Origin of the sequence: Streptomyces sp. NPDC048623 (genome assembly GCF_040650755.1) — a bacterium.
In the GTDB taxonomy this organism is placed as follows: domain Bacteria; phylum Actinomycetota; class Actinomycetes; order Streptomycetales; family Streptomycetaceae; genus Streptomyces.
The window spans coordinates 1-111363 of record NZ_JBEZHV010000005.1; the positions used below are offsets into that span (position 1 = coordinate 1).

Annotated in this window: 105 protein-coding genes, 3 tRNA genes and 1 pseudogene (1 of these 109 only partly in view); 43 read left to right on the plus strand and 66 right to left on the minus strand. The window is 72.8% G+C overall.

Features of this window, described 5'->3' with window-relative positions:
- Positions 1–369: 369 nt before the first annotated feature.
- The 4 genes from AB0C73_RS08870 to AB0C73_RS08885 all read left to right on the plus strand — a co-directional run bounded on the left by AB0C73_RS08870 (position 370) and on the right by AB0C73_RS08885 (position 4587).
- Positions 370–1074: an FCD domain-containing protein gene (locus AB0C73_RS08870; RefSeq protein WP_362526424.1), complete on the plus strand. Its 705-nt coding sequence runs from the start codon at positions 370–372 to the stop codon at positions 1072–1074.
- Positions 1075–1263: 189 nt separating this feature from the next.
- Positions 1264–2739: an amino acid permease gene (locus tag AB0C73_RS08875; RefSeq protein ID WP_362526426.1), complete on the plus strand. Its 1476-nt coding sequence runs from the start codon at positions 1264–1266 to the stop codon at positions 2737–2739.
- Positions 2740–2872: 133 nt separating this feature from the next.
- Positions 2873–3958 (plus strand): S-(hydroxymethyl)mycothiol dehydrogenase, encoded by a 1086-nt coding sequence (locus AB0C73_RS08880; RefSeq protein WP_362526429.1) that lies wholly within the window; start codon positions 2873–2875, stop codon positions 3956–3958.
- Positions 3958–4587 carry an MBL fold metallo-hydrolase gene (locus AB0C73_RS08885; RefSeq protein WP_362526432.1) on the plus strand — a complete coding sequence of 210 codons (630 nt, stop codon included), beginning with the start codon at positions 3958–3960 and terminating at the stop codon, positions 4585–4587. Before AB0C73_RS08880 ends, AB0C73_RS08885 begins: the two co-directional genes overlap by 1 nt.
- On the opposite strand, the gene AB0C73_RS08890 is transcribed toward AB0C73_RS08885, so the two are convergent.
- Together AB0C73_RS08890 and AB0C73_RS08895 are read right to left on the minus strand one after the other, a co-directional pair.
- A complete protein-coding gene (locus AB0C73_RS08890) occupies positions 4571–5503 on the minus strand; it encodes a pseudouridine synthase (protein WP_362526435.1) in 933 nt (310 codons plus the stop codon). The two genes, AB0C73_RS08885 and AB0C73_RS08890, sit on opposite strands and share 17 nt — an antisense overlap.
- Before the next feature lie 86 nt (positions 5504–5589).
- Positions 5590–5677: transfer RNA gene (locus AB0C73_RS08895), tRNA-Leu, on the minus strand.
- Positions 5678–5865: 188 nt separating this feature from the next.
- Here AB0C73_RS08895 and AB0C73_RS08900 point away from each other — a divergent pair.
- From AB0C73_RS08900 to AB0C73_RS08910, 3 genes are all read left to right on the plus strand, one after another.
- Positions 5866–7191, plus strand: coding sequence for a M20/M25/M40 family metallo-hydrolase (locus AB0C73_RS08900; RefSeq protein WP_362526438.1), 1326 nt, complete (start codon positions 5866–5868; stop codon positions 7189–7191).
- Between the two features lie 162 nt (positions 7192–7353).
- Positions 7354–7587, plus strand: coding sequence for a chaplin ChpH (gene chpH / locus AB0C73_RS08905; protein WP_123450641.1), 234 nt, complete (start codon positions 7354–7356; stop codon positions 7585–7587).
- Positions 7588–7699: 112 nt separating this feature from the next.
- A complete protein-coding gene (locus AB0C73_RS08910) occupies positions 7700–8509 on the plus strand; it encodes a chaplin (protein WP_362526441.1) in 810 nt (269 codons plus the stop codon).
- Between the two features lie 105 nt (positions 8510–8614).
- On the opposite strand, the gene AB0C73_RS08915 is transcribed toward AB0C73_RS08910, so the two are convergent.
- The gene (locus tag AB0C73_RS08915; RefSeq protein ID WP_362526443.1) at positions 8615–8803 is read right to left on the minus strand and encodes a DUF5703 family protein; all 189 of its coding nucleotides are present in this window, start codon (positions 8801–8803) and stop codon (positions 8615–8617) included.
- A gap of 47 nt (positions 8804–8850) precedes the next feature.
- On the opposite strand from AB0C73_RS08915, the gene AB0C73_RS08920 reads away from it, so the two are divergent.
- The gene (locus tag AB0C73_RS08920) at positions 8851–9495 is read left to right on the plus strand and encodes a hypothetical protein (RefSeq protein WP_362526445.1); all 645 of its coding nucleotides are present in this window, start codon (positions 8851–8853) and stop codon (positions 9493–9495) included.
- A 196-nt stretch (positions 9496–9691) separates the two neighbouring features.
- Here the strand turns inward: AB0C73_RS08920 and AB0C73_RS08925 are convergent, their stop codons facing one another.
- Together AB0C73_RS08925 and AB0C73_RS08930 are read right to left on the minus strand one after the other, a co-directional pair.
- Positions 9692–11899: a helix-hairpin-helix domain-containing protein gene (locus AB0C73_RS08925; protein ID WP_362526447.1), complete on the minus strand. Its 2208-nt coding sequence runs from the start codon at positions 11897–11899 to the stop codon at positions 9692–9694.
- On the minus strand, positions 11896–12882 hold the full coding sequence (locus AB0C73_RS08930; protein WP_362526450.1) for an aldo/keto reductase: 987 nt from the start codon (positions 12880–12882) through the stop codon (positions 11896–11898). Before AB0C73_RS08930 ends, AB0C73_RS08925 begins: the two co-directional genes overlap by 4 nt.
- Positions 12883–13078: 196 nt before the next feature.
- Between AB0C73_RS08930 and AB0C73_RS08935 the strand changes: the two genes are divergently transcribed.
- Both AB0C73_RS08935 and AB0C73_RS08940 read left to right on the plus strand, forming a co-directional pair.
- Positions 13079–14131 (plus strand): LLM class F420-dependent oxidoreductase, encoded by a 1053-nt coding sequence (locus AB0C73_RS08935; protein ID WP_362526452.1) that lies wholly within the window; start codon positions 13079–13081, stop codon positions 14129–14131.
- Positions 14132–14417: 286 nt separating this feature from the next.
- Positions 14418–15203, plus strand: coding sequence for a ferritin-like domain-containing protein (locus AB0C73_RS08940; protein ID WP_362526455.1), 786 nt, complete (start codon positions 14418–14420; stop codon positions 15201–15203).
- Between the two features lie 48 nt (positions 15204–15251).
- Here the strand turns inward: AB0C73_RS08940 and corA are convergent, their stop codons facing one another.
- Positions 15252–16244: a magnesium/cobalt transporter CorA gene (corA, locus tag AB0C73_RS08945; RefSeq protein WP_362527219.1), complete on the minus strand. Its 993-nt coding sequence runs from the start codon at positions 16242–16244 to the stop codon at positions 15252–15254.
- 104 nt (positions 16245–16348) lie between these two features.
- Here corA and AB0C73_RS08950 point away from each other — a divergent pair, with 104 nt between their 5' ends.
- The 4 genes from AB0C73_RS08950 to mshC all read left to right on the plus strand — a co-directional run bounded on the left by AB0C73_RS08950 (position 16349) and on the right by mshC (position 19963).
- Positions 16349–17038 (plus strand): histidine phosphatase family protein, encoded by a 690-nt coding sequence (locus tag AB0C73_RS08950; RefSeq protein ID WP_362526458.1) that lies wholly within the window; start codon positions 16349–16351, stop codon positions 17036–17038.
- 125 nt (positions 17039–17163) lie between these two features.
- A complete protein-coding gene (locus AB0C73_RS08955; RefSeq protein ID WP_362526460.1) occupies positions 17164–17754 on the plus strand; it encodes a DUF3090 domain-containing protein in 591 nt (196 codons plus the stop codon).
- Entirely contained in the window at positions 17751–18554 is an 804-nt protein-coding gene (locus AB0C73_RS08960) for an SCO1664 family protein (protein WP_362526462.1), read from the plus strand. The genes AB0C73_RS08955 and AB0C73_RS08960 overlap by 4 nt, the downstream gene beginning before the upstream one ends.
- A gap of 179 nt (positions 18555–18733) precedes the next feature.
- A complete protein-coding gene (gene mshC, locus AB0C73_RS08965; protein ID WP_362526464.1) occupies positions 18734–19963 on the plus strand; it encodes a cysteine--1-D-myo-inosityl 2-amino-2-deoxy-alpha-D-glucopyranoside ligase in 1230 nt (409 codons plus the stop codon).
- 173 nt (positions 19964–20136) lie between these two features.
- Here mshC and AB0C73_RS08970 read toward each other — a convergent pair whose 3' ends face one another.
- The 4 genes from AB0C73_RS08970 to AB0C73_RS08985 all read right to left on the minus strand — a co-directional run bounded on the left by AB0C73_RS08970 (position 20137) and on the right by AB0C73_RS08985 (position 24550).
- The gene (locus AB0C73_RS08970) at positions 20137–20349 is read right to left on the minus strand and encodes a DUF397 domain-containing protein (RefSeq protein WP_362527221.1); all 213 of its coding nucleotides are present in this window, start codon (positions 20347–20349) and stop codon (positions 20137–20139) included.
- A 188-nt stretch (positions 20350–20537) separates the two neighbouring features.
- Positions 20538–22640, minus strand: a complete 2103-nt coding sequence (locus AB0C73_RS08975) for an FUSC family protein (RefSeq protein WP_362526466.1) — start codon at positions 22638–22640, stop codon at positions 20538–20540.
- 381 nt (positions 22641–23021) lie between these two features.
- Positions 23022–24161: a DUF2786 domain-containing protein gene (locus tag AB0C73_RS08980; protein WP_362526469.1), complete on the minus strand. Its 1140-nt coding sequence runs from the start codon at positions 24159–24161 to the stop codon at positions 23022–23024.
- Positions 24158–24550, minus strand: a complete 393-nt coding sequence (locus AB0C73_RS08985; RefSeq protein WP_362526472.1) for a helix-turn-helix domain-containing protein — start codon at positions 24548–24550, stop codon at positions 24158–24160. Before AB0C73_RS08985 ends, AB0C73_RS08980 begins: the two co-directional genes overlap by 4 nt.
- A gap of 106 nt (positions 24551–24656) precedes the next feature.
- Here AB0C73_RS08985 and AB0C73_RS08990 point away from each other — a divergent pair, with 106 nt between their 5' ends.
- The 4 genes from AB0C73_RS08990 to AB0C73_RS09005 all read left to right on the plus strand — a co-directional run bounded on the left by AB0C73_RS08990 (position 24657) and on the right by AB0C73_RS09005 (position 27398).
- Entirely contained in the window at positions 24657–25475 is an 819-nt protein-coding gene (locus tag AB0C73_RS08990; protein WP_362526474.1) for an NAD(P)H-binding protein, read from the plus strand.
- Positions 25476–25528: 53 nt separating this feature from the next.
- A complete protein-coding gene (locus tag AB0C73_RS08995) occupies positions 25529–25834 on the plus strand; it encodes a hypothetical protein (protein WP_362526476.1) in 306 nt (101 codons plus the stop codon).
- A complete protein-coding gene (locus tag AB0C73_RS09000; RefSeq protein WP_362526478.1) occupies positions 25824–26762 on the plus strand; it encodes an FtsX-like permease family protein in 939 nt (312 codons plus the stop codon). The genes AB0C73_RS08995 and AB0C73_RS09000 overlap by 11 nt, the downstream gene beginning before the upstream one ends.
- Before the next feature lie 150 nt (positions 26763–26912).
- Positions 26913–27398 (plus strand): DUF1877 family protein, encoded by a 486-nt coding sequence (locus AB0C73_RS09005; RefSeq protein WP_362526480.1) that lies wholly within the window; start codon positions 26913–26915, stop codon positions 27396–27398.
- Between the two features lie 22 nt (positions 27399–27420).
- Here the strand turns inward: AB0C73_RS09005 and AB0C73_RS09010 are convergent, their stop codons facing one another.
- Together AB0C73_RS09010 and AB0C73_RS09015 are read right to left on the minus strand one after the other, a co-directional pair.
- Entirely contained in the window at positions 27421–27969 is a 549-nt protein-coding gene (locus AB0C73_RS09010; RefSeq protein ID WP_362526483.1) for a hypothetical protein, read from the minus strand.
- Positions 27966–28460, minus strand: coding sequence for a DUF4265 domain-containing protein (locus AB0C73_RS09015; RefSeq protein ID WP_362527224.1), 495 nt, complete (start codon positions 28458–28460; stop codon positions 27966–27968). Before AB0C73_RS09015 ends, AB0C73_RS09010 begins: the two co-directional genes overlap by 4 nt.
- 157 nt (positions 28461–28617) lie before the next feature.
- Here AB0C73_RS09015 and AB0C73_RS09020 point away from each other — a divergent pair, with 157 nt between their 5' ends.
- The gene (locus tag AB0C73_RS09020; protein ID WP_362526485.1) at positions 28618–30396 is read left to right on the plus strand and encodes a bifunctional 3'-5' exonuclease/DNA polymerase; all 1779 of its coding nucleotides are present in this window, start codon (positions 28618–28620) and stop codon (positions 30394–30396) included.
- Between the two features lie 67 nt (positions 30397–30463).
- On the opposite strand, the gene AB0C73_RS09025 is transcribed toward AB0C73_RS09020, so the two are convergent.
- Both AB0C73_RS09025 and AB0C73_RS09030 read right to left on the minus strand, forming a co-directional pair.
- Entirely contained in the window at positions 30464–31777 is a 1314-nt protein-coding gene (locus AB0C73_RS09025; protein ID WP_362526488.1) for a hypothetical protein, read from the minus strand.
- Positions 31778–31844: 67 nt separating this feature from the next.
- Positions 31845–32354 carry a SigE family RNA polymerase sigma factor gene (locus AB0C73_RS09030; protein WP_362526491.1) on the minus strand — a complete coding sequence of 170 codons (510 nt, stop codon included), beginning with the start codon at positions 32352–32354 and terminating at the stop codon, positions 31845–31847.
- Positions 32355–32508: 154 nt separating this feature from the next.
- On the opposite strand from AB0C73_RS09030, the gene AB0C73_RS09035 reads away from it, so the two are divergent.
- On the plus strand, positions 32509–32904 hold the full coding sequence (locus tag AB0C73_RS09035; RefSeq protein WP_362526493.1) for a DUF6479 family protein: 396 nt from the start codon (positions 32509–32511) through the stop codon (positions 32902–32904).
- 31 nt (positions 32905–32935) lie between these two features.
- Positions 32936–33742, plus strand: a complete 807-nt coding sequence (locus tag AB0C73_RS09040; protein WP_362526496.1) for an RNA polymerase subunit sigma-70 — start codon at positions 32936–32938, stop codon at positions 33740–33742.
- A 28-nt stretch (positions 33743–33770) separates the two neighbouring features.
- On the opposite strand, the gene AB0C73_RS09045 is transcribed toward AB0C73_RS09040, so the two are convergent.
- The 17 genes from AB0C73_RS09045 to AB0C73_RS09125 form a co-directional block, all read right to left on the minus strand.
- Positions 33771–34112, minus strand: a complete 342-nt coding sequence (locus AB0C73_RS09045) for a VOC family protein (protein ID WP_362526499.1) — start codon at positions 34110–34112, stop codon at positions 33771–33773.
- A gap of 128 nt (positions 34113–34240) precedes the next feature.
- Positions 34241–34864, minus strand: a complete 624-nt coding sequence (locus tag AB0C73_RS09050; RefSeq protein ID WP_362526501.1) for a pyridoxamine 5'-phosphate oxidase family protein — start codon at positions 34862–34864, stop codon at positions 34241–34243.
- A 115-nt stretch (positions 34865–34979) separates the two neighbouring features.
- Positions 34980–35053, minus strand: a tRNA-Thr gene (locus AB0C73_RS09055).
- Between the two features lie 95 nt (positions 35054–35148).
- Entirely contained in the window at positions 35149–36687 is a 1539-nt protein-coding gene (locus tag AB0C73_RS09060) for an alpha/beta hydrolase (protein WP_362526504.1), read from the minus strand.
- A gap of 103 nt (positions 36688–36790) precedes the next feature.
- On the minus strand, positions 36791–37993 hold the full coding sequence (locus AB0C73_RS09065; protein ID WP_362526507.1) for a DNA polymerase III subunit delta': 1203 nt from the start codon (positions 37991–37993) through the stop codon (positions 36791–36793).
- A 109-nt stretch (positions 37994–38102) separates the two neighbouring features.
- Complete coding sequence (gene tmk, locus AB0C73_RS09070) at positions 38103–41351, minus strand: dTMP kinase (RefSeq protein ID WP_362526509.1); 3249 nt, start codon at positions 41349–41351, stop codon at positions 38103–38105.
- Positions 41352–41456: 105 nt separating this feature from the next.
- Positions 41457–44297, minus strand: a complete 2841-nt coding sequence (topA, locus tag AB0C73_RS09075) for a type I DNA topoisomerase (protein ID WP_362526511.1) — start codon at positions 44295–44297, stop codon at positions 41457–41459.
- A 238-nt stretch (positions 44298–44535) separates the two neighbouring features.
- The gene (locus AB0C73_RS09080) at positions 44536–44733 is read right to left on the minus strand and encodes a hypothetical protein (protein WP_362526513.1); all 198 of its coding nucleotides are present in this window, start codon (positions 44731–44733) and stop codon (positions 44536–44538) included.
- 169 nt (positions 44734–44902) lie between these two features.
- Positions 44903–45694 (minus strand): ABC transporter permease, encoded by a 792-nt coding sequence (locus AB0C73_RS09085; protein WP_362526516.1) that lies wholly within the window; start codon positions 45692–45694, stop codon positions 44903–44905.
- A gap of 18 nt (positions 45695–45712) precedes the next feature.
- A complete protein-coding gene (locus AB0C73_RS09090) occupies positions 45713–46516 on the minus strand; it encodes an ABC transporter permease (RefSeq protein WP_362526518.1) in 804 nt (267 codons plus the stop codon).
- The gene (locus tag AB0C73_RS09095; protein ID WP_362526520.1) at positions 46513–47535 is read right to left on the minus strand and encodes an ABC transporter ATP-binding protein; all 1023 of its coding nucleotides are present in this window, start codon (positions 47533–47535) and stop codon (positions 46513–46515) included. The genes AB0C73_RS09090 and AB0C73_RS09095 overlap by 4 nt, the downstream gene beginning before the upstream one ends.
- 60 nt (positions 47536–47595) lie before the next feature.
- Complete coding sequence (locus AB0C73_RS09100) at positions 47596–48600, minus strand: helix-turn-helix domain-containing protein (protein WP_362526522.1); 1005 nt, start codon at positions 48598–48600, stop codon at positions 47596–47598.
- Between the two features lie 35 nt (positions 48601–48635).
- Positions 48636–50201: a methyltransferase gene (locus tag AB0C73_RS09105; RefSeq protein ID WP_362526525.1), complete on the minus strand. Its 1566-nt coding sequence runs from the start codon at positions 50199–50201 to the stop codon at positions 48636–48638.
- 126 nt (positions 50202–50327) lie between these two features.
- Positions 50328–50969: a small secreted protein gene (locus AB0C73_RS09110; RefSeq protein WP_362526527.1), complete on the minus strand. Its 642-nt coding sequence runs from the start codon at positions 50967–50969 to the stop codon at positions 50328–50330.
- Between the two features lie 239 nt (positions 50970–51208).
- Entirely contained in the window at positions 51209–53563 is a 2355-nt protein-coding gene (locus tag AB0C73_RS09115; RefSeq protein ID WP_362526529.1) for a sodium-translocating pyrophosphatase, read from the minus strand.
- Between the two features lie 280 nt (positions 53564–53843).
- A complete protein-coding gene (locus AB0C73_RS09120; protein WP_362526531.1) occupies positions 53844–54308 on the minus strand; it encodes an ATP-binding protein in 465 nt (154 codons plus the stop codon).
- 53 nt (positions 54309–54361) lie between these two features.
- A complete protein-coding gene (locus AB0C73_RS09125) occupies positions 54362–54715 on the minus strand; it encodes an STAS domain-containing protein (protein WP_265865258.1) in 354 nt (117 codons plus the stop codon).
- A gap of 75 nt (positions 54716–54790) precedes the next feature.
- Here AB0C73_RS09125 and AB0C73_RS09130 point away from each other — a divergent pair, with 75 nt between their 5' ends.
- The gene (locus tag AB0C73_RS09130; protein WP_362526534.1) at positions 54791–57247 is read left to right on the plus strand and encodes a DEAD/DEAH box helicase; all 2457 of its coding nucleotides are present in this window, start codon (positions 54791–54793) and stop codon (positions 57245–57247) included.
- Between the two features lie 45 nt (positions 57248–57292).
- On the opposite strand, the pseudogene AB0C73_RS09135 reads toward AB0C73_RS09130, so the two are convergent.
- The 7 genes and pseudogenes from AB0C73_RS09135 to ssd form a co-directional block, all read right to left on the minus strand.
- Positions 57293–57643, minus strand: a pseudogene (locus tag AB0C73_RS09135) (Rv3654c family TadE-like protein); the annotation flags it as partial.
- Positions 57640–57996 (minus strand): TadE family type IV pilus minor pilin, encoded by a 357-nt coding sequence (locus tag AB0C73_RS09140; protein WP_362526536.1) that lies wholly within the window; start codon positions 57994–57996, stop codon positions 57640–57642. The pseudogene AB0C73_RS09135 and the gene AB0C73_RS09140, both read right to left, overlap by 4 nt.
- Positions 57983–58120, minus strand: a complete 138-nt coding sequence (locus AB0C73_RS09145; RefSeq protein ID WP_362526538.1) for a DUF4244 domain-containing protein — start codon at positions 58118–58120, stop codon at positions 57983–57985. The genes AB0C73_RS09140 and AB0C73_RS09145 overlap by 14 nt, the downstream gene beginning before the upstream one ends.
- Positions 58121–58263: 143 nt before the next feature.
- Positions 58264–59010: a type II secretion system F family protein gene (locus tag AB0C73_RS09150; RefSeq protein ID WP_362527227.1), complete on the minus strand. Its 747-nt coding sequence runs from the start codon at positions 59008–59010 to the stop codon at positions 58264–58266.
- A 133-nt stretch (positions 59011–59143) separates the two neighbouring features.
- On the minus strand, positions 59144–59989 hold the full coding sequence (locus tag AB0C73_RS09155; RefSeq protein ID WP_362526541.1) for a type II secretion system F family protein: 846 nt from the start codon (positions 59987–59989) through the stop codon (positions 59144–59146).
- Entirely contained in the window at positions 59986–61137 is a 1152-nt protein-coding gene (locus AB0C73_RS09160; protein ID WP_362526543.1) for a TadA family conjugal transfer-associated ATPase, read from the minus strand. Before AB0C73_RS09160 ends, AB0C73_RS09155 begins: the two co-directional genes overlap by 4 nt.
- Positions 61134–62210 carry a septum site-determining protein Ssd gene (ssd, locus tag AB0C73_RS09165; RefSeq protein WP_362526545.1) on the minus strand — a complete coding sequence of 359 codons (1077 nt, stop codon included), beginning with the start codon at positions 62208–62210 and terminating at the stop codon, positions 61134–61136. The genes AB0C73_RS09160 and ssd overlap by 4 nt, the downstream gene beginning before the upstream one ends.
- Positions 62211–62766: 556 nt before the next feature.
- Here ssd and AB0C73_RS09170 point away from each other — a divergent pair.
- Positions 62767–63627, plus strand: coding sequence for an HAD-IB family hydrolase (locus AB0C73_RS09170; protein WP_362526547.1), 861 nt, complete (start codon positions 62767–62769; stop codon positions 63625–63627).
- A gap of 410 nt (positions 63628–64037) precedes the next feature.
- Here AB0C73_RS09170 and AB0C73_RS09175 read toward each other — a convergent pair whose 3' ends face one another.
- Positions 64038–64856, minus strand: coding sequence for an oxidoreductase (locus AB0C73_RS09175; RefSeq protein ID WP_362526549.1), 819 nt, complete (start codon positions 64854–64856; stop codon positions 64038–64040).
- Positions 64857–64958: 102 nt separating this feature from the next.
- Between AB0C73_RS09175 and AB0C73_RS09180 the strand changes: the two genes are divergently transcribed.
- The gene (locus AB0C73_RS09180) at positions 64959–65954 is read left to right on the plus strand and encodes an ATP-binding protein (RefSeq protein WP_362526551.1); all 996 of its coding nucleotides are present in this window, start codon (positions 64959–64961) and stop codon (positions 65952–65954) included.
- On the opposite strand, the gene AB0C73_RS09185 is transcribed toward AB0C73_RS09180, so the two are convergent.
- Positions 65932–67260 carry a hypothetical protein gene (locus AB0C73_RS09185; protein WP_362526554.1) on the minus strand — a complete coding sequence of 443 codons (1329 nt, stop codon included), beginning with the start codon at positions 67258–67260 and terminating at the stop codon, positions 65932–65934. The genes AB0C73_RS09180 and AB0C73_RS09185 overlap by 23 nt on opposite strands.
- Positions 67261–67562: 302 nt before the next feature.
- On the opposite strand from AB0C73_RS09185, the gene AB0C73_RS09190 reads away from it, so the two are divergent.
- The 6 genes from AB0C73_RS09190 (at position 67563) to AB0C73_RS09215 (ending at position 75564) form a co-directional block, all read left to right on the plus strand.
- A complete protein-coding gene (locus AB0C73_RS09190) occupies positions 67563–69959 on the plus strand; it encodes a SulP family inorganic anion transporter (protein WP_362526556.1) in 2397 nt (798 codons plus the stop codon).
- A gap of 199 nt (positions 69960–70158) precedes the next feature.
- Positions 70159–72114: an acetate--CoA ligase gene (acs, locus tag AB0C73_RS09195; RefSeq protein WP_362526558.1), complete on the plus strand. Its 1956-nt coding sequence runs from the start codon at positions 70159–70161 to the stop codon at positions 72112–72114.
- Between the two features lie 268 nt (positions 72115–72382).
- Complete coding sequence (nhaA, locus tag AB0C73_RS09200) at positions 72383–73786, plus strand: Na+/H+ antiporter NhaA (protein WP_362526560.1); 1404 nt, start codon at positions 72383–72385, stop codon at positions 73784–73786.
- A gap of 37 nt (positions 73787–73823) precedes the next feature.
- Positions 73824–74321, plus strand: coding sequence for a phage holin family protein (locus tag AB0C73_RS09205; RefSeq protein ID WP_362526563.1), 498 nt, complete (start codon positions 73824–73826; stop codon positions 74319–74321).
- Positions 74318–75265, plus strand: coding sequence for an alpha/beta hydrolase (locus AB0C73_RS09210; protein WP_362526565.1), 948 nt, complete (start codon positions 74318–74320; stop codon positions 75263–75265). The genes AB0C73_RS09205 and AB0C73_RS09210 overlap by 4 nt, the downstream gene beginning before the upstream one ends.
- Before the next feature lie 110 nt (positions 75266–75375).
- A complete protein-coding gene (locus AB0C73_RS09215) occupies positions 75376–75564 on the plus strand; it encodes a hypothetical protein (RefSeq protein ID WP_362526568.1) in 189 nt (62 codons plus the stop codon).
- Positions 75565–75600: 36 nt separating this feature from the next.
- Here AB0C73_RS09215 and AB0C73_RS09220 read toward each other — a convergent pair whose 3' ends face one another.
- From AB0C73_RS09220 to nth, 3 genes are all read right to left on the minus strand, one after another.
- On the minus strand, positions 75601–76800 hold the full coding sequence (locus AB0C73_RS09220; RefSeq protein ID WP_362526570.1) for a MarP family serine protease: 1200 nt from the start codon (positions 76798–76800) through the stop codon (positions 75601–75603).
- A gap of 47 nt (positions 76801–76847) precedes the next feature.
- Positions 76848–77546 (minus strand): CoA pyrophosphatase, encoded by a 699-nt coding sequence (locus AB0C73_RS09225; protein ID WP_362526573.1) that lies wholly within the window; start codon positions 77544–77546, stop codon positions 76848–76850.
- A gap of 163 nt (positions 77547–77709) precedes the next feature.
- Positions 77710–78498, minus strand: coding sequence for an endonuclease III (gene nth, locus AB0C73_RS09230; RefSeq protein WP_362526576.1), 789 nt, complete (start codon positions 78496–78498; stop codon positions 77710–77712).
- A gap of 321 nt (positions 78499–78819) precedes the next feature.
- Between nth and AB0C73_RS09235 the strand changes: the two genes are divergently transcribed.
- Positions 78820–79494, plus strand: coding sequence for a Crp/Fnr family transcriptional regulator (locus tag AB0C73_RS09235; protein ID WP_046910193.1), 675 nt, complete (start codon positions 78820–78822; stop codon positions 79492–79494).
- A 138-nt stretch (positions 79495–79632) separates the two neighbouring features.
- Here AB0C73_RS09235 and AB0C73_RS09240 read toward each other — a convergent pair whose 3' ends face one another.
- From AB0C73_RS09240 to AB0C73_RS09260, 5 genes are all read right to left on the minus strand, one after another.
- Positions 79633–80517, minus strand: a complete 885-nt coding sequence (locus tag AB0C73_RS09240; RefSeq protein WP_362526578.1) for a prohibitin family protein — start codon at positions 80515–80517, stop codon at positions 79633–79635.
- 227 nt (positions 80518–80744) lie between these two features.
- Positions 80745–81575, minus strand: a complete 831-nt coding sequence (locus tag AB0C73_RS09245) for an MBL fold metallo-hydrolase (protein ID WP_362526581.1) — start codon at positions 81573–81575, stop codon at positions 80745–80747.
- Positions 81572–82609 (minus strand): NUDIX hydrolase, encoded by a 1038-nt coding sequence (locus AB0C73_RS09250; protein WP_362526582.1) that lies wholly within the window; start codon positions 82607–82609, stop codon positions 81572–81574. The genes AB0C73_RS09245 and AB0C73_RS09250 overlap by 4 nt, the downstream gene beginning before the upstream one ends.
- 95 nt (positions 82610–82704) lie before the next feature.
- Entirely contained in the window at positions 82705–83181 is a 477-nt protein-coding gene (locus AB0C73_RS09255; protein ID WP_362526585.1) for a RidA family protein, read from the minus strand.
- Positions 83178–83339, minus strand: a complete 162-nt coding sequence (locus tag AB0C73_RS09260) for a DUF4177 domain-containing protein (RefSeq protein ID WP_137988514.1) — start codon at positions 83337–83339, stop codon at positions 83178–83180. The genes AB0C73_RS09255 and AB0C73_RS09260 overlap by 4 nt, the downstream gene beginning before the upstream one ends.
- 174 nt (positions 83340–83513) lie before the next feature.
- On the opposite strand from AB0C73_RS09260, the gene AB0C73_RS09265 reads away from it, so the two are divergent.
- Both AB0C73_RS09265 and AB0C73_RS09270 read left to right on the plus strand, forming a co-directional pair.
- Positions 83514–84476, plus strand: a complete 963-nt coding sequence (locus tag AB0C73_RS09265) for an ArsA-related P-loop ATPase (protein ID WP_362526588.1) — start codon at positions 83514–83516, stop codon at positions 84474–84476.
- Positions 84477–84583: 107 nt separating this feature from the next.
- Positions 84584–85978, plus strand: coding sequence for an ArsA family ATPase (locus tag AB0C73_RS09270; protein ID WP_362527230.1), 1395 nt, complete (start codon positions 84584–84586; stop codon positions 85976–85978).
- Between the two features lie 22 nt (positions 85979–86000).
- Here the strand turns inward: AB0C73_RS09270 and AB0C73_RS09275 are convergent, their stop codons facing one another.
- Positions 86001–86345 (minus strand): WhiB family transcriptional regulator, encoded by a 345-nt coding sequence (locus AB0C73_RS09275; RefSeq protein WP_046910200.1) that lies wholly within the window; start codon positions 86343–86345, stop codon positions 86001–86003.
- A gap of 480 nt (positions 86346–86825) precedes the next feature.
- Here AB0C73_RS09275 and AB0C73_RS09280 point away from each other — a divergent pair, with 480 nt between their 5' ends.
- Positions 86826–89063 carry a transglycosylase domain-containing protein gene (locus AB0C73_RS09280; protein WP_362526591.1) on the plus strand — a complete coding sequence of 746 codons (2238 nt, stop codon included), beginning with the start codon at positions 86826–86828 and terminating at the stop codon, positions 89061–89063.
- Positions 89064–89243: 180 nt separating this feature from the next.
- Here AB0C73_RS09280 and AB0C73_RS09285 read toward each other — a convergent pair whose 3' ends face one another.
- Positions 89244–89708, minus strand: coding sequence for a GatB/YqeY domain-containing protein (locus AB0C73_RS09285; RefSeq protein WP_362526593.1), 465 nt, complete (start codon positions 89706–89708; stop codon positions 89244–89246).
- 123 nt (positions 89709–89831) lie between these two features.
- Between AB0C73_RS09285 and AB0C73_RS09290 the strand changes: the two genes are divergently transcribed.
- From AB0C73_RS09290 to AB0C73_RS09300, 3 genes are all read left to right on the plus strand, one after another.
- Positions 89832–90770 (plus strand): metallophosphoesterase, encoded by a 939-nt coding sequence (locus tag AB0C73_RS09290; protein WP_362526595.1) that lies wholly within the window; start codon positions 89832–89834, stop codon positions 90768–90770.
- Positions 90771–90849: 79 nt separating this feature from the next.
- A tRNA-Pro gene (locus AB0C73_RS09295) sits at positions 90850–90923 on the plus strand.
- A 400-nt stretch (positions 90924–91323) separates the two neighbouring features.
- Positions 91324–92391 (plus strand): serine/threonine-protein kinase, encoded by a 1068-nt coding sequence (locus tag AB0C73_RS09300; RefSeq protein WP_362526597.1) that lies wholly within the window; start codon positions 91324–91326, stop codon positions 92389–92391.
- 29 nt (positions 92392–92420) lie between these two features.
- Here the strand turns inward: AB0C73_RS09300 and AB0C73_RS09305 are convergent, their stop codons facing one another.
- Positions 92421–92702: a hypothetical protein gene (locus AB0C73_RS09305; RefSeq protein WP_362526599.1), complete on the minus strand. Its 282-nt coding sequence runs from the start codon at positions 92700–92702 to the stop codon at positions 92421–92423.
- A 127-nt stretch (positions 92703–92829) separates the two neighbouring features.
- Here AB0C73_RS09305 and AB0C73_RS09310 point away from each other — a divergent pair, with 127 nt between their 5' ends.
- Complete coding sequence (locus AB0C73_RS09310) at positions 92830–93114, plus strand: DUF6191 domain-containing protein (RefSeq protein WP_362526601.1); 285 nt, start codon at positions 92830–92832, stop codon at positions 93112–93114.
- 70 nt (positions 93115–93184) lie between these two features.
- On the opposite strand, the gene AB0C73_RS09315 is transcribed toward AB0C73_RS09310, so the two are convergent.
- Entirely contained in the window at positions 93185–94015 is an 831-nt protein-coding gene (locus AB0C73_RS09315; RefSeq protein ID WP_362526603.1) for a class I SAM-dependent methyltransferase, read from the minus strand.
- Positions 94016–94085: 70 nt separating this feature from the next.
- Here AB0C73_RS09315 and AB0C73_RS09320 point away from each other — a divergent pair, with 70 nt between their 5' ends.
- A complete protein-coding gene (locus AB0C73_RS09320; protein WP_362526605.1) occupies positions 94086–95999 on the plus strand; it encodes a prolyl oligopeptidase family serine peptidase in 1914 nt (637 codons plus the stop codon).
- A gap of 23 nt (positions 96000–96022) precedes the next feature.
- Positions 96023–96763 (plus strand): SURF1 family protein, encoded by a 741-nt coding sequence (locus tag AB0C73_RS09325; RefSeq protein ID WP_362526607.1) that lies wholly within the window; start codon positions 96023–96025, stop codon positions 96761–96763.
- A gap of 152 nt (positions 96764–96915) precedes the next feature.
- Here AB0C73_RS09325 and AB0C73_RS09330 read toward each other — a convergent pair whose 3' ends face one another.
- The 7 genes from AB0C73_RS09330 to AB0C73_RS09360 form a co-directional block, all read right to left on the minus strand.
- Complete coding sequence (locus tag AB0C73_RS09330) at positions 96916–98106, minus strand: hypothetical protein (RefSeq protein ID WP_362526608.1); 1191 nt, start codon at positions 98104–98106, stop codon at positions 96916–96918.
- The gene (locus tag AB0C73_RS09335) at positions 98103–98780 is read right to left on the minus strand and encodes a SigE family RNA polymerase sigma factor (protein ID WP_362526610.1); all 678 of its coding nucleotides are present in this window, start codon (positions 98778–98780) and stop codon (positions 98103–98105) included. Before AB0C73_RS09335 ends, AB0C73_RS09330 begins: the two co-directional genes overlap by 4 nt.
- A 357-nt stretch (positions 98781–99137) precedes the next feature.
- On the minus strand, positions 99138–100217 hold the full coding sequence (locus AB0C73_RS09340; protein ID WP_362526612.1) for an aspartate-semialdehyde dehydrogenase: 1080 nt from the start codon (positions 100215–100217) through the stop codon (positions 99138–99140).
- A 16-nt stretch (positions 100218–100233) separates the two neighbouring features.
- Complete coding sequence (locus tag AB0C73_RS09345; RefSeq protein ID WP_362526614.1) at positions 100234–101514, minus strand: aspartate kinase; 1281 nt, start codon at positions 101512–101514, stop codon at positions 100234–100236.
- 335 nt (positions 101515–101849) lie between these two features.
- Positions 101850–102503, minus strand: a complete 654-nt coding sequence (locus AB0C73_RS09350; RefSeq protein ID WP_362526616.1) for a DUF5063 domain-containing protein — start codon at positions 102501–102503, stop codon at positions 101850–101852.
- A 47-nt stretch (positions 102504–102550) separates the two neighbouring features.
- On the minus strand, positions 102551–103150 hold the full coding sequence (gene recR / locus AB0C73_RS09355; protein ID WP_265865201.1) for a recombination mediator RecR: 600 nt from the start codon (positions 103148–103150) through the stop codon (positions 102551–102553).
- A gap of 185 nt (positions 103151–103335) precedes the next feature.
- Positions 103336–103674 carry a YbaB/EbfC family nucleoid-associated protein gene (locus AB0C73_RS09360; protein WP_362526618.1) on the minus strand — a complete coding sequence of 113 codons (339 nt, stop codon included), beginning with the start codon at positions 103672–103674 and terminating at the stop codon, positions 103336–103338.
- 287 nt (positions 103675–103961) lie between these two features.
- On the opposite strand from AB0C73_RS09360, the gene AB0C73_RS09365 reads away from it, so the two are divergent.
- Positions 103962–104747, plus strand: a complete 786-nt coding sequence (locus AB0C73_RS09365) for an SLATT domain-containing protein (protein ID WP_362527233.1) — start codon at positions 103962–103964, stop codon at positions 104745–104747.
- A gap of 64 nt (positions 104748–104811) precedes the next feature.
- Here AB0C73_RS09365 and AB0C73_RS09370 read toward each other — a convergent pair whose 3' ends face one another.
- The 5 genes from AB0C73_RS09370 to AB0C73_RS09390 form a co-directional block, all read right to left on the minus strand.
- The gene (locus AB0C73_RS09370) at positions 104812–105465 is read right to left on the minus strand and encodes a hypothetical protein (protein ID WP_362526620.1); all 654 of its coding nucleotides are present in this window, start codon (positions 105463–105465) and stop codon (positions 104812–104814) included.
- A 167-nt stretch (positions 105466–105632) separates the two neighbouring features.
- Positions 105633–106343: a GntR family transcriptional regulator gene (locus AB0C73_RS09375; RefSeq protein ID WP_362526622.1), complete on the minus strand. Its 711-nt coding sequence runs from the start codon at positions 106341–106343 to the stop codon at positions 105633–105635.
- 86 nt (positions 106344–106429) lie between these two features.
- A complete protein-coding gene (locus AB0C73_RS09380; protein WP_362526624.1) occupies positions 106430–107791 on the minus strand; it encodes an aspartate aminotransferase family protein in 1362 nt (453 codons plus the stop codon).
- Between the two features lie 260 nt (positions 107792–108051).
- Entirely contained in the window at positions 108052–108300 is a 249-nt protein-coding gene (locus AB0C73_RS09385) for a hypothetical protein (protein WP_362526626.1), read from the minus strand.
- Positions 108301–108390: 90 nt separating this feature from the next.
- Complete coding sequence (locus tag AB0C73_RS09390; protein ID WP_362526628.1) at positions 108391–108780, minus strand: hypothetical protein; 390 nt, start codon at positions 108778–108780, stop codon at positions 108391–108393.
- Positions 108781–108963: 183 nt separating this feature from the next.
- On the opposite strand from AB0C73_RS09390, the gene AB0C73_RS09395 reads away from it, so the two are divergent.
- Positions 108964–109800, plus strand: coding sequence for a helix-turn-helix transcriptional regulator (locus AB0C73_RS09395; RefSeq protein WP_362526630.1), 837 nt, complete (start codon positions 108964–108966; stop codon positions 109798–109800).
- Complete coding sequence (locus tag AB0C73_RS09400) at positions 109797–109976, plus strand: DUF397 domain-containing protein (protein ID WP_362526632.1); 180 nt, start codon at positions 109797–109799, stop codon at positions 109974–109976. The genes AB0C73_RS09395 and AB0C73_RS09400 overlap by 4 nt, the downstream gene beginning before the upstream one ends.
- Before the next feature lie 4 nt (positions 109977–109980).
- Here AB0C73_RS09400 and AB0C73_RS09405 read toward each other — a convergent pair whose 3' ends face one another.
- Positions 109981–110880, minus strand: coding sequence for a glycoside hydrolase family 19 protein (locus AB0C73_RS09405; RefSeq protein ID WP_362526634.1), 900 nt, complete (start codon positions 110878–110880; stop codon positions 109981–109983).
- A gap of 127 nt (positions 110881–111007) precedes the next feature.
- Positions 111008–111363: the 3' portion of a MarR family transcriptional regulator gene (locus tag AB0C73_RS09410; protein WP_362527236.1), read on the minus strand. 88 nt of this gene lie beyond the right edge of the window; 356 of the gene's 444 nt are visible here — the last part of the coding sequence; its start codon lies off the right edge, out of view; its stop codon occupies positions 111008–111010.

The following is a 111363-nucleotide window of genomic DNA, read 5'->3' on the forward strand; positions in this document are numbered from 1 at the left end:
GTCGTCACGGCCGCCCCGAAGACCCGTCGGGTGGACCGGTCGAAGACCGGCCCGACCCGGCCACGCACCAACCGCCCCGCGCCCAGGCGACGCGGGGTTCCCTCCCCGGCACGACCCCAGGGTCGTGTCGGCCAGCGTCCGGAGGGACACGCACCAACGGACCGGACCCGACTGCCCCGCGCAGCCCACCGGCACCAGAGCGTGACCGCGATCAGCACACCCACCACCCGCCGACACCGGCCACGAGGAGCAGCACTGGGCGCCGGATTCCACCGCCACGCCCACGCCTCCCCACCCAGGTGGACCGAACCCATACCGACCCCTACGGTCGACTTGGGATCGCTCAGCTGATCTGAGACGCTTGCCGACATGACGACACCGGCCGCTCAGGGGCTCCATCCGCAGGTTCTGACCACCCTGGGCCTGGCCATCACCGCCGGGGAGTACCCGCCCGGCACGGTGCTCCGCTCCGACGAACTCGTCGAGCGCTTCGACGTCTCCCGGACCGTGGTGCGCGAGGTCGTGCGCGTCCTGGAGTCCATGCACCTGGTCGAGTCCCGGCGCCGGGTCGGCGTGACCGTGCTGCCGACCGAGCGCTGGAACGTGTACGACCCCCAGGTCATCCGCTGGCGCCTGGCCGGCGCCGACCGCCCCCGCCAGCTGCGCTCGCTCACCGTGCTGCGCTCCGCGATCGAGCCGGTCGCCGCCGGACTCGCCGCCCTGCACGCCACCCCCGAGCAGTGCCGCGCGCTCACCGAACAGGCCCTCGGCATGGTCGCCACCTCGCGCGGCCGGCAGCTGGAGGCGTACCTGGTGCACGACATCGCCTTCCACCGGGTCGTCCTCAACGCCTCCGGCAACGAGATGTTCGCCCGGCTCGGCGACGTGGTCGCCGAGGTGCTCACCGGCCGCACCCACCACCAGGTGATGTTCGAGGACCCCGATCCGGCCGCCGTCACCCTGCACGTCCAGGTCGCCGAGGCGGTACGGGAACGGGACGCGGCCCGCGCCGAGGAACTGACCCGCGAGATCGCCGTCGGCGCCCTCAAGGAGCTGGACGTCCTCGCCCCGTGACGGCCGCCCGGGGCGCAAGTTCACCCGTGCGTAACCTCTGAACTACCTCAAATCCGGCCGAACAGTGAGATCGGCCACAGTCAGTGACGGGTGGTTGCCGTCAGGATGTGCGCTGGCCGTGCCGGAAAGCCCCACAAGGGCACGGCCGGGCACCGCACAGACCCTCCCCTCACGAAGGCGAACAACTCCATGAGTGACCGCAGCACTGCGGCCGACACGCTGTCCGCCACTCCGGCGGCACCCGCGGCAGCCTCGTCGGTGTCCTCCCACGTGGACGCCGGCGACCACGGATACCGCAAGGACCTCAAGCACCGGCACATCAACATGATCGCCATCGGCGGCGCGATCGGCACCGGCCTGTTCCTCGGTGCCGGTGGCCGCATGGCCAACGCCGGACCCTCGCTCTTCATCGCGTACGCGGTGTGCGGCGTCTTCGCCTTCTTCGTCGTCCGGGCCCTCGGCGAACTCGTGCTCTACCGCCCGTCCTCCGGCGCCTTCGTCTCGTACGCCCGTGAGTTCATGGGCGAGAAGGGCGCCTACACGGCCGGCTGGCTGTACTTCCTCAACTGGTCGACCACCGCCGTCGCCGACATCACCGCCGCGGCCACCTACGCCCACTTCTGGTCGCTGTTCAGCGACATCCCGCAGTGGGTGCTCGCCCTGATCGCCCTCGCGATCGTCCTCGCCGCCAACCTCATCTCCGTGAAGTACTTCGGCGAGATGGAGTTCTGGTTCGCGATCGTCAAGGTCGGCGCCCTGGTCGCCTTCATGCTCGTCGGCATCTTCCTCGTCGTGACCTCGCACGACGTCGGCGGCCACACCCCGGGCCTGGCCAACATCACCGAGAACGGCGGCATCTTCCCCAACGGCATGATGCCGATGCTGCTGCTCATCCAGGGTGTCGTCTTCGCCTACGCCTCCGTCGAGCTGTGCGGCGTCGCCGCCGGCGAGACCGAGAACCCCGAGAAGATCATGCCGAAGGCGATCAACTCGATCATGTGGCGCGTGGGCGTGTTCTACGTCGGCTCCGTCGTGCTGCTCGCGCTGATCCTCCCGTACACCGCGTACTCCGGCGACCAGAGCCCCTTCGTCACCGTCTTCGACAAGCTCGGCATCCCCGGCGCCGCCGGCGTGATGAACTTGGTCGTGCTCACAGCCGCCCTCTCCAGCCTCAACTCGGGCCTCTACTCCACCGGCCGCATCCTGCGCTCGATGTCGCTCGCCGGCTCCGCGCCCAGGTTCACCGGTGTGATGAACCGGGGCGGCGTCCCGTACGGCGGCATCCTGCTCACCGCGGGCTTCGGAGTCCTCGGCGTGATCCTCAACGCCCGGATGCCCGAGGACGCCTTCGAGCTGGTGCTGAACTTCGCGTCCATCGGCATCATCGGCACCTGGGCCATGATCATGGTCTGCTCGCTGCTCTTCGTCCGCCGCGCCAAGCAGGGCAAGCTCGTCCGGCCGTCCTACCAGCTGCCCTGGGCCCCGTACACCCAGATCGTGACCCTGCTGTTCCTCGGTTCGGTCCTGGTCCTCATGTGGATGGACGGCGGCGTCGGCCGCACCACCGTCGCCTGCCTGCCGCTCATCGCGGCCGCGCTGGTCGGCGGCTGGTTCCTGGTCCGCGGCCGGGTCCGCGCGGCCCAGGGCACCGTCGGCCGGGACTGATCCGCACCCCATAGCCCCCCACGGGACAAGAGACCCCCGCAGGCACGAACTGCGGGGGTCTCGCGTTTTGTCAGGAGATAGTGGTACGCAAGATCCTTACAGCGCAGAGGTTGTCGGCGAAGGGAAGTCCACGATGTCGCAGCAGGTCCTGGGGGTCATCGCCCCCGGCAAGAACGAGCCGGTCCGGGTCGAGACGATCGTGATCCCCGATCCCGGTCCGGGCGAGGCCGTGGTGAAGATCCAGGCCTGCGGGGTCTGTCACACCGACCTCCACTACAAGCAGGGCGGGATCAACGACGAGTTCCCCTTCCTGCTCGGCCACGAGGCCGCCGGAATCGTCGAGTCCGTCGGCGCGGGCGTCACCGACGTCGCCCCCGGCGACTTCGTGGTCCTCAACTGGCGTGCGGTGTGCGGCCAGTGCCGCGCCTGCCGGCGCGGCCGCCCCTGGTACTGCTTCGCCACCCACAACGCGCAGCAGAAGATGACCCTCACCGACGGCACCGAGCTCTCCCCGGCCCTCGGGATCGGGGCCTTCGCCGAGAAGACCCTGGTCCACGCCGGTCAGTGCACCAAGGTCGACCCGGCCGTCGCGCCCGAGGTCGCCGGCCTGCTCGGCTGCGGCGTCATGGCGGGCATCGGCGCCGCGATCAACACCGGCGAGGTCGGCCGCGGCGACAGCGTCGCCGTCATCGGCTGCGGCGGCGTCGGTGACGCTGCCGTCGTCGGCGCCCGGCTCGCCGGAGCCGCCCGGATCATCGCCGTCGACATCGACGACCGCAAGCTCGCCAAGGCCAAGGAGATGGGCGCCACCCACACGGTCAACTCCCGCGCCACCGACCCCGTCGAGGCCATCCGCGAACTCACCGGCGGCTTCGGCGCCGACGTCGTCATCGAGGCGGTCGGCCGCCCCGAGACGTACCAGCAGGCCTTCTACGCCCGCGACCTGGCCGGCACCGTCGTCCTGGTCGGCGTCCCCACCCCCGAGATGAAGCTCGAACTCCCGCTGCTCGACGTCTTCGGCCGCGGCGGCGCGCTCAAGTCCTCCTGGTACGGCGACTGCCTGCCGTCCCGCGACTTCCCGATGCTCATCGACCTGCACCAGCAGGGCCGGATCGACCTCGGCGCCTTCGTCACCGAGACCATCGGCCTCGGCGACGTCGAGAAGGCCTTCGCCCGCATGCACGAGGGCGACGTGCTGCGCTCGGTGGTGGTGTTCTGATGGGCGCCCGCATCGACCATCTGGTCACCTCCGGCACCTTCAGCCTCGACGGCGGCACCTGGGAGGTCGACAACAACGTCTGGATCGTCGGCGACGACACCGAGGCGATCGTCATCGACGCCGCCCACGACGCCGACGCCATCCTGGCCGCCCTCGACGGGCGCCCCCTGCGCGCCATCGTCTGCACCCACGCCCACGACGACCACATCGACGCGGCCCCGGCCCTCGCCGCCGCCACCGGCGCCCGGATCCTGCTGCACCCCGCCGACCTGCCGCTGTGGAAGCTGACCCACCCGGACCACAGCCCCGACGGCGAACTCGCCGACGGCCAGGTCCTCACCATCGCCGGGACGGACCTCACCGTCCTCCACACACCGGGCCACGCCCCCGGAGCGGTCTGCCTGTACGCCCCCGAGCTCGGCACCGTCTTCTCCGGCGACACCCTCTTCCAGGGCGGCCCGGGCGCCACCGGCCGGTCATACTCGGACTTCCCGACGATCGTCGGGTCGATCCGCGAGAAGCTCCTCACCCTGCCGCCCGAGACGGTCGTCCGCACCGGCCACGGCGACTCGACCACGATCGGGGAGGAGGCTCCGCACCTGGAGGAGTGGCTCAAGCGAGGCCATTGAGCGGCCGACGGCTCAGGAACCTCCTCGGTTCACCGGTGAACGGGTCGGTGAACACCAGCGACCGCGCGAGCAGTTGCAGCGGCCGCCCGAAGTCCTCCGGCCCGTCCTCACGGACCACCGGGTACAGCGGATCGTGGAGGATCGGCAGCCCGAGCGCGTTCATGTGCACCCGCAGTTGATGGGTCCGCCCGGTCTCCGGCACGAGGTGGTACCGGGCGAGCCCGCCCCTGTGCGCGAGCAGGTCGATCCGGCTCTCGGCGTTCGGCTCGCCGCCCGGGATCTCCCTGGCGGCCAGCACCCCGCGCTCCTTCTCGATCCGACTCCGCACGGTCACCGGCAGGGTCAGCTCCGGGTCGTACGGCGCCACCGCCTCGTACGCCTTGCGCACGGCCCGGTCCCGGAACAGCGTCTGGTACGCCCCCCGGTCCTCCGCCCGTACGACACACAGCACGAGCCCCGCCGTCAGCCGGTCCAGCCGGTGGGCCGGCTGCAGCTCCGGCAGCCCCAGGTCCCGCCGCAGCCGCGCGAGCAGCGTCTCCGTCACATGCCCGCCGCGCGGCATCGTCGCCAGGAAGTGCGGCTTGTCCGCCACGACGATCCGCTCGTCCCGGTACACCACCCCGACCTCGCCCGGCACCCGCTCCTCGGCCGGAAAGTCCCGGTGGAACCACAGATACCGCCCGGCGGCGTACGGCTCGGCCCCGTCCACGGCCCGCCCGTCGGCCCCGACGAACCGCCCCTCGCGCAGCATGGCCTCCACGCGCGCGTCCCCGACGGCCGCCCCGTACCGCCCGACCAGATGCTCCCCGACGGTCGCCCAGGCCCCCTCCGGGTCCTCGGGCAGCCGCACCCGCACGGCGTCGATCCCGTCGCGCTGGGGGAGGGGAGAGGCGGGGGGCTTGCTTCGGCGTCGCACGCCCCCACGGTAACGGGCGGCCGACAGGTGACCGACGTACGCCTGACATGCGGAAAGGCCCCACATCGCTGTGGGGCCTTTCCGGCTGGTGTCCGAGGGGGGACTTGAACCCCCACGCCCGATAAAGGGCACTAGCACCTCAAGCTAGCGCGTCTGCCATTCCGCCACCCGGACGGGGTGTGTCTTTCGGGGCTCGCGGCCCCTTCCGACGAGGAAAACCATAGCAAACATCTGGGGTGGTCGATCACCACCCCGGCGGCGCCCCCAGGCCACCCCGGGGCGGGGGCCCTTGGGCCGGACCGGGGTGGCGAGCGAGGATGGGGGCGACCGCAGTCATGGGGCACGTAGTGGGAGGAAGCAGCGTGAGCGAGACGAACACCGGCCGGGGCGTGACGGGCGAGGACGAGGTCGTCGACCTGTGCCGGGACCTCATCCGCATCGACACCAGCAACTACGGCGACCACTCCGGTCCGGGCGAGCGGGCGGCGGCCGAGTACGTGGCCGAGAAGCTCGCCGAGGTCGGCCTCGAACCGAAGATCATCGAGTCGCACCAGGGGCGGGCGTCCACCGTGGCCCGGATCGAGGGCGAGGACCCGTCGCGGCCGGCCCTGCTCATCCACGGGCACACCGACGTCGTCCCGGCCAACGCCGAGGACTGGACCCACCACCCCTTCTCCGGCGAGATCGCCGACGGCTGCGTCTGGGGCCGCGGCGCCGTCGACATGAAGGACATGGACGCCATGACCCTCGCGGTCGTGCGCGACCGGATGCGCAGCGGCCGCAAGCCGCCGCGCGACGTCGTGCTCGCCTTCATGGCCGACGAGGAGGCCGGCGGCACCTACGGCGCCCGCCACCTGGTCGACCACCACCGCGATCTGTTCGAGGGCGTGACCGAGGCGATCGGCGAGGTCGGCGGCTTCTCCTTCACGGTCAACGAGAACCTGCGGCTCTATCTGGTCGAGACCGCCCAGAAGGGCATGCACTGGATGCGGCTGACCGTCGAGGGCACCGCCGGCCATGGCTCGATGACCAACAACGACAACGCGATCACCGAGCTGTGCGAGGCCGTCGGGCGGCTCGGCCGGCACACCTGGCCGGTCCGGGTCACCAAGACCGTACGGTCGTTCCTGGACGAGCTCTCGGACGCGCTCGGCACCCCGCTCGACCCCGAGGACATGGACGCCACCCTCGCCAAGCTCGGCGGCATCGCCAAGATGATCGGCGCCACCCTGCGCAACTCCGCCGCCCCCACCATGCTCGGCGCCGGCTACAAGGTGAACGTCATCCCCGGCCAGGCCACCGCGCATGTCGACGGGCGCTTCCTGCCCGGGTACGAGGAGGAGTTCCTGGCCGACCTCGACCGGATCCTCGGCCCGCGCGTGAAGCGCGAGGACGTGCACGGCGACAAGGCCCTGGAGACCAGCTTCGACGGCGCCCTGGTCGACGCCATGCAGCTGGCGCTGCGAGCCGAGGACCCGATCGCCCGGGCCGTGCCGTACATGCTCTCCGGCGGCACCGACGCCAAGTCCTTCGACGACCTCGGCATCCGCTGCTTCGGCTTCGCGCCGCTCCAGCTGCCGCCGGAGCTGGACTTCGCCGGCATGTTCCACGGCGTGGACGAGCGGGTCCCGGTGGACGGACTCAGGTTCGGCGTCCGGGTCCTGGACCGCTTCCTCGACGCGAGCTGAGCCGGACGACGGCGGCCCGGGCGCGCGTCGCGGAAATCGACCGCGCGTCCAGGTGCTACCGGAAAGAGTGAATGCCCCAGGGGGCTCGTAGCCCCTCTGATTCCCCCTCGTTACAGGTGGTGCGGTCCGCGGCTGGGACCGCATTGCCAACAAGGAGGAATAATGATCAAGAAGGTCGTCGCTGCTGCGGCTGCCACCGGCGGTCTCGTTCTCGCGGGTGCGGGCATGGCCGTTGCCGACGCGGGTGCCCAGGGTGCCGCCATCGGTTCCCCCGGCGTGCTCTCGGGCAACGTCGTCCAGGTGCCGGTTCACATCCCCGTGAACGTGTGCGGCAACACGGTCTCCGTGATCGGGCTGCTGAACCCCGCCTTCGGCAACACCTGCGTCAACGCCTGACGTTCTGTCTCGACCCCCTGAGGGTCCGAGCCAAGGCCGGCCCCGGAGTGCGTGCCATGCACTCCGGGGCCGGTGGCCATTTCGTCACGAGCCGAGAAGCAGGTAACCAGCAATGCGACAGGTCACACGCGTCATCACACGCAAGAGCATCATCACGGTCGCCGCGGCCGGCGGCATGATCGCCCTCGGCGGCGGTTACGCCCACGCCGGATCGGATGCGAGCGGCACCGCGGCCGGTTCGCCGGGCGTCGCCTCCGGCAACACCGTGCAGGTCCCGGTCCACGCGCCGGTCAACGTCTGCGGCAACACCGTCTCCGTCATCGGGCTGATGAACCCGGCGTTCGGCAACTCCTGTTCCAACCAGGACGGTTCCGGCGGCTACGGCGATGACGGGGGCTCCGGCTCCAGCGCCGGCGGCCACAGCTCCGACTCGCCGGGCGTCGGCTCCGGCAACACCGTCCAGGTGCCGATCGACGCCCCGTTGAACGTCTGCGGGAACGGTGTCACGGGCGTCGGGGCCGGGAACGCGGCCTACGGAAACGACTGCGGCAACGGCATCGAGCCGACCACCCCGGGGCACCCGGGCGGGCCCGAGACCCCTGGTGGTCCCGAGACCCCGGGCGGTCCGGAGACCCCTGGCGGGCCCGAGACCCCCGGCGGTCCGGAGACCCCGGGTGGTCCGGAGACTCCCGGTGGTCCCGGCGAGGAGGGCGGTGAGCACCCCGGTACGCCGGGGACCCCGGGCACTCCCGGCGGCTCGCACGGGCCGAACACGCCCGGTGCGCACACCGTCACGCCCGACCGACCCACCGAGGAGCTGGCCAGCACCGGCGCCGGTCCGCTCGGCGTCGCCGTGCCCGCCGGCGCGGCCCTGCTCCTCGCCGGCTCCGTGATCTACCGGCGGGCCCGCCGAGCCGCGTGACCCCCGCGCCGCGGCGCGGAAAGCGAAGGGGCCCCGCGGTCGCGGGGCCCCTTCCTCATGTCACGTGGGTCACTCGTGCCATGGAGGTCACTCAGGTCACTCCTGTCACCAGGTGGCGCGGATCTGACGGATGATGCGGCGCTTCAGCCGCACTCTGCGGCTCCCGTCCCGGCGCAGGATCAGCCGGTCCAGCTCCCAGTGTCCGTACTCGGCATGGTCGGTCAGAAGCCGCGTCGTCTCCTTGCGGGAGACACCACGCGGCACGTACACGTCGACAAATTCGTATTCCGGCATCGCATCTATTGTGCGGCCAAGGGCCCGGTACGGATAGCGTCTGTCCTATGTCTGATGCTGCGCAGCCCACCGCTGCCGAGGTACGCGCCGCCGTCGAGGCGGTCAAAGCCGCACTGGACCGTCACCTCGCGGCGGTCGAACGCCGCACCGGGGACGACGACCCGGCCGTCTACGAGGCCTTCAACGCGCTCGCGGCGGCGGCGGAGGCGTACGACGAGGTCCTCTACGACCGTTACGACGAGGTCACACCCTTCGAGATCCCGGGCGCTGACGACTCGCTGCCGCCCTACGCGGGCCCGGACGAGCCGCACGCGCTGAGCGTGCTGATCCGCCGCGACTACGCCGTGGTGGAGCCGCAGCGCCTGATCGCCCAGGCCCGGCGGGTGACCGACCTGGACCGGGAGGAGGGGGCGGGGACCACGCACGCGGCGCTCGGGGTCGTCTTCGGCGAGTACGAACCCGACGAAATCGCGTCCCGGCACAAGGAGTTCGGCCTGGAGGAGGGCGACTCCACACTCTGGGTCGAGGCGGCCGAGGAACTGCCCGAGCCGGGGGAGTGGCTGAACGCCCCCTTCGACCAGGCCGACCAGGAACGCCTCGTGTGCCGCTTCGACATCAGCGCCGTCTTCGACGACGACTCGGACGACCCGAACGAGGAGGACCGGGCTCCCGCCCGAGCCCGCCAGGCCTGAGCCCCTTCCGCCCCGGACACGTCAGGGCGCCCTCCCGTTCGCCCACGGGGAGGGCGCCCTGCCGTGTACCGGCGGCGGCCCCGGATCCCGCAGAGCAGGCCGGGTACGAGGCGATCCTTCGCCCTGCGTTCGCCGCCCCGCGGCCCCTCGGCTCCGGCGGGGCCTCGGGAGGTCCCGAGCGCCGGACGGCGCTACGTCATGAGGCTCCGGCCCCGGCGCCCGGCTCGTCCTCGTGCAGCAGTGCCTCCAGGAGGGGGCGCAGGCGGGTCGTGCGCTCCGGGGCGCGGCCCTCGGCCACCGCGCGCGGCAGGGCCTGTTCCACGCCGTGCACGACCGACAGATGCTTCTCCGCGCGCCCGAAGGCCGTGTAGACCCAGGCCCGGGTGAGGCCGCCGGCCGCGTCGCCGGGCAGCACCACGACCGCCGCGGGCCAGCGTGTCCCGGCCGCCTGGTGCGCGGTGAGCGCCCAGCCGTGCCGCAGCGCGGACTCGACCCGCTCCTTCGGTACGACGACCCGCTCGCCCGCGCAGTCCAGGTGCAGGCCCTCGGCGTCGGCCGAGACGACCGTGCCAGTGACCGTACGGCCCGGGGCGGGGGAGTGGGCCACCCGGTCGCCCGGGTCGAAGCCGCCGAAGCGCCCGGGCCCGGGGTTGAGGCGCTGCTTCAGCGCCGCGTTCAGCGCGCGGGTGCCGGCCGAGCCGCCGTGGCCGACCGTGATCACCTGGGTCTGCTCGGCCGGTACCCCGATGGCGCGCGGGATCGAGTCGGCGACCAGCTGCACCGTGCGGTGCACCGCCTCGCCGGCGTCCCGGACCGGGACGATCACGACCTCCTTGCCGGGTGCCTCGACCTGGTTCAGCTCGCCGGCGCCGATGCCGGACACCAGCTCGCCGATCGGGCCCGGGTCGGGCACGCGCGAGGCGATCTGCGGGGCTGCCTTCGCCGCGAGCAGATCGGCGAACACCCGGCCGGGGCCCGCCGCTCCGAGGACGTACGGATCGCCGCTGAGGACAAGGCGGCAGCCGTCCGGCAGCGCCTCGACCAGCGTGGCCGCCGTCTCCACGTCGAGCTGCGGCGCGTCGAGGACCACGAGCAGGTCCAGGGCGAGGGTCCCCTCGGCGTCCCGTCCCGGGCCGGCGGTGCCGGACAGCAGCGCGGCCACGGGCAGCGCGCCGTCCCGCGCGCTGTGCGCCGCGAGCGCGACCCGCAGGCCCCGCGCGCGGGCCGCCTCGGCGAGCGCGGCGGGCTCGGCGCGGGCGGCCTCGCCGCCGGTGTGCAGCACCAGACCGTGCGCCCCGGCGGCGCGGGCCAGTTCCGGGCCGTCCCACTCCGCCGCCTCGGCCGTACGGACGAGGCGGGCCAGGCCGTCCGCCAGGCTCTCCTCCGCGAGCGCGTACCGCTCCAGGCCGAGCAGCACCGGCACCTCGGGCCGCGGCGCGGGCGCCTCGGCCGGCTCGCCCTCGGTGTCGAGGTCGTCGGACTCCTCCGGCTCCTCCTCTTCCTGGAAGACCAGGACCGCCGCCTCCGACACCGCCAGGTCCACGGCCTTGTCCGGCTCGGGCACCGACAGCCTGGCAAGCGCGTCCCGGACGGAGCCGAGCGCCAGAGCGGTGTGGCCCTTGAGGGCCGCCTGCTCCAGGAGCCAGGCGGTGAGGGCCACCGCGCGGCGCGGGTCGGCGGGACCGCACTCCGCGCCGAGCAGCGCCCGGGCGAAGCCGTCCGCCTGCTCGGGGCGCACACCCGGCACCGCGAGCAGCTGCCAGGGGTCGTCCTCCAGGGCCCGGGCGGCGCCCTCGCCGAGCACGGCGGCCACCTGGGCGGCGAGCGTCTCGGGGGCCCCGCCGCGCGCGAGGACCCGGCGCACGGCGTCCGTGGTCTCCTCGGTCACCACCGGGGCCTCGGGCGCGGGCGGGCGCACGGTGGTCTCCGGCTGCGCCGCCGGGGCGGTGCGCTCCTGAACGGGCGCGGGGGCCGGCGCCGCCACGCGCGGGACCGAGACCGGCTTCGCGCCGCTCTCGACGGCCCGTACCGCCGCGAGCAGGTCCGCGGCCGTGCCGGTCAGCTTGCCGCCCGCCTCGACGGGAGCGGCCCGCTCGGCCTTGCGGCGCTCGATCCTCTCCCGCAGCTCCCGCTGCGCGGCCAGCTCCGCCTGCGCCTCGGTCAGCTCGGGCGCGGCCTTCTCGGTGCCGGCCTCCGCGGAACCGGGTTCCGTCGACTCGGGCTCGCCGTCCCCGGGCCGTTCCGGCGTCGTCTCCGGCTCCGAGCTCTCCGCCCGCTCGTCCGGCTCCTCGCCGCCCGCGGGCTCCGTGCCGGGGGCGGCGGGCGGCGCGGCGGGCGCCTCCTGGGCGTCGGCGGTGGGCTCGGCGGCCTCGGGCGTCGGGGTGTCGCCGGAAGGCTCGGTCACAAGGTGCTCCAGTCGTGATCCGGATAGCGGTGCACGGGCGCCGACACATCGTCGAGGGCCCGGCAGATCTCGTCAGGAAGACTAAGGCTCTCCACTGACAGCACGGCCGCGAGCTGCCGCGCGTTGCGCGCGCCGACGATCGGGGCGGTCACCCCGGGGCGGTCGCGGACCCAGGCGAGGGCGACGTGCAGCGGAGTGGTGGCGAGGCCGTCCGCCGCCGTGCGCACCGCGTCCACGATCCGGCTCGCCGTGTCGTCCAGATACGGCTCCACGAACGGGGCGAGGGCCTCCGATCCGCCGCGCGAGTCGGCCGGCGTGCCGTGCCGGTACTTCCCGGTGAGCACCCCGCGCCCCAGCGGCGAGGACGGCAGCAGGCCGATGCCCAGGTCGAGCGCGGCCGGCAGCACCTCGCGCTCGATCCCCCGCTGGAGCAGCGAGTACTCCATCTGTGTCCCCGCGAGCCGGGTCCGCTCCCCGGCGAGCTGCCAGGTGCCGGCCTTGGCCAGCTGCCAGCCGCAGAAGTTGGACACGCCCACATAGCGCGCGCGTCCGGTGCTCACCGCGATGTCGAGGGCCTGCAGCGACTCCTCGAGCGGGGTGTGCGGGTCGTGGGCGTGCAGCTGCCACAGGTCCACGTGGTCCGTGCCGAGCCGGGCCAGCGAGGCGTCGAGCGCGGCGAGCAGGTGCCCGCGCGAGCCGTCCGTGCGCCGGTCCGGGTCGGGCACGCTGCCCGCCTTGGTCGAGATCACCAGGTCCTGGCGCGGCACGAGGCCCGCCCGCTCGTCGATCAGCCGCCCGAGCAGATACTCCGCCTCGCCGCCCCCGTACACGTCCGCGGTGTCCACGAGCGTGCCGCCCGCGTCCCAGAACGCCTTCAACTGTTCGGCCGCGTCGTGCTCGTCGGTGTCCCGGCCCCAGGTGAGGGTGCCGAGCCCGAGCCGGGACACGCGCAGGCCGGTACGTCCGAGATGCCTCTGCTCCATGGCCGCGAGATTACTGGCCACGGCACCACGCGGAGAGACCCTGTGGACAACCTGTCCACAGCCCACTCGTTCGAGGCCTCCCGGACCGTTCCCGCCGGCCTCCTCCGACCCGTCCCCGATCGGTTCCTGACGAATGCCGGGGCCGCGCGCTAGAGTCCCCGCACAGGACGTTACCGATGGGTAAGGGGTACGTGGCATGCGGCTCGGCATCAACCTCGGCTACTGGGGCGCGGGCATGGACGGCGACAACCTGGCCGTGGCCCAGGAGGCGGACCGCCTCGGCTACGACGTGTGCTGGGCGGCGGAGGCGTACGGCTCCGACGCCCCCACCGTGCTGTCCTGGGTCGCCGCCAAGACCGAGCGCATCGACGTCGGCTCGGCGATCATGCAGATCCCGGCCCGGCAGCCCACGATGACGGCGATGACCGCCGCCACCCTCGACTCGCTCTCCGGCGGCCGCTTCCGGCTCGGCCTCGGCGTCTCGGGCCCGCAGGTCTCCGAGGGCTGGTACGGCGTCAAGTTCGACAAGCCGCTCGCCCGCACCCGCGAGTACGTCGAGATCGTCCGCAAGGCCATGACCCGCGAGCGCCTCAGCTACCAGGGCGAGCACTGGACGCTGCCCCTGCCGGACGGCCCGGGCAAGCCGCTCAAGCTCACGGTCCACCCGACCCGCCCGCACATCCCGCTCTACATCGCCGCCATCGGCCCGAAGAACCTGGAGCAGACCGGCGAGATCGCCGACGGCGCCCTGCTCATCTTCCCGGCCGCCGAGCACCTGGAGGAGACCGCGCTCCGCCATCTGCGCGCGGGCCGCGAGAAGGCCGGGCTGACGATGGAGGGCTTCGACGTCCACCCCACCCTGCCGATCGCCCTCGGCGACGACATCGACGCGCTCGCCGACATGTTCCGGCCGTACACCGCGCTGTACGTCGGCGGCATGGGCAGCCGCAAGCAGAACTTCTACAACCAGCTCGCTCAGCGGATGGGCTACGAGAAGGCCGCCGCCGAGGTCCAGGACAAGTACCTGTCCGGCGACAAGGCGGGCGCCGCGGCGGCCGTGCCCCGGCAGCTCATCGACCAGACCGCGCTGCTCGGCTCCGTCGACCGGATCGCCGACCGCATGCAGGCCTACGCGGCGGCCGGTGTCACCACCCTGACGCTCTCCCCGGCCGGCTTCACGCTCGACGAGCGGATCGCGGCGCTGCGGGCGGGCGTGGAGGCACTGGAGCGGGCCGGGCTCGCCTCGTAACGCGTGCCCTGACGCGCAACGGCACGCCTCGGCGCGCGTACGGGAGCTCTGCGGCCGTGGTGGGGGCTCGGGGGGTCTTCCCCGCCACGGCCGTCACGGAGCACAACGCGTGAGGGCGCCCGGAGTTACGCGCCCGTGCGCCCCCGCCCGTGCGGCGCCCGTACGTCGGCTCGTACGCCGTTCGGCCCAGTGCCCGCCGCGCTCGTGTTGCCCGACCCGGCGCGGCGCACTTGACTCGTACTCCACGGGCGTACGGAGTGCGGACGTCCGCATGGAGGTGTCAGCCATGCTCACGGCCAAAGGGCTGTTCGAGGAAATCATCGCCAACGACGAGTCGTTCCGGCTCTTCTGCTCCATCGCCGCCAGCGGCGAGGCCCAGGGCGGCTGGGAGAACGGCCGGATCGCGGCGCTCGTCGCCCCCGGGATGCGGGATCTGGCGCCCAAGATCGTCCGGCACGGCGCCGACGAGGACAAACACGGCCGGATCTTCAACGCCCTGCTCAAGAAGCGCGGCCTCGAACCGGTGCCCGTGCCGCCCGAGACCGACTACACCATGCTCCTGGAGCAGCGCGGCATCGGCCTCGCCCACGACAAACTGCGCCGTGAGGAGCCGCTCAGCGAGGAGGACATCATCGTCTACCTCGCGCACAGCCGGGTCACCGAGCAACGGGCCGCGGACCAGATGATCACGCTGGTGAAGTACTTCGGGGACGACCCGGTGCTCGGCAAGGCGATCCGCATGATCGACAACGACGAGACCAACCACCTGTCGTACTGCCACGAGGAGCTGCTCCGCCTCAACTACGCGGGCCACGGGCGGCTCATCCAGCGCACCCTGCGCGAGTGCGCGCTGGCGGAGATCCAGGTCTACCGCGACGTCAGCCTCGCCGTGATGAGCCACATGGGCCGCATCCTGGGCTGGCCGAAGGCCAAGGCCGCCGCCCTCGCCGCCGGCATCCACGGGGTGTACGCGTGGGAGCGTCTGGCCGGCTGGCACAAGATGGTGGACCTGCGGATGCCCGAGCGCCGCGACGCCCTCGGCGGGGCGCCGACCCCGGCCCCCGCCTTCTGAGCCGGACGGCTTTCAAACCCCCGGCCCGGCCGCGGCCGGGCCGGGGGCTCACATCCAGCCGCGCCGCTTGAACAGCCGGTACAGCCCCACCTCGATCACGGCCATCAGCAGGATCACCGCCGGGTACGACCACGTCCACCGCAGCTCCGGCATGTGGTCGAAGTTCATGCCGTAGATCCCCGCGAGCATCGTGGGGACCGCGGCCATGGCGGCCCAGGCCGAGATCTTGCGCATGTCGTCGTTCTGGCGCACCCCCATCTGCGCCAGATGCGCCGAGAGCACGTCCGAGAGCAGCCGGTCCAGGCCCTCGACCTGCTCGTTGGCGCGCAGCAGATGGTCCTGCACGTCGCGGAAGAAGGGCATCGCGTCCTCGTGCACGAAGGGCACCGAGCCGGCCGCGAGCCGCGCCATCGGACCGGCCAGCGGAACGCTCGCCCGGCGGAACTCCAGGACCTGCCGCTTGGCGGTGTAGATCCGCGCCGCGGTGCGCGCCGGGTTGCCGCCGGTCGGCTCGAAGACATCGGTCTCCAGCTCCTCCAGATCGACCTGGAGTTCACCGGCCACGTCGATGTAGTGGTCCACCACCGTGTCGCTGACCGCGTAGAGCACCGCCGTCGGCCCGTGCTTCAGCACGTTGGGCTCCGCCTCCAGGCGCTTGCGGACGGCCCCGAGCGGTGAGCCCACTCCGTGCCGCACGGTCACCACGAACGAGTCGCCGATGAAGAGCATCAGCTCACCGGACGAGACCGTGTCGCTCTCCGGCTCGTACACCACCGGCTTGAGCACCACGAACAGCGAGTCGTCGTAGATCTCCAGCTTGGGCCGCTGGTGCGCCTTGAGAGCGTCCTCCACGGCCAGGCGGTGCAGCGCGAACTCGTCGGAGACATGGCTGAACTCGGCCTCCGTCGGCTCGTAGAGCCCCACCCACAGGAAGGCGTCACCGGTCGCCCGCGCCTCCGCCAGCGCGTCCGACAGGTCGTCGGGGCCTTTCGTCCGGCGTCCGTCACGGTAGATGGCAGAGTCCACGATCACGGGCCGTATTCTCTCCCGGCCGCCCCCGGACCGCACCTGCCGGGCCCCCGTACCGCATCGAGAGCACCCCGACCGCCCCCCACACGCGCGTGGGGACGCCTACGCTGGCCCCCATGGCCACCCTGATCCTCGTACGGCACGGACGCTCGACCGCCAACACCTCCGGCGTGCTCGCCGGGCGGACGCCCGGGGTCGCGCTCGACGAGCGGGGCGCCGCACAGGCCGCCGCCCTGCCCGGACGGCTCGCCGGAGTGCCGCTCGCCGCCGTCGTCTCCAGCCCGCTCCAGCGCTGCCGGGAGACCGTCCGGCCGCTGCTCGCCGCCCGCCCCGGTCTGCCGCTGCACACCGAGGAACGGATCAGCGAGTGCGACTACGGCGACTGGTCCGGCCGCAAGCTCGCCGAGCTGATGGACGAGCCGCTGATGCAGGTGGTCCAGGGGCACGCCTCCGCCGCCGCCTTCCCCGGCGGCGAGTCCCTGCGCGCCATGCAGGCCCGGGCCGTGGACGCGGTGCGCGACTGGAACGCCCGGATCGAGGAGGAGCACGGCGAGGACGCCGTCTACGCGATGTGCTCGCACGGCGACATCATCAAGGCGATCGTCGCGGACGCCCTCGGCCTCCATCTCGACCTCTTCCAGCGCATCCACGCCGACCCCTGCTCGGTCACCGCGATCCGCTACACCCGCCTGAGGCCCTTCCTGCTGCGCCTCGGCGACACCGGCGACCTGGCCGGCCTCGCACCCCGCGAGACCCCCGCCGACGAGGGGGCGGCGGAGGTCGGGGGCGGTGCGGGCGCACCGTGATCCATCCGCGCAGTAGGGTGGACGCGCCGCGGTAGCGCCGTTCCGCGAGACCCGCCGACGCGGCGGCACCCGCCACGACCGCGGCGGAACAGTCGAGACAGTCGAGACCCGAGGGAGTCAGGAACGTGTCCCGTCAGGTGTTCCTCTACGACCCACCGGAGCGGTTCGTGGCCGGCACGGTCGGGCTGCCTGGCCGCCGTACGTTCTTCCTGCAGGCGTCCGCGGCCGGCCGCGTCACCAGCGTCGCCCTGGAGAAGACACAGGTCGCGGCCCTCGCCGAGCGGATCGACGAGCTGCTCGACGAGGTCGTGCGGCGCACCGGCGGCAACGCCCCGGTGCCGGCCATGGCCCCCGCCGACATCGCGGACAGCGCCCCGCTCGACACCCCCGTCGAGGAGGAGTTCCGGGTCGGCACCATGGCGCTCGCCTGGGACGGCGAGGAGCAGCGGATGATCGTCGAGGCGCAGGCGCTCGTCGAGCTCGACGCGGACTCCGAGGAGGACCTCGCCGAGGCCGAGGAGCGGATGCTCCAGGACGAGGAGAACGGCCCGCCGATGCTGCGGGTCCGGCTCACCGGCGCCCAGGCCCGGGCCTTCGCCAAGCGCGCCCTCGACGTGGTCAACGCCGGCCGGCCGCCGTGCCCGCTGTGCAGCCTGCCGCTCGACCCCGAGGGCCATGTCTGCCCGCGCCAGAACGGATACCGTCGCGGCGCATGAGCGGCCAGGGGACCCCGAGCACCATCGAACTGCTCGCGGCGGGGGAGCTGACCGTGGTCGGCCAGGTCCGTGAGGCGTCCAACGCGGTGCTGTTCTGCTCCGTCGCGTACGAGGGCGGGCGCGCGGACTGCGTCTACAAGCCGGTCGCGGGGGAGCGCCCGCTGTGGGACTTCCCCGACGGCACCCTCGCCCAGCGCGAGGTGGCCGCCTTCGAGCTGTCCGAGGCGACCGGCTGGGGTCTCATCCCGCCGACCGTGCTGCGGGACGGGCCGTACGGCGAGGGCATGGTCCAGCTGTGGGTCGAGCCGGACCCCTCGGCCCAGTTGCTCGCGCTGGTCGAGGACGACGAGGCGGGGGAGGGCTGGAAGGCCGTGGGGCCCGCGCAGATCGCCGAGGACCGCACCGCGCTGCTGGTGCACGCCGACACGCCCGAGCTGCGCCGCCTGGCCGTCCTGGACGCCGTCATCAACAACGGCGACCGCAAGGGCGGGCATCTGCTGCCGGCGCCGGACGGGCGCCTGTACGGGATCGACCACGGGGTCTCGTTCCATGTCGAGGACAAGCTGCGCACCCTGCTGTGGGGCTGGGCGGGCGAGGAGCTGACCGAGGAGGCCACCGCCGTCCTCGCCGCGCTCGACGAGCGGCTCGCCCCGGGCACTCCGCTGGCGGAACGGCTCGGCGCGCTGCTGACGGGCGCCGAGGTGGCCGCCCTGCGGGAGCGGGTCGCCGTGCTGCGCGGGACCGGCCGGCACCCCGTACCGTCGGGGGAGTGGCCGGCCATTCCCTGGCCTCCCGTGTAGCCGACCAGGCCACTTCGACCGGTGGCCGATGCTTTTCGGTCAACCTTCTCCAGATGCGGAACACCCCCGGGGGGTATGCCTCCTCATGCACGGCGGCCCGGCTTCCGCAAGACCGCCTCCTCGGCCAGGATCCCGGATGCGGTTCGTATCCGGAACACCTGTCCGGTTACGCTCAGGGCATGCATGCCTGGCCCGCTTCTGAGGTCCCCGCCCTGCCCGGCAAGGGCCGCGACCTCCGGATTCACGACACCGCGACCGGTGGACGAGTGACCCTCGACCCCGGCCCCGTCGCCCGCATCTACGTCTGCGGCATCACGCCGTACGACGCGACCCACATGGGTCACGCGGCGACCTACAACGCGTTCGACCTCGTTCAGCGCGTGTGGCTCGACACCAAGCGGCAGGTTCACTACGTCCAGAACGTCACCGACGTGGACGACCCCCTGCTGGAGCGGGCGATCCGCGACGGCATCGACTGGGTCGGCCTCGCCGAGCGCGAGACCGCCCTGTTCCGGGAGGACATGACCGCCCTGCGGATGCTGCCCCCGCAGCACTACATCGGCGCGGTCGAGGCCATACCGGGCATCATCCCGCTCGTCGAGCGGCTGCGGGACTCCGGTGCCGCCTACGAGCTCGACGGCGACATCTACTTCTCGGTCGAGGCCGACCCGCACTTCGGCCAGGTGTCGAACTACGACACCGAGCTGATGCGCCACCTGTCCGCCGAGCGCGGCGGCGACCCGGACCGCCCGGGCAAGAAGAACCCGCTCGACCCGATGCTGTGGATGGCCGCCCGCGAGGGCGAGCCCAGCTGGGACGGCGGCAGCCTCGGCCCCGGCCGCCCCGGCTGGCACATCGAGTGCGTCGCCATCGCCCTCGACCACCTCGGCATGGGCTTCGACGTACAGGGCGGCGGCTCCGACCTGATCTTCCCGCACCACGAGATGGGCGCCTCCCACGCCCAGGCGCTCACCGGCGAGTTCCCCATGGCCAAGGCCTACGTGCACGCCGGCATGGTCGCCCTCGACGGCGAGAAGATGTCCAAGTCCAAGGGCAACCTGGTCTTCGTCTCCACCCTCCGCAAGGAGGGCGTCGACCCGGCCGCCATCCGGCTCGCCCTGCTCTCGCACCACTACCGGGCCGACTGGGAGTGGACCGAGCAGGTGCTCCAGGACGCCGTGGCGCGCCTGGACCGCTGGCGCGCCGCCGTCTCGCGCCCCGACGGCCCGTCCGCCGACGCGCTCGTCGAGGAGCTCCGCGAGGCGCTCTCCGACGACCTGGACGCCCCGGCCGCGCTCGCCGCGGTCGACCGCTGGGCCGCGCTCCAGGATGCCGAGGGCGGCACCGACGAGTCCGCCCCCGGTCTCGTCTCCCGCGCCGTCGACGCCCTGCTCGGCGTCGCGCTGTAGCAACTCCCCGCGCGGGCCGCTCCCGGAACCGACAGGTCCGGGCACCGGAGGAGTACGAGTCGCCCAGGGCCACGTAGTCCACCGCGGCGGTCTCGGCGGCCTGTGCGACCCCGGCCCCGGTGGCGGTCGCCACCGGGGCCCTCTCCTCTGTCCGCGGGCGCTTGCGGGCGCTCCTACACCAGGTGGTCGAACTCCCCGTCCTTGACGCCCGCGAGCAGTGCCTCGATCTCGGCGGGCGTGTAGACGAGCGCGGGACCGTCGGGAAACCGCGAGTTGCGCACCGCGACATCACCACCGGGCAGCTTGGCGAACTCCACGCAGGAGCCCTGGGAGTTGCTGTGCCGGCTCTTCTGCCACACGACACCACGAAGCTCCGTGGCCGCCATGCCGTTGTACGCGTGGTGCGCGTGATGCACTGGTAGCTCCCCGAGGTGATTGGTGCAGGTGTCAACTTCCCCGGATCATAGCTGTGTTCATATGCATCTGCATGAGCAGATGCACGTGCACGAGGGGTGGCGTAGTGACTACGCGACTCAGCGTGCTACCCGCCGGTAGTACACGAACGTGCTCTCGCTCATGCGTTCCTGACCGTATGTGTGGCCGTAGGTGTGACAGTACGTGAGGGATCACGCGGCCCACCGTCCAGCGCCGCCGACAGCTCGTCGAGCGCGGCCAGGAGCAGCAGCGCGCCCTTGCGCAGCAGGAAGTGGTCCGGGGCGTCCGCCCGTTCCCAGCCCCCGACGGTCTCCCGCAGCTCGTCCCAGCGCGGCGCCTTCCGTTCCCGTACGGCCTTGGCGCCGCGTTCCGTCGCCCGGCGCAGGGCCTCCGCAAGGGCCGCGGCCTCCGGCACGGGCGGGGCGCCGCGTTCGGGGAGGTGCGCCTCCAGGAGCATCGCGACCCGCCCGAACTGGGCCAGCGCGTCCTCGGCCTCGGCAGCCGCCGCGTGGGACAGGCCCCGGTGCCGTACCGGCTCGTGGGCGGCCCGTTCCACCCCCTCCTGCCAGGCGATCCGGGCCGCCCGGGTGCCGAGCAGGGCCTCCCGTACATCCGGGTCGGCCGGCCCCACCGGGTCGGCGAAATGGCCGACGACGGTCGCCGCGTACCGCCCGTCCGCCTTCAGCCAGTCCGCGAGGCGGCCGCGCAGCCGCGGGGTCTCCCAGGCCGGGTAGACGGCGTACGACAGCATCGCGAGCAGCCCGCCGACGAGGGTCAGGAGCACGCGGTCGCGGACGGTCTGGGTGACGCCCGCGCCCTCCATGCCGAGCAGGAACACGACGTACGCGGCGACGAAGACCTGGCTCATCGCGTAACCGGTGCGCATCAGCAGATACATCCCGAAGGCGCACAGCACGGAGAGCCCGGCGAGGACCCAGGTGCCGGGGTGCGCCGTCTGCACGATCCCGGTCGCCAGGGCCACCCCGACCAGGGTGCCACAGAGCCGGGCCACGGAGCGGGCGTACGTCTGCGTGAAGTCCGGGCGCATCACCATCACCGAGGCCATCGGCGCCCAGTAGCCGTGCCCCCAGGGGAGCCAGGTGCCGAGCAGATACCCGGCGGTGACCACGGCCGTGACCCGGACGGCGTGCCGCAGGATCGGCGAGTCGTGCCGCAGCTCGGCGCGCATCGCGCCGAGCGCGACGGGGAGCAGCTGGAGGAGGGACGGGCGGCTGCGGGCGGAGGCGGCCGTCTCGGTGCGCGGTTCGGCCGTCTCGACGACGTCGTCGAGGAGCTTGGCGAGCCGGACGGCGGCGCGGCGGGGCGCGCCCCTGAGGATCGCGAGCGTGTCCGGCGTGTGCAGGGCGGCGTCCGCCGGGGCCGGCAGGTCGACCGGTTCGCCGTGCCGGATCGCGTGCGCGCAGGCGTCCAGGGTGTCCCCCGCCGCGCCGAGCAGCTCGCGCACCCGGTCCCGTTGCGGCCCCTCGGCGGACGCGCCGACGGCCGGGTCCGCGAGCGAGGCGAGCACCGGCCTGATCCGCTCAGCGAGCCCGCGTGCCCCGTGCAGCTCGGCCGGCCGGCGGCGGGCCTGGCGCGGGGTGACGGCGGCGGCGCTGCGGGCCGTCATCAGCGGTACGGGGTCGAAGGAGGCGGTCGGGTCGTGCCGCAGCCGGCGCGCGTAGTCCGCCTCGGCGGCGAGCGCGTCGGCGAGCGCGTCGCGCTGGGCGCCCCAGCGGCGTACCGGCATCAGCACGATCAGCGCCGCCTGCACGAAACCGCCGACCGCGATCATCGCGGCGTGCCCGGCGGCCGCGGCCACCGAGGTGGGGAGCGTGACCGTGACCAGCATGATCGCCACGTTGGACGAGGCGATGATGCCGACGGTCGGGCCGGCGGCCCAGCAGAGCCCGGCGATGAAGGTCCACAGGGCGAGCAGGGCGAGGAAGAGAACCAGGTGCGCCCCGGTCAGATACCCGAGGAACGTCGACACGGCGAGACTCGCGCCGGACGCGAGCGCGAGGGTGGGACGCGGGCGGTACGAGCGCTGCAGCGTCGCGATCGCCGCCTGGAACGCCCCGAACGCCGACGCCACCGCCACCGCCGGCCCGAACGCGGCGAGCGACACCCCGACCACCAGCGCAAGCCCGAGCGCCCCCCGCCCGGCCACGGCGGGCTCCAACCGCCGCCGCTCGACGGACAGCCCGGACCGCGCGGTCTCCTTCAGCGCCCGGAGCCAGCTCATGGGGCGAGCCTAGTGGGGATGGGGGCGAAGGGGGGCATTTGGGGCGGGGGCTACCGCAGGGCCCGCGTCCGCCGGTACGGGGGCTTCGGCTTCGGCTTCGGCCCTGGCTTCGGCCCCGAGGCCGGGACCGGGGCCGGGGCCGGGACCGGGACCGGGGCCAGGGCCAGGGCCGGGACCGGGCCAGCCGCGCGCCTTGGCGCACCGCACCCGAGGCTGAGGCCAGGCCAGCCCCCCGGCGCAGCCGGGGTGGGCGGGCCGGGGCTGGTGGGAGCCCGGCCCTGAGGCCGGGCCGGCGCTGGCAGCCTCAGCCGAGGCCCCGCGCAAGCCCGGGACCGGGCAGGCTGCGCAGCCGGGCCGGGGCCGGCCGACCCGCTGCCCCCCCTACCGGATCTCGCCCCTCCCCCGCGCGCCCAGGCCCGCGCGGTCCGCCGCCGAGGTGCCGTGGTGCCAGCCGGCCTCGTCCCAGGCGGCGCGGACGCGGGTGGTGCGGGTCTGGGGGAAGAGTTCGTCGGTGCGGGCGGTGACCGCGAGGTCGCGGGAGGCGAGGGCGGGGAGGAGGGTCGGGGCCTCGGCGGCGACCCGGCGGGAGGTCGCGGAGAGACGGGCACCGAGGCGGTTCGCGTAGGCGAGGAGGAAGGACTGCCGGAAGGACTTGGTGCGCTTGCGCCCGCCCGCGCGCTGCTCGGCCTCGGCGCGGGTCATCGCCGCCGTGCCCTGCACCAGCAGCGAGGTGTAGAGGAGTTCGACCGGGTCGAGGTCCGCCTCGAAGCCGACGACCGTCGAGAAGCCGTACGCCTCGTTCCACACCGCCCGGCAGTGGTTCGCGGTCGCCACCGCGTCCAGCAGGATCGCCTTCGCCTGCTCGTACGGCGCGTCCACGCCGATCCGGAGCGCCCCCGGGGCCTCCGCCGCGGGCGCCCCCGCCGCCAGGCTCGCCTCGTCGAGGCTGTGCCGCGCCATCAGCTCCTGCGCCTTGGCGGTCAGCGCCTCGGCCTCCTCCGCGTACGTCGTCCCCTCCGCCTTCGCGAGCAGCGCCCGGATCCGGGTCAGCAGCTTCGGCTCCCCCGCGACGGGCGGCGGCAGCGTCTCGCCGGGCACGGGCCCGACGGCGTCGAGGCGGGGCAGCCGGACGAGCAGCCGGTAGAGCTCCAGGACGGCGGTCGCGTACGAGAAACGGTCAAGGCCCAAGGCCTTGGAGCCCTCGTCGAGCGCGTCGAGCTGCGCCTGCCAGCGGTGCGGAAGCCGCTCGTAGCGCGCGGTCTCCGCCCGTACAAGCCCGGCGGCCAACCGCACGTGTCCGTCTCCGAGTTCGCGCCGCACCATGCGTACGACGTCGGCCGGCTGCCACCCGCGCGCCCACAGCGACCGCACGAACTCCTCGCCCCGCCGTGCCAGTTCGGCGTCCGCGTCGCGATCGGCCGCGAGCAGCGAGGCCGCCGTGTCGACGGCGCGCTCGTCGTCCCCGTACAGCGCCTCGAAGGCCCGCTCGACCGTGCTCGTCCCACTCGTCCCGCCGCTCATGCCGGGTGCCTCGCGTCGAACTCCTCGCGCGAGCGCGCGATGGCCGACCGATGGTCGAGGGACCAGTCGATCAGCTGCTTGATCAGGTGCGTCATGCTGTGCCCGGTCTCGGTGAGGGAGTACTCGACCTGCGGCGGAGTCGTCGGGAACACCTCGCGCGCCACCAGACCGTCCCGCTCCAGACGGCGCAGGGTGAAGGTGAGCATGCGCTGCGAGACCCCGTCGACCAGACGCTGGAGCTCCCTGAACCGGCGCGGCCCGGCGGCCAGTTCGACCACCACGTGCACCGTCCACTTGTCGCCGAGCCGGTCCTGGACGTCCCGGATGCCGCAGTCCTCGACGCAGGTCACGACCGGATCGGTGGTTACGTCCGTGTGCCCCTCCGACATCAATGTGCCTCCTTCCACGACCGGCCCACCCCGGCAACGATGGTCCCGGGCACCTCGCCCGCCACACACACCATTGTCAGCGCTCAGCTGTCCTCAGGGGGAAAACATGCTGCTCGTCACCGGCGTCTCCGGCGCCCTCGGCTCGCTCGTCGCCGAGCGCCTCGCAGGCCACGACGACGTCATCCTCGGCACCCGCGCCGGCCTGCCCGGCACCCGCCACGTCGACTTCGACGACCCGTCGACGCTGCCGGCGGCCTTCGCCGGCGTCGACACGCTGCTGCTGATCTCGGCGGGGTACGGCGAGGACGACGTCGTCATCGCCCGCCACGAGGCCGCGCTGTCGGCCGCCGAGGCGGCCGGGGTCGGCCATGTCGTCTACACCAGCCTCTCCGGCGACGGCGACCACGTCACGTACGCCCTCGCGCACCGCTGGACCGAACGCCGGCTGCGCCGCTCCACGATGGACTGGACGGTGCTGCGCAACGGCCTCTACGCCGAGTTCCTGACCTGGATCGCCACGCCCGACGCCGACAACCGCATCACGGGCCCGCTCGGCGAGGGCGGGCTCGCCGTCGTCGCCCGCGCGGACCTCGCCGACATCGCGGTCTCCGTCGCGACGGACCCGGCGCCGCACGCGGGCCGCGTCTACGAGCTCGTCGGCGACCGCGCCCTGGGCGGCGCCGAACTGGCGGCGGCCCTCGGCGCCACGTACGCGCCGGTGACGCTCGCCGAGGCGCGCGCCGCGATCGCCGCGTCCGGCGCGCAGCCCTTCCAGGTGCCGATGCTGGCGAGCACCTACTCGGCGATCGCGTACGGCTTCATGGACGGCAGCGGGGTGAAGAGCGACCTGCGCACGCTGCTCGGGCGGGAGCCGCGGGACCCGCTGGAGGTGTTCGTGGCGGCGGTGCGGGGCGCGGAGGGGTAGGCCGGTCTTGAGGCGGGCCTCGGGGCGGCGGGCCTCGGGGCGGCGGCGGTCGCATGCTGACCGTCGTGCTCGCCGGGCTGCGCGGCCGCTGGGCGTCGTTCCTCGGCGGGTTCAGCGCGCTCGCGCTCGGGGTGGGCCTGGTGGCGGTGATGGGGCTCGGCCTGTCGGCGACGGTCGGGGCGGCGAGGGAACGGGCGCCGGTGCGGTTCACGTCCTCCCCCCTGGTCGTACAGGGTCAGGACCGGCTGTCCGTGGAGGTGCGGCGCGGGCCGGGACGGGGATCGCATCGGCGCCGCTCGACCGTCCACAGCCTGTGGACACCGAACTGCTGCGCGAGCTTCGGGCCCGGTGGACGGTGACAGTGGCCGGCGGCTTGGACGCGGTCGGGGTCGACGGACCGGCGGACGAGGTCCGGGAGGTCGTACGGAAGACCGTCGGGGAGCGTTCGCGGGTCCTCACCGGGCCGGAGCGGCGGGCGGTCGACCCGGACGCCGCCGCGGACGCCCGGGCGCTCGTCACCCTCGACGCGCTGCTCGGCACCGCGGGCGGTCTCCGCCGACGCCGCAGGCGCGGCCCCTGGGGCCGTCCCCGCCCCGGCGGCAGTCCCCGGCGCAGCCCGGGAGGCAATCCCGAGCGCGGGTCCGCCCCTGGCCGACGGCACAGGTCCGAGCGTCACCTCCCGCACGCCCCCGCCGACGGTCCCCGCCGACGCCACAGGCGCGGGCCTCCGGGACCGTCCCAGCCACAGGTCCCAGCGCGGCCCCGGGGACCCTCCCGGCCCCGGCGCCGGGCGCAGCCCCGGCGGCAGTCCCGGACACAGGACCGGGGACCGTCCCAGGCCCGGCCGCGGCCCCCAGTGCGGTCCACGCGTCGCCCACCGCCCGCGGCGGGCAAGCCGGCCGACGGCGGCCGGCAGGCCACCCGGCTGGGGCTGGTCCTCGTGCTCGGTATCGCGCTCGTGTATACGGAGCTCGGGCTCGCCAACTCCCTGCTCATGGCCGCCTCGGTCCGCGGGCCCGAGCTCGCCGCGCTCCGCCTCGCGGGGCCACTCGCGCGCAGATCCTGCGGGTCGTCGCGGGCGAGGCCCTGCTCGGCACCGCCATCGGTGTGGTGCTCGACCTCGTGGTCGGTGCCGTGTGTCTGGGTGGGCTCGCCGCGGCCGTCGTCGCGCTCGGCGCACCGGTGCCTCTCGCCCTCTCCTGGGGGACGCTCGCCGCGACGACGGGGGCCTGCGTGGCGGTCGCGGTGGCCTCCGCGCTCGTCCCCGCCTGGCGCCTGACCCGCTGAGGGGCGACGCTGGTAAGTCGGGACGGGACAAGGGACCGGGGTCGGAGCCGGGTCCCTTGTCCCGCCCCGCCCTCTTGAGGCGCGGCTTCATGCGCGGCGCCCCGCTGTCAGTGGCGGCCGATAGCGTCCCCTCCGTCGAAAGGGGAGCGCGTGCATCTGCATCTGCGGGCCGCGGCGGAGGCGGACATACGGGACGACCACGACTGGCTGAGCACGTTCATGGGCACGGCCTGGGGCGTGATCGAGGCCGAGTACGCGGCGGGCATCGCCGACGCGATCGAGAAGGACTACCACCGGCTCGACACGTTCTACGTGGAGGAGACGGACGACCCGGACGCCCGGCTGCCCGTCTTCGGCGGGCGCCAGCCCGCCGGCGCGCCCACGGACCACTACCCCGACCCGCCCCTGATCCTGCTCGAACCGGCCGGAGTCGCCCGCGCAGCCGCCTTCCTCACGGCCGTCTCCTTCGACGGCCTGTGGGCTCGGGCCGGCGGCCGGATCACGGCCTCCTTCGGGCCCGGCTGGTCCGACGCCACGGTCCGGGGGATCTACGAGAACCACCACCGCAGCCTGCGCGGCTTCTACGAACGGGCCGCCGCCGCGGGCCACGCGGTGGTCAAGGCGGGCTGGTTCTAGGGCGCCTACGCCTGCGCCTGCCCTAAAGCGGGCAGACGTTCAGCAGCTGCTCGTACGCGGCCGGCGCCTCGTCCCAGGTGCGGGTGCGGGCGCGGGCACCGATCACGTACCCCTCGGCGAGGAAGGACAGGCCCCACGGCTCGCGCCGGTGGACGCGCGAGAGGACCTCGTCGCAGCGGGTGCAGACGAGCCACGGCACAAGCACCAGGCCGTCCGCCCGCTCACGCGTCCCGGCCGCCGCCGTGTCCTCGTCGAGCACGCGGACCCGGACCTGCGCAGGGGCGCCGGCGGCGGGGGCCTCCGCCACCTGGGCCAACGGCCCCGCCAGCGCCTCCCGTTCACCCCAGGACTCGGTGAGGACGGACAGCTCGGCGCGCGTCGTGCCGTCGAGGGCGACCCCGTGCTCCAGCAGCCCGTCGACAAGCAGCCGCAGACCCGCCTCCTGCTCGCCGGTCAGCCGGCAGTCCCGTACGGCACCCGCCGCCGGCCCGGGCAGCAATCCGGCCAGCCGGTCCCAGGCCACACCCTCCGGGTCCCGGTCCGGGCCCCGGTCCCGGTCCGCCTCGCTCACGCCGCGTTCCACGCGTCCGTCGTACAGCCGAGCTCCCAGTGCCACCAGCCGTCCGCCTCCCCGCGTTCGAGGAGGGCCTTGATCTCGCCCAGCGGGGCGTCCGCCGGGACCGTGAGCGCCACCAGCGGGAACTCGTCGCTGTACGACTCGCCGCCGAGCCCGTACGCGGCGAACCGTTCGTGCACCGCGCGGGCGCTCGGGCCGAGCGGGCCCGAACGAACCGGAAGGACGCGGACGGTGACGTTGCCGGAGGCCGCCGCGCGGCCCGTGGCCCAGCGCGTCCCCTCGCCGTCCGTCTTGTAGCGGACGACGTCGCCCTCGGCCACGCCGTCCTGGAGGAAGGGCGCATTGGCGACCCGCGCGGTGTCCTCGCCCACCGGCTCGGCCCACAGCCCCTCGGTGTCCATGGGGAGCCATCCCTCGCGCGGGACGAAGTGGAACCAGATCTTGATACGTCCGCCGGCGACGGCGGCCGCGTCCAGGGTGTCCAGGGTGTCCGGGGTTTCCAGGGCGTCCGGGCCGTCGGGGCTGTCCGGGGTGTCACTCACCCCGCGAGGTTAGCCCCGTCCCGCCCCGGCCGCCCCCGGACGGGCGGCACGCCCACCCGAGCCGCACACCGACATAACGGGGCAAGGCACCCGATTGTCAGTGACGGGTGCCAGACTCGCACCCGTGAACGAACCGGGTGGTGGTCGGTGGGCGCTCGCGCCCGAGCCGGAGGGGGACGGGGCGCTGCTCGTCCCCCTCGGCGCCGACGGGCTGCCCGCGGGGGAGGTGCGGCGCGAGCCGGACCTGGTGGCGGCCGTCGCGTCCCGCCCGGAGGTCACCCGCTGGGTGTGGCTGTCGACCGCCGAGGTCTACCCGCGCCTTCTTGCCGCCGGAAGCGGACTCGGCGCCGGCACCGGCACCGGCACCGGCATACGGGTCGAGCGGTGTTACGACGTGGAGGTCGCCGAGCAGCTCCTGCTCGGGCACGAGGGGCGGCTCGGCGAGCCCCGTTCGGCGGCCGCGGCCTGGGCGCGGCTGCACCACGCGCCCGTACCGCCGGATCCGCCGCTGCGTTCCGCCGCCGGGCCGGCCGCGCAGGACTCCCTCTTCGAGCCGGTGGCGACGGCCACCGCGCTGCCCTTCGACGCACTCCTGGAGGTGTACGCGGAGCAGCAGCGCCGGCACGACCGGGCCGAGCACCCGGGCAGGATGCGGCTGCTCACCGCGGCCGAGTCGGCGGGCATGCTGGTCGCCGCCGAGATGCACCGGGCCGGGCTGCCGTGGCGGGCGGACGTGCACCGGGAAGTGCTGCACGGACTGCTCGGCGAGCGGTACGCGGGCGGGGGCGAGCCGCGCCGGCTCGCGGAGCTGGCGGACGAGGTGTCGGCGGCGTTCGGGCGCCGGGTGCGGCCCGATCTGCCTGCCGACGTGCTGCGCGCCTTCGCGCAGGCCGGGATCCGGGTGCGGTCGACGCGCCGCTGGGAGCTGGAGGAGCTCGACCATCCGGCGGTCGCGCCGCTCGTCGCGTACAAGAAGCTGTACCGGATCTGGACCGCGCACGGCTGGTCGTGGCTGGCGGACTGGGTGCGCGACGGGCGGTTCCGCCCCGAGTACCTGCCCGGGGGCACGGTCAGCGGCCGCTGGACCACCAACGGCGGCGGGGCGCTGCAGATCCCGAAGGTCATCCGGCAGGCCGTGGTCGCCGACGAGGGCTGGCGGCTCGTCGTCGCCGACGCCGACCAGATGGAGCCGCGGGTGCTCGCCGCGATCTCCCGCGACCCGGGCCTGATGGAGGTCGCCGGACACCCGGACGACCTCTACACGCGCCTCTCCGACCGGGCCTTCTCCGGCGACCGCGCCCATGCCAAGCTCGCCCTGCTCGGCGCGATCTACGGACAGACCAGCGGCGACGGCCTGAAGAACCTGGCCGCCCTGCGCCGCCGTTTCCCGCGCGCGGTGGCGTACGTGGACGACGCGGCCAGGGCGGGCGAGGAGGGCCGCCTGGTGCGCACGTGGCTGGGCCGTACCAGCCCGCGGGCGGCGGGCGCGGACGAGGACGGCGAGGCCGGCATCCCGCAGGACGAACTCCCGCACGACACGCGCACCGGGGGGCCGGACGGTTACGTCCCCGGGTACGCGTCGAGCGACGCCCGGGCCCGTGGCCGCTTCACCCGTAACTTCGTCGTCCAGGGCAGCGCCGCCGACTGGGCCCTGCTGATGCTGGCGGCGCTGCGCCGCGCCACCGCCGGGATGCGGGCCGAGCTGGTCTTCTTCCAGCACGACGAGGTCATCGTGCACTGCCCGGCCGAGGAGGCCGAGGCGGTCACGGCGGCGATCCGGGCGGCGGGCGACGAGGCGGGCCGGATCGCGTTCGGGGAGACGCCGGTGCGGTTCCCGTTCACGACGGCGACGGTGGAGCGGTACTCGGACGCGAAATGAGGCGGGAGGCGGGAGGCGGTCCGGGCCTCCGCCGAGGCCCGGACCGCCTCACTTCGGCCCCCTGGGCCTACTTCTGCGTCAGCGCGCGCCACTTCGGGCTGAGCGCGATCGCCTTCAGCTGCTCGGTGGTGAGGGCCGGCTCGGCGCGGGTGGCGGCCTCGTGCTGGGTGCCGGCGTTGAAGGCGGAGACGACGACCCGGAAGCCGTCCTCGGCCAGGGTGTCGGCGCACCACCAGACGACGCCCTCGCCGCCCTTCTCGCCGGGCTGCTTGGTCAGCTTCACGACGGTGCCGTCGGGCAGGGTCGTGACGTCGCCGCTCCCGAAGAGATCGCCGCGGACGTCGTTCATGTCGCGCTGGACATTGATCTCGACGAGGCTGCGGCCCTTGCCGTCGTCGAGGACCAGGTAGCCGTGTTCGCCACCCCCGCCCTTGCCGACGACCTTGAGGCCCTGTCCCTTGGGCAGCAGCGAGCGGAGCGTCGCCTGGACCTGGGCCCCGCTCGGCTCCGGCGGCAGCGCGGCGTGGCCGCCGCCCGGCTGCCCCTTCACCGGCACCGGCGCGGGGATCTGCTTGAGCAGCGGCCGCCAGCCCTCCGCCGTGACCAGGGCCTTGAGCTGCGCCGGGTCGAAGGGCGGGTTCTCACGGCTGATCGCGGAGTCCTTCTCGGTCGGCGCGTTGTACTCGCTCGCGTCGACGAGGAAGCCGTCCTTGGTGAGCAGCACCGCGCGCCAGTTCTTGGTCTCGACGCGCTTGTCCGGGTACTCGTAGCCCTGGAAGACCATGAGCCGCGAGCCGTCGGGCAGGTTCTGGGTCGTGCAGTCGTCGTACGGGACGGCCACCTTGTCCGGACAGGTCACCTGCCCGAGACCCGACTCCTCGGTGTCGCCGGCGCGGTAGAGGCCGACGGAGACGCCCGCCTTGCCCTTGCCGTCGTCGTAGACGCCGGTGACGGCCTGGCCGGTGCCGTCGGCGTTGTCGATCTGCCAGGTCCCGGCCGGGGTGTTGGCCTTGAGGACGGCGGCGAGGTCGGCGACGGGGATCTGGGCCATCCCCGTGTCCTTCCCCGTCTTGTCCTGGGCGCCCGAGCCGCCCTGGGCGGTCGGCCGGGGAGCGGCGACCGAGACCTCCTCGGTGCCCCCGCCGGAGCCGAGCACCGCGCCGCCGTACACGCCGCCGACGCCGATCGCGGCGAGGGCGAGGGCGCCGCCGACGGTGGCGACGCGGCGGCGCAGCACCCGGCGGCGGCCGCGGACGAGGCCGCCGGTGACGAGTTCGCGGCGGTCGTCGAGGGCGAAGCCCTCGCCGGCGTGGCGCATGACCGTGCCGAGTTCGTCCGCGAATCGTCCGTTCGTCGGGTCGTGCTCTTCGTTCTGAGGCATGGCGGGATCACCGTTCCGGGTCCGTGGGTCGAAAAAGGAAGAAGTGCGGGGCCTGCGGCCCCGGGGCTCAGCGGGTGGCGAACTCGGTGATGCTGCCGCCGAGCCGTTTGCGCAGGGCCGCGAGGGCCCGGGTGCTGCGGGTGCGTACGGCGGCCGAGCTGGTGTTCATGACGTCCGCGGTCTCCTCGATGCTGCGGTCCTCCCAGTAGCGGAGCACCACCACCGCCCGGTCCTTGGGCGCGAGCCCGGCGAGGGCGTCGAGGAGGGCGATGCGCAGCGCGGGGTCCTCGCCGGTGTCGGGGGCGCGGTCGGGCAGTTCTCCGAGGGGGCGCTCGGTGGCCGAGCGGCGCCTGCGGTGGCTGAGGAAGGTGCGTACGAGGACGGACTGGGCGTAGCCCGCCGGGTTGCCGACCCGGGCCATGCGGCCCCAGACGGCGTACATTCGGCCCAGCGTCTCCTGCACCAGATCCTCTGCGAGATGGGTGTCGCCGCTGGTCAGGAGGCATGCCGAACGGAACAGATGCCCTGAGCGGGCAATGGCGAACTCCAGGAACTCGTCCGCGCGGGACGTTCTCATGTCCCTCCCCTCCGTCGCTGTCACGAGTTCGCCTGTACAGGCGTTGCTTCTGCTTGCTCCACCTCAATGACGCGATGGCCCGCCGGGAATGTTTCACGTGAATCCTCGGACTCCCCGGTGGAGCATTCCGGGCAAAACGGGGTAATCCTGTTGTATGAACACTTTCCTCGTGGCTTCGGCGCAGGTCACCACGGCGGCTGGTGTCTGGCAGTCCGGACTGGCCCAGGTGCTGGGCGGTCTGATCGTGGTCGCCCTGCTCATCGGCGCCTTCATGCTCGGGATCCGGGTCAAGAACAAGGAACTCCCACCCCCTGACCCCGAGACCCAACCGCACCGGCCGGACACCGGCGCACTGCCCGGCGAGACGTCCGAGTACCGCAAGCCCAGCGAGATGCCGCAGACCGACGGCGAGCACCGGCTCATGCCGTACAACCTCGAGAGCTCCGGCGAGGAGGCCACCGACCCGCCGAGCGAGGAGAAGCGCAAGTGGGGCGGTATCTCCAGCGGCGGCTTCGGCAGCGGTGGCCCGGGCCACGGCGGCGGCGACTGAGCCGGCCACCTGCGAACACCCGTGAACACCCGTGGACACCACCTCTCAGCCCATGAAGGTCGTGGACATCGCTCCGGTGGCCGCGCGCCTGCTCGGCACCCCTGAGGCGACCGGCACCTCTGAGGCGGCCGGGGGCCCTGATGCCACCGAGGCACCCACCGCCTCCTCCCTCGTGGAGGAGGCGGTGCGGGCGTCCGGCGGCCGGCTCACGGACCTCGCCGCGTTCTGCCTGGACCGGCTGCGGGCGCGCGAAGCCCGGCGCCCGGTCCTGCGGGACCCCTGGGACGCCCCGGCGCCCGGCGATCCCCTGGACGCCCTGACCCCCTCGGAACGGCTCGCCTTCGTCCTCCACGAGGACTTCGCCGTCCCGTACGACACGATCGCCCCGCTCGTCACCCTCACCCCGGCCGCCACCCGCCGGCTGGTCGCCCGGGCCCGGCGCCGCGTGGAAGGCACGGAGGAGCTGCCGGCCCCGGACCCGGAGCGGCAGCGGGAGGTGGTGACGGCGTTCCTGGCCGCCGCGCGCGCGAACGACCTGGACGGTCTGCTCGCCCTGCTCGACCCGGACGCGGTGCTACGGGCGGACGCCGAGGCGGTACGGAACGGGGCGGCGCCCGCGCACGGTGCGGCGGCGGTGGCCCACCGTGTCGCGGGACGGGTCCGGGAGGCCCGTACGGCCCTGGTGAACGGCGCGGCGGGCCTGCTGTGGACGGCCGAGGACGGCGAGCCGAAGGCGGTGCTCCGCTTCACCGTCCTGGAGGGCCGGGTCACGGCGGTCGACGCGCTCGCGGACGAAGCGCATCTGTCCCGGCTGGCACTCGCGCCGCTCCCCACCTGATCAGGCGGGGAGCAGGCGGGGACACGGATCAGACGGCGGCGGACCGAAGCCCGATCATGTTCCCGTCCGGGTCCTTCACGGTGGTGATCCGCATCCCGCCCCCGACGTCCTGCACCTCCTGCACGGTGGTCGCCCCGCCCGCGAGCAGCCTCTGCAGCAGCCCGTCGAGATCGTCGACGTCCCAGAACGGCACGGGCCCGGTCAGCCCCTTCCCGTGCCCGTTGGGGTCGAGCCCGAAGTGCTGCCCGTCGACGTCGAAGCCGACGTAGTACGGCTCGTCGACGCTGGGCGCGGTCCCCAGCAGGGTGGTGAGCAGGGCCTTGGCCCGCTCCAGGTCCTTCACGGGAAAGATCACCGTGTTCATGGCCATGCGTGGCTCCTCGGATGACGGGGCGACGAAAGGGGGAGGGGTCCCCCTCCAGTCACGCCCGGCAGCCGCCCGCCGTCACGCCCGATTGCGCCGTCCGGCCCACCGCACCACCCCGAGCACCACCCAGGTCAGCGCCCCAGAACCCGCCCGGCCCGCTCGGCGATGTGTGCGGGCGGCTCGATCCCGGCCGGCAGCAGCGGATCGGCCTCCGGCGCCCCGAACCGCGTCTCGACCGGCAGCACCCCGGCCCACAGCCCGAGCCCCGCATCGGGCCCGTCCCCGTCGTCCGGCGGCCCGCTCGCGATCTTCACCGACGCCTCGCCCAGCCCGACCGCGACGAGCGCGGTCGCGGCCAGCTCCTTGCGGCTGGGCCGGCGCACATACTCCCACTGACCCGGCGCGGACTGCTCGGTGAGCGCCCGCAGCCCCCGCAGCTTCTCCTCCGGCTCGGTCACGAGCCGCGGCACACCGTAGATCATCGTGCTCCGGTAGTTCACCCCGTGCTCGAACACCGACCGCGCGAGCACCAGGCCGTCCACCTGCGTGACGCTCACGCACACCACCGCGCCGGGCGCCTGGACCAGGCTCCTGCTGGCCACGGACCCGTGCACGTACAACCAGTCGCCGTCGACCCCGTACACGGTCGGCACGACCATCGGCGCCCCGTCCACGACCACCCCGAGGTGACAGAGGAACCCACCCCGCAGCACCTCGTCGAGATCGCTGCGCCGATGACTCCCCTTGTGCCTCATCCGCCGCAACCGCGTCCGCTCGGTCACATCCACCGTCGTCGACCTCTCCCCCGAAAACCGCCCGAACATGACGAAACCCCAGGCCGGAACGGGTCCGGCCTGGGGTTTCAGAGTGAGCCGCCTTCGGGATTCGAACCCGAGACCTACGCATTACGAGTGCGTTGCTCTGGCCAACTGAGCTAAGGCGGCATGCCGTGCGTCCCATGGTGGGTGCAGCAGCGTCGCCAAGTCTACACAGTTTCCGGGGGTGCTCCGACCACGGTTCGGAGAGGCGGGGGCAGGGGCTATGAGCAGCGCTTTCCGTCCTGGGGGGCGGTGCCTTCGAGGAGGTAGGTGTTGATCGCGGTGTCGATGCAGTCGCTGCCGCGGCCGTAGGCGGTGTGGCCGTCGCCCTCGTAGGTGAGGAGGGTGCCGGAGGAGAGCTGGGCGGCGAGGGAGCGGGCCCACTTGTAGGGGGTGGCGGGGTCGCGGGTGGTGCCGACGACGACGATCGGGGCGGCGCCCTCGGCGGTGATGCGGTGGGGGCGGCCGGTGGCCGGGGTGGGCCAGTAGGTGCAGTTCAGGGCGGCCCAGGCGAGATTGCGGCCGAAGACCGAGGAGGCCCGCTCGAAGGAAGGGACCGCCTTCTCGACGTCCGCGGGGCCGCCCGGGAAGGCGGGCGGGAGGTCGAGGCAGTTCACGGCGGAGTTCGCGTCCATCAGGTTGGCGTACGTGCCGTCCGCCTCCCGCTCGTAGTACGAGTCGGCGAGGGCGAGCAGCGCCGAGCCGTCACCGCCCATCGCCTGGGTGAGCGCCTCCCGCAGCTGCGGCCAGGCGGACTCGTCGTACATCGCCGCGATCACTCCGGTGGTGGCCAGGGACTCGCCGAGCTTCCGGCTCTCGTCCGTCGGGACCGGCTTGGCGTCCGTCTCGCGGAAGAAGCGCTTCAGGGCGTCGAGTGCCGCCGGGGCGGACTCGGTGCCGAGCGGGCAGTCGGGCTTCTTCACGCAGTCGGCGGCGAAGGCGTTGATCGCGGTCTCGAAGCCGGCCGTCTGCTCCCGACTGAGCTGCTCGGCGGTCAGCGACGGGTCCATCGCCCCGTCCAGGACGAGCCGCCCCACCCGCGTGGGGAACAGCTCCGCGTAGGTGGCGCCCAGGAACGTGCCGTACGAGGCGCCGACGTACGTCAGCTTCTCGTCGCCCAGGACCGCCCGCACGATGTCCATGTCACGCGCCGCCTCCACGGTGGAGACGTGCGGAAGCACCTTGCCGGAGCGCTTGTGGCAGGCCGCCGCGAAGCCCTTGTACGAGCCGGTGAGCGCGGTCTGCTCGGCGGCGCTGTCCGGGGTCACGTCCACCTGCGTGTACGCGTCCATCTGAGGCCCGTTCAGGCACTCGACCGGCTCGCTGCGGGCCACCCCGCGCGGATCGACGCCCACGATGTCGTACCGCGCGCGGACCGGCGCCGGGTACCCGATGCCCGCGTACCCCTGGAGATAGCCGACCGCCGAGCCGCCCGGCCCGCCCGGGTTCACGAGCAGCGAGCCGAGCCGCTTGCCCGGACCGGTCGCCTTCACCCGCGAGACGGCGAGGTCGATCCGCTCGCCGCCCGGCTTCCCGTAGTCCAGCGGGACCCGCACCGTGCCGCACTGGAAGTCCGGCACACCGCAGTCCCGCCAGGTCACCTTCTGGTCGTAGTACACCCGCAGCGCCTCGGCGGAGGCCGCGGACGAGGAAGGCGACGGCGCGGCCGCGTCACTGCCGCTCGTCGAGCAGCCGGAGAGGATGAGCCCGGCGGCCGTGAGGGCCGTGGCGGAGGTACGGAGCAGACGCCTGGAGTCCATGCCCGGAGCGTATCCGCATGGGTACGGACCGTGTCCAATCGTCCTTCGGCCCTGTGGAAAACCCCGGTCCGGACGGGCCTCAGGGCACGCCCGAGGACAGGCCCTAGTCCCGCAGCGCCATCGTCATCGCCTCCACCGCGAGCAGCGGCGCCACGTTCCGGTCGAGCGCCTCGCGGCAGGCGAGGACCGCCTCTATCCGGCGCAGGGTGCGCTCCGGGGTGGTGTCGCCGGCGATCCGCTCCACGGAGTCCCGGACGTCCTCGTTGGCCAGGGCCGTCGTCGCACGCATCTGGAGCGCGAGCACATCGCGGTAGAAGCCGGTCAGGTCGGAGAGCGCGAGGTCCAGGCTGTCGCGCTGGGTACGGGTCCGGCGGCGCTTCTGGCGCTCCTCCAGCTCCTTCATCGCGCCCGCCGTGCCACGCGGCATCCGGCCGCCCTGCGCCGCGCCGAGCGCGGTCTTCAGCTCCTCGGTCTCCTTGGCGTCGACCTCCTCGGCGACCTGCTTGGCGTCCTCCGCCGCCGCGTCGATCAGCTCCTGGGCCGCCCGCAGGCCGCCGCCCACGTCGCCGACCCGCAGCGGCAGCTTGAGCACCACGGAGCGGCGCGCCCGCGCCCGCTCGTCGGTGGCGAGCCGCCGGGCACGGTCGATGTGGCCCTGGGTGGCCCGGGCCGCGGCGTGCGCCCGCTCCGGCTCGATGCCGTCACGCCGGATCAGCACATCGGCGACGGCGTCCACCGAAGGAGTGGTCAGCGACAGGTGCCGGCAACGGGAGCGGATCGTGGGCAGCACGTCCTCAAGGGACGGCGCGCACAGCAGCCACACGGTGCGCGGCGCGGGCTCCTCCACCGCCTTCAGGAGCACATTGGCCGCGCCCTCGGTGAGCCGGTCGGCGTCCTCCAGGACGATGACCTGCCAGCGCCCGCCGGCCGGGGACAGCTGGGCCCGCCGGACCAGGTCGCGGGTCTCCTTCACACCGATCGAGAGCAGGTCGGTGCGGACCACCTCGACGTCCGCGTGCGTCCCGACCAGGGCCGTATGGCAGCCGTCGCAGAAACCGCAGCCCGGCGCCCCGCCCAGCGCCCGGTCCGGGCTCACGCACTGCAGCGCCGCCGCGAACGCCCGGGCCGCCGTGTCCCGGCCCGCTCCCGGAGGCCCGGTGAACAGCCAGGCGTGGGTCATCTTCGACGCCTCGGGAGCGGGCTCGCCGGCGGCATGCGCGGTCACGAGCGCGTCGGCGTCGCGCGCGGCGGCGGCCAGCTGCTCCTCGACCCTCGCCTGCCCCACGAGGTCGTCCCATACGGCCATGTCTGCTGCCCCTCCTCAGGTACGCCCTCCATTGTGGGGCACCCCGCTGACAGTCCGGCCGCGCCGGGCACGAGGCCGGCGCGGCCGGGAACAGCGGGGAGCGGACGATTCAGCCGCGGCGACCCCGCCGCCTGCCGTCCTCGTCCTCGTCGCCGAAGCCGCCGAGCAGCTCGTCGGCCAGCGTCGGCAGGTCGTCGAGCGGGGTCTCCTCCGCCCAGTCGGAGCGGCGGCGCGGCCGGCCCTGCTCGTCCAGCTGCGGCAGCTCACGGGTCCGGTCGTTCGAGCCGTCGGGCTCGGCGCGCCTCGCGGGCTCGTCCCGTACCCCGTCCCGTGCCTCGCCCTGCGCCTCGTCACGGAAGAAGCCCTGCGGGACCCGGTCGGCCGGGTCGCCGTCCTGCACGGCCGGCAGCACGGCGGTCTCGCCGGCCTCACGAGGCGCCCGGGTCTCACGGATCCGCGGGATGACCGTGGTCTCCTCGTCGAGCCGCACGATCGGGGTGGGCACGGTGACCTCGTTCGCCGACACGGTGGGCGTGTCGTCCGCCGTGACGTCCGGCTTCACCTGGGCATCCGGCTTCACGTCCGGATTCACGACGGGCGTCGCGACCGTGATCTCGTTCGCCGACTCCTGCAGGCGCTTCGCCTCGGCCGCCTTCGCCGCGGCCGCCGTGCGCTGCGCCTCGGCGGCGGCCCGCGCGGCCTCGGCCTCTTCCTCGGCGGCCTTCAGGGCGGCGGCCTCCGCCGCCTTCCGCGCCGCTTCCTCCGCCGCCTTCGCCGAGGCGGCCTCCGCCAGGCGCCGCGCCTCCTCGGCGCGGATCAGCGCCTCCTCGGCCTTGCGCTGCTTCTCCTTGCGCCGCTCCTCGGCCTCGGCCCGCAGCCGGGCCTCCTCCTCGGCCTGCCTGCGGAGGCGTTCCTCCTCCTCGCGGCGGGCCTTCTCCTCGGCCTCGCGCCGCCTGCGCTCCTCCTCGGCCGCGATCCGGGCCTCCTCGGCGCGCTGCCGGGCCTCCTCGGCCTGGCGCTCGGCCTCGATCCGGCGGGCCTCTTCCTCCTCGGCCTTCCGCCGCGCCTCCTCCTCGGCGCGCAGCCTGGCGAGCTGCTCCTGGCGCTCGCGCTCCAGGCGCTCCTCCTCGGCCTTGCGGGCGGCCTCTTCCTCGGCCCTGCGCCTGGCCTCCTCCTCGGCCTTGCGCCGCGCCTCCTCCTGGGCCTTCACCTCGGCCTCGGACAGCGGCAGCATCCGGTCGAGCCGGTGGCGTACGACGGTGGTGACGGCCTCCGGCTCCTGACCGGCGTCGACCACGAGGTAGCGGCCCGGGTCGCCGGCGGCGAGGGCGAGGAAACCGGCCCGCACGCGCGCGTGGAACTCGGGCGGCTCGGACTCGAGCCGGTCCGGGGCCTCGGTGAAGCGCTCGCGGGCGGTCTCCGGGGAGACGTCGAGGAGCACGGTGAGGTGCGGGACGAGCCCGCCGGTGGCCCAGCGGTTGATACGGGCGATCTCGGTCGGCGACAGGTCGCGGCCGGCGCCCTGGTAGGCGACGGACGAGTCGATGTACCGGTCGGAGATGACGACCGCGCCCCGCTCAAGGGCGGGCCGGACCAGGGAGTCGACGTGCTCGGCGCGGTCGGCCGCGTAGAGGAGCGCCTCGGCGCGGTGGGACAGGCCGGCGCTGGAGACGTCGAGCAGGATCATCCGGAGCCGCTTGCCGATCGGGGTGGCGCCGGGCTCGCGGGTGACGACGACCTCGTGGCCCTTGGCGCGGATCCACTCGGCGAGCGCCTCGACCTGGGTGGACTTGCCGGCCCCGTCGCCGCCCTCCAGGGCGATGAAGAAGCCGGTCGGCGCGGGCGCCTGGGCCGGGTCGGCGCCGCGCAGCGCGTCGCGCAGGTCGCGGCGGAGCGGTACGCCGGAGCGGTCGTCGGTCTTGGCGAGGACGAGCGCGGCGACCGGCAGCAGCAGCGCGCCGACCAGCATCAGGGTGAAGGCCGCGCCGCCGTGGGCGAAGACGAAGTCGCCGGAGGCGAGCCGGTGCGGGCCGATCGCGGCGGCGAGCAGCGGCGCGCCGAGCGCGCCGACGCCGATGCCGACCCGGACGACGGCCTGGAGGTGCTCGGTGACCCGGCCCCGGCGGGTCTCCTCGGTCTCCTGGTCGACGAGGCTGTGCCCGGTACGGGCGGCGACCCCGGCGGCGTAACCGGCGAGGGCCGCGAGCCCGAGCACGGTCGCGGTGTCGGGCACCAGGCCCATGGCGAGCAGCGCGATGCCGGTGAGGGTGATCGCGAGGGCGAGCAGCCGGCGCCGGGACAGCACGGTGAGGACGGATCCGGCGGTGCGGATGCCGACGGCGGTGGCGCCGCTGAGGGCGAGGACGAGCAGCGCGTACGTGACGGGCCCGCCGCCCAGGTCGAAGGCGTGCAGCGCGGCGACGGCGACGGCGGCCGCGATGGCGGCGGCGACCGTGGCGCAGGCGAGGACGAGCAGCCCGAGCGAGCCGGTACGGCCCTTCTCCGGGCCCTGCTCACCCTGCCCGCCCTGCTCGCCCTGCTTCGGCCGGCGCAGGCCCTCCAGGGGCGAGCGGGGCCGCGGGGTCTGGGTGCCGGGCAGCTCGACGAAGTACAGGACGTTGACGGACGCGGTGAACAGGCCGGCGGCCAGGTACGAGCCGAGCGCGGCCTGGTGCTCCGAGAACCAGTCGATGCCGCTGCCGAGCAGGTTGCCGAAGAGGGTGGCGAGCAGCAGCGCGGCGGCGCCGGCGGGCACGGCGAGGAAGCCGGTGCGCAGGCTGAGCGTGCGCAGCGCGCCGAGGTGGTCGGGGAGCGGCCGGACGGCGGCGCCCTCGATCGGCGGGGCGGGCAGCAGCGCGGGCGCCGCGCCCTCCTTGGCGATCGTCCACAGGCGCTCGGCGGCGCCGGCCACGAAGACGGTGCCGAGCAGGAACCACAGCGCGCTGTCGGGGGTCCAGTCGATCCACAGCGGCGCGACGACGAACAGCGCGATCCGCACCCCGTCGGCGCCGATCATGGTCCAGCGGCGGTCGAACGGGCCGTTGGGCCCGGTCAGCGCGGTGAGCGGGCCGAGCAGGGCGGCGCCGAAGAGGACCGCGGCGAGCATCCGGGCGCCGATGACGGCGGCGACGGTGAAGGCCGCGCCCCGGTAGCCGCCGCCGAGGGCGCCGTCGGCGAAGGACGCCTGGAGGCCGAGCAGGATCAGGACGAGGAGGGCGAGGGCGTCGCCCGTGCCGCCGACGAGCTGTGCGCTCCACAGCCTCCGCAGCGGCTGATGGCGCAGAAGTGCCCGTACGGCACGCTCCCGGGAATCGGCGACGAGTGCGGCGTCGGTGTCTGGCTGCTCAGCTCGCGTCATCCGTCCACCCTATCCGGACGGCCTTGCTCCCCGTGGCCTTCGCCCGAACAAACAGACGGGGGGTGCGGCCCCGGCGGCCCGCACCCCCCGACGCTGTCGGGAACGTCACTCCGGCTTGGCGGCCGCCGTCTTCTTCGCGGCGGCGGCCTTCGCCGTCGTGGTCTTCTTGGCCGTCGTGGTCTTCTTGGCGGCCGTCTTCTTCGCCGTGGTCGTCTTCTTGGCCGCCGTCGTCTTCTTGGCGGCCGTCTTCTTCGCGGGCGCCTTCTTGGCGGCCTTCTTCGCCGGTCCCTTGGCGCGCTTCTCGGCGAGCAGCTCGTAGCCGCGCTCGGGCGTGATCGTCTCCACGCTGTCGCCGGTGCGCAGGGTGGCGTTGGTCTCGCCGTCCGTCACGTACGGGCCGAAACGCCCGTCCTTGACGACCACGGGCTTCTCGCTGACGGGGTCGGTGCCGAGCTCCTTCAGCGGCGGCTTGGCGGCGGCCCGGCCACGCTGCTTGGGCTGGGCGTAGATCGCCAGCGCCTCTTCGAGCGTGATCGTGAAGAGCTGCTCCTCGGCCGTCAGCGACCGCGAGTCCGTGCCCTTCTTGAGGTACGGGCCGTAGCGGCCGTTCTGCGCGGTGATCTCGACGCCCTCGGCGTCGGTGCCGACGACGCGCGGCAGCGACATCAGCTTGAGTGCCTCGTCGAGGGTGACGGTGTCGAGCGACATCGTCTTGAAGAGCGAGGCGGTGCGCGGCTTGACCGCGTTCTTGCCGGTCTTCGGGGTGTCCTCGGGGAGGATCTCCGTCACGTACGGGCCGTAGCGGCCGGCCTTGGCGACGATCTGGTTGCCGCTGACCGGGTCGGTGCCCAGCTCGAAGTCGCCGCTCGGCTTGGCGAGCAGCTCCTCGGCGTGCTCGACGGTGAGCTCGTCGGGCGCGAGGTCGTCGGGAACGTCGGCGCGCTGGTGGCCCTCCTGGTCCTTCTCGCCGCGCTCGACGTACGGGCCGTAGCGGCCGACGCGCAGCACGATGCCGTTGCCGACGGGGAAGGAGGAGATCTCGCGGGCGTCGATGGCACCGAGGTCGGTGACCAGTTCCTTCAGGCCGCCGAGGTGGTCGCCGTCACCGTTGCCGGCGTCGGCCGCACCGGAGCCGGAGCCCTCGGGGCCGCCCTCGCCGAAGTAGAAACGCTTCAGCCACGGCACCGCCTGGGCCTCGCCGCGCGCGATGCGGTCGAGGTCGTCCTCCATCTTCGCGGTGAAGTCGTAGTCGACGAGCCGCCCGAAGTGCTTCTCCAGGAGGTTGACCACGGCGAAGGAGAGGAAGGACGGCACCAGGGCCGTGCCCTTCTTGAAGACGTAGCCGCGGTCGAGGATGGTGCCGATGATCGAGGCGTACGTCGACGGGCGGCCGATCTCGCGCTCTTCCAGCTCCTTGACCAGCGTGGCCTCGGTGTAGCGGGCGGGCGGCTTGGTGGAGTGGCCGTCGGCGGTGATCTCCTCGGCGCCGAGCGCGTCGCCCTCGGCGACCTGCGGCAGGCGCCGCTCACGGTCGTCGAGCTCCGCGTTCGGGTCGTCGGCGCCCTCCACGTAGGCCTTCATGAAGCCGTGGAAGGTGATCGTCTTGCCGGAGGCCGTGAACTCGGCGTCGCGGCCGTCGGCGGCGGTGCCGCCGATCTTCACGGTGACCGAGTTTCCGGTCGCGTCCTTCATCTGGGAGGCGACGGTCCGCTTCCAGATCAGCTCGTAGAGCCTGAACTGGTCGCCGGTCAGGCCGGTCTCCGCCGGGGTGCGGAAACGATCGCCCGAGGGGCGGATCGCCTCGTGCGCCTCCTGGGCGTTCTTGACCTTGCCGGCGTAGACGCGCGGCTTCTCCGGCAGGTAGTCGGCGCCGTACAGCTGCGTGACCTGGGCACGGGCCGCGGTGACGGCCGTGTCGGAGAGCACCGTGGAGTCCGTACGCATGTAGGTGATGAAGCCGTTCTCGTACAGCTTCTGCGCCACCTGCATGGTCGCCTTCGCACCGAAGCCGAGCTTGCGGCTGGCCTCCTGCTGGAGGGTGGTGGTGCGGAAGGGGGCGTACGGGGAACGGCGATACGGCTTCGACTCGACCGAGCGGACGGAGAAGCGGGTGTCCGCGAGGGAGGCGGCGAGGGCGCGGGCCTTCTCCTCGTCGAGGTGGAGCACGTTCGCGGTCTTCAGCTGCCCGTCGGCGCCGAAGTCACGGCCCTGCGCGACCCGCCTGCCGTCGACCGTCGCGAGCCGCGCGACCAGGGAGGACGGGTCGGACGGGTCACCGGCGCGGCCGGTGGAGAAGGTGCCGGTGAGGTCCCAGTACTCGGCGGAGCGGAAGGCGATGCGCTCGCGCTCGCGCTCGACGACGAGCCGGGTGGCGACGGACTGGACGCGGCCCGCGGACAGGCCGCGCATGACCTTCTTCCACAGGACCGGCGAGACCTCGTAGCCGTAGAGGCGGTCGAGGATGCGGCGGGTCTCCTGGGCGTCGACCATCCGCTTGTTCAGCTCGCGCGGGTTGCGCACGGCCTGCTGGATGGCGTCCTTGGTGATCTCGTGGAAGACCATGCGGTGCACGGGCACCTTGGGCTTCAGGACCTCCTGGAGGTGCCACGCGATGGCCTCGCCCTCGCGGTCCTCATCGGTGGCGAGGAAGAGCTCGTCGGACTCGGCAAGGAGCTCCTTGAGCTTCCTGACCTGCGCCTTCTTGTCGGCGTTGACGACGTAGATGGGCGCGAAGTCATGGTCGACGTCGACGCCGAGCCGGCGCACCTCGCCGGTGTACTTCTCGGGCACCTCGGCGGCGCCGCTCGGGAGGTCGCGGATGTGCCCGACGCTCGCCTCGACGACGTAGCCGGGGCCGAGGTAGCCCTTGATCGTCTTCGCCTTGGCAGGCGACTCGACGATGACGAGTCGGCGGCCGCCCTGTGCGGTCTCGCTGGTCGGGGACAACTTCGCTCTTCTCTCCGGTCGACGCGGTCTGCGCTGGCACGCACGACAGCGACACGCACGGTGACGCTGTCGTCGCTGCGGAGTGTGACGGTACAACCCGCCCCCGTGTCAAACGGTGAAAGCCCGCAACGGCCACTCGAACGGTAACCCGACTCCTGCCCTTCCTGCCGCCCGGACTCCCGGACGGGTCCGCGTCGTGTCCGCGTCGTGTCCGCGTCACCTCAGCGGCTCGGGGGGCTCACAGCCGTCCGAAGCACCAGATCCCGAGCAGGACGAAGACCGCGCCGAAGAGGGTGGTGAGGGCCGCGGCGGCACGCGGCGCGACCCCGAGGGCGACGGGCTCGCCCTGCCGTACCCGGACGCCCGTCCAGAGCAGCAGTGCGGCCCCGAACAGCATGAACGCCGCTCCCGCGAAGATCGCCGGCCCGCTCTCCATCCCCGTACCCCGTTCCCTCGCCCATGGCCCCACGGCCTCCGGAGCCGAGGCTGGCACCTCCCGGCATCAGGCGGGCGAATTCCCGGTGAACGGCGCGGACGGTCCCGAGCGGTTTCACGAGGATGGCCGGTACTCCTCCCCCTTTCCGTCGTGTCGCCTGCTACGCCTGCTACATCACGTCGAGCGTCGCGCGGCGCCGGCTGCCCCGTTCGAAGAGCGCGAGCAGGGCGACGGCCAGGACCGCGTACCCCGCGCCGACCAGCAGCTCGGCCCCGAGCCGCCGTCCGTCGAGCCCGCCGCCCGCGGTGAGACGGCGCGCCGCGTCGGCCGCGTGGGTCAGCGGCAGCAGCTCGCCGGTGGCGCGCATCCATCCGGGCAGGGTGTCCCGGGGCACGGCGGCGCCGGTGAGCAGGAGCAGCGCCGAGCTCGCCACGTTCGACACCAGGAACACATCGCGGAAGCGCAGCCCGAGCGCACCGAGCGCGAGCCCGAACGCCGAGCAGGCCGTGGCCCCGGCGAGCAGCACGAGACCGAGCCCGGGCAGCGCGCCCACCGGCACCGGCAGACCGAGCAGCGTCGCGGCGGCGGCGAGCACGACGACGCTGACGAACAGCCCGTTGAGGACGTACGGCAGGGCGCGGCCGGCCCACAACGGAACCCGGTGCCGGGGCGAGAGCAGGACGGCCCCGAGGGTGCCGTACCGGCGCTCGTTGGCGACGGCCATGGTGCCGCCGTACACGCAGGAGGCGGAAGCCGCGAGCACGGCGTTCCCGACAAGATGGAAACGGTCGTCCGCGACGCCGAGTTCCCGTCCCAGGAAGACGAAGAAGAAGACCTGGAGCAGCGGTCCCACCAGCAGCGTTCCGATGAACATGGGCGGGGTCGTCCAGTTGAACAGGGCGCGGTACGAGAGGGCTCCGCCGACGAGCACGAGCCGCGCCGGCCTGAGGAAACGGAACATCAGGAGGGCCTTTCGGGGTCAGGCGAGGGCGAGGGACGCCGCGGCCCGGGCCCGGCGCTCCACCCGGCCGAGGACGAGGACGGCGGCGAGCGCGTAACCGGCGCCGAGCGCGGCGGCGACGAGCATCGGGACGAGCACCTCCGCGGCGGACGGCCCGCCGGAGGTCGCCGCGTGCACCGCCCGGGCGCCCCAGGTGGTGGGCAGCGCCCAGGAGACCGGGTGGGTCCAGCCGGGCAGCACGGTCACCGGCACGAGCAGCCCGGACAGCAGCCAGACCGGCGTGTCGAGCGGATTGGCCAGCGCGTTGGCGTTGCGCAGCAGCACGAACGTGGCGGCCAGGAGCAGCCCCATCATGCCGAGGGAGAGCACGCAGACGGGCACGGCGAGGAGGAAGAGCAGCGGGTGCGCGAAGTCGAGCGGCACCCCGAAGAGGACCACGCCCCACAGCACGGTCGCGCCCATCGCGTACGTGCCGATGACGGCGGTCGCGAGGGTGATGGGCAGGAGCACGAGGGCGAGCGGGGTCGGCGCGGCGACCAGGGTCTCCAGGGTGCCGAGCCAGCGCTGGTTCTGCACGGCGCCGCCGGAGCCGAAGAGCACCGAGCCCCAGATGCCCATGAGTCCGGCGCCGACGGAGGCGGTGAGCAGCCGGTCGGGGTCGCCGGCGGCGCGGAAGAGGTAGACGGCCAGGGTCGCGTAGACGAGCGGGACGAGCACGGCGAAGGTGATCTCGATCGGCGAGCGCGACATGTACGAGACGTGGGTGCGGACGCCGACGGCGACGAGCCGCAGCACGCGCACGCGGGCCGGGGCGCGCGTCACGCCGCCACCTCCGCCGGGTCGCCGGTCTGGTCGTCCGCCCGGACGCGGGAACTCCCGTCCTCCACGATGGCGATGTACGCGTCCTCCAGGGAGGGTTCGCGGCTCACGACGCGCCCGATCCGTACGCCGTCGAGGGCGGCCAGCACCGGCGCGTGCAGTTCGGCGCCCCGGTCGGTCTGCACGGTGAGGGCCTGGGCGGTGCCCCGTTCCTCCACGGCGACGCCCCGCACCCCGGGCACCCGCCGGATGCGGTCGAGCACGTCCTCGCCGACCCCGTACACCTCGACGTCGAGCACGTCCCGGTCCCCGACCCGGGACTTCAGGCTCTCCGGCGTGCCGAGGGCGCGGATCCGGCCGCCCGCGATGACCGCGATCCGGTCGCACAACTCGTCGGCCTCGCCCATGTAGTGGGTGGTGAGCAGCACGGTCGTGCCGGCGGCCGCGAGGTCCGCGACGGTACGGCGCAGATCGCGCGCGGCGACCGGGTCGACGCCGATCGACGGCTCGTCGAGGAACAGCACGTCGGGCCGGTGCAGCAGCCCGCGGGCGATGTGCAGCCGCTGCCGCATGCCGCGCGAGTAGCCCTCGACGCGCTCCCGCTCGCGGCCCGCGAGGCCCACCAGGTCGAGGAGTTCGGCGATCCGCCGCTTCTGGTCGCGGGCCTCGACGCCGTACAGCTCGGCGAAGTAGCGCAGGTTGTCGAGCGCGCTGAGCCGGTCGTAGAGGCCGCGGTCCCCGCCGAAGACGTACCCGATGCGTCGCCGTACGGCGACGGGCTCGCGGGCCACGTCGTGCCCGAACACCCTCGCCGTGCCGGAGGTCGGAAGGAGCAGGGTGTTGAGCATCTTGATGGTGGTGGTCTTCCCGGCGCCGTTGGGGCCGAGCAGGCCGAAGAGTTCGCCGGGCGCCACGTCGAAGGTGACCCCGCGCACGGCCTCGGTCTCGGTCCGGCGGGGCCGGAGCCACCCGGTCCGGCTGGTGTAGGTGCGGCGCAGCGCGTCCGCCTCGATAGCGAGCATGGGGCGGAGTCTGGCGACGCCGCCCGGGCCCGGGCGAACGATTCGGGAGGCCCCGAATCGTCAGGCGATCACGCTCAGCACGTTCTGCCCCGCGAGCAGCGCGAGCAGCGAACGGCCGGTGTCCGTCAGCTGGTAGTAGACCGAGCGCCCCACGCGGTGGCGGGTGACGACGCCCGCGTCGGCGAGCAGGGACAGGTGCTCGGAGACGGTGCTGGGCGCGAGGCCGAGGCGGTCGGCGAGGCCGGCGGTGGTGAGCGGGCCGTCGAGTTCGCGCAGGACGGCGGCCCGGCCGCGGCCGAGCAGCAGCCCGAGCCGGTCGTCGGCCACCCGCTCGGCCGGTTCGCGCAGCGCGGCGGCGCCGCGGGCCTGGAAGGAGACGGCGAGGACCTCGGGGTCGTCGGTCGAGTAGAGCCGGCAGCCCTCGGCGAAGACCAGCGGCACGAGCACGAGCCGCCGCTCGCCCGCCGCGTACTCCGCCTCGGTGTGCTTGGTGAGTTCGAGCACCGGCCGCTGCCAGCGCGCCCGGCTCTCCAGACCGCTGAACAGCGCGTCGACGCCCTCGGTCGCGAAGGTCCGGGCCCGGACCAGGACTTCGTCCTCGACCAGCCGGCGCATCACCGGCCAGTACGGGGCGACGGCCTCCTCCCACCATGCCGCGTACGCGTCGGCGAGCGCCGCGCACGCGGCCTCGGGGTCCGTCAGATAGGGCCGCAGGAACGGCGCTTCGGCCAGACCGGGGTAGTAGTACGCGGCATGGGCGCGCACGGCGGCCGGCTCGGTGGCCCGCAGCAGGTCCAGCTCCTCGTACACGTCGGGGGTGCCGATCGGCCGGGGCAGCAGGAAGTCCGAGAACTCGCCCGGGCTCTGGGTGAACAGCTCCCACAGCGGCCGCAGCCGGTCGTCCTCCCGCCACACCGCGCGGGCGTGCCCCACCCATTCCTGGTACGGCCAGGAGGGGCTGCGCCCGGGCAGTTGGAGGTGGAGGGCGCAGAAGGCGTCCCGCAGCGGGCTCATGGCGATGCGGGTCGCGCCGAGTGCGGCCTCGTCGAGCTCGATCCGTATCACGTGGCCTTTCCCCCTCCCCTCCCTCCGGCCTCCCCCTACTGCTGCGCCGGTGCCTGGGCGGCCGGCAGCAGGAAGCCCTCCTCGACGAGCAGCCGGATGGCCTGCGGGGTGCGGTCCCGCAGCATGACCGGGTCCTCGCCGGTGAGCTGTCCGATGGCGTCCAGGATCCGCCCGGCGCTGAGCGTGCCGTCGCAGACGCCCGCGAAACCGGCGGCGACGTGGTCGACACGGGTGGCGCGGCGCATGCCCCGGTTCTGCCGCAGCAGGACGTGCTCGGGGTCCTCGGCGCCGGGCAGCCCGACCTGCTCCTGCACGACCTCGGGCGCGAGGACGAAGGAGTCGGCGAGCAGCCCCGCGTCGTCACGGCCGCGCAGATAGTCCTGGCGCTCGAAGTGGGCCTGCACGGTGGCGCCGAGCGGCTGCTCGACCGGGTGCGGCCACTCCTCGACGACGATCGACGGCTCGACCGCGCCGGAGGCGACGGCCGGGTTCTTGCGGACGGTGATCCAGCCGAAGCCGATCGCCTTCGTCTTGCGCTCCTCGAACTCGTCGAGCCACCGCCCGTACGCGGCGCGGTACGCCTCCGGGTCGCCCTGGTGGTCGCCGCTGTCCCGCAGCCACAACTCGGTGTACTGGGTGATGTCCTGGACCTCGCGCTGCACGATCCAGGCGTCGCAGCCGGCCGGCACCCAGGAACGCAGCCGGTCCTGCCACTCCTCGCCCTCGACGTGCTGCCAGTTGGCGAGAAACTGGGCGAACCCGCCGTCGTTGAGCCGGTCCCCGGCCTGCTGCACGAGCGTGCGGCACAGGTCGTCGCCGCCCATCCCGCCGTCCCGGTAGGTCAGCCCGGCGCCGGGAGAGATCACGAACGGCGGGTTGGAGACGATCAGGTCGTACGTGTCGCCGTCGACCGGCTCGAAGAGCGAGCCGGCCAGCAGCTCGGCGCCGCGCGCCCCGGAGAGGGCGAGGGTGAGCCGGGTGAAGTCCAGGGCCCGCGGGTTGAGGTCGGTGGCGGTGACCAGGGTGGCGTGCTGCGCCGCGTGCAGGGCCTGGATGCCGGAGCCGGTGCCGAGGTCGAGCGCGGTGGCGACCGGGGTGCGGACGGTGATGCCGGCGAGGGTGGTGGAGGCCCCGCCGACGCCGAGGACGACGGCCGCGCCGGCCACGTCACGGCCCTGCTTGCCGATGCCGCCGGCGCCGCCGACGGCGCAGCCCAGGTCGGAGACGATGAACCAGTCCTCGCCGTCCGGGCCGCCGTACGGCCGGACGTCGACGGTGGCGCGCACGGTGTCGTCCTCGGCCGTCACCCAGCCGTCGGCGAGCGCCTCGTCGAGCGGCAGCGCGGCGGCGGCCCGCGCCTTGTCGACGCCCTGCTGGAGCAGGAAGAGCCGGACGAGGGTGTCCAGCGGGGAGTCCCCGCGGGTGGCGCGCAGGGCGGGCACGGTCTCGCTGCGGGCGAGGGCCGCGTAGGCCTGGGCGCCGAGCAGATCGAGCAGACCGTCGGCGGTGAAGTCGGCGGCGAGCAGGGCCTCGCGCAGTCGGGCGGCGTGCGTGGGCACCGGAAGGCTGGGGGTCGTGCTGGTCGTACTCACATGCCCCATTGTGGCGGCCGCCACCGACATCGGCAGCCACCGACGTCCCGGGGCCGCGCCACCGGCCCCTTCGGGGCCGCCCGGCCGGGGTCGGGCGGCGGGGCCGGGCGGCGGACCGCCCGCCCGCGGTGGTCGCTACTCGCTCTTCGCCGAGGCGGAGGGCTTGGCGGCCGGGGTCTTCGTGCCGGTCTCGGGCGCTCCGGCCTTCGGGGAGGCGCTCGGCGGCAGGGACGCCTTCGGCGTCTGGCAGCCGGGCTGCTTGGCCATGGCCTGGCCGAGCTCGCCGGCCTGGAGCTTGGCGACGGCGTCCTGGTCCATGTTCTGGATCTTCGCCAGATTGTCGGAGACGACCTTGAGCCCGTCCGCGAACTTCTGCTGGTTCGTGGTGTCGAGCGCGTCGACCTGCTTCTTCAGCCCGTCGTACGCCACGGCCGTGGCGTTGAGCTCCTTGATGGCGTCCTGCTGGATCTTCTCGCCGTTGTCGACCGGCGGGGCCCCGGCGCTCTCGACGGCCTTGGCGAGGGCGCGGTCGGCGTCGGCGATGTCCTGGAAGGCCTTCGAGTCGGCGGCCTTGATCGTCTCAGGCTTGCTGTCGGCCGCCGTGGAGATGATCAGCTGGTTGGCGTTGGCCCGCTTCTGGATCTGCGGCTGTGCCTGGTCGCAGAACGTCTTGGCCCAGTCGTTGACCTTGTCGCCCTCGTCGTCGCTGCTGCAACCGGACAGCACGAGCACCAGTACCGCGCCGCCGGACAGTGCGGCCGCAAGCTTCTTGTTCACCGGATCGGTCCCTTCCAAGGCTCTCGGCCCCGGAACATACACGCCGGACGCGGGCCTTCCGCCGATCGTGCGACCGATTCATCCGACATTGCAGCCGTTTGAACCAAGGAAGCAGGGGCGGACGTCACGTCAGAGCGTGCCGCCCGCCCCTGTTTTGACGAGAACTCATCAAGGCTCAGGAGCAAGCCCGTTCAGGAACCCGATCAGGATCCCGATCAGGGTTCTGCTCACGGCTCCCTTCACGGCGCGACGGGGGCGCCCTTCGACGTCCCGTCGCGTTCCTCCGAGCCGTCCCCGACGGCCACCGAGCGCCGCTTGGAGACCCGTACCGCCGTCACGACCACACCGATCGCGAGCACCGCGACGAGCGCCCGCAGCCAGGGGCTCGCGTCGTCCCCGTAACTGAACTGCACGACCGCCGGGGCGATCAGCAGCGCGACCAGGTTCATCACCTTCAGGAGCGGGTTGATCGCCGGTCCCGCGGTGTCCTTGAAGGGGTCGCCGACGGTGTCGCCGATCACGGTCGCGGCATGCGCGTCGCTGCCCTTGCCGCCGTGGTGCCCGTCCTCGACCAGCTTCTTGGCGTTGTCCCAGGCCCCGCCGGAGTTGGCGAGGAAGACGGCCATCAGCGCGCCGGTGCCGATGGCGCCCGCGAGGTACGAGCCGAGCGCGCCGGTGCCGAGCGCGAAGCCGACCGCGATCGGGGCGGTCACGGCGAGCAGCCCGGGCGTGGCGAGTTCGCGCAGCGCGTCCTTGGTGCAGATGTCGACGACCCGCCCGTACTCGGGCTTCTCGGTGTAGTCCATGATCCCGGGGTGCTCGCGGAACTGCCGCCGCACCTCGTAGACCACGGCCCCGGCCGACCGGGACACGGCGTTGATCGCGAGCCCGGAGAAGAGGAAGACGACCGCGGCGCCGAGGATCATCCCGAAGAGGTTGTTGGGCTGGGAGATGTCCATGGAGAGGTTGGTCTCGCCGGCCCTGGCCCCGACGTCGGCGACGGCGGTCGCGATGGCGTCCCGGTAGGAGCCGAAGAGCGCGGACGCGGCGAGGACGGCGGTGGCGATCGCGATGCCCTTGGTGATCGCCTTGGTGGTGTTGCCGACGGCGTCGAGGTCGGTGAGCACCTGCGCCCCGGCGCCCCGTACGTCGCCGGACATCTCGGCGATGCCCTGCGCGTTGTCGGAGACCGGTCCGAAGGTGTCCATGGCCACGATCACGCCGACCGTGGTCAGCAGCCCGGTGCCGGCCAGGGCCACCGCGAACAGTGCCAGCATGATCGAGGCGCCGCCGAGCAGGAAGGCGCCGTAGACGGCGAGGCCGATCAGCAGCGCCGTGTAGACGGCCGACTCCAGGCCGATGGAGATGCCGGCGAGGACGACGGTGGCGGGGCCGGTCAGCGACGACTTGCCGATGTCGCGGACCGGGCGCCGGCCGGTCTCGGTGAAGTAGCCGGTGAGCTGCTGGATCAGCGCGGCGAGCACGATGCCGATGGCCACGGCGACCAGGGCGAGCACCCGCGGGTCGCCCCCGTGGGCGGGGATGCCGGGCTCGGTGACGCCGTCGAGCTCGGCGTAGGAGGACGGCAGGTAGACGAAGGCGGCGACGGCCACCAGGACCAGTGAGATCACCGCGGACAGGAAGAAGCCGCGGTTGATGGCCGTCATCCCGCTGCGGTCGGTGCGCCGGGGGGCCACGGCGAAGATGCCGATCATGGCCGTGACCACGCCGATCGCCGGGACGATCAGCGGGAAGGCGAGGCCGACGTCGCCGAAGGCGGCCTTGCCGAGGATCAGCGCGGCGACCAGTGTCACGGCGTACGACTCGAAGAGGTCGGCGGCCATGCCCGCGCAGTCGCCGACGTTGTCGCCCACGTTGTCGGCGATGGTCGCGGCGTTGCGCGGGTCGTCCTCGGGGATGCCCTGCTCGACCTTGCCGACCAGGTCGGCGCCGACGTCGGCGGCCTTGGTGAAGATGCCGCCGCCGACCCTCATGAACATGGCGATGAGCGCGGCGCCCAGGCCGAAGCCCTCCAGGACCTTCGGCGCGTCGGCGGCGTAGACGAGCACCACGCAGGACGCGCCGAGCAGGCCGAGCCCGACGGTGAACATGCCGACCACGCCACCCGTACGAAACGCGATCTTCATCGCCCGGTGCGCGACATCCGTCAGGTCCTTCGCCGGTTCGCCCTCGGCCGGGGTGGCCTCCCGGGCCGCCGCGGCGACCCGGACGTTCGCCCGCACCGCGAGCCGCATGCCCACATAGCCGGTGACCGCCGAGAACAGCGCGCCGACCAGGAAGAACAGCGAGCGGCCCGCCCGCTGCGACCAGTCGTCCGCGGGCAGCAGGAACAGCAGGAAGAACACGACGACGGCGAAGACCGCGAGGGTACGCAGCTGCCGGGCGAGATACGCGTTGGCGCCCTCCTGCACGGCGCCCGCGATCTCCTTCATCCGCTCCGTGCCCTCGCCCGCCGCGAGGACCTGGCGCACGAGGAGCTGGGCCACGACCAGCGCCGCGAGCGCGACGGCCGCGACGACGACCACGATCACACGGTTCTCCTGAGTGAGCACCGCGGCTGCGAGACCCGCCATTCCGTCCTCCTTGACGTCGTGGGGTCAAGACAAGCCGGATTGTAAGGAGGGAAACCTGATCAAAACAGGTCGCCGCAATGGGAATTCCCGAATACCTCACAAGTACCGCCGAATGCGGTAATACCCCCAAAGCATTACGAGCGGGGTGCGGGGCGGCGATCCCGCCCTGCGCCACGGGCCTGGCGGCGAGCGGCCGGGCATGCGAAAGAGAGGCCCTGCGGTGCAGGGCCTCTTTCGCGTACTCGGGTCCGTCGCGCCGGGCGGGCCGGGCGGCGGAGGGTCAGGCGAGCGCGGCGTCCGGGTTGGCGGGCCAGCTCATCCTGATGGTGCCGCCGTCCTCGCCGGCGCTCACCTCGACGTCGTCGACGAGCCCGCGGATCACCGCGAGACCCATCTCGTCCTCGCCGTCGGCGTCGTCGAAGTCCTCGGCCGGCGCCGGGGCCGCCTCCCGCTCGCCGGGCACCCCGGCGGCGTCGGCCGCCGCCACACCCGCGCCCGGCACCTCGTCGCCGACCTCGATGGAGAAGCTCTTCTCCTCCTCGGTCAGCACGACCCGGACCGGGGTGGTGACCCCGTTGCTGCGGTGCAGCCCCACCGCACGGGAACAGGCCTCGCCGACGGCGAGCCGGACCTCGTCGAGGACCGCCTCGTCGACCCCGGCCCGGCGCGCGACCGCGGCGGCCACCAGACGGGCCGTGCGGACGTGCTCGGGCTGGGCGCTGAAGAGCAGTTCAACGGTGGCCATGCGATCCCCCTGGGATTCTCGGCGGCTGCACGGGACGACGGCTGAGCGCGGGCTCAGTCGGCCGCGTTGATGGCCTCTTCGACCGAGGTGTGGATCGGGAACACCTTGGTGAGACCGGTGATCCGGAAGATCTTCAGGATGCGCTCCTGGTTGCACACCAGACGCAGCGATCCCTCGTGCGCGCGCACGCGCTTCAGGCCGCCCACCAGCACGCCGAGGCCGGTCGAGTCGAGGAAGTCCACGCCTTCCATGTCGACAACCAGGTGGTAGCTGCCGTCGTTCACCAACTCGACCAACTGCTCGCGCAGCTTGGGCGCGGTATACACATCAATCTCGCCACCGACCTCGACGACCGTACGGTCGCCATTCGGGCCGGGCACAGTGCGAGTCGACAGAGACAGGTCCACGGGTCCTCCAGCACCTAGCTATCGAGCGGCCCTCTGGTCTCCCGGGCGGAGCCACGGGACGGATCGCCGGCCGCGATGGCATTCAATCACTTACCGGCAGCCATGCACGACGCCTTGGAAGCATTGTCCGTCACGCCGGTGACACACTCGGAGCCGATGGCCAGGAATCACCGCACCAGCCGACCCACGGAAGACACGGGCAGCCGCCCCTCTCCCGGCGAGGTCCTCGACCGGCTCTCGCGAGGCGAGAGCCGGGCCGCGCGCATCACTCATACGGAGCATCTGCCCGCCCGTGAGGGCCGGCATGCCGTGTGGCCGCACCGCATCCGGGCGGAAGTGATCGCGGCCATCGAGAAGGCCGGTATCGAGCATCCCTGGGCCCACCAGGCGGAAGCCGCCGAGCACGCCCTGGACGGCGACTCGGTGGTGATCGCCACGGGAACCGCCTCGGGCAAGTCGCTCGCGTATCTCACCCCCGTCCTGTCCACCCTCCTGGACGGATCCGAGGCCGCCAACGGGAGGGGCGCCACCGCCCTGTATCTCGCACCCACCAAGGCCCTCGCCGCCGACCAGCGGCGCGCCGTGCGCGAACTCGCCGCCCCGCTCGGCAACCGGATCCGCCCCGCCGTCTACGACGGCGACACGCCGGTCGAGGAGCGCGAGTGGGTCCGCCAGTACGCGAACTACGTGCTCACCAACCCCGACATGCTGCACCGGGGCATACTCCCGTCCCACCCCCGCTGGTCCTCCTTCCTCCGCTCCCTCCGCTATGTCGTCGTCGACGAGTGCCACACCTACCGCGGTGTCTTCGGCTCCCATGTCGCCCAGGTGCTGCGCCGGCTGCGCCGGATCTGCGCCCGGTACGGCTCCGAACCGGTGTTCCTCCTCGCCTCGGCCACCTCCGCCGAGCCCGCCCTCGCCGCCGGCCGTCTCACCGGGCTCCCGGTCACCGAGGTCGCCGACGACGCCTCCCCGCGCGGCGAACTGGTCTTCGCCCTGTGGGAGCCGCCGCTGACCGAGCTGCACGGCGAGCAGGGCGCCCCGGTCCGCCGCACCGCCACCGCCGAGACCGCCGATCTGCTGACCGATCTGACCGTGCAGGGCGTCCGCTCGGTCGCCTTCGTGCGCTCCCGGCGCGGCGCCGAGCTGATCTCGGTGATCGCCCAGGAACGCCTCGCCGAGGTCGACCGCTCCCTGGCCCGCCGGGTCGCCGCGTACCGAGGCGGCTACCTGCCCGAGGAGCGGCGCGCCCTGGAGCGGGCCCTGCACTCCGGGGAACTCCTCGGCCTGGCCGCCACCACCGCCCTGGAACTCGGCGTGGACGTCTCCGGCCTCGACGCCGTGGTGATCGCCGGCTATCCGGGCACCCGCGCCTCCCTGTGGCAGCAGGCCGGCCGTGCCGGGCGCTCCGGCGAGGGCGCGCTCGCGGTCCTGGTAGCCCGTGACGACCCGCTGGACACCTTCCTGGTCCACCACCCCGAGGCGATCTTCCAGCAGCCCGTCGAGTCCACCGTGCTCGACCCCGACAACCCCTACGTCCTCGCCCCCCATCTGTGCGCCGCCGCCGCTGAGCTGCCGCTGACCGAGTCCGACCTGGACCTCTTCGGCCCGGCGGTGCCCGGGCTGCTGCCCCAGCTGGAGTCCGCCGGGCTGCTCCGCCGCCGTGCCTCCGGCTGGTACTGGACCCGCCGTGAGCGGGCCGCCGACCTCACCGACATCCGGGGCGGCGGCGGCAGCCCCGTCCGGATCGTCGAGGCCGGCACCGGCCGGCTGCTCGGCACGATCGACGAGGCCGCCTCGCACACCGCCGTCCACGAGGGCGCCGTCCACCTCCACCAGGGCCGCACCTATCTGGTCCGCGAACTCGACCTGAAGGACTCCGTGGCCCTCGTCGAGGAGGCGAACCCGCCCTACTCGACCGTCGCCCGCGACACCACCACCATCTCCGTCCTGTCCACCGACACCGAGATCCCGTGGGGAGCCGGCCGCCTCTGCTACGGCTCCGTCGAGGTCACCAACCAGGTCGTCTCCTTCCTCCGCCGCCGTCTGATCACCGGCGAGGTGCTCGGCGAGACCAAGCTCGACCTGCCGCCCCGCACCCTGCGCACCCGGGCCGTGTGGTGGACGGTCACCGAGGACCAGCTCGACGCCGCCCGGATCACCCCGGAGATCCTCGGCGGCGCCCTGCACGCCGCCGAACACGCCTCGATCGGCATGCTCCCGCTCTTCGCCACCTGTGACCGCTGGGACATCGGCGGCGTCTCCGTGCCGCTCCACCCCGACACCCTGCTGCCGACGGTCTTCGTCTACGACGGGCACCCGGGCGGCGCCGGCTTCGCCGAGCGCGCCTTCCACACCGCCCGCGCCTGGCTCTCCGCCACCCGCGAGGCCATCGCCTCCTGCGAGTGCGACGCCGGCTGCCCCTCCTGCATCCAGTCCCCCAAGTGCGGCAACGGCAACGACCCCCTGCACAAGCGCGGCGCCGTCCGCCTCCTCACCCAGCTCCTGCGCGGCGCCCCCGAGGACGCGTAGCTCCCCGGAGCCCGGCGGGACCGCCGGAGCGGCCGGGCCGGCGCGGGCGCGTGCCCGGAGATGCCAGGGGCCGCCGGTGACGCGGGCGGTGACGTCGGCGATGTCCTCACGGACCCGGCAGTCGACCAGCACGGCTCCCTGCGCCTCCGCCACCCGGGCCGCGGCGGCGCAGGCGTCCCGCTCGCCCCACAGGGCGCGGTCCGCGGCCGCGAGGGCGGCCAGATCGGCCGCGGCCCCCGCACGGTGGCGGGCCGCGACAGCCTGGCCGAGGGCGAGAACCGCCCCGAACACCACGCACAGGGCGCAGGCGGCGAAGGCCGTCCACACCGTGGCCGCCCCGCGGTCGGCCGGGCGTCCGGCACGGCGGGCACCGGGACGGTCGCGGGCGGTCCTCATGGCAGCACCTCCCCCACCGTGTCCTCGGCGAGTGCGGCCGCCCCGGCCCGCAGCGTCAGCCCCAGGCCGCCGGGCCCGGGCGCGTTCGCCTCGACGGTCACCCGCCACAGCTCGCCCTCCCGCGCCACGCCCACCGTGGCTCCCTCCGGCGCGGCGGCCCTGGCCGCCGCCTCGGCGGCGGGAACCGGCTCGGAGCGGGCCACCGCCCGCGCCCCGGCCCGTGCCGCGTCCACGCACTGGATCTGCGCCGCGGCCGCCGCCAGCGCCCACAGCAGTGCCGCCGTGAACAGCACCAGGGCGGGCAGGGCGACCGCCGTCTCGGCCGTCACCGAGCCCCGGTCAGAACGGCGCATCGAGGGCCTTCCCGATCAGCGATTCCAGCGCCTTGGAGACCGTTCCGCTGGTGAGCACCTTGTAGAGCACGGCCGCGAAGGCCGCGGCGGCGATCGTGCCCATCGCGTACTCCGTCGTACTCATGCCGGCGTCCCTTCGTGCCGCGGCCTTCCGGGCCCGCCACCACGTGCTCAGCCGATTCCTGACCTGCATCCTTCGAACCTCCTCGTCCGATTGCGAACCACTTCGTCATCTCGCCGGGCGCCCTGCCGGGCGCCCGTCCGTCCTCACCGGCCGCCGAGCAGTCCGCTCGCCAGGCCGATCACCACCGGCGCCACCCCGACGGCCAGGAAGGCGGGCAGGAAGCACAGCCCGACGGGCGCGGTGATCAGCACCTGCGCGCGCTGTGCCCGGGCGGCCGCCGTGCGGGCACGGCCCGCCCGCAGCCCCTCGGCGTGGCGCGCCACGGCATCGGCCGCGGGCGCCCCGGAGGAGGCGGCCCGCTCCAGGCAGCGGGCCAGCCCCTCCGCGCCGGGTATCTCGCCGAACCTCCGCCACACCTCTGCCGGTTCGCCACCGAGGCGCAGTTCCGCGGCGGTGTGCACCAGCCGCTCGCCCACCGGCCCGCCCAGCGACCGCCCCACCGCCTCCGCCGACTCCCCGGGCGGCGCACCGGCCGAGGCACATGCCGCCAACAGGTCGGCCGCGAGCGGCAGCTGACGAGCCGTCTCCAGCGCCTCCGCGCCTCCGGCAGCGTCCGCGTCCCGCGACCGGCGCGCCCGGAGGTGCCACAGCCCCCAGGCGGCCCCGGCGCCGGCAAGGACTCCGGGAAGCCCGCCGACCAGCACGAACCCGGCGAGGCCCGCCGCGCAGGGCATCCCCCAGGCCCGCACCCGGGCCGGCAGAACCGGCCGTCGGCTCCGCCGGGGCTCCCGTTCCCTCGCGAGCAGGGCGGCCGCCCGCGTGCGGGTCCGCCGGCGGCGCCGCCGGTCGGCCAGGGCCAGACCGAGCGCGGCCAGGGCGCTCAGCACCATGAGCAGCGCGATCACGATCGCTCACCTCCCCGCTCGAGCCGAGCGGCCCGCCACAGAACCGCGACCTCCAGAGCGCCGCCGGCAAGGAAGCAGCCGAGGCCCGTAAGGGTGCACACCACCTTCAGCAGCGTCGTCACACCTGCTCGCCTCCCCGCACGATCCGGGCCGCCCACCACAGACCCACCGCCTCCAGGGCGCCGCCGACAAGCAGGCAGCCGAGGCCCGCGGGGGTGTGGAGCAGCACCCACAGCGGGCGGGCCCCGAGCGCCGAGCCGAGTCCGAGTCCGGCGACCGGCAGCACCGCGAGGACAGCCACCGTGGCCCAGGCCCCGGCCAGTTGGGCCCGCAGCCGCTCCCGCTGGTCCCGGTGGGCCCGCAGGGCCGCCTCCAGCCGGTCGAGGCCGGCGGCGAGGCCCGCGCCGCCGTCCACGGCGACCTGCCAGCAGGCGGCCATCCCGGCCAGGCCGTCGGCCCCGTCCCGGCGGGCGGCCCGGCGCAGCGCCTCGGGCACGTCCCCGCCGAAGCGGGCCGCCGCGAGGACCGCGGCCTCCTGTCCGCCGAGCGCCCCGGTGGTGCGGGCCGCGAACGCCAGCGCCTGGGCGGGCTGCCACCCGGCCCTCAGTTCTCCCGCGACGGCTCCGCACAGCGCCACCACCCGGTCCGCGCGTGCCTCCCGCTCCCGTCGCGCGCCGGCCGCCCGCAGCCTGCGTCCGGCCAGCGGCACACCGACGGCTCCCGCGAGCAAGGGCAGCGGCGAGGAGCCGAGCAGGGCGACCACCCCGGCCGCAGGCAGGCACAGCCATTCACGGCGGCCTCCCACCCGGCCCCACCAGCGCCTGCCGGCCGCGCTCCAGGTCCGTGCCGGGTCGCCCTGGACGGCCAGCACCACCCGTGCCCTGCGGGTCGCCCGCTCCTGCCCGACCGTCCACCACGCGGCGAGCACCACGCACAGCGCCACTCCGAGGACCGACAGCGTCATCGCTCGCCCCCGATCAGCGACCGCAGCCGCCCCCAGCCCCGCTCCCGCTGGAACCCGCCCGGTTTCCAGCTCAGCGCGGGCACCGTCACCACCAGTCCCTCCCGGTCCCGTTCGAGGACGTGCACCTCGGCGATCCGGCGGGTCCCGGACCGGTCCCGCACCACGTGCAGCACCGCGGAGAGCCCGGCGCCCAACTGACTGTGCAGAGCGGCCCGGTCGAGGCCCGCGGCCGTCCCCAGGGCCTCGAGCCGAGCGGGCACGTCCGCCGCCGCGTTGGCGTGGACCGTGCCGCAACCGCCCTCGTGGCCCGTGTTCAGGGCCGCGAGCAGATCGACGGCCTCCGGGCCTCGGACCTCGCCGACCACCAGCCGGTCGGGTCGCATCCGCAGCGCCTGGCGCACCAGATCCCGCAGGGTCACGAGCCCGGCGCCCTCCTGGTTGGGCGGGCGTGCCTCCAGGCGCACCACATGCGGGTGGTCGGGGCGCAGTTCGGCGGAGTCCTCGGCGATGACGATCCGCTCGCGGGGGCCGACCAGGCCGAGCAGGGTGGACAGCAGGGTGGTCTTCCCCGAGCCCGTGCCGCCGCTGACGAGGAAGGAGACCCGGGCCTCGACCAGCGCCCGCAGCACCGCCTCGCCGCCGGCCGGGACGGTGCCCGCCTCGGCCAGCTCGCCCACCGAGAAGGCCCGGGGCCGCACCACCCGCAGGGACAGACAGGTCGAGCCGACGGCGACCGGCGGCAGGACCGCGTGCATGCGGGTGCCGTCGGGGAGACGGGCGTCGACCCAGGGCCGGGCGTCGTCGAGCCGCCGGCCGGCCACCGCCGCGAGCCGCTGTGCGAGGCGGCGTACCGCCGCGGCGTCCGGGAAGGTCACCCCGGTCGTCTCCAGGCCCGCGCCACGGTCGATCCAGACCCGGTCGGGCGCGGAGACCAGGACGTCGGTGACCCGCGGGTCGGCGAGCAGCGGCTCCAGCGGCCCGGCGCCGATCAGTTCGCTGCGCAACTCCTCGGCCGCGCCGAGCACTTCCGCGTCGCCGAGCAGGCGCCCCTGGGCTCGGAGGGCCGCCGCGACGCGGGCCGGGGTCGGCTCGGCGCCGCTCTCGGCGAGCCGCTGGCGCACGGCGTCCAGCAGTCCCGTACCGCTCATGCCGCACGCTCCGGGGTGAGGACCCGGTCCCAGAACGCGGTGCAGAACCGGGCGAGTCCGCTGCGGGTCTCGGCGCCAGGCGGGGGCCCGCCGTCGCCTGCGGGCGACAGACCGGCGTCGTAGGGGAGTTCGCCGGCGAGCGGGAGCCGGAGGGCGTCGGCGATCCACTCCTCGTCCAGCCCGGGCGTGTACGGTCCGCGGACGACCGCGCGCAGGTCGCGGAGAACAGTGCCGACGGCGTCGGCCATCCGCTGGGCCGCCGCGACGGCACGCAGTTCGCCGGGGACGAGCAGCAGTCCGAGGTCGAGCTGGGCGAGCGCCTCGGTGACCGTGGCGTCGATGCGTCGGGGCAGGTCGACCACGACGACCCCGCCGCGCCGCCGGGCGGCGGCGAGCACCGAGCGCATGGCCTCGGGCGGCACGGGCACCGGGTCGCCCCGGTCCCAGCTCAGCACCCGCAGCCCGTGCACCTCGGGCAGCGACTCCTCCAGGGCGGCGCCGGCCACACGGCCCTTGGACGTGGCGAAGTCGGGCCAGCGACGGCCCTCGGCACGCTCCCCGCCGAGCAGGACGTCGAGTCCTCCGCCGAGCGGGTCGCCGTCGACGAGGAGGGTGCGCTGCCCGGCCCGGACGGCGGCGAGCGCGAGGGCACAGGCCAGGGTGGAGGCTCCGGCGCCGCCGCGGCCGCCGATGACACCGACGGTCGGGGCCTGCCGGCCGACGCCCTCGACGGCATCGGCGATCAGATCCACGAGCCGGCCCTCGTCGCCCGGCAGGATCAGGACCTCCTCCGCGCCGATCCGGACGGCGCGCCGCCACACGCCGGGGTCGTCGGGCTCCCGGCCGACCAGCAGTACGCCGGGCCGCCGGGCGGCGCCGCGGCAGCGGACCGCGGCGTCGTCGCCGACGAGCACGAGCGGCGGGTCGGGCCGGCCCGCCAGGTGTTCGGGCACGGAGTGGTGCACCTCGGGCTCGGCGCCCGCGGCGGCGCACAACCGCAGCAGGTCGTCGAGCAGCACCAGGTCCTCGGTGACGAGCAGCGGCCGGACCGGCGGCCCGCCGTTGTCCGCCATTCCTCCGCCCACGCCCGGATCCGGGCCCGGGCGCGGACGCCCCGCCGCGGCGCCGCGCACCGCCCTGCCTCGTACCGGCGTTCCGGAAGTCTTCGGTCCCTCCACGGCACCCACCCCTCACGTGATTCCTGCGGTTCGCGGACTTCGCGACCGGAATCACCGTGCAGCGGCCCCGGAAATCATGTGGATCTTGCTCGAAAACTGTGGATAACCGGCTGCCTGTGAATAACTCCGTCACCCGATCCGGGACTGTCCGGAGAGCATCCCGACAACTACGCTGAGTGACGAATCAAGGGTTCGTGCGCGCACCCGGCCGTCGCGGCAACGCGGGCCGGAGGAAGGGGAGAAGATGAGTGAAGAGTGGACGAAAACCCGTCCGGACATGCGACGACCCCCGCCGGGGGGGAGAGCGGGGGTCGTCTCTCCGGCCGACTCGGGGGGGGAGGAGCCGGTCCGGGTTAGCACGGTCGCGAACGATCCGTGACTTCCATGGTGTACCCGAGAGCCTTCTCAGGCAAACCCACGCGCCCCAGCGTACGCCGAATGGCGGGCACCTATGCTCGGGCTCGTGGAAAACCACTCGACGCCGCGCGCAGCCGCCTTCTTTGACCTGGACAAGACGGTCATTGCGAAGTCCTCGACACTGACCTTCAGCAAGTCCTTCTACCGGGGCGGACTGATCAGTCGCCGTGCCGCACTGCGGACGGCGTACATCCAGTTCGTGTTCCTGGTCGGCGGGGCCGATCACGACCAGATGGAGCGGATGCGCGAATATCTCTCCGCGCTCTGCAAAGGCTGGAACGTCGCTCAGGTGAAGGAGCTCGTGGCCGAGACCCTGCACGATCTGATCGACCCGATCATCTACGACGAGGCGGCCTCGCTCATCGAGGACCACCACGCCGCCGGCCGGGACGTCGTGATCGTCTCGACCTCCGGGGCCGAGGTCGTGGAGCCCATCGGCGAGATGCTCGGCGCCGACCGGGTGGTCGCCACGCGCATGGTGGTCGGCGAGGACGGCTGCTTCACCGGCGAGGTGGAGTACTACGCGTACGGGCCGACCAAGGCGGAGGCCGTCCGGGAGCTCGCCGCCTCCGAGGGCTACGACCTCTCGCGCTGCTTCGCGTACAGCGACTCGGCGACCGACGTCCCGATGCTGGAGGCCGTGGGCCACCCGTACGCGGTGAATCCGGACCGGGCGCTGCGCCGCGAGGCGACGGCGCGGGACTGGCCGGTGCTCGTCTTCGACAAGCCGGTCCGGCTCAAGCAGCGGCTGCCGGAGTTCCGGATGCCGCCGCGTCCGGCACTCGTCGCCGCGGCGGCGGTGGGTGCGGCGGCGGCCACCGCCGGGCTCGTCTGGTACGCCAGCCGCCGCCGGCAGGCCGCACTCGCCCGCGCGGCCGCCCGGGCCATCGCCTGAGTTCCGCTTTCCGGGGCACCGGGGCGGGTCACCGGCGCCCCGACCTCGGGACTTGTCGATCCCTTTGCCCGGATTTGAGAAGAGCACAAAGAAGCGGATTCAGGACTTTCGCTTCCATCCGGACAGGAGTAGAAAGGAATCAGGCCCGCGAGACCGGGGACATCCGAGAGGATCACCTGTTGAGCATGACGGCCCCACGGACCTGATGCACAGAAACCTGGCACCCACGCGACGTCGACCCTTCGATTAAGGGCCAGCCGCACCAGGCGCAGGGCAAAGTTCCCCGCTTGATGGGCACATATCGAGGACGCTTGGTAACTGGGTAGACGTGCCAGCGGCGGTACCGAAGTCTGGTACCGCCGCAACCCATGTCCGGGGGCACGCCCGGAGACGTACCGGACCGGAAGCGCTCAGGCCGCGCCGCGCTGCAGCGCCTCGCAGACGGCCGTCGACTCCCGTACCCCGAGTTCCACCGCGCGCCCGCAGTGTGCGATCCAGGCCCCCATGCCCTCCGGGGTTCCGGAGAGATAGCCCTCGAAGGCGGCCAGATACGCCGCCCGGCCCAGCTCCGCGTGTCCGACCTCGGCCGGGCAGATCGCCTTCGGGTCGAGACCGCTGCCGATCAGCACGATCCGCTCCGCCGCCCGCGCGACCAGGCCGTTGTGCGAGGTGAACGGCCGCAGGGCGAGCAGCTCGCCGTGCACCACGGCGGCCGTGACGAGGGCCGGGGCGTCGCCGCCCGCGATGATCAGGTCGGCCAGTCCGTCGAGCCGCCCCGAGACCTCGGCCGGATCCGGCAGCGGCGCCTCGATCAGCGGCTCGTCCACCGTCTCGCCCGCCTGCCGCGGCCGGCCGGTGGAATCACGCGGTTCGCCCTCGGCGACCAGGTGCAGCCGGGCGAGCACCCGCAGCGGCGACTGGCGCCAGATGGAGAGCAGCTGGCCGCTCTCGGCACTCAGCCGCAGCGCCGCGCCGACCGTGCGGGCCTCCGGGTCCGCGCCGAAGTCGGTGCGCCGGCGGACCTCTTCGAGCGCCCAGTCGGCGCCCTCGAGCGCGGCGGAGGCGCGCGCCCCGCGCAGCGCCGCCTCGGAGGTGATCTCGTTGCTGCGCCGGCGCATCACACGGTGGCCGTAGACCCGGTCGACGGCCTTGCGTACGGAGTCCACCGAGTCGGCGACGCCCGGCAGGGAACCGAGGGCGGCCAGGGGGTCAGAGGCGTGCGTACTCATAAGTAGGGAGGCTACGCGCCCGCGGCCCGCACCCCACCTTGGAGTGGTCTTCTTCACGCACCTTGACCACGGCGAGCAGTCATTCCACTACGCTAGGTGAACATGAAGATCGCTTTCGTGGGGAAGGGCGGCAGCGGCAAGACGACGCTGTCCTCGCTCTTCATCCGACACCTCGCCGCCGCCGGAGCCCCGGTCCTGGCGGTCGACGCCGACATCAACCAGCACCTCGGGGCGGCGCTCGGTCTCTCCGACGAGGAGGCCGCCGCGCTGCCCGCGATGGGAGCGCACCTGCCGCTGATCAAGGAGTACCTGCGGGGCGCCAACCCGCGGATCGCCTCCGCCGACACGATGATCAAGACGACACCGCCCGGAGAGGGCTCGCGACTGCTCCGGGTCCGCGAGGACAACCCCGTCTACACGGCCTGCGCCCGGCCGGTGGCGCTCGACGGGAACGGGATCCGGCTGATGGCGACGGGGCCGTTCACCGAGTCGGACCTCGGAGTGGCCTGCTACCACTCCAAGGTCGGCGCGGTGGAGCTGTGCCTGAACCACCTGGTGGACGGGGAGGACGAGTACGTGGTCGTCGACATGACCGCCGGCTCCGACTCCTTCGCCTCCGGCATGTTCACCCGCTTCGACATGACGTTCCTGGTGGCCGAGCCGACCCGCAAGGGCGTCTCCGTCTACCGTCAGTACAAGGAGTACGCGCGGGACTTCGGGGTCGCGCTGAAGGTCGTCGGCAACAAGGTGCAGGGCCCGGACGACGTCGACTTCCTGCGCGCCGAGGTCGGCGACGACCTGCTGGTGACGGTCGGCCACTCCGATTGGGTGCGCTCCATGGAGAAGGGCCGCCCGCCGCTCTTCGAGCTCCTGGAGACCGCCAACCGCACGGCCCTGCAGACCCTCCGCAACGCGGCGGACGCCTCGTACGCCGACCGCGACTGGGAGCGCTACACGCGCCAGATGGTCCATTTCCACCTGAAGAACGCGGAGAGCTGGGGCAACGCCCGAACAGGGGTCGACCTGGCGGCGCAGGTCGACCCCGGATTCGTCCTGTCCGAACTGTCCGAAGGGCTCAGCGCCGCTCAGCCGGCTTGACCGCGGCGGGCGGAGCCGCCGCGCCTGCCGCGCCCGCCGGGGCTCCGGCCGGTGCGGCGGGCTGCGGGGCCAGGAAGGCCGGCCAGCCGCCGGCCGGGGCCTCGCCGACCTTCAGGGTGCGGAGCTTGGCGAGGACCGCCGGGTCCTGGGCGTCGAGCCAGTCGGCGAGCTGGCGGAAGGAGACGCACTTGACGTCCTTCTGCACGCAGACCGTGGCGATGGTCTCCTCGACCGCACGCATGTAGGTGCCGCCGTTCCAGGACTCGAAGTGGTTGCCGATGACCAGCGGCGCCCGGTTGCCCCGGTAGGAGCGCTCGAAGGCCTGCACCAGGCCGTCGCGCATCTGGTTGCCCCAGTACTCGCGCATCGACGGGTCGCCCTTGGTCGTTCCGGACTGGTTGACCAGGAAGTTGTAGTCCATCGACAGGGTCTGGAAGGCGCGGCCGGGGACCGGGACCAGCTGCATCGACAGGTCCCACAGGCCCTGGTCCTTCTTGGGCCAGATCTGGTCGTTGACGCCGCTGGTGTCGTAGCGGAAGCCCATCTGGGACGCCGCCTTCACGAAGTTCGCGCGGCCCTCCAGGCACGGCGTGCGGGCGCCGACGAGCTCCTTGTCGTAGTCGAACGGAAGCGGCTGCTCCGCCTTCAGCCCGGCATTGGTCTTCCAGTGCTTGACGAAGGACTTGGCCTGGTTGATCTCGCTCTTCCACTCGTCGACCGACCAGGTGCCCACGCCCCCGTCCTTGCCGCAGAAGTGCCCGTTGAAGTGGGTGCCGATCTCGTTGCCCTCCTGCCAGGCGCCGCGCAGTTCGCGGACGGTGGCGCGGATTCCCTCGACATCGTTGAAGCCGATGTCCGAGCGGCCCGCGGAGTGCTGCGGCGGGTCGTACATCTCGCGCTTCTCCTCCGGCAGCAGGTACACGCCGCTGAGGAAGTACGTCATGGTCGCGTTGTACTGCCTGCCGACCTTGCGGAAGTGGGAGAACAGCTTCTGGCTGTCCTCGCCCGCGCCGTCCCAGGAGAACACCACGAACTGCGGCGGCTGCTGACCCGGCTTCAGGCGCTGCCAGACCGGCTGGCGGGGCTGCGCGCCGGTGAAGGCGGTGGAGCCGTCGCCGATCAGCCGTACCGCACTCTGCGAGGCCGCGGCCGGGGCCTTCTTGGCGCCCGGGGCGCCCGGCGCCCCCTGCGGGGCGGAACCGCCGGAGCCCGAGCAGCCGGCGAGCCCGGCCGTGAGGGCGACGGCGAGGGCGCCGACGGCGAGCGCCCTCCTCTGGACAGTGGTCCTTCTCCCGGCGGCTGACATCCGCCCACCTCTCCTCGTTCGCGTCCCCGGTCGCGCCCTTGGTCGCGCCGTCGTTCGCCTGCCCGTTCGCACGGTTCCTGGGATTTCCGTACGCACGGTTCCTCGGATTTCCGTACAAGCGGCGTCAACGTCGCACCAGGACGGCCGGAGCGCGGCAACGACAAGCGGCATGGCCACGTTCTGTCACCGGATCCGGTGAATCTTTGCCCTGTTTGCCCCGAAAATAATGCCGGAGTCTTTACTCTCCATTACCATTCATTTACTGAGCGTTGATCGGTGTCGCTCGCTGAGGAGACGAAAACATGACCCTCACCACCCCTGCCCGCACCGCCAACCGACCCCGCGTCCAGCGGCCGCACAGCCCGCCGGGCGGTCCGCGCCACCGTTTCCGGATCGCCGGCGCGGACCTGTCCGCGTCGGTCGCCGTGTTCCTCATCGCGCTGCCGCTCTCCCTCGGCATCGCCCTCGCCACCGGCGCACCGCTCCAGGCGGGCCTGGTGGCCGCCGCCGTCGGCGGCATCGTCGCCGGACGCCTCGGCGGCTCGCCGCTCCAGGTCAGCGGCCCGGCCGCGGGACTGACCGTGGTCACCGCCGAGCTGATCCAGCGTTACGGCTGGCGCACCACCTGTGCCGTCACGGTCCTCGCCGGACTCGCCCAACTCGTACTCGCCGCCCTGCGGGTGGCCCGGTCCGCCCTGGCCGTCTCCCCCGCGATCGTGCACGGGATGCTGGCCGGCATCGGCGTCACCATCGCCCTCGCCCAGCTGCATGTCGTGCTCGGCGGAACCCCGCAGAGCTCCGCCGTGGCCAACGCGCGGGGACTGCCCGCCCAGTTGGCGCATGTCTCCGGCGTCGCGCTCGGCGTCAGCGCGCTCACCGTCGCCGTGCTGCTGTCGTGGCCGCGCCTGCCGGGGCGTGCGGGCAGGCTCGTACGGAAGGTCCCGGCGGCCCTCGCCGCCGTGACCGGTGCCACGGTGGTCGCCGCTCTCGCAGGGCTGCGCCTGCCCCGGGTCGACCTGCCCTCGTGGAGCAGTCACGCGCTCGTGGGGCTGCCGGAGGGCCCGCTGCTCGGACTGGTCGCCGCCGCGCTCACCGTCACGCTGGTCGGCAGTGTCGAGTCGTTGCTCTCGGCCGTCGCGGTCGACAAGCTGGCCGCGGCCCGCCGGACGGGCCCGCCGGTCCCCCGGTCCCGCCTGGACCGCGAACTCGCCGGCCAGGGCGCGGCCAACGTGCTCTCCGGGGCACTCGGCGGGCTGCCCGTCACGGGCGTCGCCGTGCGCAGCGCCGCCAACGTCTCCGCCGGTGCGACGGGCCGCAACTCCGCGATCCTGCACGGCGTCTGGGTCGTCCTCGCCGCTCTGTTCCTGGTGCCCGTCCTGGACCTGATCCCACTGGCCTCGCTCGCCGCGCTCGTCACCGTCGTCGGTGTCCAGATGGTCAGCATCACCCATCTGCGCAGCGTCCAGCGCAATCGCGAGATGCTCGTGTACGTGGCGACGCTGACCGCCGTCGTCCTGACCGGGGTCCTGGAAGGCGTGGTCATCGGTGTCGCGGTGGCCGTGGCGGTCGCCCTGCACCGGCTCACCCGGACCCGGATCACGATCGAGGAGACCGACGAGGGCCACCACGTACGGGCACGGGGGCAGTTGACCTTCCTCGCCGTACCCCGGCTCAGCCGGGTCCTGCACCAGATCCCGCAGCACTCGCCCTGCGTGGTCGAACTGGACGGGTCGTTCATGGACCACGCCGCCTACGAGGCCCTGCGCGACTGGCAGGCCTCGCACGGCGCCGACGTCCGGCTGACCGGCCCGGCCGGCCACCGGATCACCCGGCCCACGCCCGCCTCCGGCTCCGGCTCCGCCGCGCACAGCGCGGGCAGACATGCCTGCTGCCGCCCGTGGACGCCGTGGCGCAACCATCAGTGCGGCGAGCAGCAGCCGCACGGGGGCGAGGGCGCGGGCGAGGAGCCGGGCGCGGCCACCGGGCACCGGCTGGCGAGCGGCATCGGCGCCTTCCAGCGGGACACCGCCCCGCTGGTGCGGGACGAGCTGGCCCGGCTCGCCCGGGAGGGACAGCGGCCCGCGCAGCTCTTCCTGACCTGCGCCGATTCCCGGGTGGTCACCAGCATGATCACGTCCAGCGGTCCGGGTGATCTGTTCACCGTGCGCAATCTGGGCAATCTGGTGCCGCTGCCGGGCGAGGAGAGCGGGGACGACTCGGTGGCCGCGGCGATCGAGTACGCGGTGGAGGTGCTGCGGGTCGAGTCGATCACGGTCTGCGGGCACTCGGGCTGCGGCGCGATGCAGGCCCTGCTGAACAGCGGACCGGCCGACCCCCCGAGCCCGCTGCGCCGCTGGCTGCGGCACGGACTGCCGAGCCTGGAGCGGATGGCGAGTCGGCGCCACGCCTGGGCGAGGATCGCCGGCCGGCTTCCGGCCGACGCCGTCGAGCAGCTGTGTCTGACCAATGTGGTGCAGCAGCTGGAGCATCTGCGGCGGTACGAGTCGGTGGCGCGGCGGCTGGCCGACGGCTCGCTGACCCTGCACGGGATGTACTTCCACGTGGGCGAGGCGCAGGCCTATCTGCTGGCCGGCACGGACGAGGTGCACAGCTACGACGACGTCTTCAACCATGTGCCGCCCGCGGCGGGCGGACCGGCGGCGGGGTCGCAGGGGCGGCAGGCCGCGCGCGCGTCCTGAACCATTCCTTCCCTTCGCCCGTGCAAGTGTGTGACCCCTCGCTCCCTACCGCTCAGGGAGAGAGGGGTCACCTGCGCATCACACCTCACAGGTCTAAACCAATTGTCCGGAGGCTCTTGTCACCCGGGCATCTGGCTGGTGAGCTATGACGCGGGACACACAGAGGCACGTAGAGGACGCCCTGAGAAAGGGAGATGTCGTGAGCAACGAATCCTTGGCCAACCTGCTCAAGGAAGAGCGCCGGTTCGCGCCGCCCGCCGAGCTGGCCGCGCACGCCAATGTCACGGCGGAGGCGTACGAGCAGGCCAAGGCGGACAGGCTGGGCTTCTGGGCCGAACAGGCCAAGCGCCTCACCTGGGCCACCGAGCCGACGCAGACGCTCGACTGGTCGAACCCGCCGTTCGCCAAGTGGTTCGCCGACGGCGAGCTGAACGTCGCGTACAACTGCGTGGACCGGCACGTCGAGGCCGGTCACGGCGACCGGGTCGCCATCCACTTCGAGGGCGAGCCGGGCGACAGCCGCTCGATCACCTACGCCGAGCTCAAGGACGAGGTCTCCCGGGCCGCCAACGCCCTGGCCGAGCTGGGCGTCGGCAAGGGCGACCGGGTCGCCGTCTACCTGCCGATGATCCCCGAGGCGGCCATCACGATGCTGGCCTGCGCCCGCGTCGGCGCCGCCCACTCGGTGGTCTTCGGCGGCTTCTCGGCCGACGCCGTGGCCTCCCGCATCCAGGACGCCGACGCCAAGCTGGTCGTCACCGCCGACGGCGGCTACCGCCGCGGCAAGGCGAGCGCCCTCAAGCCGGCCATAGACGAGGCCGTCGCCAAGTGCCCGCAGGTCGAGCACGTCCTCGTGGTCCGCCGTACGGGCCAGGACACCGCCATCACCGAGGGCCGCGACGTGTGGTGGGACGACATCGTCGCCCGCCAGTCCGCCGAGCACACCCCCGAGGCCTTCGAGGCGGAGCACCCCCTCTTCATCCTCTACACCTCGGGCACCACCGGGAAGCCGAAGGGCATCCTGCACACCTCCGGCGGCTACCTCACCCAGGTCGCGTACACCCACCACGCCGTCTTCGACCTCAAGCCGGAGAGCGACGTCTTCTGGTGCACCGCCGACATCGGCTGGGTCACCGGGCACTCGTACATCGTGTACGGGCCGCTGGCCAACGGCGCGACCCAGGTCATGTACGAGGGCACCCCGGACACCCCGCACCAGGGCCGGGTCTTCGAGATCGTGCAGAAGTACGGCGTCACCATCCTCTACACGGCGCCGACGCTGATCCGCACGTTCATGAAGTGGGGCGACGACATCCCCGCGAAGTTCGACCTGTCGTCGCTGCGCATCCTGGGCTCGGTCGGCGAGCCCATCAACCCCGAGGCCTGGGTCTGGTACCGCAAGCACATCGGCGCCGACAAGTGCCCCATCGTGGACACCTGGTGGCAGACCGAGACCGGCGCGATGATGATCTCGCCACTGCCCGGTGTCACCGAGACCAAGCCCGGCTCCGCGCAGCGCCCGCTGCCCGGCATCTCCGCCACCGTCGTCGACGACGAGGCGAACGAGGTCGCGAACGGGGGCGGCGGCTACCTGGTCCTCACCGAGCCGTGGCCGTCGATGCTCCGCACCATCTGGGGCGACGACCAGCGCTTCATCGACACCTACTGGTCGCGCTTCGACGGCAAGTACTTCGCGGGCGACGGCGCGAAGAAGGACGAGGACGGCGACATCTGGCTGCTCGGCCGGGTCGACGACGTCATGCTCGTCTCGGGCCACAACATCTCCACCACGGAGGTCGAGTCCGCGCTGGTCTCCCACCCGTCGGTCGCCGAGGCCGCGGTCGTCGGCGCCGCCGACGAGACCACCGGCCAGGCCATCGTCGCCTTCGTGATCCTGCGCGGCACGGCCAGCGAGGACGAGGCGCTCGTGACCGAGCTGCGCAACCACGTCGGCGCGACCCTCGGCCCGATCGCGAAGCCGAAGCGGATCCTGCCGGTGGTGGAGCTGCCCAAGACCCGCTCCGGCAAGATCATGCGCCGGCTGCTCCGCGACGTCGCCGAGAACCGCGAGCTGGGCGACGTCACCACGCTGACGGACTCCTCGGTCATGGACCTGATCCAGACCCGACTGCCGGCCGCGCCCAGCGAGAACTGATCGGCTGCAGCTGCAAAACCGCAGGTGGGCGCCCGTTCCGGAGAATCCGGGGCGGGCGCCCTCGCATGTCCGGAAGGTTATCCACAGGCCGTTGTCCACAGGGGGTGCCGGTGTCCGGGTATGCACCTAAAGTGAAGATCACCTGACAGAACCCAGCGTCTTTAGGTAAAGTAAGGATCGCGTCAATGGCGCGACAAGAACACCTAGGTGCGCCGGGAAGTCTGGTCGGCATGTGCTCTGCCCTGCCCACCGACCGGAGGTTCTCACCGTGCCCGCGTCCGCGCCCCCGCCCACCGACCGCAGCTTCCTCGGCCGTCTCTCGCTGCCCGAGGCCCGCTTCGTCGCCGACGCGCTGCGCACGGAGACCGTCGGTGGCGTGCTGCTGCTCCTCGCCGCCGTCACCGCGCTCATCTGGGCCAACACCCCGCTGAAGGACTCCTACGCGGCCGTGCAGGACTTCCACCTCGGCCCGGCCGCCCTCGGGCTGAACCTGTCCATCGAGCACTGGGCCGCCGACGGACTCCTCGCGATCTTCTTCTTCGTCGCCGGCATCGAGCTCAAGCGGGAACTCGTCGCGGGCGAGCTGCGCGACCCCAAGGCCGCCGCACTCCCTGTCATCGCCGCGATATGCGGCATGGCGGTGCCGGCGCTCGTCTACACCCTGGTCAACGCCGTCGGCGGGGGCGACTTCGGCGGCTGGGCGGTGCCCACCGCCACCGACATCGCCTTCGCGCTGGCCGTCCTCGCCGTGATCGGCACCTCGCTGCCCTCGGCGCTGCGCGCCTTCCTGCTCACCCTCGCCGTCGTCGACGACCTGCTCGCCATCCTCATCATCGCGATCTTCTTCACCGACACCCTCAACTTCGCCGCCCTGGGTGGTGCCTTCGCTGGCCTCGCCGTCTTCTGGCTGCTCCTTCGCAAGGGTGTCCGAGGCTGGTACGTGTACGTGCCGCTGGCCCTGGTCATCTGGGGCCTGATGTACAACAGCGGCATCCACGCCACCATCGCGGGCGTCTCCATGGGCCTGATGCTGCGCTGCACCGCCCACGAGGGCGAGGAGCACTCCCCCGGTGAACACATCGAGCACCTGGTCCGGCCGCTGTCCGCCGGTCTCGCCGTGCCGCTGTTCGCGCTGTTCTCGGCCGGGGTCACGATCTCCGGCAAGTCCATCGGCGACGTGTTCACCCAGCCGGTCACCCTCGGCGTGGTGCTCGGGCTCGTCGTGGGCAAGGCGATCGGCATCTTCGGCGGCACCTGGCTCACCGCCCGCTTCACAAGAGCGTCGCTCAACCCCGCCCTGGCCTGGCCCGACGTCTTCGCCGTCGCCACGCTCGCCGGCATCGGCTTCACCGTCTCGCTGCTCATCGGCGAGCTGGCCTTCGAGAACGACCCGGCGCTGACCGACCAGGTGAAGGCCGCGGTCCTGACCGGCTCCCTCATAGCCGCCGTGCTCGCCTCCGTACTGCTCAAGCTGCGGGTCCGCCGGTACCAGGCCCTGTGCGCGGAGGAGGAGCGCGACGAGGACCACGACGGCATCCCCGACGTGTACGAGGAGCACACTCCCGAGTACCACCTGCGGATGGCCGAGATCTACGAGCGGAAGGCCGCCGAGCATCGCGAGCGCGCCCAACTGGCGGGGGCATCGCGCGCCGAGGGCGACCGTCCGGCATGATCTGAGGGCAGACGAAACAGGAGAAGAGGGAGCAGCCATGAGCGACCCGTTCGACGGAACCGAGCGCAGCCTCGGCCAGCTGGTCGCCTCGGCGACCGCCGAGATGTCCGCCCTGGTGCACGACGAGATCGCCCTCGCCAAGGCCGAGATCCGCCAGGACGTCAAGCGCGGCGGGATCGGCGCGATCCTCGGCCTCGGCGCGCTGGTGGTGCTGCTGTTCTCGCTGCCGATGCTGAGCTTCGCGCTCGCGTACGCCATCAACACCTGGACCGGCGGGCACAACGGCAACGGCGGCTGGAACCTCGTCTGGTGCTTCCTGCTGTCCTTCGCCTTCAACGTGCTGCTCGCGGTCCTGCTCGGGGCCGTCGCGGTCGCCAAGTTCAAGAAGGTGAAGCCGCCGGAGAAGTCCATCGCCTCGGCCAAGGAGACCGCGGCGATCATGCAGAACGTCAAGCCGCACCCGCGTCCCGTCGCGGCCGCCGCGGAGCGGGTCGCCCTGGACAAGGGCGAGACTGTGGCACGCTCGTCGGCATGACCGTCCCTGAGAGCAGCAGCGCCAACGGCGGAAGCCCCGTCCGCATCGACGGGCCGTGGACCCACCGCGACGTGGCGGCCAACGGTGCCCGCTTCCACATCGCCGAGATGGGCGACGGCCCCCTGGTGCTGCTGCTGCATGGCTTCCCGCAGTTCTGGTGGACGTGGCGCCACCAACTGCCTGCCCTCGCCGAGGCCGGCTTCCGGGCGGTGGCCATGGATCTGCGCGGCGTCGGCGGCAGCGACCGCACACCCCGCGGTTACGACCCCGCCAACCTCGCGCTCGACATCACCGGGGTGATCCGCTCGCTCGGCGAGCCGGACGCGGCCCTGGTCGGGCACGACCTGGGCGGCTATCTCGCCTGGACGGCCGCCGTGATGCGCCCCAAGCTGGTGCGCCGGCTCGCCGTCTCCTCGATGCCGCACCCGCGCCGCTGGCGCTCGGCGATGCTCTCCGACTTCGCGCAGACCCGCGCCGGTTCGTACGTGTGGGGCTTCCAGCGTCCGTGGCTGCCGGAGCGTCAGCTCGTCGCGGACGAGGCGGCGCTCGTCGGGCGGCTCATCCAGGACTGGTCCGGGCCGAACCCGCGTTCGGGGGCCGAGGAGGAGGCCCTCGCGGTCTACCGGCGGGCCATGTGCATCCCGTCGACCGCGCACTGCTCGATCGAGCCGTACCGCTGGATGGTGCGCTCCCTGGCCCGCCCGGACGGCATCCAGTTCAACCGGCGCATGAAGCGGCCGGTGCGGGTGCCCACACTGCACCTGCACGGTTCGCTCGACCCGGTGATGCGGACCCGGAGCGCGGCCGGCTCCGGGCAGTATGTGGAGGCGCCGTACCGCTGGCGCCTGTTCGACGGCCTCGGGCACTTCCCCCACGAGGAGGATCCGGCGGCGTTCACCGCCGAGCTCGTCAACTGGCTGAAGGACCCCGAGCCGGACCGCTGACCGCCCGGCCGCGCACAGGCGTCCGTCGAACTGCCATGTGCCTCGCGCATACTCCGATTGGCGGGCCCCGGGGCGGTTACCGACCTTGGGCCCCGGGCAGACGTCCGGGTATGGGCTGGACGCACGACTACGGTGACACAGCACGCGACCGCCGCTCGATCGGCGGCTCCGGCGCCCCGGAGCGGGGCGGCACTCAGGACCAGGGCCACCCGCACCCGGCACGGGCCGTGGGGATCTCGCGCATCCTGCGCCGCCGGGCCCGCTGGGTGTCGGCCCGGCTGCGCCACACGCGTACGTAGCCTCCGACCGGGCCGCACGCCCCCCTGGAGGCGCAGCTAGAGGGCGCAGCCCTGGCTGTCGACCTGCTGGTTGGCCGCGCGGCCCCGGAGGATGTCGTCACGGATCTCGTCGGCCGTCAGCGCGTACCCCGTGTCGGCGTCGTCGAGGGAGCGGGCGAAGATCACGCCATACACCTTGCCGTCGGCGGTGAGCAGCGGTCCGCCGGAGTTGCCCTGACGGACCGTCGCGTACAGCGAGTACACGTCCCTGCGCACCTCGCCACGGTGGTAGATGTCGGGTCCCTCGGCGGCGATACGGCCCCGGACGCGCGCCGAGCGCACGTCGTACGCGCCGTTCTCCGGGAAGCCCGCGACGATGGCATTGTCGCCGCTGCGGGCGTCCTGTTCGGTGAACTGGAGCGGTCTGGCGGGCAGGTCGGGCACGTCGAGGACGGCGATGTCGCGCTTCCAGTCGTAGAGCACGACCTTGGCGTCGTAGAGCTTGCCCTCGCCGCCGATCTGGACGGTCGGTTCGTCGACGCCGCCGACGACGTGCGCGTTGGTCATGACCCGGCGCTCGGCGAACACGAAGCCGGTGCCTTCGAGGACCTTGCCGCAACTGGGCGCGGTGCCGACGACCTTGACGATGGAGCGCTGGGCGCGGGCCGCGACCGGGCTGCCGGCGAGCGCCGGGTCGGGCGGCAGGACCTCGGTGATCGGCTCGTTGGAGAAGGGGCTGAAGACCTGCGGGAAGCCGTTCTGGGCGAGTGCGGAGGTGAAGTCCGAGAACCAGCCCGGCGCCTGATCCGGCATCACCCGGTCGACACCGAGCAGCACCTTCGAGCCGCGCACCTCCTTACCCAGGGTGGGCATGGCGGTGCCGGCGAGCGCGGAGCCGATCAGCCAGGCGACGAGGAGCATCGCGGCCACGTTGACCAGGGCGCCGCCGGTGGCGTCCAGGACGCGGGCGGGCGTCCAGGTGATGTGCCGGCGCAGCTTGCTGCCCAGGTGGGTGGTGAGGGCCTGGCCGACGGAGGCACAGATGATCACCACCATCACGAAGATCACCGTCGCGGTCGTGGTGACCTGGCTGTGGTCGGTCAGCTGGTTCCAGATGACGGGGAGCAGCAGAACGGCGACGAGACCGCCGCCGAGGAAACCGGTCACCGAGAGGATGCCGACCACGAACCCCTGGCGATAGCCGATGATCGCGAACCACACGGCCGCGAGCAGCAGCAGGATGTCCAGCACGTTCACCGTCGGTAGCCTCGCAGATTCTTCATCGGTCGCCCTGGGTCAGCCTGTCATGCCCTCCAGTCGAGCGGGACCCGCTTCGACCGGTCCCAGGGGCGCTCCCAGCCTGCGAAATGAAGGATCCGGTCGATCACTCCTGCGGTAAATCCCCAGACCAGGGCCGATTCGACCAGGAATGCGGGGCCGTTGTGGCCGCTCGGATGGGTCGCGGTGGCGCGGTTCGCGGGGTCCGTGAGATCCGCCACGGGGACGGTGAAGACCCGGGCGGTCTCGGCGGGGTCGACGACCCCGACCGGGCTGGGGGCGCGCCACCAGCCGAGGACGGGGGTGACGACGAATCCGCTGACGGGGATGTAGAGGCGGGGCAGCACGCCGAAGAGCTGGACGCCTGCCGGGTCGAGGCCGGTCTCCTCGCGGGCCTCGCGCAGCGCGGCCCGCAGCAGCCCGCCCTCGGCCGGGTCGCCGTCCTCGGGGTCGAGGGAGCCGCCGGGGAAGGACGGCTGGCCGGCGTGCGAACGGAGGCTGCCGGAGCGCTCCATCAGCAGCAGCTCGGGGCCGCGCGCGCCCTCGCCGAAGAGGATGAGCACGGCGGACTGCCGCCCCGCGCCGTTTTCGGGCGGCAGGAAGCGGCTCAGCTGCTCCGGCGCGACCGTGCGGGCGGCGTGGTCGACCGGTCCCAGCCAGGCGGGCAGCCCCGCTCTGCTGAGCAGGCCGCCCGAGCCCTGGACCTCTTCACCAGTGCGCGTCATTGGCACCCCCGTGTCTCGTCCCGTGATTCACAACGCGGTCGGCGTCCCGGTTCGTTCCCGCCCGGGACCCTGCCCGGACCCGGACCCGACCCGGACACGGCCCCTGGCCCGCACCCTGATCCGGGCCGGGGACCTGGGGCCGGGCCTGGGGCCAGGGCCGGCCTCAGGAGTTCGCGCCCAGCGGGGGCGCGGGGAGGCCGGGGTAGTCCGGGGGCGGGTTGAGCCGCTGGCCGGGGAAGCCGCCCTTCTCGTACTTCAGGAGCTTCCTCGCCTTCTCCGGATCGGTCTCGCCCTCGCCGTACGAGGGGCAGAGGTGGGCGATCGGGCAGGCACCGCACGCGGGCTTGCGGGCATGGCAGATGCGGCGCCCGTGGAAGATCACCCGGTGCGACAGCATCGTCCACTCGCTCTTCGGGAAGATCTCGGCGACCTCGGCCTCGATCTTCACCGGGTCGTCGGACTCGGTCCACTTCCAGCGGCGGGCGAGCCGCATGAAGTGGGTGTCCACGGTGATGCCGGGCACCCCGAAGGCGTTGCCGAGAACGACGAAGGCCGTCTTCCGGCCGACGCCGGGCAGCTTGACCAGGTCCTCCAGCCGGCCGGGCACCTCGCCGCCGAAGTCGTCCCGGAGGGCCGCCGCGAGCCCCATGATCGACTTGGTCTTGGCGCGGAAGAAGCCGGTCGGCCGGATCAGCTCCTCGACCTCCTCGGGGACGGCCGCGGCCAGGTCCTCGGGGGTCGGGTACGCCGCGAAGAGGGCCGGGGTCGTCTGGTTGACCCGCAGGTCCGTGGTCTGGGCGGAGAGGACCGTGGCGACGAGCAGCTCGAAGGGGTTGCGGAAGTCGAGCTCGGGATGGGCGTACGGATAGACCTCGGCCAGCTCCCGGTTGATCTTCCGGGCCCGCCGGACCATCGCGAGGCGCGACTCGGGCTTGGCGGCCTTCTTCGGCACGGCCCTCTTCGCGGAGGGCGGCTTGGCCGTCGGTTTGTCGGGTCCTACCGACCCCTCCGCAGTGCTTTTTGCCGCTTTCGTCCGTTTCGACACATCGCGTTCGCCCACAGCGGAATTGACTCCGTCCCGCACTCTTCCAGCCCCCTTGGCCTGTGCTCTCACCGGCGAGTTGGACACCCGGCCAGCCTAGGGGCCACCGCCGACATCCGCCCCGCACGCCCCCGATCACGACCCAATCGGGCCCCTGACGTACGGAAAGGCGGTCCGGTGAGTCAAACTTGTTGTGATTGATCGCACTGAGGTCGACATAGGAGAGAACTCGTGGACGACGTTCTGCGACGCGCCCCGCTGTTCGCGGCGCTCGACGACGAGCAGGCCGCTGAGCTGCGCGCCTCGATGAGTGAGGCGACGCTGGCCCGAGGCGACGCGCTCTTCCACGAGGGCGACCCGGGCGACCGGCTCTACGTGGTCACCGAGGGCAAGGTGAAGCTGCACCGCACCTCGCCCGACGGCCGCGAGAACATGCTGGCCGTCCTGGGCCCCGGCGAGCTGATCGGCGAGCTGTCCCTGTTCGACCCGGGCCCGCGCACCGCCACCGCGACCGCGCTGACCGAGGTCAAGCTGCTCGGCCTCGGCCACGGCGACCTCCAGCCCTGGCTGAACGCCCGGCCCGAGGTGGCCAGCGCCCTGCTGCGCGCCGTCGCCCGCCGGCTGCGCAAGACCAACGACCAGATGTCCGACCTGGTCTTCTCCGACGTGCCGGGCCGTGTCGCCCGCGCGCTCCTCGACCTGTCGCGCCGCTTCGGTGTGCAGTCGGAGGAGGGCATCCACGTCGTCCACGACCTCACCCAGGAGGAGCTGGCCCAGCTGGTCGGCGCCTCCCGCGAGACGGTCAACAAGGCGCTCGCCGACTTCGCCCAGCGCGGCTGGCTGCGCCTGGAGGCCCGCGCCGTGATCCTGCTCGACGTGGAGCGCCTCGCGAAGCGCTCGCGCTGAGCAGGGCTGAGCAGCACCAGCGCAGCACCAGCACCAGCACCCTGTACGTACGACGAAGGGGGCCGCCCGGTTCGACCGGGCGGCCCCCTTCGTCGTACTTCGTGGAGACCGGCGCTATCTAAGGCCAGAGCTCCGCGATCAGCGCTTCGTACCGTCCACGATCAGCGGGTTCGAGCCGCCGCTGCCGCAGGGCACCGCATAGACCGGGTTCTTCGCCGCGGCCTCCTTGTACGCGTCGATGCACTGGTTCATCAGGACCTTGTCGGTCAGCGAGTCGTTGAGGATCTTGTTGGCGCGGGCGATGCCCTCCGCCTCGATACGGCGCCGGTCGGCCTCCGCCTTTGCCGTACGGGCGGCCTCCAGGGCCCGCTCGGTGGCCTGCTGCTGCTGGATCTTGCGGTCGATCTGGTCCTGCAGGGCGTTCGACGGCTTCACGTTGCGCAGGTTGACGGTGGTGACGTCGATGCCGCGCGGGGCGAGCCGCTGCTTGATCAGTTCGGCGATCTCGGCGTTGATCCCCTCGCGGTCGGAGGCGTACCCCTCCTCGCTCGTGTGCTTGGCGAAGACGTTGCGGACGATCTCGCGGCTGTCCGGGTAGACCAGGCGCTGCTGGATGGCGTCCTCGCTGCCGGCCAGCTTGTAGAGCTCGACCGCCTTGGACGGGTGCACCGCCCACTTCACGGTGAGCTCCGCGTACATCACACCGCCCTGCGAGGAGCGCACCTCGACCACGTCCTTGTCGGAGAGGTTGAGGTCGACGGGCCGGGTGGAGAAGGTCGTGACGTTGGTGAACGGCGACTTCATGTGCATGCCGGAGGACATCGGCTCGCCGACCTTGCCGAACGCGACCGGGACACCGACCTCGTACGCGCTGATCACGTACGTCATGCTCGCGACCAGCGAGAACAGGCCGGCGAGCAGGGCACCGACGGCGCCGAGCTTGAGGCCGCGGGTGTCGTTCGCGCGGCCGACGAGATAGAGCACCACTGCCGCGATGACCAGCAGAATGGCTATGACGAACACGGGCTTCCCCCCGAGAGCTACGGCCAGATGTAAGCGGAGCGTAAGACACCCGGGGAAGCCCGACAGTTCCGGGGCGGGGCAACGGGAGAGGGCCCTGGGCGCGAGACCCCATGGCACCGGGCGCGGCCCCCGCTCAGGCGCGCCCCACAGACAGCCCGCTCAGCCCTCTCAGGCCACTCAAGCCACTCAGGCCGCCCGCACGGGCACGCCCCCACAAGCCGCCCGCCTCAGATCGCGCCGCGCTCCTCCAGATACTCCAGCTGCGCCCGTACGGAGAGCTCGGCGGCCGGCCACAGGGAGCGGTCCACGGCCGCGTAGACCTGGGCCACGACCTCCGGGGCGGTCCGCAGGCCGTTCTCGACGGCCTCCTCGACCTGCGCCAGCCGGCTCGCCCGGTGGGCCAGATAGAACTCCACGGCCCCCTGCGCGTCCTCCAGGACCGGCCCGTGCCCGGGCAGGACCGTGTGCACCCCGTCGTCGACGGTGAGCGAGCGCAGCCGCCGCAGCGAGTCCAGGTACTCGCCGAGCCGCCCGTCCGGGTGCGCCACCATCGTCGTGCCGCGCCCCAGGATCGTGTCGCCGGTCAGCACCGCCCGGTCGGCCGGGAGGTGGAAGCAGAGCGAGTCGGAGGTGTGGCCGGGGGTGGGCACGACCCGCAGTTCGAGTCCGCCCTCGGTGATCACGTCCCCCTCCGCGAGCCCCTCGTCGCCGAGCCGGAGCGCCGGGTCGAGCGCCCGCACCCTGGTGCGGGTCAGCTCGGCGAACCGGGCCGCGCCCTCGGCGTGGTCGGAGTGCCCGTGGGTGAGCAGGGTGAGCCCGATCCGCTTGCCGAGCCTCTCGGCGGTGGCGATGACCTCGTGCAGATGGCCCTCGTCGAGCGGCCCGGGATCGATGACGACGGCGAGGTCGGAGTCCGGCTCGGCGACGATCCAGGTGTTGGTGCCGTCCAGGGTCATCGCGGACGGGTTCGGCGCGAGGACGTTGACCGCGCGGACGGTCGCGGGCCCGGAGACGACGGCGCCGCGCGGCTGCCCGGGGAGGGCGTGGGCATCGCTCATATCGTCGTCCCTCCTTCCTGACCGGCGCCTTCCCCGCCGGCGCCTTCCTCACCAGTGGTCTCCCCGCCAGTGCCTTCCCCACCAGTGTTGTCCCCGCCAGTGCCTTCCGCGCCGGCGCCTTCCCCACCGGGCCCTTCCCCGCCGGCGGCGCGGATGTGCTTCGTGAACTCGTCGTGCCCCGGCCAGCTCAGGATCAGCTCGTCGCCGTCCAGACGCGCCTGCGCGAGGACGGGGGTCGTGTCCTGGGCCGGCGCGGCGGCCAGGGCGTCCGCGGCGGTCCCGTACGGCTGCAGGCTGCGCAGGGTCGAGATGGTCGGCGGCATCATGGTCAGCTCGCCGCGGTCGTAGCCGGCGGCGGCGTCCGCCGGGCGGATCCACACGGTCCGGTCGGCCTCGGTGGAGGCGTTCCGGGTGCGCTGGCCGGCCGGAAGGGCCGCGACGAAGAACCAGGTGTCGTAGCGCCGGGGCTCGAACTCGGGCGTGATCCAGCGGGCCCAGGCGCCGAGCAGGTCCGAGCGCAGCACGAGCCCGCGCCGGTCGAGGAAGTCGGCGAAGGACAGCTCGCGGGCGACGAGCGCCGCCCGGTCCTTCTCCCAGTCCTCCCCGGTCGTGTCGCCGACGACCGCGTCCACGGTCTCGCCGGCGAGCAGGACGCCCGCCTCCTCGTACGTCTCGCGCACGGCGGCGCAGACGACGGCCTGCGCCTGCGCGGGGTCCGGCAGACCGAGCCGGGCCGCCCACTCCTCGCGGGAGGGGCCCGCCCAGCGCACCGGGTGCTCGTCGCGCGGGTCGACGCCGCCGCCGGGGTAGGCGTACGCGCCGCCCGCGAAGGCCATGGAGGCACGGCGGCGCAGCATGTGGACGAGGGGGCCGTCCGGGCCGTCCTTCAGGAGCAGCACGGTGGCGGCCCGGCGGGGGGTCGCGGGGACCAGTTCACCGGCGGCGAGGGCGCGGATCCGGTCGGGCCATTCCGGTGGGTACCACTGGCCGTTCGTCCGCCCCTGCGTCTGCCCCTGCGTCTGACCATTCGACATGGCCGGATGCTATGCGCAAGCATCGAGATGCACGAGAGCCGGTTTCCTCCGGATGGGAGGGAACCGGCTCAAGCGGTGTGCGGGATGTACGGGCCTCAGGCCGACTCGAGCTCCACCTGGACCTCGACCTCGACGGGCGCGTCCAGCGGCAGGACCGCGACGCCGACCGCGCTGCGCGCGTGCACGCCCTTGTCGCCGAGGACGGCGCCGAGCAGCTCGCTGGCACCGTTGATGACACCGGGCTGGCCGGTGAAGTCGGGGGCGGAGGCGACGAAGCCGACCACCTTCACGACCCGCTTGATCCGGTCCAGGTCACCGACGACCGACTTCACGGCCGCGAGCGCGTTGAGCGCGCAGGTGGCGGCGAGCTCCTTGGCCTCCTCGGCCGTGACCTCGGCGCCGACCTTGCCGGTCAGCGGGAGCTTTCCGGCCACCATCGGGAGCTGGCCCGAGGTGTAGACGTACGCACCCGACTGCACGGCCGGCTGGTAGGCGGCGAGCGGCGGGACGACCTCGGGCAGCGTCAGGCCCAGCTCGGCGATCTTCGCCTCGACGGCTCCGGCCCCGCTCACGAGGTCTTCTCCCGCTTCAGGTAGGCCACGAGCTGCTCGGGGTTGTTCGGGCCGGGCACGACCTGGACGAGCTCCCAGCCGTCCTCGCCCCAGGTGTCAAGAATCTGCTTCGTCGCGTGCACCAGCAGCGGCACAGTCGCGTACTCCCACTTGGTCATGAGCCGACTGTAGCCGTCGACCGCAGCCGCTGCGCCGGGGCGGCCCCCGAGGCGGCCCCCCGAGGCAGCCCCGCCGGTGGGGCATCCCCTAGGTGACGAGGGGGGCGTGTCTGGGGGGCGCGTCCGGGGCGGCCCTCTGATTGGGCCGGGCCGCCAGTGGTTAGGCTCGAAGACGTGAGCAGGCTCCAGGTCGTCAGCGGCAAGGGCGGTACCGGTAAGACGACGGTGGCCGCGGCACTCGCGCTCGCCCTCGCGACGGAGGGCAAGCGGACCCTCCTCGTCGAGGTGGAGGGCAGGCAGGGCATCGCCCAGCTCTTCGAGACGGAGGCGTTGCCGTACGAGGAGCGCAAGATCGCCGTCGCGCCGGGCGGCGGCGAGGTGTTCGCGCTGGCCATCGACGCCGAGCGGGCGCTGCTCGACTACCTCCAGATGTTCTACAAACTGGGCAGCGCGGGCCGGGCGCTGAAGAAGCTCGGCGCGATCGACTTCGCGACGACGATAGCGCCGGGCGTGCGGGACGTCCTGCTGACCGGGAAGGCCTGCGAGGCGGTCCGCCGTCGTGAGAAGCACGGCGGCTTCACGTACGACTACGTGGTGATGGACGCGCCGCCGACCGGCCGCATCACCCGCTTCCTCAACGTCAACGACGAGGTGGCGGGCCTGGCGAGGATCGGCCCGATACACAATCAGGCCCAGGCGATCATGCGCTTCCTGAAGTCCCCGGACACCGCGGTGCACCTGGTGACGCTTCTTGAGGAGATGCCCGTCCAGGAGACCGCCGACGGCATCGCCGAACTGCGCGCCGCCGAACTGCCGGTGGGCCGTGTCGTGGTGAACATGGTCCGTCCGCACGTCCTCGACGAGGCGGCGGTACGGGCCGCCTCCGGCGCCCACCGGGACGCCATCGCCGGGACGCTGGCGTCCGTCGGGATCAAGGGCGGCACGAGGCTGGTCGAGCCGCTCCTGGAGGAGGCCGCCGAGCACGCCCAGCGGGTGGAGCTGGAGCGGGCGCAGCGGGAGGCGCTCGACGGCATCGGGGTCCCGACGTACGAACTGCCCTTCCTGGGGGACGGGGCGGACATCGCCGGCCTGTACCGGCTGGCGAAGGAGCTGCGGAGACAAGGGGTGGGCGCGTGACGCGCAACACGGCGAAGGAGGCCGCGCCGAAGGCCGCCGCGGACGGCGCCGGGGAGACCGGGGCGGCCGGGGCCTCTGGCGAGACCGGGGCGGACGGGGGTCCGGCGGTGGCCGGGCTCGAAACCGTGCCCGGCCTGGAGCTCGACCCGCTGATCGACGACCCGGCGACGCGCATCATCGTGTGCTGCGGCGCGGGCGGGGTCGGCAAGACGACGACGGCCGCGGCGCTCGGCGTGCGCGCGGCGGAGCGCGGGCGGCGGGTCGTGGTGCTCACCATCGACCCGGCGCGCCGGCTGGCCCAGTCGATGGGCATCGACTCGCTCGACAACGTGCCGCGCCGGGTGGAGGGCATCAAGGGATGCGACGGCGGCGAGCTGCACGCGATGATGCTCGACATGAAGCGGACCTTCGACGAGATCGTCGAGGCGCACGCGGATCCCGACAGGGCCCGGGCGATCCTGGAGAACCCGTTCTACCAGTCCCTGTCGGCAGGCTTCGCCGGTACGCAGGAGTACATGGCGATGGAGAAGCTGGGCCAGCTCCGGGCCAGGGACGAGTGGGACCTGATCGTGGTCGACACTCCGCCCTCCCGGTCGGCGCTGGACTTCCTGGACGCGCCGAAGCGGCTCGGCTCGTTCCTCGACGGCACGTTCATCAAGCTGCTCATGGCGCCGGCGAAGGTGGGCGGCCGGGCGGGGATGAAGTTCCTCAACATCGGCATGTCGATGATGACCGGGACGCTGGGGAAGCTGCTCGGGGGTCAGTTCCTGAAGGACGTACAGACCTTCGTGGCGGCGATGGACTCGATGTTCGGCGGTTTCCGGACCCGCGCGGACGCCACGTACAGACTGCTGCAGGCCCCGGGCACGGCCTTCCTCGTGGTCGCCACCCCGGAGCGCGACGCGCTGCGCGAGGCGGCGTACTTCGTGGAGCGGCTGGCCGCGGAGGAGATGCCGCTGGCGGGGCTGGTCCTCAACCGGGTCCATGGCAGCGGCGCCGCCCGGCTGTCGGCCGAGCGGGCGCGGGCCGCCGCAGAAAATCTTGAAGAGGGCCGCATTGTGGATCAGGGGACCGGGAAACCTCCTGAGCGTGGCTCCCGTGCCACCGCTCCCGAGCCGTCAGACCCCCCTGCGGATCCTGCCGCAGACAGCGCCACCGGCACCGCCGCAAGCCTCGCCACCGCCGCCGTCACCGCACCAGCGCCAGCACCGTCACCCGAATCACCCGAGTCCCCGGCTGCCCCCACAGCCGACCCGGACTCGGACCTGAACACGAGCTCGTCGGACCTGGCCTCGGACGTGAAGGAACTCACGGCCGGCCTGCTCCGGCTGCACGCCGAGCGGATGCAGGTGCTCGCACGTGAACAGCACACGCGCGACCGCTTCACCGCGCTTCACCCCGAGGTGGCGGTCGCCGAAGTGGCCGCCCTGCCCGGCGATGTACACGACCTCGACGGGCTGCGGGCGATCGGTGAGCGGCTCGCGGTCGGCCGTATGCCGTAGCCGCGTATGCCGTAGCAGGGCCCTAGCCCACCGCCGCGTACGTCTCGTACGTCGCGTCGTCGTCCATCGCCACGGGAAGCAGGCCCGCTCCCCGCTCGTACTCCGTGCGCGCGGTCTCCAGGAGCCGGCGCCACGAGGTGACGGTCGGCCGGCGGCGCAGCAGGGCGCGTCGCTCGCGCTCCGTCATACCGCCCCACACGCCGAATTCCACACGGTTGTCGAGGGCGTCGGCGAGGCACTCGGTCCGCACCGGGCATCCGGTGCACACCGCCTTCGCCCTGTTCTGCGCCGCGCCCTGCACGAAAAGTTCATCCGGATCGGTAGTGCGGCAGGCCGCCTGCGCACTCCAGTCAGCTACCCAGCCCATACCGGCGCCGTCCTCTCCCGAATCGAGGCTCCCCCACGGCGGTAGCGGCATATTCACCGCTGCCAGTTGGGACGTTACGGAAGGTGGGGACAGCGCAACACCCCCTTCGGGCCCAATCTTGAATGGCCCGAACGGACTATGCGTGCCCGGCAGATCACCCAGGGGAGTGACGCCAGGACATCGCAGCCATACCGGACATGAGTCGGATTCAGTCCGGATTCAGGCATGAAGTCACCGCGCTTCGGGGACGCGGGAATTCCTGCCGAGGTGACGCGCGGGTCTTGATGCGAGACCCCACTGCTGTGACAGTTGTGAGCAGCTTAGGCCAAGGCATATACGCGTGTCCGGCGAATGAGAACGTACGCACGTCGGGGCCTCCACAGCCCCCTCCGCACCCGGATGTCACGGTCTGGTACTCGAACGCTCCGAGAAGGACCCGCTCCGGGGGAACGCACATAATTACGGATTAGGCTGCCCCCCATGGCAAAGAAGCGCTCGGGCGGAGGTCTGACCGGGACCCAGCAGGCCGCCAAGTTCCTCGGGGTCAGTGTGCTCTCCGGAGCCGTGCTGGCAGGCATCGCCCTGCCCGCGGCCGGAGCGCTGGGGCTGGCGGCGAAGGGCACGGTCGAGGGGTTCGACGAGATCCCGTCCAACCTGAAGACGCCGCCGCTGAGTCAGCGCACCACGATCCTCGACTCAGAGGGCGGCCACATCGCCACCGTGTACTCGCGCGACCGGCAGGTCGTGCCGATCGACAAGATCTCCCCGTACATGCAGAAGGCGATCGTCGCCATCGAGGACTCGCGCTTCTACGAGCACGGCGCGATCGACCTCAAGGGCGTGCTGCGCGCGATCAACCGCAACGCGCAGTCGGGCGGGGTCGCACAGGGCGCGTCCACGCTCACCCAGCAGTACGTGAAGAACGTCTTCGTCGAGGAGGCCGGCGACGACCCCGAGAAGGTCGCCGAGGCCACCCAGCAGACCATGGGCCGCAAGGTGCGCGAGCTGAAGTTCGCGATCCAGGTCGAGGAGGAGCTGGGCAAGAAGAAGATCCTGGAGAACTACCTCAACATCACGTTCTTCGGGCAGCAGGCGTACGGCATCGAGGCCGCCTCGCAGCGCTACTTCTCCAAGCACGCCGCCGACCTGACGCTCCCCGAGTCCGCCATGATGGCCGGCCTGGTGCAGTCGCCGAGCCGCTTCGACCCGGTGAACGACATCCAGGAGGCCACCAAGCGCCGCAACATCGTCCTGCAGCGCATGGCCGACGTGAAGGACATCAGCCAGGCGGAGGCCGACAAGGCGAAGGCCACCCCGATCAAGCTGAAGGTGAAGTCGCCGAAGAACGGCTGCATCACCGCCGTCGACGGCTCCGGTTTCTTCTGCGACTACGTCCGCAAGACGATCCTCAACGACCCGGTCTTCGGCAAGACCGCCGAGGAGCGCCAGAAGCTGTGGAACCTGGGCGGTCTGACCATCAAGACCACCCTCTCGCCGCGCGCCCAGGAAGCGGCGAACGAGGCCGCCATCGCCAAGATCGACAAGGACGACCCGGTCGCCGCCGCGGTGGTCCAGGTCCAGCCCGGCACCGGCAAGATCCTCTCGATGGGCCAGTCCCGCCCGTACGGCCTCGACCAGAAGCTGCACCAGACGACCCTCAACCTCTCCGTCGGCAAGAAGATGGGCGGCACGACCTACGGCTTCCAGGTCGGTTCGACCTTCAAGCCGATCACCGCCGCGGCCGCGCTGGAGAAGGGGCTCAGCCCCGCGCAGTCCTTCACCACGCCGTGGAAGATCTCGATGCCGATGAGCTCGTACACCACCTGTGCGGGCGGCCCGTCCGGCGGCGGCAACTGGGACCTCCAGAACGAGATGCAGTCCGAGGCCGGCAGCTGGGACATGACCAGCGCCCTCGGCAAGTCCATCAACACCTACTTCGCGCAGCTGGAACAGATGACCGGTCTGTGCGAGACCGTCGACATGGCCAAGAAGATGGGGTACGAGCGTGAGCTCGGCAAGAAGCTGAAGGAGCTCCCCTCCATCACCCTCGGCGGCCAGGAGGCGACCCCGCTCGACATGGCCTCGGTCTACGCGACCTTCGCCAACCGCGGCACGTACTGCACCCCGATCGTCATCGAGTCGATCAAGACGGCCAACGGCGAGAAGCTGAAGGTCCCGCAGACCGAGTGCTCCAGGGCGATGAGCGATCGGACCGCGGACATGGTCAACCAGATGCTGAAGGGCGTCGTCGAGGACGGCACCGGTACCAAGGCCGGTCTGAGCGACCGCGACAACGCGGGCAAGACGGGTACGACCAACGACCGCAAGGACGCCTGGTTCGTCGGCTACACGCCGAACCTGTCCACGGCGGTGTGGGTCGGTGACGACGTCGGCGAGAAGAAGTCGATGTACGACATCACCATCGGCGGCACGTACTACGACAAGGTCTGCGGTGGCTGCCTCCCCGGCCCGATCTGGCGGATCGCGATGACCGGCGCGCTGAAGGCCGGCGAAACCCCCTCCTTCGTCCCGATCAACATCCCGCGCGGCGCGCAGCCGGAGGACAAGGAGAAGGACAAGAACCGGAAGCCCGGCGACGACAACAAGCCGACCCCCGGCGCCACCCTGCCGGGCGGGATCGTCCTCCCGCCGGACCTGATCGGCGGCACGACCGGCGGCCGTGGTCACGGCGGCGGGGGCGGGGGCAACGGCCCGTAAGGCCGCCCGGGCCGACCTGCGCCGTCCTGCTCCGGCCCGGCCCGCCTCGTAACGAAGAAGACGAAGAAGACGAAGAGACGAAGAAGGCGCCCCTCCCGAACGAGTCCGTTCAGGAGGGGCGCCTTCGCGTCGGTGCCTGTTCCAGGGGTACGCGCCCCGGGGCCGCCGCGGATCCCCGGATCAGCCCGCGAGCAGCTTCTTCACGGCGGCGGCCACGCGGCCGCCCTCCGCCTGGCCGGCGACCTTCGGGTTCACGATCTTCATGACGGCGCCCATCGCGCGCGGCCCCTCGGCGCCCGCGGCCTTCGCCTCCTCGACGGCGGCGGCCACGACGGCCTCCAGCTCCTCGTCGGACAGCTGCTTCGGCAGGTACGCGTCGAGGACCTCGCCCTCGGCCAGCTCGCGCGCGGCGGACTCGGCGCGACCGCCCTGGGTGAAGGCGTCCGCGGCCTCGCGGCGCTTCTTCGCCTCCTTGGCGATCACCTTCTGCACCTCGTCGTCGGAGAGCTCGCGCTTGGTCTTGCCCGCGACCTCCTCCTTGTTGATCGCGGCGATGGTCATCCGCAGGGTCGAGGAGCGCAGCTCGTCGCGTCCCTTGATCGCGGCGGTGAGGTCGTCCTGAAGCTTGGCCTTGAGCGTGGTCATGGGATCAAGTGTGTCAGGTGCAGGGCCGGTACCGCCCGCTCATTTCCGTGTGGGGGTATTCCCGTGCGGGGGTCTCCGCCGATCCACGGTCTGCGACGATCCACGGTCTGCGACGATATGGGGATGCGCGCACGGTACGGGATCCCCCTGAAGATCACGGCAGGACTCACGGCGACGGCGGCGGCCGGCCTCGTCTACGCGGCGGGCTTCGAGGCCCGCTCCTTCCGACTGCGCCGGGTGACCGTCCCGGTGCTCCCCAAGGGCATGCGCGACCTGCGCGTCCTCCAGGTCTCCGACATCCACATGGTCAGCGGCCAGCGCAAGAAGCGCGCCTGGCTCCAGTCGCTCGCCGGGCTGCGCCCCGACTTCGTCGTGAACACCGGCGACAACCTCTCCGACACCGAGGCGGTGCCGGAGGTGCTCGACGCGCTGGGACCGCTGATGGAGTTCCCCGGCGTGTACGTCTTCGGCTCCAACGACTACTACGGCCCGCGGCTGCGCAACCCCGCCCTCTATCTGAAGGAGAAGGTGCAGGGGAAGCACGGCCTCAACGGCAACCCGCCGGTCGTCGGCGCCGTCCACAACCCCTGGGAGGGGATGCGGGACGCCTTCGACGCGGCCGGCTGGGTGAACCTGACCAACACCCGCGGCCGGCTGAAGCTGCCCGACCTGGACCTCGCCTTCACCGGCATCGACGACCCGCACATCAAGCGCGACCGGTACGAGCGCGTGGCCGGCGGCCCCGACCGGGACGCCGACTTCTCGATGGGCGTGGTGCACGCGCCGTACCTGCGCGCCCTGGACGCCTTCACGGCGGACGGCTACGACCTGCTCCTGGCCGGCCACACCCACGGCGGGCAGCTCTGCATCCCCTTCTACGGCGCCCTGGTCACCAACTGCGACCTGGACACCGACCGTGTGAAGGGCCTCTCCACCCACACGGCCGCCGGCCACACCTCGTACCTCCACGTCTCGGCCGGCTGCGGCACCAACCGCTTCACCCCGGTCCGCTTCGCCTGCCCGCCCGAGGCGACCCTGCTGACGCTGACCGCCCGCCCCTGAATACCGGATTTCGTCTCTGGCCGCCGGTGGGCTAAAGTAATCGATGTCGCCGCGGAGAGCAGGAACGAAGCAGCGACACCGGGGTGTAGCGCAGCTTGGCAGCGCGCTTCGTTCGGGACGAAGAGGTCGTGGGTTCAAATCCCGCCACCCCGACAGCCGAAATACCACTCAGGGGCCTGATTCGCGAGAGCGGATCAGGCCCCTGAGTGGTTTCCCGGGTCTCTCGGCCTGCTCCGGTCGTCGAGGACGATGACGGCGGGGCCGTTCCTCTTCTCCGCCTCGTGGGTCACCTGATCCACCGCGAGGGCGGTCCTCCGGTACACAGCCGCGGCCAGGGCCCAGGTCGCCAGATCCTGGTGGGGAGCCCGGTCGTCGTCCTGGCCGGCCGCGGAAGTCTCGTCGTGAGGATCCTCGACGGGACCTGGCGGCCGCGAGACGGGCCGGACGGGTCGGACGGGTCGGACGGGTCGGACGGGTCAGGCGCGGACGCGGGGCAAGGACCCGTCAAGAGCCGCTCTACGATGGGACGTCGAGAAGAAGGGTGGGGTCTCTGGTGCTGGTCGCGGACCGATATCGGCTCCAAGGGTGTGTCGGGCGTGGCGGCATGGGCGAGGTGTGGCGGGCCACCGACGAGGTGCTCGGGCGCGATGTGGCCGTGAAGCTGATGCTCGGCCACGAGCACGATCCGTCGGCGGCCGAGCGGTTCCGGATGGAGGCGCAGACCGCCGCGCGGCTGAGTCATCCGCACGTGGTCGGCGTCTTCGACTTCGGGACCTGGGACGGAAAGCTGTTCCTGGTCATGGAGTTGGTGTCCGGCGACAGCCTGGCCGGGGACCGGGGGCGGTCGGTGGTGCTCGGGGCCGAGCAGGTGGCCACCGTGGCCGCGCACGCGGCCGCCGGGCTCGCGGCGGCACACCGGCAGGGCGTGGTGCACCGGGACATCAAGCCGGGGAACCTGCTGATGGACGCCGACGGCACCGTGAAACTCGCCGACTTCGGCATCGCCCGCTTCGTCGACGACCCGTCGGCCGGGCTCACCACCACCGGGCAGATCGTGGGTACGGGCCTCTATCTCGCGCCCGAGCGGGCCCTCGGGCAGCCCGCGTCGCCCGCGTCCGACGTCTACTCGCTGGGCTGCGTGCTCTACCAACTGCTCACCGGGCAGCCGCCGTTCCGCGCCGACACCGCGACCGCGCTGCTGTACCAGCACATCGACACCCCGCCGACGCCGCCGCGGCAGCTCGGCGTGCCGATGCCGGCCGCGTTCGAGGCCTACCTGCTGTCGCTGCTCGCCAAGCAGCCCGAGCAGCGGCCCGCGGCCCAGGCCATCGCCGACTGGTTCACCTCCGGTTCGTGGCGCGACCAGCCGATGCCACTGCCCCAGGCCGTACCGCAGCCGCCCGTCCCCCAGGCCGCCCCGGCCCCGCTCCCGACCGCGCCGGTGCCCATGCCCGTACCGGCCGCGCCGGCGCCGCAGCAGCCCAGGTCCCGGCGCGCGCAGCCGCCCGCCGAGAACCCGCTGGCCGCGATATCCCGGCGCAGACCGCGCCGTACCGCCGCCGTCGCCGGCGCGGTCGCCTTCGTCGTCTTCCTGCTGATCGGGATGGCCTGGCTCAGCTGAGCCTCGTACGCATCAAGGCCTCGGTGGCCTCAGTACACCCGCGGGGCCATCACATGCCCCTCCTGCTCCTCCGGCCCGAGCAGCAGGCAGCGCGGCACTCCCGGGCCCGGGGTGGCCCGGACGATCACCGGGGTCGGCGGGTCGGTCGGCAGCTCGACGTGGACCATGACCGGGCGGTCGTCCTGGCTCGTGGCATGCCCCGTCTCCTTGCCGTCCACCAGGATCTCGACGACCGGGTGATGGCCGGTCTGCACGGTGGCGCTGACCGAATGGCCGCGGTAGTCGATGTGGAAGTGGTGCCGTGCTCTCATGACGTCGCCTCCGCGCGCCGGGCCCGCCTTCCCTCCAGGGTAGGACCATCCCGTTCGTCCGACATGCGGTGGTACGCCCATGGTGTTCCGCCTTCCCCCGGGCGGCGGGCCCAGCCACAATGGCGGCATGGAGTTCGCCGTGTTCGTGACGCTGCCCGGGCTGGTCATCCTGCTGACCGCGCTCGCGTTCGGCGATCAGATCCTGCGCGCCACCGGGCGCGGACGGCGCCGCGGCCAGGTCTCGTCGACCGGCTTCGAACAGCTTCACGCCACCTTCTCGCAGGGCAAGCAGAACGAGCTGAAGGAGCGCCAGAGCTCCCTCGTGATGCGCGACGACGAGGAGGACGGCGCCCCGCCGCACCGCTCCACGGTGGACCTGGCGGGCGGACGCGCCGTCATCAGGCTCCCCTGAGCCACCGGACACCCGCGATCCGGCGGACTCCCGCGAGTCCGCCGGAGCAAGCCACTGGTCAGGCCGCTGGTCAGGCCGCCTTCGAGGCCCTGATCGAGTACATCAGCGGAATGCGGGGGTGGTCCGGCGCGAAGCGGTAGTAGCCGTCCTCGTGCCGGGTGAGCGAGCCGAAGCGCGGGAACAGCGTCGCGTCGTGCTCGTGCAGGAACTCGATCCGCAGCCCCGCCCTCGCGATCGCCGTGACGACCTCGCCGACCGGGTGCACCCACTCCACACTGCGGTTGTGGACGGTGGCGGCGTCGAGGTCCGCGTACGTGCCGGGCGTGGTGTCCACCCACGGGTCGCGCACGAAGTAGTCGTGGATGAGCCGGGTCGCCGTCTCGTCGTCGAACGAGTCGGCGATCGGGTGGAACTCGGCGACATAGAGGAAGCCGCCGGGCGCGACGAGGGCGGCGGCGGTCTCCGCCCAGCGGTCGAGGTCGGGGAGCCAGTTCAGCGCGCCGACGCCGGTGTAGACGATGTCGTACGAGGAGTCCGGCACCGCCTCGACCGCGTCGTACGCGTCGGCGGCGACGAACGCGGCCCGGTCCTGCGAGAGCCCGAGGTCGCGCGCGAGGCCGCGGGCGACCTCCACGGCCGGCTCGGAGTAGTCCAGGCCGACCACGCGCTCCGCTCCGTGCCGGGCCCAGGAGAGGGTGTCCAGGCCGATGTGGCACTGCAGGTGCAGCAGCGAGCGGCCGGTCACGTCGCCGACCTCCGCGAGCTCGAAGTCGCGCAGGGCCTCCTTGCCGGCACGGAAGCCGTCGAGGTCGTAGAACTCGCTGGCTGCATGGAGGGGGACGCGCTCGTCCCAGCGGGCCCGGTTGGCCGCGTACCAGTCCTCGGGGGTGGGTGCGTACATGCCCGGGAGGTTATCCACAGGCTGAGGGCGGGGCGAACGAATTGTCGGCCGAGGCGAGCATGATGGCTCCATGACGCAGAGCGATGACAGCAGGGACAAGGACCTCACCAGGGACACCGGCACAGACGCCGGGAGCGCTACAGACGTCGGCAGCGCTGCGGACGCCGGCAGCGCTTTCGAGGACTTCGCCGACGCCCCGGCCTGGGAGCAGCGGTTCCGCGCGCCGCGGGTCTCGCTGCCCGAGTGGGCCGAGGAGGCGCCGGACCGCTCGCTGTTCGTGTCGAACGCGACGGGGACGTACGAGCTGTACGCGTGGGACCGGGCGACCGGCGCGCAGCGGCAGGTCACCGACCGGCCGAACGGGACGACGGACGGCACGCTCAGCCCGGACGGGCGGTCGGTCTGGTGGTTCGCGGACACCGACGGCGACGAGTTCGGCGTGTGGATGCGGCAGCCGTTCGGCGGCGGCGCGGACGAGGAGGCCGTGCCGGGACTCGCCGCCTCCTATCCGGCGGGCCTGGCGCTCGGCCGGGACGGCACGGTCGTGGTGGGCCGGTCCACGGACGAGGACGGTTCGACCGTGCACCTGCTGCGCCCCGGCGCCGACGGGCCGGTGGAGATCTACCGGCACCGGGAGTCGGCCGGGGTCGGCGATCTGTCGTACGACGCGACGCTGGTCGCGGTCGAGCACACCGAGCACGGCGACGCGATGCACTCGGCGATCCGGGTGCTGCGGGCGGCGGACGCCTCGGTGGTGGCGGAGCTCGACGACACCAAGGGCGGTACGGAGGAGCTGGGCCTGAGCGTCCTCGGCTTCGCGCCGCTCGCCGGGGACACCCGGCTGCTCGTCGGGCACCAGCGGCGCGGACGCTGGGAGCCGATGCTGTGGGACGTGGCCACGGGCATGGAGACCGATCTGCGGCTCGACCTGCCGGGCGACGTGTCGGCCGAGTGGTATCCGGACGGCTCGGGGCTGCTGATCGTGCACGGCTTCGAGGCCCGCAGCGAGCTCTGGCGGTACGAGATCGCCACCGGCGCCCTGGTACGGGTGGACACCCCGGCCGGGTCGGTGTCGAGCGCGACGGCCCGCCCGGACGGCTCGGTGGAGTATCTGTGGTCCTCGGCCGCCCAGCCGCCGGTGGTCCGCTCCACGGACGGCTCGGTCGTCCTGGACCCTCCGGGTCCGAAGGCACCGGCGTCGGTGCCGGTGGAGGACGTGTGGGTGGAGGGCCCCGGGGGCCGGATCCACGCCCTGGTGCAGCGCCCGGGGGAGGGCGAGGGCCCGTTCCCGACCGTCTTCGAGGTGCACGGGGGTCCGACCTGGCACGACAGCGACGCCTTCGCGTCCGGCCCCGCCGCGTGGGTCGACCACGGGTACGCGGTGGTGCGGGTGAACTACCGCGGTTCCACCGGCTACGGCCGGGAGTGGACCGACGCGCTCAAGCACCGGGTGGGTCTGATCGAGCTGGAGGACATCGCCGCCGTGCGCGCGTGGGCGGTGGCGAGCGGCCTCGCGGACCCGGAGCGGCTGGTCCTGGCCGGCGGCTCGTGGGGCGGCTATCTGACGCTGCTCGGGCTCGGCACCCAGCCGGACGCCTGGGCGGTCGGTCTCGCCGCGGTGCCCGTCGCCGACTACGTGACGGCGTACGAGGACGAGATGGAGGCGCTGAAGGCGCTCGACCGCACCCTGCTCGGCGGCTCGCCCGAGGAGGTCCCGGAGCGGTACGCGGCCTCGTCGCCGCTCACCTACGTGGACGCGGTCACGGCCCCGGTGCACATCTCGGCCGGCGTCAACGACCCGCGCTGCCCGATCCGCCAGATCGACAACTACGTGGACCGGCTGGCCGCCCGCGGCGCGGTGCACGAGGTGTACCGGTACGACGCGGGGCACGGCTCGCTGGTGGTGGACGAGCGGATCAAGCAGGTGGCCCTGGACCTCGCCTTCGCGGCTCGTCACTTGGGGACCCGGAAGGAGGTGGGCTGAGCGGCCTTGCGTACCGTGGGGGTGTGTACCGGTTCCTGAGAACGCCCCGCTGGTGGGGGATCAACGTCTTCGTCCTGCTGGCGATCCCGTTCTGCCTGTTCATGGGGACCTGGCAGATGGGCAGGTTCGAGGCCCGCCTCGACTCGCACCAGAAGGCGGAGCAGCGGCCCGACCCGTCCGCCCGGACGGCCGAGGCGCTGGACTCGCTGCTGCCGGTGAGCGAGGACACCTCGGGGCGGGCGGCCCGGGCCAGCGGGCGGTACACCCAGCAGCTCCTGGTCCCCGACCGGGAACTGGACGGGCGCTCCGGCTCGTATGTGCTGACGCTCCTGAAGACGGACGGCGGCCGGGTGCTGCCGGTGGTCCGCGGCTGGCTGCCCTCGGGCGCGAAGGCCCCGGCCCCGCCGGCCGGCCAGGTCACCGTGACCGGCGCGCTGCAGGCCTCGGAGTCCACCGGCAGCAAGGGCGTCCACGCGGCCGGCGGGCTGCCGCAGGGGCAGCTCGCCATGATCAGCGCGGCGTCCCTGGTGAACGTGGTGCCGGACGAGGTGTACGACGCCTGGATCACCCTGGGCGAGTCGCCCGCCGGGCTCACCCCGGTACCGGCGAAGGCGGCGGCGGGCACCGGCCTGGACATGAAGGCCTTCCAGAACCTGGGCTACACGGCCGAGTGGTTCGTCTTCGCCGGGTTCGTGGTCTTCATGTGGTTCCGGCTGCTGCGCCGCGAGGTCGAGGCCTCCAAGGACGCGGCCCTGGGCCTCTAGCGCGCCGCCGCTGCACGTCCGCCGTACCCCGCCGTACCCCCGGGACCCCCGGGACCTGGGGTGGGGGTACGGGGCCCCTGGGCCCCGCTGCCGCGGGCTTGCCGGGTGCGGGGCGCCCGGAGGCCTCAGGACCCCGGGCCTGGCCCCGGGCCTCAGGAGGCGTCCAGGACCCCGGTGCGGTAGATCGTGCCGGCGCAGGCGTTGGGGATGGTCGCCGCGGCGACCGGACCGCCCGGGTCGGCGGTGTGGGTCACCTCGACGCTGCCGTCGGCCGGGCTGCCGTCGGCGCCGAGCTGGGTGGCCGCCGCGCTGTCCGTCGTACCGCTGCTGGTGGAGCCGCTCGTGCCGGTGCCGCCCGAGGTCGAGCCGCCGCCCGTCGAGGGGCTGGCGGTGGGCGTCGGGGTGGGGCCGGTGGTGGGGCAGGTCTCGCTGGGCACCCAGGCGAACCGCACCTCGTACGCGTTGTCCGGGGTCAGCAGCAGCTGCGGCGCCTCCTGCGAGGGGTCCGGCAGCGCGCTCGCCGCGTCCCCGCTGTGGTGCTCGACGACCGCGATCTTGGAACCGTCGGCCGCGCCGCGGACGGCGAAGCCGACCCGGCCGGCGCCGCCGACCACACAGTCGCTGGTGGAGACGTTGGCGATGCGGAAGGTGCCGTAGACCTTCCCCGACGCGTCGGGCGCGCCCGTCTGCACCGAGCTGATGCCCAGCTGCCCGGCCGCGCAGACCGGCTGGGACGGCGGGGCGCCGGAGGGAGTGCCGGCCGGGTCGGTACCGGTGCCGGGGCCCTGCGCCGAGGCGGTCGGCTTCCCGGTCGTGCCGTCGCTCCCGCCGGGCTTCGGCGCGGCCGTGCCGGGCATCGGGCCGGCGGTGTGCTGACCGCCCTCGATGCCGGTCTCGGTGCCCGTGCCGCCCTGGGCCTGTTCGCCGTGCCCGGCGTTGATCGCCTTGTCGGCGGTGATGCCGTCCGAGGAGGCCACGTGCACCAGGGCCGGGACGGCCGTGCCGACCAGGACGACCGCGGCGGCCATGCCGACCAGCGCCTGCCGCTTGCGGGCCCGGCGGGCGGGCACGGCCCGGCGCAGATGGTCGAGGGCGCCCTCGGTGGGTTCGAGACCGGCCACCGCGCCCTGGAGAAGCCGCCGCAGCGCCAGCTCGTCGGGCGTGCCGTTCTCCGGCGCTTCGTTCACCATCCCGCGTCCACTCAGGTCGTCCCGGTCACCGTGCTCGTCGTGCTGCCCGCGCCACTCGGGGCGGGTGTGCCGCGCCGCGGCGCGCCTCTCCGCGGCGCCGTCACGGGCACCCTCCCGGGTGCCGTCACCGGCGCCGTCCAGCGGCCCGCTCATGACGTCGCCTCCATGGCGACGCGCAGCGCCGCGATGCCACGGGAGCCGTACGCCTTGACGGACCCCAGGGAGATCCCGAGGGTCTCCGCGACCTGGGCCTCCGTCATGTCCGCGAAGTATCTCAGCACCAGGACCTCACGCTGCCGCCGCTGGAGTCCGCGCATCGCCTTGATGAGCGCGTCCCGCTCCAGCTGGTCGTAGGCGCCCTCCTCCGCGCTCGCCATGTCGGGCATGGGCTTGGAGAGCAGCTTGAGGCCGAGGATGCGCCGGCGCAGCGCGGAGCGCGAGAGGTTGACGACGGTCTGCCGCAGATAGGCCAGGGTCTTCTCGGGGTCGCGCACCCGGTTGCGCGCCGAGTGCACCCGGATGAAGGCCTCCTGGACGACGTCCTCGCAGGAGGCGGTGTCGTCGAGGAGCAGCGCGGCGAGACCCAGCAGCGAGCGGTAGTGCGCGCGGTAGGTCTCGGTGAGGTGGTCGACGGTGGTGCCGGCAGCCATCGTGTCGTCAGCGCCCTCGCGGGGCGCCGGAATACCGCTGATGCCGGCCGGTCGGCCGGTCCTGATGGGCATCGGCGCGATCACCGGCATGCCGCCGGCCGGGCGCGGCCGCCGGAGCGGGCGCACCGCGGTGCTGCGCAGCGGGATGACCGCCGCGATGTCGAGTACCTCTGCCACGCCTGTTGGACACGCTTCCCCCCGTCAGGGTTGTACGCGTACGCCACCGTTTTTGGCGGTGCGTCATTTGCCCTCATGCGTACCCGTTCTCCCCCAATGCCCCGCTCGTGCGGCGTGCTCCACGGCACATGGTTCCGGCGGTTCCGGGCGCACGCGAAGACGCTCCCGCCCGACCACTGGTTGCGGAGGGAGGGAAGAGCATCGTCGTCCAGGACATCTGACCTGATCAAGAGGCATCCGACGCCGAATTGCTCACAAGGCGTTCACAGATCCTACAAAGTTGAACGGTGGGGCGGGGTCGAATTCCGGACGCCCACCCGGCACACACCGGTCACACACCCGGCACTCACCCAGCACTCACCCGGCGCTGTCGGAAGCCGCCCGCTCCGCCGCGATGCGCTCCGCGATCTGTACGGCGTTGAGCGCGGCGCCCTTGCGGAGGTTGTCGGCGCAGGCGAAGAACTCCAGGCCCCGCTCGTCGTCGGGGTGACGCCGCACCCGCCCCACCCAGGTCGGGTCGGTGCCCACGACGTCGGCCGGCGTCGGATAGTCGCCCGCGGCCGGGTCGTCGTACAGCACCACACCCGGCGACGTGGCCAGGATCTCGTGGGCGCGCCCGACCGTCACCGGCCGCTCGAAGCGGGCGTGCACGACGGCGGAGTGCCCGGTGACGACGGGCACCCGGACACAGGTGGCCGTGACCGGCAGCCGCGGCAGGTCCAGGATCTTGCGGGTCTCCGCGCGGACGGCCAGTTCCTCGGAGGACCAGCCGTCGGCGGCGGGCTCGCCGGACCAGGGCAGCACGTTGAGGGCGAGCGGCCCCGGGAAGGGCCCGGTGTGGTCGCCGACGGCCCGCCGTACGTCGCCGGGGCGGGTGCCGAGCTCGCTGCCGGTGACCAGGGCAAGCTGTTCGCGCAGCGCCGCCTCTCCCGCGCGGCCCGCGCCGCTGGCGGCCTGCTGGAGCGTCACGACGGCCTCGGTGAGCCCGTACTCGGCGTGCAGCGCGCCCAGGGCGACGATCGGGGTGAGGGTGGCGCAGCCGGGGCTCGCGACGATGCCGCGCGGGCGCACCCGGGCGGCGTGCGCGTTGATCTCGGGGACCACGAGCGGCACGTCGGGGTCGGTCCGGAAGGCGGTGGAGGTGTCCACGACCACCGCGCCCTTGGCGACGGCGACCGGCGCCCAGCGGGCCGCGACGGCCCCGGGCACGGCGAAGAGCGCGAGGTCGACGCCGTCCAGACGGTCCTCGTGGGCGTCGCTCAGCGCGAGGACCTCGGTCTCCTCCCCCCGTACGGTCAGCCGGCGGCCGGCCGAACGGGGAGAGGCGAGCAGACGGATCTCGCCCCACACGTCCGCGTGGTGCGAGAGCGCCCCGAGCAGCACGGCGCCGACGGCCCCGGTCGCTCCCACGACCGCGAGCGTCGGTTTGCCGCTCATCGAGGTGTCCGGGTGGTCAGCGGCCGGTGCCGCCGTAGACCACGGCCTCGTCGGAGTCGCTGTCCAGGCCGAAGGCCGTGTGGACGGCGCGGACCGCCTCGTTGACGTCGTCGACGCGCGTGACGACCGAGATGCGGATCTCGGAGGTCGAGATCAGCTCGATGTTCACGCCCGCGTCGGACAGCGCCTTGAAGAAGTCCGCGGTGACCCCCGGGTTCGTCTTCATACCGGCGCCGACCAGGGAGATCTTGCCGATCTGGTCGTCGTAACGGAGTGAGTCGAAGCCGATCGTGGCCTTCGTCTTCTCCAGGGCGTCGATGGCCTTGCGGCCCTCGGCCTTGGGGAGGGTGAAGGAGATGTCCGTCAGACCCGTGGAGGCGGCGGACACGTTCTGCACGATCATGTCGATGTTGATCTCGGCGTCCGCGACGGCCCGGAAGATCGCCGCGGCCTCGCCCGGCTTGTCCGGGACGCCGACGACGGTGATCTTCGCCTCGGAGGTGTCGTGGGCGACACCGGAGATGATGGCCTGCTCCACGGGCTCGGCTCCTTGCTCGACGGGTCGTTCGTTGCTGACCCAGGTGCCCTGCAGTCCGGAGAAGGACGAACGGACGTGGATCGGGATGTTGTAGCGGCGCGCGTACTCGACGCAGCGGTGCAGCAGCACCTTGGAGCCGGACGCGGCGAGCTCCAGCATGTCCTCGAAGGAGATCCAGTCGATCTTCTTCGCCTTCTTCACCACCCGCGGGTCGGCGGTGAAGACGCCGTCGACGTCCGTGTAGATCTCACAGACCTCGGCGTCGAGCGCGGCGGCCAGGGCGACGGCGGTCGTGTCGGACCCGCCGCGGCCCAGGGTGGTGATGTCCTTCTTGTCCGCGGACACACCCTGGAAGCCGGCCACGATGGCGATGTTGCCCTCGTCGAGCGCGGTGCGGATCCGCCCCGGCGTGACATCGATGATGCGCGCTTTGTTGTGCACCGAGTCGGTGATGACACCGGCCTGGCTGCCCGTGAACGACTGGGCCTCGTGGCCCAGGTTTTTGATCGCCATGGCCAGGAGTGCCATGGAGATCCGCTCTCCGGCGGTCAGCAGCATGTCGAACTCGCGGCCGGCGGGCATCGGGGATACCTGCCCGGCGAGATCGATCAACTCGTCCGTCGTGTCGCCCATCGCGGAGACCACGACGACCACCTGGTGGCCGTTCTTCTTGGCTTCCACGATCCGCTTGGCGACGCGCTTGATGCCCTCGGCATCGGCAACGGAGGAGCCTCCGTACTTCTGCACGACAAGGCCCACGTGCGCTCCTCGCTCAGTGTCTGCCGCAGTTGAACACTGCGGTCGGCGTCAGTTTATCGAGCGGGCCGAAATCGCCGACCTTATATCACATCCTGAGATGTGATGTTCGGTAAGTGATCACGGGTTCGAGTTCCGAAACCGCCCGGCGGTCCGTCTTCCCCGGCACCCGGGGAAGTACGCAGATACGGGCGGGGTGTGGGCCGTCTCACATGCCGGTATCACTCGAACCGCTGAGCCGTCGCGAACCACCGGGCCGTCGCCATGGACAGCTGATGCGCGTCTGAGCCCCGGACTCAGAGTCGCTGGCTCAGGGTCCCCGGCTCAGAGTCCCTGGCTCAGAGTCCCTGGCGTCCGAGGCCGCCCAGCTCCTCCGCCATCACACGTCCCGCCTCCTCCGCGAGGGCGTCCTCCGTCAGGTCCTCGTCCGTGTCGAGGCCCGCGAGGTCGGCGAGTGGCTGGTCGAGCCGCACGTGCGCGACCAGGGACTGCAGGGCGCGCAGAGTGGCGGAGGCGGTCGGTCCCCAGTTGGAGAAGTACGAGAACTGCCACCACCACAGCGCCTCACTGGTCCGGCCGGCCCGGTAGTGGGCGAGGCCGTGCCGCAGGTCGGTGACGATGTCGGCGAGGTTGTCGGAGATCCGGGCCGGCACCGGCGCCTTGCGCGGCTCGTACGGGTCGAAGACCTCCGAGAACACGTCCACCGGGTCGAGCAGCGTCGCGAACCGCTCCCGCAGCTCGTCCACGTCCTGGTCCGGGCCCGTGTCCGGCTCGTACCGCTCGTCCGGGACGATGTCCTCGTGCGCGCCGAGCCGGCCGCCGGCCAGCAGCAGCTGGGAGATCTCCAGGAGCAGGAAGGGCACGGCACTGTCCGGCTCGTCGCCCTTCGCGAGCTCGGTCGTCGCGACGATGAAGCTCTCGATCGAGTCCGCGATCTGGACGGCGAAGTCGTCCGGGTCCTGCGTGATGGAGTGCAGCGTGGCGTCAGACATCGAGGAGCCTCCCTGAGAGTGCGCTTTCGTGCGCACGGACCCGGTCGTCATACATCTAGCAGTCGCCGCCCCTCGAAGGCACGCCCCAGGGTGACCTCGTCGGCGTACTCCAGGTCGCCGCCGACCGGCAGTCCGCTGGCCAGGCGGGTCACCTTCAGGCCCATGGGCTTGATCATCCGCGCCAGGTACGTCGCGGTGGCCTCGCCCTCCAGGTTCGGGTCGGTGGCCAGGATCAGCTCGGTGACCGTGCCGTCCGCGAGGCGCGCGAGCAGCTCGCGGATCCGCAGGTCGTCGGGTCCGACGCCCTCGATGGGGCTGATGGCGCCGCCGAGCACGTGGTAGCGGCCGCGGAACTCACGCGTCCGCTCGATCGCCACGACGTCCTTCGGCTCCTCGACCACGCAGATGACCGTCTGGTCGCGGCGCGGGTCGCGGCAGATGTTGCACTGCTCCTGCTGCGCCACGTTGCCGCAGACCGCGCAGAACCGGACCTTCTCCTTGACCTCCAGGAGCGCCTGGGCGAGCCGCCGCACGTCCGTGGGCTCGGCCTGGAGGATGTGGAAGGCGATCCGCTGGGCGCTCTTGGGCCCGACGCCGGGCAGCCTGCCCAGTTCGTCGATGAGGTCCTGGACCACGCCTTCGTACAACGTCAGCGCCCTTCTGGGAGTGCTTGATTCTTACGGTAGTGGCTGGAAACCGGCCACAGAAGATGTACGGACGAACCCGCCGTCCGGATGTACGGGCCGCACCCGGCCCCGTACGGATCGGGTCGTACGGATCCGGTCGTACGGTCGTACGGTCGTACGGTCGTACGGTCGTACGGTCGTACGGCTCAGAAGCCGAGGCCCGGCATCCCGCCGCCCAGGCCCTGCGCCAGCGGGCCCAGCTTGGCCTGCTGAAGCTGCTGCGCGTTGTCGTTGGCGGCCTGGACGGCGGCCACGATCAGGTCGGCCAGGGTCTCGGTGTCCTCCGGGTCGACCGCCTTCGGGTCGATGACCAGACCGCGCAGTTCACCGGAGCCGGTCACGGTCGCCTTCACCAGGCCGCCGCCCGCCTGCCCGTCGACCTCGGTCGCCGCGAGCTCCGCCTGGGCACGGGCGAGGTCCTGCTGCATCTTCTGCGCCTGCTGGAGGAGCTGCTGCATGTTGGGCTGGCCACCACCGGGGATCACGGTCACTCCTCAGGTTCTGGGATCAGGTTCCGGGATCAGGTTTCGGAACCTGGTGCAAACGAGCCTACGTGGTCCCCGACCCCCACGCCGACGCAACTCTTTCGAGTGAGAAACTGCGGGCTCCTCTACCTGATCAACACCCTCTTGCGGGCGGAAATCCCGGGATTCCGGGCCCACAGCCCACCATTCGGCGGTAGGAAGGGCAGGCACCACGTGCACCGCACGTCACAGAAGGACACGAGCGCTGAGCTGAACAGAGGAGTTCCCCGGTGAGCCAGCAGCCGGACATGCAGCCGCAGCCGGGGAATCCCGAAGGCCCGCGGAACCCCGAAGGCCCGGGCCGGCCCGAGGGCCCGGGGACGCCCGGGGGCCCGCGAAGGCCCGCCGGTCCGGCCGCCCACCGCGACGACCTGACCGGGGCGCCCTTCCCGCTGGGCGACTGGGGCGAGCCCGCCGAGCGCCTCGACGAGCTCTACCGCTGGGTCGAGTCCAACGCGCTGCGCACCGCCGAGTGGTACCTCTCCGACCGGGTCTGGAAGCGCCGCTGCGCCCGCGTCCTGCGCGTCGGCACCGCCGTCGGCGTGATCGCCGGCGCCGCGCTGCCGCTGCTCGACCTGACCGGAGTGGCCGACGGGACGTCCGGCTGGGGCTATCTCTCGCTGCTGCTCGGCGCAGCCTGTCTGGCCTGCGACCGCTACTTCGGCCTGACCTCGGGCTGGATAAGGAGCGTGGCCACCGCCCAGGCCGTGCAGCGACGGCTCCAGGCCCTCCAGTTCGACTGGGCCTCGGAGAGCGTCCGCGAGGTGCTCGGCCCCACCGAGGGCACGGCCAGCGAGGCCGCCGAACGCTGCCTGGGCGTGCTGCGGCGCTTCTCGGAGGACATCACCGAGCTGGTACGGGCGGAGACCGCCGACTGGATGGTCGAGTTCCGCTCGGGCCCGGCACCGCTGGCCCTGCAGTCGGTCGCCACCGCCCCGCCCCGCCCCGAGACCGGGTACTCCGCGGGCCGCTTCCCGCTCCCGCCGGGCACCCGCCCGAACATGCCGCGCCAGCGGCCGCCGGAGCCGCGCTGAGGCGGGGCCGTAGGGGCGGGCCCTTAGGGGTGGCGCGGCCCCCTGGCCGGATACGTACCCCGGATCAGCTCAGGATGATCATCGAGCCCTGGCCCAGGCTGCGGGTCGCCGCCGCGTGGAGGCCCAGCCAGACGTGCCGCTCGCGGGCGAAGGGGCTGTCGTCCTGGTACGGGGCGGGGGCGGCGGGTTCGTCCAGTTCGGTGGGCCGCTCCGGAGGCCGGGGCGCGGCCGGCGGGTTCGCCGGGTCGATGCCGATCGCGGGCGCCACGAACTCCAGCTCCCGCAGCAGCCCGTGCGAGGAGCCGAGCGGGCCGCCGCCCGCGAGCAGCTCGTCGTTGGAGAGCGGCACGGGGAAGTCGACCGGCACATAGGCGCCGGCGTGGTCGTAGTGCCACACCAGGTGGGACTGCTGGGCCGTCGCCTCGAACATCTCCAGGAGCTGCTCGTAGTCCCCGCCGAGCTCGCCGACCGGCTCCACCGGCAGCCCGCACATCTGGAGCAGATAGGCGCGGCGCAGGAAGTGCAGGGCCTCGTAGTCGAACCCGGCGACCGGGGCGACGTCCCCGGACAGCCCCGGCATGTAGGCGAAGACGGGCACGGTGGGCAGGCCGGCCGAGGTCAGGGCGTGGTCGTAGACCGCGATCTCCTCGGCGAAGGGGTTGTCGGGGCTGTGGCACAGCACGTCGACGAGGGGGACCAGCCACAGGTCACAGGCCAAGACAGGCTCGCTCTCCGTCAGTTGCAGGGACCGTCAGAGTAGTGCGGCCTCGTGACCCCGCACACCCGCTGGGTGCCTGCCCCCGCGAGAACCTCCTCAACCCGTACGCCCGGCGCGGAAGTCCGACTCGTGCCCCCGGTCCGGAGGTCCCGCCGGGCGCGCGGGCCTCAGCCCTTACGGCCCGCGCGGGCGTCCAGGCGGTCGGCCCACTCCAGGGACCGGCTGTTGTAGGCCCGTACGACAGCGACCGCGCCCTCCGCGTCGCCGCGCGTGATCGCGTCGATCAGCTCGATGTGGCCGCTCCACAGCCAGCCGAGCAGATCGCGGTCGGACCGCAGATAGGGCACGGAGAACACCCAGGCCTGGACGCGCAGGCGGTGCAGGAAGTCGGCGATGTAGTCGTTGGCGGCGACCAGGCGGCCCAGTTCGCGCCAGTAGCGGATGTCGTAGCCGATGAGGACGTCCAGGTCCCCGGCGCGGGCCGCACGCGCGGCGGCCTCGCCCCGGCGGCGTATGGAGACCAGGGCGACGCCGTAGGAGACGTCGGGCTCGGCGGACGCCTGGGAGGCGGGGACGCGGCGGCGGAAGATGCCGTCCACGACGAGCATCCGGGCCTCGACCATGCCCCGGTAGTCGTCCACCGAGAACTCGTGCACGCGGAAGCCCCGGTGCTGGTCGGAGTCGAGGAGCCCCTGGGCGCACAGGTCGACCAGCGCTTCTCGTACGGGCGTCGCCGAAACCCCGTACTGCTCGGCGATCTGCTTGACCGTGAACTCCTGGCCCGGCTGGAGACGCCCCGCGAGCACCTCGTCACGCAGCGCGTCCGCGATCTGCTGTCGCAGGGTGCTGCGGGTGACTCCTGCTCCGCTCGCGGCCATGATGACCGGCCCCCTCCGTACGACTTCCGGACACCCTAATCCAGGGCCGGGAGGGGGCGGATCACCGTTGGGTGACGGTCACACGGTCACACCGTGTGCTCGTCGGCGACGCTCAGCGCCGCGTCGAGGGCGGCGAGACCCTCCTTGGCCTCCGCCTCGGAGACGTTGCAGGCGGGGACGGCGTGGGTGCGGTTCATGTTCACGAAGGGCCACAGGCCGTTCTTCTTCGCCGCGGCGGCGAAGGCGGCCATGGGCGCGTTGGCCTCGCCCGCCGCGTTGTACGGGACGAGCGGCTCGCGCGTCTCCTTGTTCCTGACCAGGTCGAGCGCCCAGAAGACACCCATGCCGCGCACCTCGCCGACCGACGGGTGACGCTCGGCGAGCTCGCGCAGACCGGGACCGAGGACGGTCTCGCCGATGCGGGCGGCATTCTCGACGACCTTCTCGTCCGCCATCACGTGGATGGTGGCGACGGCGGCGGCGCAGGCGAGCGGGTGGCCGGAGTAGGTGAGGCCGCCCGGGTAGGCGCGGGTGGAGAAGGTGGCGGCGATCTTCTCGCTGATGGCGACGCCGCCGAGGGGCACGTAACCGGAGTTCACGCCCTTGGCGAAGGTCATCAGGTCGGGCACGACGCCGAAGTGCTCGGAGGCGAACCACTTGCCGGTGCGCCCGAAGCCCGCCATGACCTCGTCGAGGATGAAGACGATGCCGTACTTGTCGCAGATCTCGCGGACACCGGCGAGGTAGCCGGGCGGCGGGGTCATGATGCCGGCGGTGCCGGGCACGGTCTCCAGGATGATCGCGGCGACGGTCTGCGGACCCTCGAACGCGATCGTGTCCTCCAGGTGCTGGAGCGCGCGCTGGCACTCCTCCGCCTCGGTGGTGGCGTAGAAGGGCGAGCGGTAGAGGAACGGCGCCCAGAAGTGCACGACACCGGCCGAGGCGGTGTCGGAGGGCCAGCGGCGCGGGTCACCCGTCAGGTTGATCGCGGTGGAGGTGGCGCCGTGGTAGGAGCGGTACGCGGAGAACACCTTGTGGCGGCCCGTGTGCAGGCGGGCCATGCGGACGGCGTTCTCGACGGCCTCGGCGCCGCCGTTGGTGAAGAAGATCTTGTCCAGGTCGCCCGGCGTGCGCTCGGCGATGAGGCGTGCGGCCTCGGAGCGTACGTCGATGGCGAAGGCGGGCGCGAAGGTGGTGAGCTTCGCGGCCTGCTCCTGGATCGCGGCGACGACCTTGGGGTGCTGGTAGCCGATGTTGGTGTAGACGAGGCCGCTGGTGAAGTCGAGGTAGCGGTTGCCGTCGTAGTCCCAGAAGTACGAACCCTCGGCGCCGGCGACGGCGAGCGGGTCGATCAGTCCCTGGGCGGACCAGGAGTGGAACACGTGCGCGCGGTCGGCGGCCTTGACCGCCGCTCCGGCCTGGGGGTCGGGTTCGACATGAGGGGTCATGGGGCGAGGGTAAGGAACCGCAGGTGGGACGGGCCATGACCATCTTGTCCACCGAGACCGGGCCGGACGAGACAGTGTGCCGCGCGCGGCGAGGATCCCTGACGCCCGCGTCCCGGCCGCCACGATCCGCGGCGCCACGGCGGGACCGGCTCGGCAGGGTCACCAGTAGGTGACCTGCTGCTTCACCACCTCGGCGACGAACGCGGGCGGTGCACCGCCGACGACGTACTCCCCGGCGGGGTCGTACTCCCAGCGCCAGGTCACTCGGACACCGCCCGCGCGGCCTCGTCCTCGACGGCGCGGAGCTCGTCCATCGCCGCGCGAAACGCGGGGTCGCCCTTGCCACTGGTGTGATGCAGCACGTCCAGGGCATGGCGGCGCCGGGTGGAGAGATCAGAGCGACGCTCGATCCCCACCTCCCGCGCCCAGACGCTGAGCCAGCCATGGATGGGCCCGAGGGAGTCGTGCTCAGCGGCGAGGGAGAAGGCGGCGTTCTTCTGCTGCTCCATCTCCCCCCAGCCGGTACGGAGCGATCCGGGCGAGGGCGAGACGCAAGGCATCCGGTGTGCGCTCGGGGCGCGAGTTGTCCCACCCACCCGTCACACGAGGATCTCGGCGACCGCGCTCCGCAGCAGGAGCGGGTGGACGAAACGGTCCGGGGCCGTCGGGGGAAAGCGCCAGGTCAGGGGCCAGGTCTTGCCCGCGAGGGCGGGGACGGGGACGTAACTCACCACCCCGGGCGCGGCATTGAACCGCGTCACCCCGCGCGGCCACGAACGGTGCGCCGTAGTGCCGGGCGGGAGCAGGAAGTAGACCCCGCGCCGCCCGTTCTCCTCTATGACCACCGGCCCCGGCTCCCCGCCCGTGAGCGCCGCCATCACGTCGGCCAGGTGTCGCCCGTCATCGCCGTCGACGCGGATGGCGTCGAATTGCACGCCGGCCTTGCGGAGTTGGAAACCCAAATAGGGAATCCAATCACAGGAGAGCATGTTTCGCTCTGCTTTTGAGGCATTCACAGGGACATGGTGACGGGTCGACGCTAGCGTTTTCCAGGACTGCTGAAGGTGCGTCGGCAATCACTTGACCTGCGTCAACGAATCTTGTGGGCAGTCGAATTCGGCGGGGAGCAGTTGAGACCGGTTGAGATCGGTTGAGTCCGATTGGGGAACGCGATGGCGCGAGCAGAAAACAAGGAAACGGCGGGGCCTGCGGCGCGAATGGCAGCGACGTTGGCGAAGAAACTGCGCCTGCGCGCGGGGCTCACACAGGAGCAGTTGGGGGCGCGTATGGGGTACAGCGGCGCCGCGATCAGCGCCATGGAGACCCTGGCGCAGCCGGTGAGCGACGAGATGCTGGTGAAGCTGGAGGAGGTGCTGGGCGACGGAACGGGCATCTTCGATGAGCTGCGGGAGCTCGTACGGCTGGAGCGGCTGCCAGCGTTGTTCCGGGAGTACGCGCCGCTGGAGCAGAAGGCCGCCACTCTGAGTCTCTTCTCTGTGCAGAACGTGCACGGCCTGTTCCAGACGGAGGAGTACGCGCGGGCGCAGATCGCGGGCGGATATCCACCCGTGAGCGATCAGCGCGCGGAGGAGCTGGTGAACGCGCGCATGGCGCGCAAGGCGCTCTTCGACAAGGAGCCCTTGTGCCTGATCGAGCTGATCCTGGACGAGTCGGCGCTGCACCATAAATTCGGCAGCGAGGAGACCATGCGCGAGCAGTACCGCTGCCTGGCGGAGTGCGCCCGACGGAAGAACGTCACCATCCAGATCCTGCCCCTCGGCGTCGGCCTGACAGGGGAGAACGCAGGGGACCGAGGCATGATGAATCTGGTCGAGACCGCCGAGAACGACCGGGTCGTCTACCTGGAGATCGGGGACGAGAGCGTGCTGATCAGCGACCCGGCAAAGGTACGCACATACGCCCAGCGTTATGCGAAGATCCGGGCACAGGCCCTGGACCCTCGCGAATCACTGGGCCTCATCGAGCAGTTGGCGGGAGAAGGAACATGAGCGAGACCCTGCACTGGTTCAAGTCCAGCTACAGCAGCAGCGCGGGCGGCGACTGCGTCGAGGTCGCCACCTGCCCGCACGCAGTCCACGTACGCGACTCCAAGAACGCCGACGGCGGGCCCACGTTCACCGTGGAGCCCGCCGCCTGGAGTGCGTTCGTCGCCTGGCAGGACTGACTGACTAGCAGTACAGGTTCGAACCAGCCGGGACGCCCAGGATCTGGGTGAACTGCTGGTACTTGGTGACCCGGCTCTGCACCTGGGCCGGGTTGCCGCCGTTGCATTCGAGCGAGCCGTTGATCGAGCGGATGGTCTCGCCGAAGCCGCGGCTGTTGACCATGGCGCTGTGGGCGGTCATGGTGCCGGGGCCGTTCTGGGTGTTCCAGTACCAGAGGCCGGTCTTCCAGGCGACGGCCGCGTCGCGCTCGACGCGGTAGGGGTCGGCGAGGAGGTTGATGCCGAGGGCGTCACCGGCTGCTTTGTAGTTGAAGTTCCAGGAGAGCTGGATGGGGCCGCGGCCGTAGTACGCGGACTGGCCGGCGGGGCAGCCGTAGGGCTGGCTCGTGTCGCAGTAGTGCGGGTAGTTGGCGGTGTTCTGCTCGACGATGTAGACGAGGCCGCCGGTCTCGTGGCTGACGTTGGCGAGGAAGGCGGCGGCCTCCTGCCTCTTCACGGTGTCGCTGCCGGTGGTGGCGAAGCCGGGGTACGCGCTGAGCGCGGCCTTGAGGCCGGCGTACGTGTAGAAGGAGTTCCGGCCCGGGAACATCTGGTTGAACTGGGCCTCGGAGACGACGAATCCGGAGGTGGACGGCGGCGGGGTCGTGCCGCCGCCGTCACCCCCGCCGCAGACGCCCTCGTCGCGCCAGACGTCGGTGGTGCCGGGGCGCTCGTTCTGGGTCCACCACTTCGCGTACCAGTTGTGACTGTTGTACGAGGCGGTCATGCCGCCCGTGTAGACGCTGGTGGAGTTCCAGGCGGCCACGCAGGCGGGGGCGGCGCCCGCGACGGTGGCGGGCAGGAATACGGCGAGGCCGGCGACCGTACAGATCGCGGCCAGGACGGTGAGGAGACGTCGCAGCATGCGGCTCGTCCTTCCGGTGGGGGAAGGCTCACGCAACCGCTATTGGTCTGCACCTGTCAATGGTCTGGACCAGATCGAACCGAACCGGACGCGACCGGACGGGACCGGACGCGGCCCAGCCCTTCCCTCAGCGGGACAGCACACGCTCCAACAGGCCCACGAGCAGCGCTCGTTCGGCGACGGAGAGCGGCGCCATCAACTCCTCCTGGGCCTCCGCGAGGACCGCGTCGAGGCGCTTGAGGTGCGTGCGGCCCTGCGGGGTGAGGGTGACGACATTGCGACGGCGGTCCTCGGGGTCGGGGGTGCGGGCGACGTGGCCGCGCTGCTCCAGCTCGTTGATGACGGAGACGAGATCGCTGCGGTAGACGCCGGTGCGGCGGCTGAGGCCGGCCTGGCTGGCCGGGCCGTACTCGTCGAGGGAGGCGAGCACGGCGTAGTGCCACTTGCGGGCACCGCCCTCGGCGGCCAGGCGCTCGCTCACCA

Excerpts from the sequence above, each read along its gene's own strand:
- AB0C73_RS08960 (WP_362526462.1), top strand. The coding sequence starts at position 17,751 with ATGAGCGGCCAGGGGACCCCGAGCACCATCGAACTGCTCGCGGCGGGG.
- AB0C73_RS09150 (WP_362527227.1), bottom strand. The coding sequence starts at position 59,010 with ATGGTGCTGAGCGCCCTGGCCGCGCTCGGTCTGGCCCTGGCCGACCGG.
- chpH (WP_123450641.1), top strand. The coding sequence starts at position 7,354 with ATGATCAAGAAGGTCGTCGCTGCTGCGGCTGCCACCGGCGGTCTCGTT.
- AB0C73_RS09375 (WP_362526622.1), bottom strand. The coding sequence starts at position 106,343 with ATGGCCGCGAGCGGAGCAGGAGTCACCCGCAGCACCCTGCGACAGCAG.
- AB0C73_RS09060 (WP_362526504.1), bottom strand. The coding sequence starts at position 36,687 with ATGGACTCCAGGCGTCTGCTCCGTACCTCCGCCACGGCCCTCACGGCC.
- AB0C73_RS08870 (WP_362526424.1), top strand. The coding sequence starts at position 370 with ATGACGACACCGGCCGCTCAGGGGCTCCATCCGCAGGTTCTGACCACC.
- AB0C73_RS09080 (WP_362526513.1), bottom strand. The coding sequence starts at position 44,733 with ATGGAGAGCGGGCCGGCGATCTTCGCGGGAGCGGCGTTCATGCTGTTC.
- AB0C73_RS08920 (WP_362526445.1), top strand. The coding sequence starts at position 8,851 with ATGTCTGATGCTGCGCAGCCCACCGCTGCCGAGGTACGCGCCGCCGTC.
- AB0C73_RS09130 (WP_362526534.1), top strand. The coding sequence starts at position 54,791 with ATGGCATTCAATCACTTACCGGCAGCCATGCACGACGCCTTGGAAGCA.
- AB0C73_RS09045 (WP_362526499.1), bottom strand. The coding sequence starts at position 34,112 with ATGGCCATGAACACGGTGATCTTTCCCGTGAAGGACCTGGAGCGGGCC.
- AB0C73_RS09190 (WP_362526556.1), top strand. The coding sequence starts at position 67,563 with ATGACCCTCACCACCCCTGCCCGCACCGCCAACCGACCCCGCGTCCAG.
- mshC (WP_362526464.1), top strand. The coding sequence starts at position 18,734 with ATGCATGCCTGGCCCGCTTCTGAGGTCCCCGCCCTGCCCGGCAAGGGC.
- AB0C73_RS09405 (WP_362526634.1), bottom strand. The coding sequence starts at position 110,880 with ATGCTGCGACGTCTCCTCACCGTCCTGGCCGCGATCTGTACGGTCGCC.
- AB0C73_RS09290 (WP_362526595.1), top strand. The coding sequence starts at position 89,832 with ATGCGCGCACGGTACGGGATCCCCCTGAAGATCACGGCAGGACTCACG.
- AB0C73_RS09095 (WP_362526520.1), bottom strand. The coding sequence starts at position 47,535 with ATGCTCGCTATCGAGGCGGACGCGCTGCGCCGCACCTACACCAGCCGG.
- AB0C73_RS08985 (WP_362526472.1), bottom strand. The coding sequence starts at position 24,550 with ATGTCGGAGGGGCACACGGACGTAACCACCGATCCGGTCGTGACCTGC.
- AB0C73_RS09365 (WP_362527233.1), top strand. The coding sequence starts at position 103,962 with ATGCAGCCGCAGCCGGGGAATCCCGAAGGCCCGCGGAACCCCGAAGGC.
- AB0C73_RS08950 (WP_362526458.1), top strand. The coding sequence starts at position 16,349 with ATGGCCACCCTGATCCTCGTACGGCACGGACGCTCGACCGCCAACACC.
- AB0C73_RS09155 (WP_362526541.1), bottom strand. The coding sequence starts at position 59,989 with ATGACGCTGTCGGTCCTCGGAGTGGCGCTGTGCGTGGTGCTCGCCGCG.
- AB0C73_RS08915 (WP_362526443.1), bottom strand. The coding sequence starts at position 8,803 with ATGCCGGAATACGAATTTGTCGACGTGTACGTGCCGCGTGGTGTCTCC.
- AB0C73_RS08885 (WP_362526432.1), top strand. The coding sequence starts at position 3,958 with ATGGGCGCCCGCATCGACCATCTGGTCACCTCCGGCACCTTCAGCCTC.
- AB0C73_RS08875 (WP_362526426.1), top strand. The coding sequence starts at position 1,264 with ATGAGTGACCGCAGCACTGCGGCCGACACGCTGTCCGCCACTCCGGCG.
- AB0C73_RS09315 (WP_362526603.1), bottom strand. The coding sequence starts at position 94,015 with ATGTACGCACCCACCCCCGAGGACTGGTACGCGGCCAACCGGGCCCGC.
- AB0C73_RS09340 (WP_362526612.1), bottom strand. The coding sequence starts at position 100,217 with ATGAGCGGCAAACCGACGCTCGCGGTCGTGGGAGCGACCGGGGCCGTC.
- AB0C73_RS09215 (WP_362526568.1), top strand. The coding sequence starts at position 75,376 with ATGGGCTGGACGCACGACTACGGTGACACAGCACGCGACCGCCGCTCG.
- AB0C73_RS09275 (WP_046910200.1), bottom strand. The coding sequence starts at position 86,345 with ATGGGCTGGGTAGCTGACTGGAGTGCGCAGGCGGCCTGCCGCACTACC.
- AB0C73_RS08910 (WP_362526441.1), top strand. The coding sequence starts at position 7,700 with ATGCGACAGGTCACACGCGTCATCACACGCAAGAGCATCATCACGGTC.
- AB0C73_RS08990 (WP_362526474.1), top strand. The coding sequence starts at position 24,657 with ATGCTGCTCGTCACCGGCGTCTCCGGCGCCCTCGGCTCGCTCGTCGCC.
- AB0C73_RS09185 (WP_362526554.1), bottom strand. The coding sequence starts at position 67,260 with ATGTCAGCCGCCGGGAGAAGGACCACTGTCCAGAGGAGGGCGCTCGCC.
- AB0C73_RS09025 (WP_362526488.1), bottom strand. The coding sequence starts at position 31,777 with ATGCCTCAGAACGAAGAGCACGACCCGACGAACGGACGATTCGCGGAC.
- AB0C73_RS09205 (WP_362526563.1), top strand. The coding sequence starts at position 73,824 with ATGAGCGACCCGTTCGACGGAACCGAGCGCAGCCTCGGCCAGCTGGTC.
- AB0C73_RS09400 (WP_362526632.1), top strand. The coding sequence starts at position 109,797 with ATGAGCGAGACCCTGCACTGGTTCAAGTCCAGCTACAGCAGCAGCGCG.
- AB0C73_RS09160 (WP_362526543.1), bottom strand. The coding sequence starts at position 61,137 with ATGAGCGGTACGGGACTGCTGGACGCCGTGCGCCAGCGGCTCGCCGAG.
- AB0C73_RS09030 (WP_362526491.1), bottom strand. The coding sequence starts at position 32,354 with ATGAGAACGTCCCGCGCGGACGAGTTCCTGGAGTTCGCCATTGCCCGC.
- AB0C73_RS09280 (WP_362526591.1), top strand. The coding sequence starts at position 86,826 with ATGGCAAAGAAGCGCTCGGGCGGAGGTCTGACCGGGACCCAGCAGGCC.
- AB0C73_RS09175 (WP_362526549.1), bottom strand. The coding sequence starts at position 64,856 with ATGAGTACGCACGCCTCTGACCCCCTGGCCGCCCTCGGTTCCCTGCCG.
- AB0C73_RS08880 (WP_362526429.1), top strand. The coding sequence starts at position 2,873 with ATGTCGCAGCAGGTCCTGGGGGTCATCGCCCCCGGCAAGAACGAGCCG.
- AB0C73_RS08930 (WP_362526450.1), bottom strand. The coding sequence starts at position 12,882 with ATGGAGCAGAGGCATCTCGGACGTACCGGCCTGCGCGTGTCCCGGCTC.
- AB0C73_RS09085 (WP_362526516.1), bottom strand. The coding sequence starts at position 45,694 with ATGTTCCGTTTCCTCAGGCCGGCGCGGCTCGTGCTCGTCGGCGGAGCC.
- AB0C73_RS09170 (WP_362526547.1), top strand. The coding sequence starts at position 62,767 with ATGCTCGGGCTCGTGGAAAACCACTCGACGCCGCGCGCAGCCGCCTTC.
- AB0C73_RS09285 (WP_362526593.1), bottom strand. The coding sequence starts at position 89,708 with ATGACCACGCTCAAGGCCAAGCTTCAGGACGACCTCACCGCCGCGATC.
- AB0C73_RS09305 (WP_362526599.1), bottom strand. The coding sequence starts at position 92,702 with ATGAGAGCACGGCACCACTTCCACATCGACTACCGCGGCCATTCGGTC.
- AB0C73_RS08935 (WP_362526452.1), top strand. The coding sequence starts at position 13,079 with ATGCGGCTCGGCATCAACCTCGGCTACTGGGGCGCGGGCATGGACGGC.
- AB0C73_RS09210 (WP_362526565.1), top strand. The coding sequence starts at position 74,318 with ATGACCGTCCCTGAGAGCAGCAGCGCCAACGGCGGAAGCCCCGTCCGC.
- AB0C73_RS09350 (WP_362526616.1), bottom strand. The coding sequence starts at position 102,503 with ATGTCTGACGCCACGCTGCACTCCATCACGCAGGACCCGGACGACTTC.
- tmk (WP_362526509.1), bottom strand. The coding sequence starts at position 41,351 with ATGACGCGAGCTGAGCAGCCAGACACCGACGCCGCACTCGTCGCCGAT.
- AB0C73_RS09105 (WP_362526525.1), bottom strand. The coding sequence starts at position 50,201 with ATGGGGCATGTGAGTACGACCAGCACGACCCCCAGCCTTCCGGTGCCC.
- AB0C73_RS09145 (WP_362526538.1), bottom strand. The coding sequence starts at position 58,120 with ATGAGTACGACGGAGTACGCGATGGGCACGATCGCCGCCGCGGCCTTC.
- AB0C73_RS09140 (WP_362526536.1), bottom strand. The coding sequence starts at position 57,996 with ATGCGCCGTTCTGACCGGGGCTCGGTGACGGCCGAGACGGCGGTCGCC.
- AB0C73_RS08970 (WP_362527221.1), bottom strand. The coding sequence starts at position 20,349 with ATGGCGGCCACGGAGCTTCGTGGTGTCGTGTGGCAGAAGAGCCGGCAC.
- AB0C73_RS09120 (WP_362526531.1), bottom strand. The coding sequence starts at position 54,308 with ATGGCCACCGTTGAACTGCTCTTCAGCGCCCAGCCCGAGCACGTCCGC.
- AB0C73_RS09250 (WP_362526582.1), bottom strand. The coding sequence starts at position 82,609 with ATGTCGAATGGTCAGACGCAGGGGCAGACGCAGGGGCGGACGAACGGC.
- AB0C73_RS09390 (WP_362526628.1), bottom strand. The coding sequence starts at position 108,780 with ATGCTCTCCTGTGATTGGATTCCCTATTTGGGTTTCCAACTCCGCAAG.
- AB0C73_RS09065 (WP_362526507.1), bottom strand. The coding sequence starts at position 37,993 with ATGGCCGTATGGGACGACCTCGTGGGGCAGGCGAGGGTCGAGGAGCAG.
- AB0C73_RS09245 (WP_362526581.1), bottom strand. The coding sequence starts at position 81,575 with ATGAGCGATGCCCACGCCCTCCCCGGGCAGCCGCGCGGCGCCGTCGTC.
- AB0C73_RS09035 (WP_362526493.1), top strand. The coding sequence starts at position 32,509 with ATGAACACTTTCCTCGTGGCTTCGGCGCAGGTCACCACGGCGGCTGGT.
- AB0C73_RS09330 (WP_362526608.1), bottom strand. The coding sequence starts at position 98,106 with ATGAGCGGGCCGCTGGACGGCGCCGGTGACGGCACCCGGGAGGGTGCC.
- AB0C73_RS08940 (WP_362526455.1), top strand. The coding sequence starts at position 14,418 with ATGCTCACGGCCAAAGGGCTGTTCGAGGAAATCATCGCCAACGACGAG.
- AB0C73_RS09310 (WP_362526601.1), top strand. The coding sequence starts at position 92,830 with ATGGAGTTCGCCGTGTTCGTGACGCTGCCCGGGCTGGTCATCCTGCTG.
- AB0C73_RS09320 (WP_362526605.1), top strand. The coding sequence starts at position 94,086 with ATGACGCAGAGCGATGACAGCAGGGACAAGGACCTCACCAGGGACACC.
- AB0C73_RS08980 (WP_362526469.1), bottom strand. The coding sequence starts at position 24,161 with ATGAGCGGCGGGACGAGTGGGACGAGCACGGTCGAGCGGGCCTTCGAG.
- AB0C73_RS09385 (WP_362526626.1), bottom strand. The coding sequence starts at position 108,300 with ATGGAGCAGCAGAAGAACGCCGCCTTCTCCCTCGCCGCTGAGCACGAC.
- AB0C73_RS09260 (WP_137988514.1), bottom strand. The coding sequence starts at position 83,339 with ATGACCAAGTGGGAGTACGCGACTGTGCCGCTGCTGGTGCACGCGACG.
- AB0C73_RS08975 (WP_362526466.1), bottom strand. The coding sequence starts at position 22,640 with ATGAGCTGGCTCCGGGCGCTGAAGGAGACCGCGCGGTCCGGGCTGTCC.
- AB0C73_RS09225 (WP_362526573.1), bottom strand. The coding sequence starts at position 77,546 with ATGACGCGCACTGGTGAAGAGGTCCAGGGCTCGGGCGGCCTGCTCAGC.
- AB0C73_RS09050 (WP_362526501.1), bottom strand. The coding sequence starts at position 34,864 with ATGAGGCACAAGGGGAGTCATCGGCGCAGCGATCTCGACGAGGTGCTG.
- ssd (WP_362526545.1), bottom strand. The coding sequence starts at position 62,210 with ATGGCGGACAACGGCGGGCCGCCGGTCCGGCCGCTGCTCGTCACCGAG.
- AB0C73_RS09395 (WP_362526630.1), top strand. The coding sequence starts at position 108,964 with ATGGCGCGAGCAGAAAACAAGGAAACGGCGGGGCCTGCGGCGCGAATG.
- AB0C73_RS09180 (WP_362526551.1), top strand. The coding sequence starts at position 64,959 with ATGAAGATCGCTTTCGTGGGGAAGGGCGGCAGCGGCAAGACGACGCTG.
- AB0C73_RS09115 (WP_362526529.1), bottom strand. The coding sequence starts at position 53,563 with ATGGCGGGTCTCGCAGCCGCGGTGCTCACTCAGGAGAACCGTGTGATC.
- AB0C73_RS09380 (WP_362526624.1), bottom strand. The coding sequence starts at position 107,791 with ATGACCCCTCATGTCGAACCCGACCCCCAGGCCGGAGCGGCGGTCAAG.
- AB0C73_RS08995 (WP_362526476.1), top strand. The coding sequence starts at position 25,529 with ATGCTGACCGTCGTGCTCGCCGGGCTGCGCGGCCGCTGGGCGTCGTTC.